The following is a 115343-nucleotide window of genomic DNA, read 5'->3' on the forward strand; positions in this document are numbered from 1 at the left end:
ATGTTCAGTTGCCAGATTCTCTGGTATGATCAATCAAGATTCCGAGAGATCATGCTTTGCCTTCCGCAGCCGGAAAGAGTCTCTGTAAGATACAGCGCGGCGGGCAAATGTGCCCTTTCACCGGCGCCTTTGCCCGCCCATGCTGTTCTTACTACTGCTTTTTCGCTGCCGATGCAGCTGCCTGTCTTCTAAATCAACAGAGGGAAACTCAGCTTCTGTCGTAAGCTGTCTGCGCAGTTGCAATCCACTGCTGCAGTCCCATGTTATCCAGTTCTTTCAGATAAGTGTCCCAGCCGCCTTCTATATCCCTTGCGCCGGTAACAAACTCTGCCAGGCTCTGTTTTACAAAATCCGGAATTGTAGTCAGCTGATCCTGTATCTGTTCAGCTTCCTCAATCGTATACTTCAAGGCAGGAAGCACTTTTTCAGGATGTTTATCATAATAAAGTTCATAACATTTTGCATTCAGCTGTGTCGGATCATCCGGGTCAAAAGGCCGGCCGGATGAAAAATCATAAACGGTGTTGCCCATTTCAAGGCTGGCGTATCTGGGGCCATGATTTCTCCAGGTCTGGCTCTGGTTATCCGCCCATACGGTAGAGGTGACAAGCATGGAAAGACCGTCATACAGACCTGCTTCCACATAAGCATTTGTGTGCTGCGCAAGGATTTCAGGATCCCGGGTCCAGTCTACGTTTTCTTCCCCGAAACGTTCGATGATTGAGGTATCATGATCATAAAACTGATCCGCAAATTTCAGAGCCATATCCAGCTTATCCGTACTTGCAAGAATCATCAGTTCCTGACCGGGAGTATACTCTGAGTACGGGGTGTACTGTATTCCTTTCGGCCCCTTAAGAGGCGCTATCATTTCCATTTCCAGGAAATTCTTGTTATTTATTACATCCGGCCAGTTGCTCAGGGAGCCTGCGGTTGTCAATCCTACAATAGGTGTTTCCTGATTCAGGATTGCTTTAAACTGCGTACCGTCATCTGTAAAAATATTAGCGGAAAGAACGCCTTCTTTATAAAGGTCATTCATATAACGAAGTCCGTCACGCCATTCTTCCGTCGTAAAAGGTTCAATCACCGTTGTACCGTCATCGGAAAGGGAAAGGCCGCCGTTTATGCCACCGCCATTCCAGAACACGAAGGAGTTCATCAGGGCAGCCGATGTATTTTCACCGTAACCGCCTCCGGAGAAACCATAAACACCGATTTCATCCTGCACACCGTTGCCATTGGGATCTCCGTCACGGAAAGCAATGAGCACCTCTTTGAGTTCTTCCGTAGTGGTAGGCTCTTTCAGTCCAAGTTTATCCAGCCAGGCTTTATTAATAAAAATCCGGTTGGGAGTCAGATTCCAGGTTTCCGGTTCATATGCGGCAAGGCCGTACATATTGCCGTCTGCCATGGTCTGCGCCCTTTCCATAATTTCCTTATCCTCAGCAGGAATTGCGTTATAATTGGGCATTTTGGAGGCATCGGCCAGATAATCGTTTAACGGAAGGAAAAATCCGCTGGATCCATACTGCAGAATCATTTCATTTGTCAGATGGCCGTCTACTACCAGCACGTCAGGAAGTTCTTCTTTAGAAGTCGCCATCAGCGCAACCTTGGTACGTGTTTCTGCCGCATCTGCGGGAAGCATATAAAATTCAAGTTCAAAACCAAGCTGTTCTTCCAGATAATTCGTAAAATAATTATTCTCATAATCTGTAACCATACTGCTCTGGGTAAGCCCTACCAGCAGCTTATCGCCTGAAGAGGCGCTCTTGCCCGCATCTGCGGATTCCGCAGCCGCTTCGTTTCCTGCCGCCGTCCCTGCGGCAGTATCCGCGCTTGTTCCCGAACTGCCGCCGCAGCCTGCCAGTGCGCTCACCACAAGCGACGCGGCCAACCCAAGCGCTAAAAATTTGTTGGTCTTTCTCATATTTCTTACCTCCTAAAATTTTTTCATGTCCTGCAGCCGATGCAGGCATGTTTTTTTATGTAAACTCCCTGGAATCCGCCCTGGTCCTGCCTGAAATTTATGAAATGAGGCTCTTGGAGCTATACAGTCTGTATAATTTCTTGTTCCCGGAAAGCAATTTCCGTTCCATCCTCAAAGGAAATAACAACGCTGTCCTCCTCCGGCATCGCAGAAGCCGTTACCTTGTGCACTCTGCCAGATAAACCTTTGCAGGGTGATAATACAGTAACTATCCTTATCTGTCCGGCATCAGCCTTTATGCTTACGCAGGGGAGCTTGCGGTACATACCCTGTTTGGTTCCCACTGCCTTAAATCCCTGCCATTCCGGTTCTTCCCTGCCCTCTATAACCTCAGCCTCACCGGCGGAAAAGGCGGCATCTATTTCATGAAAAGAAATTCTTCCCTTCTGCACAGCTTCCAATTCACTGTCAATATGCCACAGCCACTCATACCTGTGAATTTCATCGCTTGCCATCCGATCCACTACTACCAAAAAAGGCGGTTTTCCTTCCTTCTGGCTTTTATTAAAAAACACCCTCCGGTTATGGACCGTTCCCGGACATGGATTTTCACCATACCCCTCCCGGTAATTGCTCTCCCCATAATCCCATACCGGACCAAGCTTCCACTTTAAATCTGCTTTTTCCCGGATATCTTCTTCTTTCCATGCATAATTTTTCAAGCGGTTCTGATCCTTAGCATCTACCCTAACCGTATTATGCGCCCTGGTGGAAAGAACGTAGCGGCGCATTTCAGAAGTATCATAGGCATAATTTCCGCCCTCGGTCAGAAGCAGCTTCCCGTTTGCATAAAACAGAAGGGAAAGCTTATCTTCATGCTGATGGGCTTTACCAAAAGGGGCAGCATCAAATAACGCCCAGGAATCCTCCGTGGTCCATCCTGTCCTCATTACCAGAAACCCGGACCAGGGCAGCGCAATGGATGTAAAATCCGGTTCCCCTGTCTCAAACTTTTCTGTGATCCAGCGGATTGTTTTATTTTCCGGAAAGATTCTTTTTCTGCACTGAAAGGTTTCTTCCACATTTCTGTGTTTTCCGTCATTGATATCCGGCACACATCCGTCCGGCATCATCAGCTTCACATCCAGTTCACATGCTTTGGCCAGTTTTTCCAGCATTCCTTCCGAAACCGTCTTGCCGAATGCTTTTGCCACTTCAATAAGCCGCTGATAATTATTAACCACGACATCCGCATATCCGGTAGATAGCTCATACTGGAAGCCATCCGGGTAAATCTGTCTGTCCAGTTCCTCTTCCAGGCTGCCCAGCGCCTGCGAAAGCCACTGCCCGGACAGGATGAACTGGGGATAAAGAATACCGATCTGGGCCAGCCCGTTCATTTCCATAATCAGCCAGTTTCCCGTCATATGGTTCCTGCTCAGCCGTTCCCCATGTTCCCAGACCGACTTATACCAGTCAATTAATATATCGTCAGTAAAAGGTTCTGTATTGTAAAAAGTAAACAGAATATATGGCCAGTTTGCTCCCATCCGGATTCCGCATTCTATAGTTCTCCAGCAATCCGTGCTGTATCCCGGACAGTCTCCCGGATAAACCGCCTGTCTTACCCAGGAAGTAAACAGCTCCGCCGCCGTCTCTGCAAGCCGCCTGTTATGGGTCCTTCTATATTCATGGGCCAACAGCTTCCAATCATTGTGGCGGTTCAGCTGCCAGGTCCATTCCCGGTAACCGTTATAAGTAGGATTTGCCTTCCAGTCTACCGGCTTCCCTTCCCCGTATTCGCAGGGAACCCCTACCGAAATCAATGTATGGCGGCAGATTCTCCTGCAGGCATCCTCATCGCTTTCTTCCGGGAATTTGTAAATATTCTCCGGTGCCTCATAAGGAATTGTAAAAAAGCGTTCCGGATCCAACGTGCGCCTGATATACGCTGCCATTGCCTTCCTGGCTCCACAGAAATCTTCTTTCAAAACGCTGGCCTTAACCTCTTGCATGCCCCCATATTCCAGATTCAGGCATTCCTGGAAAAAGCGTCTGTCGCTCAGAAGAGGTCCTGTAACATTTTCCCCCATAACTAATCCCCCCTATGTCAATATGTTCTGTTCCCGTATCTCCTTCTAATCAGCGGCCATTCCAACTCACAAAACTAACCTTGTTACTTTCCGCACTAAATTCACCTAAACTTATCAAGTGATAAAATATGAATACATATGTCAATATATACAATTTATATTATAATTATAGATTTTATTAGACATTTTTGTATCATTTTGTTCTATTCTTTATACATTTTGCCTGTTTTCTATCTGTACATATATTACATCATTGACACATTGCTGATAATAGCCTATAATACTAAAAAACTAACATTTTCTATTGTTTATTTATTTAAAGGAGCTTATTTTATGATAGAAGCAATCAAAGGAGGTTGCGAAACCAGACATCCCAGTACTTACCGGATGTCACGTCCCAAAGGCCTGCCTAATTATGTTGTACTGATTATCAGAACCCACGGTGAATTCCAGATTGGCATCGAATCATTTTCAATTACCCCTCCCCAGGTCATTATTTTAGCCCCGAATACTCCATACAGTTATGGTAATCCAAATGGAGAGTATGTAGATGACTGGCTGCATTTTGAAATCAGTGACTCCCCTTATCTTCAGAATTTAATCGCCATGTGCAACAAACCTTTTCCGATTGATAAACATAATTTATATACCTTCTGTATCAGGCAGATTTTATGGGAGCTTACCTATAATGACAGCTCTTATGCTCAGGATAATATAAATGCGCTGTTTAGTTTATTGTTTAACCATCTAATTACCGCCTATAATACACAGGACAGTCTGCGGGAGCGGAGTCCCTATTTATCCCAGCTACAGCTGCTGCGCCTGGAAATGGAGAACTCTCTAGCTGAAAAACACAGTATCAAAGATTATGCACAAAAACTGAATATCAGTGAATCTTACTTCCAGTATCTTTATAAGGACCTTTTTGGAATTCCTTTTCAACAGGATTTAATAAGAATGCGTGTAGATCACGCCAAATATATTATAACCACCAGCAATTTGCCTCTTGAATGTGTGGCAGAAGTATGTGGTTATACAAATGAAGTTCATTTTTACCGGCAGTTTAAAAAAATGACAGGCATCAGTCCTGCAAAATTCCGAAAAAAAGCCGGGGCAAATGATACTGTAATATAGAGCGGTTTATCAACCGCAGATGAATGTCATAAGCTTCTAACACCTAAAAATATATCGCCGTTTTTTCAAAAAAAGTGCCGCATGAAGGAGCGGCCCAATAAAACAATATATTAATTTTCGGGAAACGGTATGATTTCGGTCATACCGTTTCTCCGTTTGAATTTCATAGAGTAAATTGGCGTGAAGTATGCCGATATCGTTGTAGCTGATGTCCACGTCCTGTATTCTGTGACCGGAGGACTTGTCCGGTGCGTGAACGTATATGGCATTTACCATATCGTTCAGGACGGTGGAAGTCAGCTTTTCCAGATGCAGATATTTTTTTGCCATCTGGATGAACCTACCGACATTTTCCACTTGTTCTTCTTGATTTTGACCAGGGTTATAAACTCAATTTTTTTTTGCCGTCAACGTCTGTAATGTTAATATGAGAATCACTCTTAACTTAGTTCATCTACTGTTATATCAATCCTTTCAATCGCATAGAGCGGCAAATTGATAAGCCAATCTTCCTTTTTGAAATCTGCCATCGAAGTACGAACAGATATATCAGGTGAAAACTTCTCCTGATATGTTTTCAAGCTCTTTGCTCTAAGGTTCACTTCCGCCTTTACTTCAACCGGAATGATTTGCTCACCTGTATCAACAACAAAGTCAATCTCACAAGAACCTCTATCGTTGGTATAATAATAAATACCTAAATCTTCGATGGTTTTTAATTGCTGACAAACATACTGCTCGGTAAGAGCACCTTTGAATTCAACAAAAAGATCGTTCCCATCAAGCAAAGTACGTTGACGAAGTCCGGTCATACATCCGAGCAATCCCACATCTACCAAAAACAACTTAAATGCTTTCAAATCCTCATACGCTTTCAAAGGGATACCCACTGTATTTATACGGCTGACCTTATGAACAAGACCGCAATCACTGAGCCACATAATTGCAGTTTCATAGTCCTTAGCACGAGCCCCCTCACGAACGAGACCATAAATGAATTTCTTATTCTCTTTTGCAAGTTGAGAGGGAATACTATTCCACAGCATGCGAATCTTCGGAACGATCTCATTTGGTGCGTGTTTGGAGAAATCTTGCTCATAAGCAGCAAGGATTCTCTTTTGAATTTCACGAACCTCGTTAAAATCTTTACTCTCTGCGAAGCTTTGCACAGCTTCTGGCATACCTCCAACAAAGTAGTAGTGTTTCAGAGCATCAACATATGTTTGCTTAAAACTTGTAATCATCTGAAAGTCTTGCTTATCAAGAAGTTCTGCAAAACGCTCCTTGTCGGTAGCCATCAAAAATTCTCGAAAAGACAGCGGATAGAGTTTTAAGAAATCTACTTTGCCTACCGGAAAGGATGTACCTTGATGCAAAGCAATACCGAGCAAAGATCCTGCACAAACAATGTGATATTGCGGTGCATTTTCATAGAAATATTTGAGAGATGACAGTGCTCTCGGAACTTCCTGTACTTCATCAAAAATCAATAAAGAATTGTCTGGATTAATTTTGCGGCCAGCATACAACTCTAATCCCATAATTAAGCGGTCAGTATCCAAATCGGAGGCAAATAACTCTGCCATTCTGGAATTGGAGTCAAAATTGACATATATGGTATCTGCATACGCCTGTTTGCCAAATTCTTTCATTAGCCAGGTCTTGCCGACCTGGCGTGCCCCTTCAATAATCAAAGGTTTACGGCGCTTGCTTTGTTTCCACTTTAATAGTTTTTCAATAGCAATTCGGTACATACACGCACCTCCGTTTTTTTATAATTCAAGTATAGTATATCTCATAATTACAAAAAATACAACGAATATTGGAAGTATAATTACATTTTTTACAGCGATTAAAGTCGGTGTGCTCTACAATATTCTGAGGAATATTAAAACACAAGCGATACTTGGCAGTTTTACCGAGCATCGCTTGCTTGTAGCTTTATTTAGTTAGCGATAAATCAATTCGCTTTTGAAGATTTCCTCTGCACGGTTACGGATGCTGTTCATAGCTCCACCCAAGTCATTTGAGCTGTTATCTTCAAATCCTCTGTCACTCCCTCAGAAGCCTTCAGTTGCTCGATAATGAGTTCCAAGCGTTTCCGTGCCAGAACGCAGCGCCTTTTTGTTTTACTGATTCTTTCTGAAGATATCTTACGCTTTACTCCTTATCCGTAAGCTTCTCCTTCCCCCAGGACAGCCTGAAGTCCAGAACCGGGCATTCCTCCAGGATCTCCGGTACAGGAGCATCCAGAAATTTCATCACCGCCTTTTTGTCCCTGCTGTAAGGCTCCCACAAGGGAAGCGGATTTCCGTTATAGTCGGTTCCGTTAGGATCCTTATATTTAACGAAATTCGTCCAGTAGGAAGTCACCTGGCGCGCCAGATCATAATGCTTTCCCTCAAAAGGCCTCCAGCTGTTGCCCAGGGAATCAAACATAAACCACAGATCCGAGCCATGGAAGGAGCCCGCATCATCTCCCGGGATATCATGATCGAAAATATAGTAATACACCTTCTGCCCCATGGAGGAACGAAGCTCACAGAAGCCCCTGGTCCCTGCCAGGAAATTGTTAAACGCATCTCCTGCCATCAGGGCATCCGCTTCTTCGTCGTTGGTAACTTCAGCAAGCCTTAAAAACTCAGCCTCCCTGTCTCCGTATTTTTTTGCTTTCTGCAGAAATTCCTGATAGTTCAAACTCCCTTTTATAAAAGGACTTTGGGTTTCTCCCTGACATACGCCCACGATCAGCGGGATATCCGCAACCCGGTTATTATAATAGGCGCTGGGAGCCGATTCCCGGACAAACCTGCCGTCCGTACAGAGCCCGAATACATACCTGGTCTTTTCAGAAGCCTTATCCAGTCTCCGCATCAGCTCATGGGCATCCGTCTTTTCCGCCTCCTCCAGACTGTCAATGCCGATTGTCTGCAGGAAATCGGCTCCATATTTTTCAGCCTCCTGTAAGGAAGGGATAGCAGCCATGGACTGATCCTCGTCGCCGAACATCATGGAAACAGCCGACTGGATAATCGCCCCTTTAATAAGGCCGTCATTCAATGGAGTGCATATCTGCGCCTGTACACTACGCGCGCCTGCGCTCTGCCCGCAGATTACAATATTATCCGGATCCCCGCCAAAAGCCCTGATGTTATCGTATACCCAGTGGATAGCCATTGACTGATCCTGCATACCGAAATTGGAAATCACTTCCCCTTCCGGCGTCCGGGCCGTAATTTCCGGGTGGGCCAGAAAACCGAACAGGCCCAGCCGGTAAGCGACCATCACCACAATCACGCCGCGTCTTGCCACACGCTCCGGATCAAATTCCACCTCATAGCTGTAACCGTCCTGCAGCCCGCCGCCGTGAATGTAGACAAACACAGGAATATTATCTTCCGTTGTCTTTGCGGGGGTAAAAATATTCAGATACAGGCAGTCCTCGCTCATCTTATATTCCGCTGCCACAGGATGCAGCTCCTTCGTATAAAAATCATCATCCATCCCGGGATGGACGCGCATCATTGCCATATCTGCATATTCATAACATTTTCTTACACCCTCCCAGTCCTCAGCCGGCTGAGGCGCCTTCCAGCGAAGTTCTCCCACAGGAGGCTTCGCATAAGGTACTCCTCTGAAAACAGTAATTCGCGGATCTTTCCCTGTCATTCCCTGTAGCAATCCGTTTTTTACTTTTACTTTTCTAAGCATAATGCATTCCTCCGCCTAATCAGTGAGCTTACTTTTACCATATTCCAGCCGGTAATCCAGAACCGGGCATTCCTCCAGTACCCCCGGAGCCGCCTGGTCCGTAAACCGCATCACCGCTTTTTTCTCTTTTTGGTAAGCATCCCACTCAGGCAGCGGGTTCCCGTTATAGTCCAGCCCATTGGGATCCCCGTATTTCACAAAATTCGTCCAGTAGGAGGTCACCTGGCGCGCCAGATCATAATGCTTTCCTTCAAAAGGCCTCCAGCTGTTGCCCAGGGAATCAAACATAAACCACAGATCCGAGCCATGGAAGGAGCCCGCATCATCTCCCGGAATATCATGATCAAAAATATAATAATACACCTTCTGTCCCATGGAGGAACGCAGCTCACAGAAGCCTCTGCTGTTACTTAAAAGCATATTCCTGGCGTCCGTCTCGGTCAGCGCCCGGGCATCCGCGTCATTGGCAACGCCGGCAACCCTGATAAACTCCTCTTCCTTCTCTCCGAACTGCTTCGCCCACTGCAGGAAATCTTCATAAGTAAAATCTCCGCCGCCGAACATTCCCCCCTGGGTTTCTCCCCAGCATACGCCGATGATCATGGGGACATTGGGAAGCCGGTTGTTATAATAGGAATCCCACACCGATTCCTTCACAAACCTGCCGTCAATACATTGCCCGAACCCAAATCTCCAGTCGGAAGTGATGCCGCGCAGCTTCTCCATCAGCACAGAGGCATCCATTTCCTGCGCCTGCGCCAGATTTTCAATCCCTGCCTGCCTGAAAAAATCCTCCCCGTGCGCTTCCGCTTCCTTCAGCGGCATTGCCGCGCCGAAGGGTTTCTCTTCGTCCCCAAAGGCCATGGAAACGCCGGACTGGCAAATCGCTCCCGCAATAATCCCTTCATTAAAGGGACTGCATAGCTGGGCCTGCACACTGCCCGCCCCCGCGCTCTGTCCGCAGATCACAATCCGGTCGGGATTGCCGCCGAAGGCCCTGATATTTTCATGAACCCAGTGAAGCGCCAGAGACTGATCCTGGAAGCCGAAATTTGAAATCACTTCTCCCTCCGGTGTCCGGGCCGTGATTTCCGGATGGGCCAGAAAGCCGAACAAGCCCAGCCGGTAGCCGATCATAACCACAATGACGCCCCGCCTGGCCACCCGCTCCGGATCAAATTCCACCTCGTAGCTATAGCCGTCCTGCAGGCCGCCTCCATGGATGTAGCAGAATACGGGCAGGTTTTCATCCGCAGCAGCCGCGGGTGAAAAAATATTCAGATAGAGACAGTCCTCGCTCATTCCATAATCCGCAGCCACAGGATGCAGCTCCTTTGTATAGAAATCATCCCCTGTCCCGGGGTGCACCCTCATCATGGGCATATCCCCGTATTCATAGCATTTCCTTACGCCCTCCCAGTTTTCTGCGGGCTGCGGCGCCCTCCAGCGCAGCTCTCCCACCGGCGGTTTTGCATAGGGCACACCACGGAATACAGTAATCCGCGGATCCTTTCCCACCAGTCCATGAAGCACTCCGTTTTTTACCTGAACCTTTCTTAACATAAACTCTTCCTCCCTTCTTTTTCCATAACCAATACATTGACAGAGTGGGCAGGGATACGATACGTAAATTCTGAACCTCCCGGAATTCTCCGGCAGGCTGCGGATACATGCTCCTTGTCCTCAAAGGAATTTACCGCCCCGGGATCCGCCGCAAGCACCTCCGCCAGAACCTCCTGCGTAACCGCGCAGTCGGTACAAATCCGTACCTCCCTGTCTTCTTCATCCACGTTGACCATTTTCAGATATATTTTTTCCTTATCCTGCACAGCCAAGGCATTGATCAGCGGATGCAGCACATGCGTTTTCTTCTGCACCAGCCGGTCATTGATATAACACTCATAGCCGCAAGGCTGGCAGACCATTTTATAATGGTTATACTCTCCATAGGGAATGGACACGGGAACCTGCTCCTCTTCGGACAGCGGCTTATCAAAAAACCGGGGAACTCTCGTGGCGCTCCTGCCCTTCTCCAGCTTCCAGACCTGGTTTCTGACGGTTCTTGTAGTCCATTCCGTGTCCTTCGGTTCATTGCAGCCGGCATCCGTTTCCGGATGATGGTTCCAGGCGGACAGGGTGAGCGGATTATCCTCTTCGCATTTTATATCAATTTCAAAGGTATACTCCTCCAGCTCATCCGTCCCGAAAACGGCCCAGATAACCGGATTTTCATGAAAACTGCCGCTTCCTATAAACTCCTCAAAGGCTTCATTCCATTCCCTGCTTTTTCCGGTGCAGTGATGCTTCCGGTTTCCGAAAACCATCCGCCAGGCATCCCCCGCTTCTTCGATTTCCCCGTAAATACATTTGGAAACCTCCACCGGCTGCCCGTTTATCCTGGCATTTTTGAAAAGAAGGCCCTCCTTCTCACACATAATGCCGGGAATCCCTTTGTACACCGGGGGCTTTGCCTCGCTTTCCGTCTCGGTTTCCACCACCTCATCCCCTCTGTATTTTCCCAGAAGAGAAACGGCATGATAGCTGGGAATGCCGTAAACCTGATGATTGTCAAAAACAATCATATTCGGCTTCCAGGCAGTATAATCCGAATTCTGGAACAACGGGGCATAAGCCGTCAGCCTGACAATATCCTGATTTTTCTCCGCGCCCAGCAAAAAGGCTGACTCCGCAAGGGCGCATTCCATGGAAGCAATGGTATTTCCGCCGTTTACCGCATATTCCCCCAGGAAAATCTTCGGGCCGCTCCTGTCGTAATCGTCAAACAGATCCACATTTTCCAGGAAAAATTCCGGCGCATCATAATAATGCTCGTCTGCAAAATCCGTGGGAAGCTTTTCCCTTTCCGTATGTCCGTTGGAAATATAAATCACCTGAGGGAAGGCGGCCTTCAGCGCATGATAGAACAGCTCATAGCGCTCATTATATTCCGGGCCGAAGTTCTCATTTCCGATTTCCACATATTTCAGGCGGAAGGGCTCCTTCCTGCCGTACTGCGCGCGGAGGCTTCCGTAAGGGGTATCCTCAGAGCCCAGCGCATACTCCAGGGCATGCAGAGCTTCCTCCAGATATTCCCGGGTTGTCTCCTCCGAAAAACCGCCGCCGTGACGCGCCTGGCAGCTCATCCCGCAGTTGCACACATACATGGCCTCCATCTCCAGATCCTCGCACAGCTGCAGATATTCATGAAAGCCAAGGCCGTTTGTGGTGCGGTAATGCCACATCAGCTGGGCGCTTGGTCGCTCCCATACAGGCCCGATGGTACGGGAAAAGCGGAGGGAGTTCTGTTCGTTGATCCCTTCCACAACACAGCCGCCGGGGAAACGGATAAACTTCGCGTGGGTATTCTTCAGGGCCATTGCCAGATCCTCCCGCAGGCCGTGCCCTTTGAACGTTTTTTTCGGCATCAGGGAAGTGAATCCCAGGGTAACCGTACAGGCCCCGTCGCAGGAAATACTGATCCTGCCCTTAAAATCAGTGCCGCAGGCCGTCAGATCGCAGTCGTACCTTAAATAGCCGCCGCTCTTTTGCAGCGTAAGCCTGCTGCTCCCAAGGCTTACGCCCTCCTCTGACTCCAGCGCCACGGTAAGCCCCGCAGCCGCGTCTGATTGCACAAAAAAGTAAAAATGGTATTCCTCACCCTCCTTTACGGGCACGCCGAAATATCCGATGTTATAGATTTTTCCTCCCGGGGCGAACGTTGTCCGCAGGGCAGCCTTCCTGTTTGGATTGAGCGTGCCTTCCGTCAGAAGCGAAAAGGAGGCGTCCTGTGCATACCATCCGGGGATTTCAGTATCCGGTACCGCAGCCGCCCACTCATCCATGCCTTCTCCATGATTGAAGGCGCCGGGCCAGCCGTATTCCGTTACAAAAATCCTCTGATCAGGGTCTGTGGTACAGCCCTCGGGAAGCAGGGAATCCTCAAACGCCCTGTTCCGAATCATTTCAGGATACAGCCCTCCGTCAGCCGCGTGGTTGATATCTTCAAAAAATAAACCATAAAACTCCGGTGCTGTAGGGAATTTTACCTTTTCGGTATGAATGTGAATTGTATTTTTCATGTCATCTCCTGTTATTCTGATAGATTCTCTGCATAAAGGCATCCGCCAGGGGCAGCCACAGTTCAAAATTCGGGTAATCATAGTTCCCGAACACAGATACCCCCGCCTTTCCGTGGGGCACGCCGGTAAAGGTATGTACCTCCGCCCGGATGCCGTGTGAGAGCAAATCTCTGTATACCCAATGCAGGTTATCCAGGGCCTTATCCTCCATTCCCACTGCAAAAAGCACCGGAGGATATACTACCTTTGTATAGTCGATTTCTCTGCCTTCCCAGCGGGGACCGTACACACAGAGGAAGGCGTCCGGCGCTCCGCGGTATTCATCCAGTTCGTCCGGAACGTAACCGGGAAAATGATCTGTTACCTTCTGATTTCCTGAATAATAACGGATACATTCCTCTCCCGTCAGCCCGCCGTTGGAAAATCCTGCAAAGGCCACCTGATTTTCTTTGATCCGATACCTGGATGCATTCTTTCGAATCATGCGGATCAGTCTTGCCGCATCTGCGCCGCATTCCTGGCCGGTATAGGGCATCATGTTGGTTCTGTTCAGAAGCATGAAGCTTTGATAGCCCAGCCGGTTGAAGTCCAGACAGCTCTGGTAGGCTTCATGGATCACACAGTCCCCGTGATCCCCGCCCGCGCACAGAATGACGGCCCCTTTTGGCTGCACCTTCTCAGGCAGCAGGAATTCATACATATAGGGCCTGAATTCCGGATCGTGATTATAACGCAGGCCCGGGTTCTCCGTATATTCCCCCGTGGCCGGCATATTTCCCTCCGGCCACAGATAAATGCGGGAAGGCGCATCCGGCAGCTTTTCCAGCGTATCCATGAAAGCATGATATTCTGCTGCCAACCGCCGTTGTTTTGCCTCATCCTGTTCTTCCAGCATCTCTCTTCTCATGCCGTGCAGCTTAACCAGCTTTTCAATCGGGTAGCAGGGAGCGTCTTCAAAATATGTCACGCTGCGGTGCTGTGCGGCGGCGCATTCCTGCGCGGCGATGCTCTGAACTATTTCATTTTCACTTTTCATATTTTTTACCTCTGCAATGTATCATCGATTCTGAATTTCATAAGGGGATCAATTTTCACACGGGATTCAGCCGGTTTGTCCGTAAATTCCATCACAAAATCATTCTCCGCCGTATAGGACTTCCACTCCGGCAGTTCTTCCCCAATGGTATCCGTTCCGTTGGGATTTCCGTTTTTTACAAAATTCACCCAATAAGAGCTGACCTGGCGCGCCAGATCATAATGCCGGCCGGTAAACGGACGCCAGCACCTTGCCAGGCTATCATAGGCAAACCACATCTCACTTCCGTGGTAGCTGCCGGCCTGATCCTCGCCGGGGATATCCGCATCAAACTCATACAGATAGGTTTCCCTGCCCTGGCTGCTCTGCAGGCAGCCGAACATCCGGGCCCCTGCGACCAAATCCAGCATGGCATCACAGGAAAACAGCGCCTTTGCATCCGCGTCATTTTCCACCCGGCTGATTCTCATGAATTCCTCCGCCTTTTCGCCAAAACCAGCGGCATACTCCCGCAGTCCGGCCACGGTATCTATGGTTTTGCCGAAGGCTCTGGAAAAGCCTTCCGCTTCTCCCCGGTTATAACCTGCCAGCACCGGGATTTTATGATGATGGTTCTTTTTATAGGCGTCAAAATTGGATTCCTGAATCAGTATACCGTCAATCGCGGGCTCGAAGTGGATGCCGGGGCCTAAAAGCACATCCTCCAGGCGCACCAGCTCCTCTGCCGGCATTTTTCTCGCTTCCTCCAGACTGCAAAATCCCGCCTTTTCAAAAAATTCTGCGCCAACCCTTTCCGCCTTTTCCAGCGGATGGCTTCTGTCTTCCTTTTCCGCAAAAGCCACTGTGACGCTGCTTTCAATAATCGCGCCGCACATCAGCCCCTCCGCCATGGGGGAGGTCATCAGATTCTGCACGCTCATAGCGCCCGCCGATTGCCCCGCAATGGTAATCCGGTCCGGATCCCCTCCAAAAGCGGCGATATTGCGTTTTACCCATTTTAAGGCGGCCAGCTGGTCCAGGGTCCCATAGTTGCCCTTCGGATCCTCCGGCGCTTCCTTCGATAACCAGGGATGGGCCAAAAATCCCAGGACACCCAGACGGTAAGCAATGGATACCACCACGATGCCCTTCTGAGCCATATGTTCCCAGTCAAACTCTATCTCATAGGGATAACCGCCCTTAAAACCGCCTCCATGGATATACATCAGCACCGGAAGCTTTTCCTCCCCTGTCCTCGCGGGCGTATATATATTCAGGTACAGGCAGTCCTCGCTCATTTCAAATTCGGGGCCGGTGGGATGAATTTCCCTGGTCCAGAATTCCCTGGGATTACTTCCCGGCACGGGCTGGCAGGCGATAGGGCCGTACTGATCCGCCATTCTCACGCCTTCCCAGCCTGCGGCAGGCTGCGGCGCCCTCCAGCGCAGCTCTCCTACAGGAGGCGCTGCGTAAGGAATGCCTTTGAATACGGCAATTCTGGGATCCCATCCGTGAATTCCCTGAAGTTTTCCAGTTTCTATTGTAACCTGTAAGTTTTCCATACCCTCTCCTTTTCCCTCTCATTATTTTATGTAACATATCCGGCGGCAGCCGGCCATATGCTTACGCTTGTTTTTTTCCGTTTACTGTGCTGTAAGCCATGCATCAAACTGTTTCTGTTCTTCCGCTATAATCTCATCAATCCCCGCAGCCTTCAGTTCCTCATTAAATTTTTCCAGATAAGAATCCACGTCCACCAGCCCGTACAGCAAAGCGCCTCTGTACTCTGATACAACGGATGCACAGGCGGCCATCTGATCATATACCGGGGCGCTGTCAAAGACAAAGCCCATTGCTTCAGAGAATTTCGCATGGTTTGGGGCATCCAGCATATCGGTATAGTAAGTCGTCATATCGGTTTCCAGTGGAATACTCAGGCACTGGTTGGGGAAGAACCATGGTACATTGGACATCCATGTCTGATTTGTTGCATCAATTCCCTCCGGGTAACGGGCAATCCCTTTCTCATCTATTGTATAGTTATGTCCTTCCACTCCCAAAATGAAATAACGTGCCAACGTCTCGTCCGTAGCCATCAGATACAAAAGCTTCATGGCTGCATCAGGATGCTTGCAAACTGTGGAAATCATCCATCCGCCCAGCACAGAAGCGCTGGTTCCGGTCAGATCTGTCAGAGGGAAATATACTGCCTCGTAAGGGCTGCTGGCATTCAGGGCTCTGATATAATCTATACTGTAGCCGCCCATATAACAGCCGGCAGCAACTGCATTATTGTACTGGTTAAAGGTCAATTCATTATTCAGCGGGTCGTCCATCATTAAACCGGCTTCTTTCCATTCCTTCATGCGATAGCAGTAGTCCTTCCACTCCTGCGTCTCATAAAGGTTTACCATCTCTTTATTGCCAACACCACGGTTCATCAGCACTCCCAGCCAGTTCGGATTGCCGAAGCTGTCAATATTGATCGCCAGTTCATTGTTGGTATTGATCATGTACGCATATTCCGGATGAATTGCCTTAGCGTCTTTCATAATCTGAGTCATTTCATCCATGGTAATCCGCTCACCGTCGCGATCAGCAATCCCCAGATCCTCGGCTACATCTTTTCTCAGCATATATGTTTCGAAGGTGGCATAACTGTCTACGGCCGGGACTGCATACTGCACTCCCCCGATCTGCTGCGTTTTTAATACATTATCCGGATACATTTCCCATAAGTCCGGATATACATCCAGATATTTATCCATCGGAATACACTGTTCGTTCTTTACACAGCCATCCACGGTAGAATAGGCTCTCCAGCAGAACAGATCCAGGGGCTTCTGATTATCTGAAAGCATTAACGTCATCTGCGTGGCCAAATCACCGAAGGCAATTTGTATGGCATCCACCTTTACTCCGGCGTTAATGGAAATCAGGTACTCATTCATTGCGTCTTCAATTAACTGTTCATCCGGCATTGGACTGAAAGATGTAACCTGAACGCTTACCACCGGCCAGTCATCCGGATTCTCGGCTGCTTCAAATACATCAGCTGAAGCTGAACCTTCTGCAGTTTCTCCGGCGGCTGACATAACGGATGATTCCGTTTCCTTTCCGGGCGCCGGCGCCTCTGCAGTCTGGCTATTGCAGCCGGCCAGTGTTCCCAGCATCGCTGCAGTCAAAAGCAGTGAAATCAGTTTCTTTTTCATAAAATGTTCTCCTTTACATTTTTAAGAAAACCGCAGCATCGGTTTTCTTCTTATTAAATGTTACAGTTCAGCCTTCGGCTGCCCTGTAATGGTTAAATTCATTCTATACGTTCCTTACATTGAAGAATATTCATTTTCAGATGCAGTTAATCACATTTTCTGACTATGGATAAGTCAGCATTTCCAGCGCCGGAAATACAAAAGCGCCGGCCACAGTTTCCCATAGCCGGCAGCTTCCTGTTTTTATTAATACCTTCTTACTGTGCAGCAAGCCAGGCGTCGAACTGTTTCTGCTCTTCTGCAATAATCTCATCGATTCCTGCGGCCTTCAGCTCTTCGTTGAATTTCTCAAGGTAAGAGTCCACATCTACCAGGCCATACAACAGGGCGTCTCTGTATTCCGCCACAACCGTTGTACAGGCTGCCATCTGATCATATACCGGAGCGCTGTCAAAAATGAAGCCCATAGCTTCTGAGAATTTTGCGTGATTGGGAGCATCCAGCATATCGGTATAATAGGTGGACATTTCCACTTCCAGAGGAAGGCTCAGGCACTGGTTGGGATAATACCAGGGGCCGTTCATATTCCAGGTGGCATTGTTGGCGTCTACCCCTTCCGGGAACCGGGCAATCCCATTTTCATCCACCGTGTAATTATGGCCTTCAATGCCCAGAATCATATATCTTGCAACTACCTCGTCGGTTGCCATCAGATACAGGATCTTCATGGCTGCATCAGGATTTTTGCAGACAGTGGAAATCATCCATCCGCCCAGTACGGAAGCACTGGTTCCCACCAGATCCGTCAGCTGGAATTCAATGGGTTCATAGGGGCTGTAAGAAATCAGCGCCTTGATATAGTCGGGGCTGTAGCCGCCAAGGTAGCAGCCTGCCGCCACACCATTATTATACTGTGTGATGGTTCTTTCATTATTCAGAGGATCATCCAGCTGTAAGCCCGCTTCATTCCAGTCCTTCATCCGATAGCAGAAATCACGCCATTCCTCAGTTTCATAAAGATTTACTATTTCAGTATTATCAACGCCGCGGTTAAACAGAACGCCAAGCCAGTTGGGATTTCCCAGGCTGTCGATATCAAGTACGGCTTCATCATTGGTATTTACCATATAGGAAAATTCCGGATGAATCGCCTTGGCATCCTTCATGATCTGCGTCATCTCATCAAGCGTAATGCGCTCGCCGTCCCTGTCGGCAATCCCCAGTTCCTCCGCTATATCCTTTCGTAAGGCATACACCTCATAGGTTGCGTAGCTGTCAACGGAAGGGACTGCGTACTGAACGCCGGAAACCTGCTGCGTCTTTAATACTTTTTCCGGATACATTTCCCAAAGATCCGGGTACACATCCTTGTAAGGATCCAGGGAAATACACTGCTCATTCTTTACACAGCTGTCCACGTTGGAATAAAATCTCCAGCAGAACACATCCAGCGGGTTCTGATTATCGGACAGCATCAGTGTCATCTGCGTTGCAAGGTCGCCGAAGTTAATGCCAATCAGATCCACCTTCACTCCTGCGTTAATAGATACCAGATACTCGTTTAATGCGTCTTCAACCATTGTTTCATCCGGCATGTCATAGCTCAGCGACTGCACAGCAATCACCGGCCACTCATCCGGGTTTTCAGATGCTTCAAGCGGCTGGGCCGATTCTCCCTGTGCAGCTGCCGTGCTTTCCGCCGGGCCCGACGCGCCGGCCGATCCATTCCCTGCAGGCTCAGATCCACAGCCTATAAGCGTTCCCAGCATTGCCGCAACAAGGATAAGTGATACCAGTTTCTTTTTCATAGTACTTCCTCCTGCTTTTTTATCGATAACCCTATCTTAAAACTTTCTTTCCTGCTAAAATATTCATTTTCCGAGATCCACTGTGGCATTTTCTGTCTCCGAAGCACTTATGCCCGTACATAAACATCTGCAACCGCAGCTTCTATCAGCGCCTGTCTGTCTGAAATCTGACAGGGGCTCAGATTCAGGATCTGCCTGCCTCCCTTAAGCGGAAGGATACACTGGCTGTAGCCTGTATAATTATAATTATTGTCAATCGGAATCAGGCTGTCCATCTTTTCCCAGAAGCCCATCCCCAGCTCTGAATTGGCAAAAATATGGGAAAAGCCTCTTCCTGTCACCAGGATTGTCCCGTCCTTTCCTCCCTTGTCAATCCATGCCACATAGGGCGTGCCAGTGAGATAACTGCCATCGGCCGCAATCACCGGATTGCCCATAGAATCAGGCTCCCCCCAGTCATCCATGGAATCGGAAATCCTGAAATATACAGGGATTCTGTCCTGGTTTACCATTTCATAGACCATAATAAATTTCCCGTTCGGCAGATAATCCACCACAGGCATGCCGGGCCGGAGTATTCCATCAGGAAAAGCAACGTCGATTTTCTCTTCTCCCCAGGTATAGCCGCCGTCCTCCGATACCTTATGCGCCAGAAGCTGGTTATAATTTCCATGATCCTTATACCGTTCATCCGAATAATAACAGAACAGCTTTCCGTCAGGGGACTGCAGCAGGAAGGGTTCCCATACAGGCAGGCCCATGATATGCTTTTCATCCCTTTCCCCTTTTATAATTTCGCTGACAAACTCCCAGGTTTTTCCCGCATCCACGCTTTTATACAGATGCAGGGCGGTAGTGCCCATATCTTGCGGAATCATATTGCCGGCGCAAAGAATTGTTCCCTCTTTCAGCGCCCCCATATCACAGGGCAGCTCGAACAGGTGCGGCTGGAAGCGGCATCCGTACCCAAGCTGCGTATCCTCAACACAGCTTAAGTAATGCCAGCTGTGCGCGTCATCCGTACTTTCATAAATCGGGAAAACAGGGGTTGTCTGCGTATAATATTCCATGGTGGCCAGAAGCGTTCCGTTCTTTTCTCCGTTATGCTCCAGACAGATGCAGCGGGGATACATGGAGCCGGGCCCCCTTTGTCCTTCAAAAGGCTCGCCCGGGCAAAAAACCACGCTGGTATATCTTTTCTTCAGAAGAATGGAACAGCTGCCTCCCTCTTTGGGGACATGGCCGCCGTTGGGGGCATAAAGGGAATCGTGGATTAATTTACTGTCTACTGTCATAGTCTTTTGGCTCCTTTTCTTATCTGTTTACCATCCGTCCTGTACTAGCCCTTCACACCGCCGATTACAATCCCCTTAATAAACGCTTTCTGGAAGAAGGGATAGATAATCATTATCGGGACAACGGAAATTACCGCAATCGCCATTCTTACCCCGGATGTGGGGATCTGTGTCGTAATCTGGGCGCTGCCCGCATCCAGCGTATTTTCCTTCAGGAACTGTACGTTGTTCATCATGGAATTCAGCACGTTCTGGATGGAATACAAATCACTTCTTCTGGTCAGATAATACAGGCCGTTAATCCAGTCATTCCAGTAAGCCAGCGCGGAAAACAGCGCTACCGTGGACAGCATGGGCTTGGAAAGGGGAAGCGCAATCCGAAACAGCATCCCCAGTTCCCCGCAGGAATCCATCTCCGCCGCCTCCAGGATATCCTTGGGCACATTGGTAGTAAAATAGGTCCTCATCAAAATGACGTTATAGGCTCCCAGCGCCAGGTTCGGCAGCAGCAGTCCCAGCAGGCTGTCCCCCACATGCATGTACTGGCTCCAAATAATATAGGAAGGAACCATACCGCCGGAAAACAGCATCGTGAAAAAGATGAAAAAGGACAGGAAATTCCTTCCCGGCAAATCCTGCTTGGACAGCAGATAAGCCATGAACATTGTCATCGTCACATTCAGCGTAGTTCCCACCAATGTAACCAGAATTGTCACCCCATAGGCCCTGGTAATCTTGCCCGCAGCCTGGAACAGATACTCATAGGCACGGAAATTAATTTTTCTCGGGAAAAAAGAATAGCCGTAAAGCGTCAGGGTTGCTTCATCTGTAATGGACGCCGTAATCAACAGGATGAACGGCAGCAGACAGCAAAGCATCAAAAGTATCATTATTATATTCGCAAATATGCGAAAACCTTTATTCGTACCAGCCATATTTATTTTCCTCCTCCTTAGAACAACGCGCTGTCAGGCTCTGTCCTGCGTACAATGGCATTGGTCAGCATGACCACAAAGAAGCCAAGTACGGACTGCATAAAGCCTGCCGCCAGAGATCTTCCCACGTCATGATCCTGCATCAGCGTGCGGTATACGAAGGTGTCAATGGTGGTGGTTGTGGAATAAAGCAGGCCGCTGTTCTGAGGCACCTGATAGAATAACCCGAAATCAGAAGCGAACATTCTTCCCAGCGCCATAATGGTCAGGATAATCACTGTGGGCTTCAGCAACGGCAGCGTAATCCTTGTGATCTGCTGCCATGTGGTGGCGCCGTCCACCACTGCCGCCTCATAATAGGTTTTGTCAAATCCGATAATGGTTGCAAAATACACAATACTCTGGAAACCGAAGCTTCTCCACAGCTGCACGATGGTCAGGATAAAAGGCCAGTATTTAGCTTCCGTATACCACTGGATTCCTTCTTTCCCCAGCGGTTCCAGAATTCCTTTGTTTACAAAGCCGTTCGTGCTGGATAAAAAGGCATATACCAGATAACCGATCAGAACCGTACTCACCAGATGGGGAATCAGTATGGTGGTCTGATATACCTGCTGTGCTGTTTTCTTTCGTACCTCATTCAAAAGGATTGCAACAAAGATTGCAAAAACAGTACCTAAAAACAGGAATAGAACATTGTATCCTATGGTATTGCGGAACATGATTTTAGCCCATTTGGAACCGAACAGATACGTAAAATTACTCAATCCGTTCCAGGGGCTTTTGATAATTCCCTTGGCAAAGCTGTATTTCTTGAATGCAAGAATCAGGCCTCCCATGGGAAGATAATTGTTAATGATCAGGTATATAAATCCCGGCAGTGCGCAAAGATAAAGCGGGGCATATTTCCGAAGCTTTCTCAATGTCTGACTTTTCTTTACAGCCTTTTTTTCAGCTGCGTTCATATTCTTAGTTATCATCTCATCATTCCCTTCCGTCCTGGAAATAAAGTGCACAGTCAAATACCCTGCCGCAAGCAGCGGGCATCAAGCTTGCAGCGCCGCAAGCGGCAGGATATTTAACCCTCGCGGCAGTCGCCAGATGGACATGCGGGCATGTCCGCCCGGCTCGTTGCCCGCGGGAATAAATGCCAGCCATAGCCGTCTGCAGCCGGCAACACATCTTAATGCTGTTTGTCAGTTTATTGTACGGCAAGCCATGCATCGAACTGCTTCTGTTCTTCTGCAATAATTTCGTCAATTCCTGCTGCCTTCAGCTCTTCGTTGAACTTTTCAAGATAGGAATCCACATCCACAAGGCCGTATAACAGGGCGTCCCTGTATTCCGCCACAACCGTGGTACATGCCGCCATCTGGTCATAAACCGGGGCGCTGTCAAATACAAAGCCCATAGCTTCAGAGAACTTTGCATGGTCCGGGGCATCCAGCATATCAGAATAATAGGTTGTCATTTCTGTTTCCAGCGGAATGCTCAGGCACTGGTTCGGGTAAAACCAGGGACAATCCTGGTTCCATGTGCTGTTGTTCTGGGTAACGCCTTCAGGACGGCGGGCAATGCCCTTTTCATCCACGGTATAGTGCACGCCTTCAATTCCCAGAATAAAGTAGCGGGCCACATTTTCATCGGTTGCCATCAGGTACATCATCTTCATGGCTGCATCCGGGTTCTTGCAGACGGTGGAGATCATCCAGCCGCCCAGTACGGAAGCGCTTGTGCCAACCATGTCCGTCAGCTGGAATTCAATGGGCTCGTAAGGGCTGTAAGCGATCAGAGCCTTGATGTAATCCGGGCTATACCCGCCAAGGTAACAGCCTGCGGAAACGCCGTTATTATATTGAGTAATTGTCATCTCGTTATTTAACGGATCATCCATCATCACTCCGGCATCCTTCCACTCCTTCATACGGATGCAGAAATTACGCCATTCTTCCGTTTCATAGAGATTTACAATTTCCTTCGTGCCCACGCCCCGGTTCATCAGAACACCCAGCCAGTTGCTGTTTCCCAGGCTGTCGATGCCGATAACCGCTTCGTTGTTGGTATTCACCATATAGGCAAATTCCGGATGGATTTCCTTGGCATCCTTCATGATCTGCGTCATCTCATCCAAAGTGATCCGTTCTCCGTCTCTGCCGGCAATGCCAAGATCCTCAGCCACATCTTTTCTCAAAGCATAGACATCATAGGTTGCGTAGCTGTCCACAGAAGGAACCGCATACTGCACGCCGCTGATCTGCTGCGTTTTCAGCACATTTTCAGGATACATTTCCCATAAATCGGGATAGACATCAAGATACTGGTCCAATGGGATGCACTGCTCATTTTTCACGCATCCGTCCAGTGTAGAATAGAATCTCCAGCAAAACAGGTCCAAAGGCTGCTGGTTGTCAGACAGCATCAGAGTCAGCTGGGTAGACAGATCTCCTAAAGTCATCTGTACCATATCGGCCTTTACGCCGGCGTTAATGGATACCAGATACTCGTTTAAGGCATCCTCAACCATCTGCTCATCCGCCATTTCGCTCAGTACAGGCACCTGTACCGTAATTGTGGGCCATTCCTCCGGATTTCCCGTTGCCGCAAAGCCTTTTGCACTTTCTGCCGTGTCCGCAGCCCCTGTCGCCGGTGCTTCTGCGCTCCCGGCTTCCGAAGACGCAGCTGCGGCCGGCGCTTTTGAACCGCAGCCAACCAAAGAACCTGCCATTACAGCGGCCAGAATCAGTGACAACAGCTTCTTTTTCATTACATTACCTCCCTTATCCTATTGATTAAGTCATTCAACTGATAAGCCTATTCTAGTCAAATCAGGGAGGGAAAAATATGCAAAATCAGAGAAGGTTTATTGCATTTTCTGATTCGCGGCCGACTTCCGGTATTCCATGGGGGTACAGCCTGTCAGCTGCTTAAAGCTTCTGGTAAAATTGGAATAATTCCCATACCCCACATGGCTGGATATGAGGGTTACAGGTAATGTTGTTGTGGCCAGCAACATTTTGGCCGACTCCATTTTTTCATTCACGATATATTCCTTTAAGGTATAACCCGTATTCTTTTTAAACAGCTTTGTTAAATATTCAGGATTCATCCCGGCAAATTCCGCAATTTCCGATACCGACACATCGCTGTCCAGATGCTGCCTGATATACTTGATGGTTTCCTGCACCACATCCCTGGTATCCTTGCTGCCGATAAGCTTCTGCAGCTTTTCAGTGATATGGGTCATCGCCTTTTCAAACAGGTCATACCTCTGCCAGGCGTTCATATAGGTCAGATAAGGCAGCTCCTCATCAAAAATCACATCGCTTCCAATCTGATGGTTTACCAGATATGCCAGTAAAAGCTGCGTTATACTCTGATGCAGGTTCATCATGCCTGACGCATTCATACGTCCGCGGTAGTCATTGCTTATATAAGAAAGGATGCTGTCCCTGAAGTCCTGGAACTGCTCCTGCTCCAACAGCTTTTTCCAGATATTCAGCTGAAGCTTGTAAGAATTGCTGCCTGCCTCTTTCTCATTTTCCCGCGGCAGAAATACCCGGCTTTCCTGACGCACATTATCTCTTTGGGCCTGGAATAAAGGCAGCGAATATTTGGGCAGTTCAGCCGGCCCGCAGACATTGCCGCAGTATATTGCCATTGTGGTCAGAAGGACGCGGAAGGACAGAATGCGGAAGCTCTCCAGCTTATCTGCAATTACCTCCCTTTCATAAGCCAGCTCCCGTTTCCAATATAAAAGCATGGCGAAATCCGTACTGTTTTCCTCCAGCATGACAATGCTGTAAACTCCTAGCTCCTGGAATACCTCGTCCAGGATATTCTGATAAATCAGCCGCAGGATAGGCTTTTCAATTTTTTCCAGATGCTTCTGCGTCTTCAGCACCTGTATCAATACCGGCAAATAAACCGATTCTCCTGCATTGTTAATATTATGGTAAGAAATCAATCTGCGGATATAGGAATCATCCGTATTCCTGCCTTCCAGATATTGCAGCGCTCCCACTTCAAGAATATTCTCTTCATAGGTCTGAAAAAAGGCGCCTTTATTCATCAGCTCCAGGTTTTTTCTCTCAATCTTAATCTGGGATACCGCCCGCTCCACAACACTTTTTAACTCCTCCGTACTGACAGGCTGAAGTACATAATCGAAGCTCTGCATGGAAATTGCTTCCTTCATATATTTCACATCCGCATATGCCGTCAGGAAAATAATTTTTACATCCGAATGCTCCTCAAGCACCCATTTTGCAAAAGTAATGCCGTCCATTTCAGGCATGACAATATCACAAAGGAAAATATCATAATGGTATTTTTTCATACATTCCTTCGCTTCTCCGGCGCTGTCTGCCGTATCAATTCTTTCCATTCCCAGCTCCATTTCCATAAGCTGGGAATATACTGTTTTTAATATTGTTTTTTCATCATCGATTATCAGTATGTTCATTTTCTTCCCGGGGCAGCAGTATCTCCGTAACAGCCCCTCCTGTGGGACTATTATAGAAATAGAGCCTCGCCCTTTCTCCATATAGCAAATATATCCGGTACTTTATATTATCAACCCCAACCTGCCTGGAATGATACTGGAACTGCGTTACAGGCCTGTTCAGCTCCTCCAGCCGCTGCGGCTGGTATCCCTCTCCATTATCCGATATCCGGATTCTGATATACCTTTGTTCTTCATCCTCTATTCTGTCTGCCATAATGGAAATGGAAAGCACCCTGTTTTTACTCACCGCATGTTTTATGGAGTTCTCTACAAAAGTCTGAATACATAAAATAGGCACCTGATAGGACTCGTCCTCTTCGTCCAGCTGTATCTGAAGAAGAATCGGCATTGCGTTTCTGATAATATAAATATTACAGTAGGCTTTCACCTCCTCTATCTCCTCTGCCAGCGTAACCAGACTGTCCGAATCCTGAAATACATATCGGAAATGCCTGGAAACGGCATAAATCATTGTTTTTACCGTGTCCACATCATTTTCATTCAGCAATGAGGCCACAATATTCAAACAGTTCAGGAAAAAGTGAGGCCTGACCTGCAGCTGATAATACTGTAATAAAGCCGCGTTGGCCTCTTTCTCCTTTTCGTATCTTTCCTGCTCCAGTTTGCCCATTTCCGTGATCAGCTCATCCAGCTTTTCATTGATCAGCCGGATTTCCTCCAGCTGGTTTTCCTTTCCCGCTTCCCCGAAATTTTCAGGAAGCTCTCCTTTTTTCATTTCTGTAAGGCGGTGCACAAAGTGATCGATTGGCTGATAAATAATCCGCTTTACAAACCGGTATACATTCCAAAGGACAGCAAAAGCTGTCAGCGGAATTAAAATGAATAACAGCCAGAACTCCATCTGGTTCCAGAAAGCAAGCTTTTCATCCTTATGTACCAGCAGGATACGGAGATTCTCTCCCTCCAGATCCTTCCTGGAAATCATATACATTAAACCTGCTCTCTCCGTATTGCTCCTTAGCTTCTGTGCAATGGCCTCTTCCTCCAGAAGCATATCTCCCTGATTTACCAGGATATTCCCCTCCCCGTCAGAAATCACAAGCTGCATATTTTCTCTCAACACAAAATATTGGGACAGGTTAACCGTATACCCCAGAAGCTTCCCCCGATCTCCCAGGATATACAGCAGATAAGCTTCTCCCTCATAGGTCATTATTTCTTTATAAGGCATCTTTTCATCCATATGGGCGCGTGCTTCCTGCTTAATTGCCTGGTTCAAACGATAGCTGTCTCCTGTAAAAGTAAATCCGCTGAATTCGCTGTGCAGGGAATCCCAGGCCTTATCATAATAAAAAATGCCGCCAAAATAGTCCAGATTGTCTGCCCTGCTGCTGAAATTATTGTTCAGGTAATAAGAAGCAAGCATCCACTGGCTTTCCGTGATCTGGGAACGTTTCAATATCTGATAGTGCACATTATTTCCATACAGATTCTTAATATAGGCTTCCATAGAGCTGATATCCTGCGCAAGCTGCTGTGCATAATCCGAAGTCATAATCTCATGGTCCCTCTTATACACATGGCGGTACTGCAATATGATATATCCACCAAAACACAGTAAAAGCAAAAGCAGCAAAACGGAACCGCCGATACCTCCTATCAGAAGATATCTTTTTATGGATCTTTTTTTACTCCGCAACTACTATCCCCCCTGTTAATGCAATTCACTTCTGCAGATTTATGCTTTCCGCTTTTATTTCTGCAGTCTCCGGTCCATCCTCTCTGTAAATCCTTTTCCCCGAAAACAGATTTGAAATTCACCATTCAGATTTTATCACATAATCAATCCTGAAACAAATCCCGCTGCTCTTTTCCCAGTATATTCCACATAAACTGCTCCGCCAGTAGCTCCCACATTTCAAAATTAGGATACTTTACATATCCGTCCAGCAACTTCCGCCCGGCCTGACCATGGGGCACACCGGAAAAGGTATGGATTTCAACCGTCACGCCATGGCTGACCAGATCCGGATACAGTTTATTTATATTATCCATGTTAAAATCTTCGAGTCCCACCGCATGGAATACCGGGGGATATACCACTCTGCTATAATCAAAGGTTTCATGATTCATCCTCGGTCCGTAAATACAGAGAAAAGCATCCATTGATGCGCTGACCTGATCCAGCGCATCCTCCTCATAATCAGGAAACACCTCCGACATTCTCTGTTCCCCGGAATAATAACGGATGCAGGCCTCTCCCGTCAGTCCGCCGTTGGAAAAGCCAGCAAATACGATCTGGTTTTTCTTCACACGATATTTTTCCGCATTTGCCCTGACTATGCGTATGGCTCTTGCCGCATCCGCTCCCGCCTCTTTGCCGCTCCAGGGATTTAAGTTGGTACGGTTCAAAAGAAGAAAGCATTGATAGCCCATTTGGTTGAAGTCCCTGGCCACCTGATAACCCTCGCACAAAACGGTAAAGCCGTGATCCCCGCCGGCGCACAGAATGATCGCGCCCATCGGCGTCACCTCCTCCGGCACAAGCATTTCATACATAAAAGGGGCAAAATCGGGATTGTGGTTATACCTGTATGCAGAATTATCCGTGTATTCCGTCAGCGAGGGCACCCTGTTTTCCGGCCACAGCATGAGCCTGGGACGTTCCTGCTTCCTGTTTTCAATTTTCAGCCTCAGTTCCCGGAAGGCTTCCAGCCGGGAACTGATCTCTTCCGGGGAATCCAGTTCTTCAATTTCACATGCCATACCTGCAAGCTCTGTAAGCAGATCCATGGGATAGCACAGACAATTCTCAAACAGCGGAACCGCCGCCAGATTTTCCTCTCCGAAAACACTTCTGACCATATCCATTTTAGCGCGCATTTTTTCAAATAAAGCTTTCATATCATCCATTATACTGGCTCCTTTTCTTATAAAGACATTGCCTCACGGTAAGGCCGCGTAGGATCACATTCTATTCTGCAGCAATCATCAATTATCATTGTTTCACAGGCGGCGGAAAATGGTGCCCAGTTCAGATTAGGCAGGGACGGATCTCCTGTCCTGGCAAAGGCGCCCAGAAAAGCTGCCAGCCGCTTCGATACCGCCTCGCTTTCCGGGTGCAGCACAATCCGAAGCTGCAGGGGAAGATCCGCTCCATGCCAGGAAAACCTTTTTTCAGGAATTACCCTGTGTGGCGCATCATAGGCGTTCAGATACCGGAAGACACTTCCCGCATTCTGTGCGGAGCAGTATACCGCGTGCTCAAATGCCGCCTGTTCTAATGGTCCGCACATGGTACAGATTTTCATGAGCAGATGTGCATTGTCGTCTCCCTTTCTGTCCATGCTTCGAAATACACGGATCAGTTCCCGTGCTTTGGAAGGCGTGGTTTCCGGCAGCCGCATCCATCCCGGGCCGCAGCCGTTTACTATAGCATGGATCATCTCCTCCTCCGTCTGAATTTTATGTTCCTGTTCCGAAGCAAATGCCGCCAGTTCATCCTCAGAGGAACCGACAATAATCGGCACCTGAGGATTCACCATGGGGAAACCGTCTTTTGCATTAAACGGCAGGTGGATTCCGTCGGCTGCCGGTTCAAAGGCAAAAGGCCCAAGGGAAAAAGCCGCGCCGCAGATATGGGAATCCGGCAGTTCCTGCAGCCTGGCAATCACATTATCTTTAATTTCCAGCTGGTACAGAAAATGCGCCGTGGTATCCGCAGCCATATCAGTTGTATACCTTCCCGGCTTTCCGAAGGCGCTTTCCATCACAGCCCCTTTTATCAGGGAAGCGGTTTCCGGCATGGCTAACAGTGTGGCGATTTTAATGCCTCCTCCGGATTCTCCCATAACGATTACATTCTCAGGATCCCCGCCGAAAAATCCGATATTTTTATGTACCCATTTCAGAGCAAGCACCAGATCAGTCATTCCGGCTGTGCCTGATTCCAGGAAATCTTTCTCTATTTCACCCAGGTAAAGAAAACCAAAGGCATTTAACCTGTGGTTTATTCCCACAAGAACAATATCCTGCTCTCTCACCAGCCCATCCGCCCCCAATACCGTAGTCCCTGAGCCGGATGCAAAACCGCCTCCATGGATATATACGATAACAGGACGTTTTCCTTCTCCCGGCTGCGGTGTGAGAACATTCAAAACCAGGCAGTTTTCTCCCCTGATCTCCTGATTACAGCCGAAGGGCTCCGGATTCCCGCCGCTGAAATAATTGCCGAAATCCCAGCTTGCGGTAATACTGCCGCCCTCCTGCACTGCAATGGGACCGTTTTTTCTACAGTCTCTGATACCTGTCCAGGCCTTTGGTTCACGGGCCGGCAAAAAACGGTTGTTCCCATCACAGCTGCCGCCATAGGGGATTCCCCGGAACACGGCTATGCCGTTTCTGTTTTCTCCTGCAACTTTTCCATATTCCGTATCGGCAACCGGATACTCTTGCGTCACCCTGCCAAATACGGGATTCCCATATTGTTCCCTCATATAAAAACGGCCTCCTTGTTATTCCGGAACAGCAGCGTCCATTGCTTCCATAATAATTTCCGAAGCATCCTCCGGGAGGAGAAATCCGTTTTGGATCATCTCCATAACCGATTTTACAACCTTCCGCAGATATACATCGTGGGTTGGATAAAGCGTCCTCAGTTTTTCAGCGGAAAAAGGCGTGATTATATTGCGGACGGCACCCGGTTCATCCTTCCAGGTATAGGTACAAACGGGAACATCCACGTAGGGAGAACGGACGCCGCCTTTGGGATTGCCATGCTCATCCAGCACGAAATCCGCATCCGGATATTCCCCTTCCATTTCGATATAGGCTGATTTCGGTGCGGGAATCCCGTACCGGATCCATTTTTTCAGATGATCCAGCACTGCCCTGATTACATAATGGAACGGAATTTCCCCAAAATGACGTTCCAGGGGATATTCCTTCCCCTCCCCATTATACTTCTGCAGATCCTCTGCACAGGGACAGACCGCCATATCCCAGTCCATACCCAAAGCGGCGCCCGCTATTTCGTACTGCCTGTGCTGCCGCCCGGGAAGATCGCTGTCCGGCCAGCGGTACATATAAGAATAACTGGGATGTATACCGCCGCCCCGCATGTCTCCCATGGTCTGTGTCCAGACAAGCGGCACATTGGTCATAATTTTGCATCTGTCATCATTGGCTTCAAAACACGTCTCTCCGTTGCTGATGCAGCCGGGATAACCGGTCATATGGATGTGAAAGCCGTCAAAACAGGGGTTTTTGCCGTCAATCGTAGCAAACGGCTGAAGCGCGGCTGCATAAAGGGACAGATCACAGCCTGACGCCCCCATGCCGATCACATATCTGGCGGCTTTTCCTGAAATGCTGCTGCCGTACAAAGGATTCTGCAGCGTTTTTGATTTTAGAAGCGCCGCCGCCTGACTCATGGCATCGTAAGCCAGCCCGCTTTCAAACTCTCCGCTCTCCTTCGTCTCCATTTCCCCTGTCAGCGTCCTGCCCTGTTTTCTTTTGTCCAAAGGAACAGGATTGGGGAAACCAAGAGCGGCGTACCTTACTGCGTCAAATTTTTTCAAATTATCAACAGCGTTCTGCCGTATGGTAATGCCCACCCATACATCTCCCCTGGAAAGTATATATTCTGCGCAGTATCCCCAGCCTGCAAAGGCGCGTTCCGCCCCGGCGTAATTAAAAATCTCCAGTATGGCGAAATCACTTTGTTTATGGGGATCCCTGGGACGGCGTACCAGAATTCGCGTACAGTAGCTTCCATCCTGACAACGGATTTTCGGATACAGCCCCACGTCATGATATTCATATACATTGGCATATCCGCTGATGAGATATTCCTCTTCCACATAACCGTATTTTGCCAGATCAAACGGCTTCTGCTGACGGTTTGCGGCATTAAAGGGATAGGATTCATCTGTATTGGGAAGCGGACCGGCCACCTTTGGGAGAGCAACCGGAAGCTTTTCTATTTCTTTCAGTTCTTCATAGTAAACAGGCTGTCTCATGAGCTTTCCTTTCTTTCTGCGGTTACGGCACCAGCTTCTTTTTAAAGAAATTCAGTACGATATCATAATACCCTTCTCCTTTAAAGAAACCATGCCCCTGTCTGGGAACCAGGACAAAGGTGGCATCATGGCCGTATTTGAGCAGGGCGTCATAATAATTATAGGAAAATTCCGGCGTTACCGCCTGGTCAGAGTCTCCGTGCATCAAAAGGTACGCCGGCTGTTTCTGATCCACATAAAAAATCGGGCTGATATCCATGGAAAGCTCAGGGGCCTGGCTGCCGGGCACTCCAAACATCTGCTCAAAAATTTCCCTCTGGGCTGAACTCTTTGGATCCTTCTGCTTCTCCAGCTGCCCGGGCATGAGAGTCAGCCGGATGCCCAGTTCCTCCGCCCGCGCCTGTACTTCCGGACAGACATACGCCCCCATGTGCGTCATATCCCCGCCGCAGTACCAGTCACAGACTGCTTTGACCTCGCTGCTGTATTCCTGCCACCCGCCGTTTCCTTCCAGGCGGGGATTACCATAGGAAGCGCCCACCAGCGCCGCCAGCTGTCCTCCGGCCGATTCTCCCCAGATACCGATGCAGTCCGGATCAATTCCCAGTTCCCCGGCATGTGCTTTCAGGAAACGCACGGCGCACTTGCAGTCTTCTATCGGCGCGGGAAAGGGTTTCTCCGTTACCAGCCGGTACTCAATGCTGGCGCAGACAAAGCCCATGCGGCATGCCTGTACCAGGGCGTTCACAGGACGGTATTTTTTCGTCAGCTCAGGAATGCTCCATCCGCCGCCATGCACCCAGATTATAACGGGACGTTTTTTCTCCGTCTTTTCCTGAGGTATCATAAGATCCAGATACATGGGATGCTCCCCGCCCATTCCATAAGCCACATCCTCATAAAAATCAATTTTCTCCGCTTCCCAGTCCGCCTTGAATTCCTCTGACACTCCGGTTTCCTCTCCGAATAATTTTTTCAATTCCAGCATTTTTTCTCCTCCAGTCATTTAACGAACTTCCTCATAATGAATATACTGAATTCATTTTAATGAAATAAGAAAATCAAAAATATACAAAAACAGATTTCCCATATCATATTTTCTGATATCATTTCTTTTCTTCTCTTGTTTTGTTATATGCTGCCTTTTTCTATCTCCGATTTTTTGAGTTATCAAATCGAAGTGTTGTGGCGACCGGATTCTTTTATTTATGCTCTATTAATCAGCTGTTAATTTTCACAAGTTTGACAAAAAAAGAAACAGACCTTTTCTTAAGAATCTGTTTCAAATAAAACCTTCTTTATGCATTGATATAACATTCACAATTATCTTTTACAGTAACATTTTTCCAATAAAAACATCTCTCCTCAATCTTGGTGAAAATCCATTTTCTTCTTTCATCGTTTATGTAGGTTCCCGTGCTATTTATATCTCCGTGCTATCTATACCTCCGCCCTGATCACATCCATACTGCCGGATTTCAGCAGCTTTTTAAGGAAACTCTTTGCATCTAAAGGAGAACGGTATTGAGGCAGCTGAGTGAAAACACCGGACAGTCTGCCCATCTCTTCCATCGCTTCTGTAAATTTTGCAGTATCAGAATGGTCCAGCTTTTCCTGGGAGCTGTATTCAAGATTCCCGGGATTAAGTCTGTGCGTCAGGATTGCATATCCCACACGTTTCTGACAGTTACACTTACCTGTACCGGAAAGCCCACAGTATTCCCCTAAAAATGCAGCTACCTTTTTACGGATGCGTGAAAGCCGCTGACGGTAGGCTTCGGCAGTTAACCCTAAGATTTCGCCGCATACCCTGCTGTCTGCCTTAAACATCAGCCCCAGCACATAGATACAGCGGCTTTCAGGATCCAGGCACTGAAGCATGACATTGGTGCAGGAAGCCTTTAATTCATCTGCCAGTATTTCCTCCTCCACCCCTTGCAGTAAATCCTCTGTATTTGGGACAAACCCCATATTGATGTCCTCGCCATAAAATTCAAAACTCAATGGCCGCTGTGCAAACATTGACTTTTTACAGTTGATAAGATAATTTGCAGCTACACGGTAAGCCCATGTGGAAAAGGCACTCTCCTTTCGGAACGTCGATAACTGTGTAATGATTTTAATCATGATTTCCTGCACGGCATCTTCTGCATCCTGAGGGCTTCCCAGCATTCGCAGTGAAAGATTATAAAGCATATCCTGAACACTTAGAAGAAGAGTTTCCAATGCTTTTTTATCGCCGTTTACCGCCTGGTCAATCAATTCCGGCTCTTTATTTTGCATGCTAATACCTCCATTTTTTATATTATACCTTATTAGACAATGTTTCTGACCAGTTGTGACAAACAAAGTTATTATTTGCAAAAATTATTTCATCCAAATTTGTCTCTCGCTTTCATACAATTATTCTCCTCTCATTCTCACTCCGCCAGTACGGCGCCGCCGGCGGTATCGATTCCGGGGCAACGGCCCAACAGTTCTTCCTGGAGCGCCCTGGCTGATTCCCGCACCTCCTGTTCACTCAGGCCGCCTGTCTTTGCAACGATGCGGATCCAGTCATCCACACTTTTTCCCATACCTTTTATCATTACAAAAATAAGCGTTCCGAATCCAAGAATCAGCAAAAGGGAAAAGACACAAAGCCCGATTCCAACTCCCAGCATATCCTCCTGTTCATCCCGGATGAATTCCAGCACCCTGTTTATGGACCATACAAGTCCTGCCACGCTGCCTGCCAGGAAAACGCCTATAATAAACAGGTTCAGGCCCGCATTGACCCCTTTCTGCGCCTTCTTATGGGCCATAAACACGGAGCCTTCCGGATAATGCTTTCTCCTGTACTCATCATTCATATGCTGTAAATACAATTCTCTGTTTTGAACTTCCATTTTTTATTTTCTCCCCGTATACCTTCCTGCGGTATCCTTTTTCTTATTAATTTACTTTCCCAAAGATATGGCAAAATTCAACTGTACGCTGCTGTTTCAGTTATAATTCATCCGTACATGGCGAGTATCTTTTTTGCCTTTTCCTTTAAAATATTCCTTGCTTCAACAGGCTCAATTACTTCAACATATTCGCCAAATGAAAGCAGGTAAAGGAACGCCCAGTCACTGAGCTGGTATCTGAAAGATACTTCCAGCGTGCCGTCCTCTAATTTTTTAATATACTTTTCCTGAAATTCATCATAGACCTTATATGCTATCTTCTCAGAAAAATGCAATTTAAACATCGGAATATTATAATCCTCTTTATAAGCAGGAGTAATGGAAAAATCCTGCGGCAGTTCGCGTTCAAACAATTGATTTGTTATTTGAAGCTCCCTGATGCGGGACATTTTATAAGTACGGATGGCATTTTTATTCCGGGAATAAGCGACAAGATACCAGGCGTGTGATTTGAAAACCATTTTTAACGGCTCAACAGCCTGACTGGTTACCGTCAGCTCGGAATTAAAATACGTGAAGGTAATCACATACTTATTGATGATTGCACGCTCCAATGCCGTAATATTGAGCCGCTCCTTTTCCGGGCTTCCCCAATATGAGAAATCAATCTCCAGCCATTCTGATTGCATATTATGGCTGAACAGCCCGGCAACCTTGTTCAGGGCTTTATCAGCATCCGGATAATTGGAGGATTTCAGGATTTGCAATGCATGAATAATATTGTTTTGCTCCGCCTGCGTGAAATAGGACTTGTCCAATGAAAAGCCCTGCAGTAAGGACAGTCCTCCGTTATATCCCTTTTGTGATGTAATTGGTATGCCCGCGAGCGAAAGTATATTGATGTCCCTGTATATCGTGCGTGTGGAAACATTAAGTTCCTCCGCCAGCTGTCTGGCCGTTATATACTCATGGCGCAACAGCAGAAACACAATCTGAAGCAGTCTGTCTATCTGCATATCATCCCTCTTTTTTCCTGTTTTCGCGGCACGAAAACAGCTCCTCCCCTAAATATTTATCATGCGGCGCTATCAGGCATTTTTCCATCGGCTTCCAATAGCTGCCGTAAAGATTTTTCTGCGCTGCCCCGTAGCTTTCCTTCGTATCGAACTCCCAATAAAGCATATACTTTACACTTTTTACAATGCGCGTGATTTTGAGAGGCGGCAGTCCTTCTTTAATCTGCTCCATGTCTATATGGTACTCTCTCTTCACAAACCGAAGCAAAAGCAGCCCCGGCTGCTTTTCCAAAAAAGCTTTGGCTTCAGACATAAGCGCCTCAAATTCATCGACCTTCTGCGGTTTGACCTGATAAATGCATATTTCAGTAAATGGCATATATAACTCCTCCTTTATTTTCAGGTTTATCTTATCATGAGGAATATGACATCAGTGTGTCATATTTTAAATAAATATTGTTTTAAGTAATAATTCTATTTCTTCCAGGCATACCAGTTATGCTTACTTTAAATATATTTTGCAGGAAAAACATGGATATGATTGATAGAACCTGTTGCCGTTCTGCTTTTTGCAGCCGTAGTCACTGTTCAGGTAAATTTGAAAATTTCAGCGATATATGGAAGAATTGTTTTCTTCAAAAGATGATGAATGTGAGGGAGACGAAGATAATGAAAAATAAAAGAGCAATTTGTATTACAATCATCTGTGTATTGGGTGTAGTTATACTTCTGCTGTTGCTTTTTTCTCATTTGAACCACGGCAATCTATACAACGGCAATCAAGCTATCGCAAACACAGAAGAGCAACGAAGGCTCCACAGGCAATCAGAATAATGAACCCGAACTTTCCCAAGGTGAATATGCGGTTATTCCTCATTGAGGTGAAGTAATTATTTGTTCCAGCAATTCTCCTACCTGAGCGGCTATTTCTTCAACCCCTCCATGAAATTGATCGAGTACAAAGGATTCCACTACCCCCAAAACAGCCATTCCCATAAATTTTAGAAGAACCTCCGTATTTCTTTTTCCTGAACTCTCTTCTAATTTATAATTCAGTTGGTTCATAATAAAATCCAGCAGACGATTACGGAAGGCTACCGTACTCTCTGTTGCAAACAACGCCGCGAAAAATGCCTTCCTCTCTTCAAAATAACGGAACCATATTACCGTGCCTTCAACAAACCCCTTTTCTTTTTTCTTTTCACAAATGATCCCCAGTTCTTCCAGATGTTTATTTACAACCGCATTTAATAAATCATATTTATCAACATAATGAAGATAGAAGGTTTTTCGGCTGATATCCGCTTTTTCTGTAAGCTCTTTAATTGTAATCATGTCAAACCCGTCCTTCAGAAGCATTTCCAAGAAAGCATTCTGAATTGCCTTTTGTGATTTTAAAATCCTTCGATCTATATTTGTTTCCATATTTTCCTCCGAAATAATACACATATTTGACGGATATGAGTATTACTACATTATTTTAATAATCTGGTAATTGAATTCCATTACCCTATCCATTAATATACACATGTGTAATTATATTCGCAAGAGAATTTTTAAGTCTCCATTATTCCATTTCGACAAACCAGTGGCTTACTAACCCCAAAAGGAGCCATTTATTAACCGGAATTTTATCAGTAAACATTTTTAATAAAATACTATGATAATTCAAAGTACATGAATACAGGAGGAAGAAAATGTCCAGAACTGCAGAAGAATTGATGACCCACCATATCGAATCTATGATGAAAATGAAGGAAAATTCAAATTTAGATGAGGCCTTAGCAGATTATTCAGAAGATCTCGTGGCAATAACCCGCCTGGATGGCCGCACAAGAACTATGGGATATGATACGCTTACCGATACCATGCGAAATACTTTTACTTTTGCGACAAAGCTGGGAATGGATGTGGAGTCGGCTGTTGAAAAACTGGATATCCTTTTTCGTCAGAGTGAAGGCGGCTACATCACTCTTTTAGCCTCTTTAAAACCCTTTTCTTCATTTGCCTCCTTTACCTATATGATAGAGAATGACAAAGCCATTTATGTAACCGGTTATGCAAAAACTGCATTGTCTATGCCCTCTCTTGGCGTTAAGGCACACCCTTTTCCCGAAAATCCAGAAACTCTGGCCACTGTAGAAAAACATTTATCTAACCTCAGGAAACATGATGCTCATGCATTGCCGCAAGACTATGCCGATGACGCCATTATTTTAACCAATTTGAGTGAACGGCCTTACCATGGTACAGCAGCCATTGAATATTATTGTTCCAATCTGCTGGAAAAAGCCAGTGTGGAAATTGATGCTCTGACAGATCCCAATACGAAAATAATCGTAAAAGAAGCTGTTGCGGAAATTGCCTGCATTGTGTTCCAAAACAGGGCAAAAAAGAAATCCGGCGTAATGACCTATCGGGTTCAGCAAGGGAAAATTGTATTTGAATCAGCTATATTTCAAAATGGATGACCGATTTCATTTACTCATTCCGGATTGCCGCCAGCGGACTCATGTTCATCGCTTTCAATGCGGGGAAAATCCCTGCTGTTATTCCAACCAACGCTGCAAATATAAGCGCCGCTAAAGATAGCCAGGAGGGGATCCGTGAGATGTTGCTGCCCATATCACATCCAAGAACCTTCAGCACGCCTATTTCCTTTGTACGCTCATAAATTGACATTACCATTGTATTGGTAATTCCTATTGCTGCTACAAACAAGAATACAGCTCCGATACCGCCCAATACAGTCTGAATCATCTTTGATTGCTTTTCCGACTGTTCCAGCCATTCGATCTTGCCGACAGCCTGATACCCCGATTTATTCAGCAGTGTAAGTACCTCTTTCACATGCTTTACATTGTCCACATTTACTTCTATGCTATCATAAACAAAATAGGGCAGAGGCTTTCCATTTTTCATGGTTGGCTGCCCCGGGATTATCTTTTTCTTAAATATCTGCTTTAACCGTACCTTCAGAAGTTCCAGATCCGTATATACTGTGTATGAATAGTCTGAATTCTTGCTCATCGTTTCATCAATAATCCCGGCTGAATTCAATGAATATTTTTTGGGCGGCTTAACCGTGCTGTCCGTCCGGGAATTAAAATAAGCATCCGCGTCAAAGACAACAAACATGGGCGTTTTCTCTAAATCCACTTTGGGAAATTCACCAAGTGCTCTGCTGTTGGGGAGGCAATGGCTAAAATATATTTATTCATTAGCTTCCATCAGGTACTCTGCAGTAAACCGTTTCCGAAAGCTTTTTGCATTTCATATCAGCATGCTTTTTTCCATCCTGCTTCATGGCAATCCGTCTGCAAGTCTAATCCATTCATTGTCCGGGCCAGGTTTCATACCACAGGCTTGATTGAAATAAGCAGCCACTAATTAATTCCGACTTTTGACACTCAAACCAGTTACTTATAAGGTGATTGATTTCTGAACGCAGTATGGATATAATCAAAATAGTTACAATTCATGAATAACGGAAGCGATGGAAATAATGGCGATAACTCAGAAAACGATTAACTATGAAACCACCGATTTTGAGAATTCGTTCCAATTGGTTCATAAGATAACAACCAAACGGTTTCAGTATGGAACTCATATTCATACCCGTTTTTATGAAATCCATTTTCTAATCAGGGGGGAAGTCGAGTTCGCTATTGAAGAGATGAGGAAGAAATTGGAACATGGAGATGTTACGGTTATTGCGCCTGGTGAGATCCACAGGCCGTATATAAATGATAATAAAGAATATGAGAGAATAGTATTTCATATTTCAGATAATTTGTTGACAGAACTGTCTACACCGCGTACCAATCTGCAGAGTATGTTCAGACGGGTAAAAACACACTTTATTCATTTTACGGATGAGGAACTTGAAGAATTTTTTATACGTTCAAAAGAAATAAACAAATATGTAAGTAATCCGGAACAGCCAGGGGCGGATATCTTAATGCAGTCCTATCTGAATATCATTCTGATGCAGATACTTAATAAGCTTCAGATATCAGATGAAAATACAGGAGAAAATTATGTTGAGCTGTCTCCACTTATCGGAGAAGCAGTAGAATATATAAAAGGTCACCTGACAGAAGATATTTCGGTGCAGTCGGTCGCGGATCAACTGAATATAAGTCGTTCTTATTTAAGCCGTATTTTTAAGGAAAGAACCGGATATAGCCTATGGAACTACGTGCTGTCCAAGAGGCTGATTCTGTCTCAGAAGCTTATTATGGAAGGTCGTTCTGTTACAGAAGCCTGCTTTGACTCGGGATTCCGGGATTATGCACATTTTATCAAATCATTTTCCAGAACCTTTGGGATTCCACCAAAAAAATACAGGGAACAGACGATTAATCAAATAACAATAAATATTATAGTATAGGAAATCGAAGAGCGGTTCAAATCGAATCGCTCTTTTTTTGTACAGCTGAAATAAGGATTGCATCTTAAAAAGTACCATAGGGAGTTGTGTACAATATGACATAAAAAGGATGCAAAAAGCAATATGAGCATAAAGTAATATGACTAAAATGTGTATTAACAAAACGTTTTGTAAATTTTAAAAAAGGCTTAAAATTGGCATTTCTAAGAAGGTTTTAAATAATACACAATAATAATTTTGTATAAGACGAAGCGTATTGGAGGAAAATATGAAAAGAAAATTATGTAGTATTATACTCACTTTAGCCATGACAGCATCACTTTTGGCTGGTTGTGCAAGCGAAAAAACATCAGTGGGTACAGAGAATAATGCACAGTCATCTGCCGGTCAGGTACAGCAGGAAAACGGTTCTGAAGAGGCTGTTGCCGAAGTGACCACATATCCTATCGACACGGATACCACATTTACATACTGGGGAGTTTTGAATGGAAATGTCTCAGCAAACTTTAACAGTCTGGGAGACACTGAAATTGCAAAGATGTGGCAGGAAAATACAGGTGTTACAATCGAATTTCAGCATCCCACAGCAGGGCAGGATAAGGAGCAGTTCAATCTGATCATTGCTGATGGAAACTATCCAGATTTCTGGCATTATACATGGTCTAATTCCAGCACCTATCCCGGTGGCCCTGAGAAGGCAATTGCAGACGGAGTTATCCTGGATCTTACTGATTTGATTAATAATTACTGTCCTAACCTGAAAGCATATTTGGAAGCAAATCCGGATGTGGACAAGCAGGTAAAGACAGATTCCGGAAAATATTACTGCTTTCCCAGCATAAAGGAAATTGATGAAGGCTGTACCTGTATGGGGCCAATGATCAGAAAGGATATTTTGGATGATCTGAGACTGGAACTGCCGGAAACCATTGAAGAATGGCATGATGTACTAACTGCTTTCAAAGAAAACGGTGTTGAAATTCCTCTGTCCTGGTATTACCCGGATAAGGGCAGAACCTTTGGATATGCTTGGGGAACACCGGAAACCTTCGTTGTGGATGATGGGAAATGTGTATATGGCCCTTCCAAGGCAGCATATAAAGATTATCTTACAACAATGAAGCAGTGGTATCAGGAAGGACTTCTGAATCCTGATATGTTTTCGGGAGGGGAGGATTTGACCAATACCATGTTGGCTTCCGGAAAAATCGGAGCGACCATGGCATGGACAGGTGGAACGCTCCAGACGGTAACTCTTTTACAGAGACCGGAAAATCCTGATTATGAATTGTCGGCATGTAAATGGCCCGTACTCAATAAGGGAGACAAACCTATGTACGGTTTCCGTAATACCAAGTTTTTTGACGGCGGCATTGCTATTGGCGGAACCTGCAAAGATCCTGTTCTTGCGGCAAAAGTACTGGATTATGGGTACAGTGAAGATGGATATATGATGTTTAACTTCGGAAAAGAAGGCATTTCCTATACAATGGAAGACGGTAAACCGGTATACACGGATATTATTAAGAATAATGAAGATGGTTGGCCGGTGGGACAGGCAATGGCCAAATATATCATGGCCTGCTACAATGGACCGTTTGTACAGTCAGGAGACTATCAGCTTCAGTATTTTAACATCGATGAAGCAAGAGATGCCATGTATACATGGAACGACTGCGGATCTGATGAGACAACTCTTCCCACCATCTCTCCTACCGAAGAAGAAAGTGTGGAATATGCAACGATTATCAACGAAATGAATACTTATGTGGAAGAAATGACATCAAAGTTTATTTTAGGCACTGAGGATATTGAATCGGGCTTTGATAAATATATCGAAACCCTGAACCAACTGGGACTGGAACGGGCTACAGAAATCATGAACAATGCATTGGAACGCTTTAATAATAGATAATCCGGCGAATCAAACGGGAAGAGGAGATGCTTCTTCCCGTTTTCTATCGGGAATACCGATGAAAAACACTTCCAACGACGTATGGTGAGAGGTAATTGGAATGAAAAAAAAGAATGAAAACAATTTTGGAATAAGGGTAAAAAAGGATTGGCGGAAAAATAAGAGCTTGTATCTAATGATCATTCCGGTATTCATTTTTTATTTCCTTTTCATGTATAAGCCTATGTATGGAGTAATTATTTCCTTTATGAATTATTCACCTGCCAGAGGGATTTCAGACAGTCCGTGGGTAGGATTCGACAATTTTATCCGTTTTTTCAACAGTCCCTATTTTTACAGATTAATCCGTAATACCCTTTTACTGAGTCTGTACAGTCTGATATTTTGTTTTACCGCACCTATTGTACTGGCACTTTTGTTAAATGAAGTTACCTGCAAGCCATTTAAATCCGTCGCACAGACCTTAAGTTATCTTCCTCATTTTATTTCTATGGTAGTGGCAATCGGGATTGTGAAGGAATTCTGTCTTTCAGATGGGCTGATTAATGATATTATTGTATTTTTTGGAGGAGAACGTTCCGCACTTCTGCAGAATCCATCTTTATACAGAACTATCTACATCATATCCGATATCTGGCAGGAAGTGGGATGGGGGTCAATTATATATCTGGCCGCATTATCAGGAATCGATTCACAGCTGTATGAAGCTGCTTCCATTGATGGAGCCGGAAAACTGAAGCAGATGCTTCATGTTACAGTGCCGGGTATTATGCCTACAGTAATTATTATGTTCATTCTGCGTATTGGTGCACTGATGAATATGGGTTATGAAAAAACCATACTTCTTTATAATTCCTCCACCTATGAAACGGCAGATATTATTTCTTCCTATATATACCGTTCTGGTTTACTGGAACAGAACTGGAGTTATTCGACGGCCGTAGGACTTTTTAATTCCGTTATCAACTGTATTCTTCTTGTGGTTGCCAATAAGCTGAGCAAGAAGGTCACAGAAACAAGTTTATGGTAATGGAGGGGAAAGGAAATGAATATGAAAAAAAATAAAGTAAAAAAATCGGCTCCAGTTTATATATTCCAGACATTTAACTATATTTTCTTGGCTGCGTTGGTACTGCTTTGCCTTTATCCAATGTGGTACTGCCTTATGGCATCCATCAGTAATCCGGGAGCCATGATGCGGCATATGGGCCCTTTGCTACTGCCTAAAGGTTTTTCACTGGCATCTTATGGGAAGGTGTTTGCTAATCCCAATATAATCAGCGGTTACAAAAATACTATCTTTATTTTGGTGGTTGGCGTAATCCTCTGCCTTCTGATGACCTCTTTGGGGGCTTATGTGTTATCACGTAAAGATTTATTATTCAGGAAACCGCTAATGATGATTATTATGTTCACCATGTTTTTTACAGGAGGCCTGATTCCTACATATCTGAATTTAAAGGAACTGCATTTAACTAACAGCCTGTGGGGACTAATCATTCCTTTTCTTGTAAATACATTTAATCTGATTATTCTGAGGACTTCTTTCGAATCCATTCCTGACAGCCTCATAGAGGCAGCGCAGATTGACGGAGCGAGCCATTGGAAAATTCTTATTAGTATTGTTCTTCCTCTGTCGAAGGCAACGCTGGCAGTTATGGTACTTTATTACGGTGTGGAAAAATGGAATGGCTGGTTCTGGGCTTCTGCGCTTATCAGAAACAGGGAATTACTTCCCCTGCAGGTAATACTTCGGGAAATACTGCTTTCTTCCACGCAGAGTATGCAGACCGGCGCAGGAGCAGGTGACACGGAGGCTATAGGGGCCACTATCCGGTATGCAACAACGATAGTAGCCACAGTTCCTATTTTATGCGTATATCCTTTTGTACAAAAGCATTTTACAAAAGGCGTTATGGTAGGGGCTGTTAAAGAATAAGAAATAAGTCAAAACAGGAATAGAGTATAAAAAGGCAGGTTAGTTTATGAGAAACGAAGAACAGGTCTGGCTGGAAAATCTTTATGACAGACTTTGCTTGAAAATAAAGGCGGAATGCGAAAGAACAGGATCTGGAATACCCTATATTCCGGAGGGCGGCGCTTATTATGATATGGGAAAAGAGAATATCGCATGGTGGACGAATGGATTCTGGCCCGGAATATTGTGGCAGATGTATACAGCAACCGGAGAAGAACTATACAAAAAAAATGCGGAAGCAGTTGAACAGCGGATGGAACTGATGCTGGAAGAGTTTGTCGGTTTAGATCATGATGCCGGGTTCTTGTGGCTGCTTTCAGCAGTTGCAGATTATCGGATTACAGGGAATAAACGCTCCTGTATAAACGCACTTCATGCTGCCAACATACTTGCAGGAAGATTTAATCCGGCAGGAGGATTTATCCGTGCGTGGGGATGTGAAGGAAGCAGTGAAAAAAGCGGCTGGATGATAATTGATTGTCTGATGAATCTGCCTCTTTTGTATTGGGCATCGGAACATACAAAAGATCCAAGATATAAAAATATAGCTATAATGCATACAGATACAGCTATGAAGTACCTGCTTAGGAGCGATGGTTCCGTTTATCATATAGCCAACCTGGATCCGGAAACGGGTGAATTGGTAGGATACCCCGACTGTCAAGGGTATTCCTCTTCGGCTTCCTGGTCAAGGGGACAGGCATGGGCGTTATATGGGATGACATTGGCGCATCTGCATACAGGCAATACGAAATATCTGGAAGCAGCTAAGTGCTGTGCCCACTATTTCATTGCAAATACGGTGGCAACCGGATATGTACCATTATGTGACTTCAGAGCTCCTTTAGAACCGGTAATATATGATACCAGTGCGGGTGCGATTGCAGCCAGCGGTCTGCTTGCGTTAAGCAGGCAGGTTGCTGCAGAAGAAAAAGAGATGTACACAGATGCGGCAATCAAAATATTGAAAGCACTGGATGAGAAACATTGCAACTGGGATACCCGGACGGATTCACTTTTGGCGCAGGGATGTGTGGCTTATCACAGCAGGCAGACGGACGTTCCATTGATTTATGGCGATTATTTTTTTATAGAGGCGGTTACAGGTTTATTGGAAAACGGAATTTTTATGTGGTAAAAACATATTTGTAATGCAGGACCCTCTGAATAAAATATAAAATTTTTCCATAGACTGTTTCAAAGTTTGTGTAAATTCAAAAAACTGAAGTAAAATAAGTTGATAGTTCCGAAAGGGCAAAGCCATTTTCCCGGGCTTTGCCGGGCGGATTTACCGCCTGCTGTTGACATGCTTTTTTGTAACTGTTATATATAAAACAAGGGCGAAAAGCCTGTTTTTAAGACTTTTCACCCTTTATTATCATAGAAGAATCTTATTTACAGACTTTTCTTCATACCCTCATACGGGACGGACAATATCTACCCCGCTGATCATGACATCTATTTCTTTATATAATATTTTATAATCTTTTTCAGCGCAGCCCCAATATACCGCATTTAATACTCAGATTAGAATACAACAATATTTACCTTTTCATACATGACCTATGGAGCCGCTTCAATCAAATACCTACGTTAGGGATATATAATTCTATGCTGTATGGGAAGCCATTTTTCAAATGCTTTACGTAAAGTAATATCCCAAAAATCCCACTCATGTCCATACCCGCATACAATTTCTTCAAATACATCATAACCTATTTCTTTTAAAAATTTTGAGGATTCCTGATGTGCTTTTAAAACAACATCTTTATCACCACAGGTAGTAAAGAACTTAGGTGTTTTTTTCCGTTCTTGGATGTTTTTTATTGCAATAATCTTATTCTCATTACAAGCTTCTGGTCTGTGAATCGGCATTGGCATTCCGGTATTTAAACGCGTATGATTTTCTTCCTCGTAGAAAGTGCCTCCCGACATAACTAATGCAGCTGCATAGTTCTCCGGATAACGAATAGCTATCTTTTCACATCCGGCAGCTCCCATAGATAGTCCGCCAATAAAATTATCTTCTCTTTTATCCGAAAATGGGAAAATGGAGCGCAATACATTTGGTAATTCTTCTGCAATATATGTTTGATATTTTGCTCCATTATCATAATCATCGTAATTCATATTATAATCAGCAGGCATAACTACTGCCAATTTATACTGATCAGAATATCTTACAATATTAGAAAAATTTACATAATCACTATCATCTCCTGAACCACCGTGTAGAAGCCAAAGTACTTGATATTTCATCCCCGGTATATAAACATCATTATTATTATTCATAATATCTGCAAAGCTAAATGTTGGCAAACATATCGTAACATTTGTTTGCATTCCTAACATTTTTGATAAGAAATTCATTTTTATTAAAGCCATTTCTATCCCTCTCTCCTTTTTATTCTGGATAAATTATTTCATGTTTCAAAGGCAACCATTCTTTTAATGCTTTTTTTAGGATAAGATCCCAAAAGTCCCATTCATGTCCATACCCCGGAATTTGTTCTGCAAAATATTTTAATCCGATTTTATCATACATTTGTAATCCCAGTTTAATGTCCTTAATGAGAAGATCATCGGCTCCCCACGCAAAATAAAATTGTGGTAGTTCAATTCCACTTGTAATGATTTTAAATGCCCTTACAGTCATCTGAAGATCTTCTTCTGGCACATTATGCACTTTATACTCAGATACATCTTCATCTGCAATAACCTTTTCTATAAATTGTCTCACAAACTGATCCTCTATATGATGTAATCTCATGCCTGCTCCGCTCATGATTAAAGCAGCTTTATATAACTCAGGTCTTAACAATGCACATTTCATTGCACCACCAGATCCCATAGAAAGGCCACCGATAAAATTATCATCTTTATGAGTTGAAAATGGGTAAAGTGTTTGACAAACATTCATCAATTCATCCGTAATATAAGAAAAATATTTTGCACCTTCTCTTTGATCAGAGTAATACGCATTATAGTCTGCTGGCATAACAACAGCAATCTTATTTTCATCTGCATATCTGACTATGTTAGAGAAATTCACAAAATCACTATCATCACCAGAACCACCATGCAAAAGCCAAAGCACCTGGTATTTCATTCCTGCCGCATAAACATTATCATTATTATTCATAATATCCGTAAAACTAAATGTTGGTAAACATATCGTAACATTTGTTTGCATTCCCAACTTCTTTGATAAGAAGTTCATTTTTACTAAAGCCATTTGTGCTCCTTTATTAAACTTTATTCAAATTTATGATACTAGCCATCTTTTTTCTTTTCCCTAAAAATATGTATATAATAAATAATAAAATCCCCATTATAAATACACATGATACCACTGAAAACATTGCCTGGTATCCAAGACTGTTATTTCCCACAGCCCCAACAATTCCTCCCGCAATCATTGGTCCAAGTCCCTGTCCAACATCCGCTCCTACATAATACGTTGAAGAAGCTATCCCACTTCTTTCCGGCGGCAATTTTTTTAATGCTTCAGCCTGAATTGTTAATTGTCCAGAACCTTGACCTAATGCTTTAAAAACAGATGCAATTACAATCATCGTTAAACCAGATGCTCTTCCCAAAATAAACAGCGCTAATCCATCCATAATCATAGCTGGTATTACAATATAAATTCCTTTAGACTTATCTGCTATTTTACCTACGAAAGGTCTAGTTATAAATAAAACAAAAGCATTAATAGTAAAATAAATTCCTACATTTTCAATTCCTCTTATATCACCAAGCAATGCTATATATCCTGATATAATTCCATTACTCATTGAAAATAACCCGCCAAAAACAGCTAATGGTAAAACTTGAATTGAAAATAAATTATTAACATTAAATTTTATTTTATCTATCTCCTTTTTTTCATTTTTAGGAAACCCTATAACGAAAACAAAGGTAGATACCAATAATAATACTATGCCTGAGAGTAAATATGAACTTGAATAACCCAAAGTATCCCCTAAATACAATCCAAGTGATGGTCCAACCGCCGTTGCTATAATATAAACTAACCCATAATAGCCCACCCCTTCTCCTAACCTTTTGTGTGGCACAAATAATGATATGGACGAAATATTTACAGTACCACTGAATGAAAATGCAATCCCATGTAAAATTCTAAAAAAGACTAACAAGGGAACTGTCTTTGAAAATGAATATCCAATAGCAGCTATCCCCATAAAAATAGTAGCCGTCAGTAATAGATTTCTTCTATTTAACCTATCTGCTAAAAAACCACTGAATGGTCTAGTAATCAGTGCAGTGACGGAAAACATACCTGCAATAATACCTGCGATCGCTACGGACGCGCCGATTTCTATTGCATATTTGGTTATAGTAGGATTAATCATATAAAAACAGGTTGATGTAATCATGCCCATCAGTATTAACAATATATATGATTTTGTCCATAACGGTTCACGATCTTCATAATTATTTTGATTCATCTAATTACCTCATAATTCTTAAAAACTATATCAAAATTCACAAGCTTTTTCCTATACCGACTGAATTTTTGTTTTTGATATGAAATATGAGTTATAAAACTTTTTTTCAAAATTCATCTCATTTCAACAGTTATTATCAAAAATCATCGTGTATAATTCCTATGGAATGCATGATTTCCATTCGACAAACAGCGAATTAGATAGTAAACAGATATTTAATAAAAGCCCATAATACTGCTGCTTTATTTTTCTCTAATAGCTTTCTAATACGTGGCCATAGTTTATAATATCCTAGTTTTAAGCTTATTTAAGAGATTTTGCTTTATCATCTTTTTTTCTAAGACTTAATGGTCTGGTCATTATATAAAAAGTCCTCTTATATAAAATGTAATGGGCCAACTATAATATCATCAAACTAACGACCAAACTGCCAAATTCAAAGCGTCCGAAGGAACAACATCAAATCAATATAACCAACTCATAATTTACATTATGAGCTGATTATATTTACCGATTAATAATGGGAATTTCTATTTATTCATAATACAGCATCTGCAATCTTAACCATGCACTGTTAACAAGTTCTACATGTAATCCTTTTTCAACTCCATATAATGTAGTAGATGGAGCTATAGCATAGATAAAGTTCTCTTCTGTCACATATTCTTCTATTGCATTTGTCTTCTCAATTCTCTCAGCTTCATCTACTGTATTAAGAGCATCATTAACCATACTATTGAACTCTTCCTGCATATCTCCGTAAAGATGAACCTGATTCATTGTAACTGCAAAGGTATTCATCGCACCAATTGCACTCATAGCTGCATTTCCATAAGGCTGAAAGCAGATATCCCAATCCGTACTGTTTTGAATTGTATCATTATATACCGCATCATCATATACATCGATAATTGCAGTGATTCCAATCATTTGCAGTTGAGCCTGAACTTGTTCTGCCATTATCTTTTCAATAGGCTGTGAGTTTGTATATATCAAACGAATTGTCTGACCTACCAATCCAGAAGCATCAGCAAGTTCTCTTGCTTTGTCCTGATTAAAGTCGTAATAGTTATCATGAGCCTTACCCACTTCATCCCAATAATTATTTTTTTCTATGCAGACAACCGGGAACGGTCCATTTGCTTTTTCTCCAATACCATTCAACGCTGCTGCTATAATGGCGTCTTTATTTATAGCATAACCAATAGCCTGCCTTGCTTCTTTTTTTTCCAATAATTTTCCTTCTCCGCAATTCATAAATAGAGACCACATGGTACCTCCAACAGCTTTAAAAGCATAAGTATCGTCCTGGCTATTAATATAATCGTAATCTGAAGCTGATATTGTTCCAACCTGTATATCATTATTTACAAGAGAATTTACCACCTGAGATGTTTCAGAAATCACAATATAATTTGCTTTTTTTATTGCAGGTTCTTCTCCATAATAGTTCTCATTAGGAATAAGGGTAACAGACGAACCTGAAACAAAGCTTTCAACTTTATACGCTCCTGTTGCAACAACATCGGTAATCATTCCATCAGAACTTGAATTGTATCCTGCCTCAGTAACTAAATATACTTGTCCGATTAAGGGTAATGATAATGCACTTGATTCTAACAATGCTATCCGTAACGTTATGTCATCTACTACCTCACAATTATCAAAATCAATGTTAGTAACATAAGTTGGGAAGGCTGTACTTCCGTCTCTTGCAAGTTTAAAGGAGAATAACACATCTGATGCAGTCAAAGTATTACCAGCTTGATCTACTATATCATCCCTAATCTGTACAATAATATGTGTATCATCCTCCTGTTTTACAGAAGTAGCTGCATCCAGAATACGTTCACCTTCTGCAGATGTATAAAAAAGGGTTGAATACAGATTAACATTAACCATTCGGCCTGCTGCTGTAGCCATCCCGTTTGGCGCCATATTAGCATAATCAGATGGTAAGGCTAAAGAGATACTATCTCTTGAATTCATGCTATTCCCTTCTGTTGATTCAACAGTCGATACTTTAGCCGTTTCTGCAATACTTCCATTGCTGTCTAACGATTCAGCGGCATTACCACATCCAATTAAGGAAGTTGCCATTATTACGGCGATTAACGTTGCTAATACATTTCTTAGTCCTCTACTTCTAAATAATTTTGTTTTCATCATGAAACCTCCCTTTCTATATTTAATCTCTGAGTTTGAGATTAATTTTAGTATAGTTTTACAAGTTATTAATTTCATTTACTCTACAACAAGATACGAAGTGTTCCTTACTTATTTCAACTAATGACTGGTTTTTTTTGCACATATCAGTGGCATAAGCACAGCGTGCCGCAAATCTGCACCCCGGTTTCGGATTGATAGGCGATGTCAATTCGCCCTCCAGCAAAATTCTGTTAGGCTCAACATGTGGGTCAGGCAAAGGTATTGCCGACAATAAAGCTTTGGTATAGGGATGATACGGATGATTAAATAATTCCTCAGAAGATGCCCTTTCCACCACCTGTCCCAGATACATAACTATAATTGTATTAGATATATATTTTACGACCGACAAATTGTGTGTAATAAACATATATGTCAATTTCTTTTCTTCCTGCAGATCTTGCATTAAATTTAATACTTGAGCCTGAATTGATACATCTAATGCAGAAACAGGTTCGTCACAAACAATAAATTCCGGATTTAGTGCCAGAGCTCTGGCAATTACTACTCTCTGTCTTCTACCTCCATCTAATTCATGCGGATAAGAATAGTAAAGTCTACTTGCAAGCCCGACTGTCTCCATCAGTTCTTCTGTTCGTCTTTCTATTTCGCTTTTTTTAAGTCCTCCTTTCAGTTTCAAAGGTTCTGCAATAGCTGCACTTATACTCATTCGAGGATCCAAGGATGAATATGGATCTTGAAATATAATTTGCATTTTTTGCCGTAAATTTCTTAACTTTTTATTATTGATTTTAGTAATGTCCTCTCCACGATATATAAGCTGTCCTCCATCATTATCAAGTAAATGAAGAACAGTCCTACCAAGAGTTGATTTTCCGCATCCCGATTCACCAACAACACCAATTGTCTCACCCTCATTCACAGAAAAACTAACATCATCCACGGCGTGGAGCATTCCATTTTTCACTTTAAAATATTTTTTTAAATTTTTGACATCCAATATTGTATTGCTCATTTTCTTACCTCCGCTGTTCTCAGGCAGAGTACAAAATGGCCGGAATCTACTTCTACCTGATTTATTTGTTTCACTTTACACGCTTCAGCGGCATAAGGGCATCTTTCCCAAAATTTACACCCCTTTGGTAATTCAGCAGGATCCGGCATCATTCCCGGAATAGGTCTTAACCTCTTAATCTTTTTATTTATATTTGGTAATGTCCCAAATAAGCCGATCGTATACGGGTGAGCCGGTTTATCAAACACATCAAATACTGTACCATATTCCACTATTTGACCAGAATAAATTACCGCTACGGAATCACAGGTTTCAGCTACTATTCCTAAATCATGGGTTATCATAATCATTGATGTGCCTAACTCATTTCTCAAATTTTTCATCATAGCTAAAACCTGCGCCTGAATTGTTACATCTAACGCAGTCGTTGCTTCATCAGATAATAACAATTCCGGTTTACATGCTAAAGCCATTGCGATAATTACTCTTTGTTTCATACCACCAGAAAATTGATGGGGATAATCTTTGAATCTATCCCTCAGGATCCCAACCATTTCCAACATTTTTACAACCCGTTCATTAACCTCATTACGGGAAATATTATTATGTAATTGGATGACATCTGCAATCTGCTGCCCTATTGTTAATGTAGGATTTAATGCTGTCATTGGATCTTGAAAAATCATTGAAATTTTGTTCCCACGAATTTTTCTCATTTCTTCTATAGAAAGTAGATTTATATCTTTTCTATCAAAAAAAATCTCACCACCTACTACTTTAGCTGGAGGGTTAGGCAAAATCCTCATAATTGCTTTAGCAATGGTTGTCTTTCCCGCACCGGTTTCTCCTACTAGACCAAGTGTTTCCCCTTTGTGTACTTGTAATGAAACCCCATTCACTGCTTGGACAATACCATCTTCTGTTCTATATTCAACTGTTAAATTTTTGATTGATAATAAAACATTATCATCAGAAAACTTATTCTTGTAGTCTTCCATTTTTATACCACCTTAATCTTTCAGTTTAGGATCAAGTGCATCTCGCAATCCATCTCCCAACAAGTTAAATGCCATTACAGTAAAAAAAATCATTAACCCTGGAAATATTAATAGATATCCTGAATCTCTCATATAGTTTCTTGCATCTGACAACATTGTCCCCCATTCAGGAAGAGGAGCCTGAGCACCCAGCCCTAGAAAACTCATAGATGCTCCTGCCAAAATTGTTGCACCAATACTCATACTTACCTGGATAATAATAGGTGCCAATGCATTTGGAATAATATGTCTTAATAGAATTCTGTGGTGCCTAGCATTAATTGCACGTGCTGCTTCAACATATTCTTCACCACTAAGCTGAAGAACTGATGCTCTTATCAGCCTCGCAAAGCCCCCAAACCCTGTAATCCCCAAAGCAATTATTGCACTGTTTAAACCAGATCCGAATACTGCAGCTAATGCCATTGCCATTAATATCCCTGGAATTGATTGAAATATATCAAGAAATCTCATCAATGCGTTATCAATCCAGCCTCCACAATAGCCTGCAATAGCCCCAAGTGTTAATCCAAATATTGCATTAAGCCCTACTGCAAAGACTCCCATCTTTAACGAATATCTTGTCCCATATATTAGGCGGCTTAAAACATCTCTTCCTAAATTGTCTGTTCCTAAAGGATGTTCACTCGTTAAATCCGGCTTTTGTAAAAGCGCCAAATAATCCTGCTCTTCATATGAATATGGTGCTATATAATCTGCAAAAATCACCAAAATGACAAGCCCAATAATAATGAAGAATCCCAACATTGCTAATTTATTTTTTGTGATCCGCTTTATAACAATAGAGAATTGTGACTTTCTTTTCGTCTTCATGTTCTATTCCTTTCAAAATTGTATTTAGTTATGCAATCGTTATTTCATTTTTTCCCTTAACCTTGGATCTACTGCCGCATATATAAGATCAACAGCCAACATTGTTAGGCAAAAAATGAAACCAACTAACAAAACTCCTCCTCTGACAATCGGATAATCTCTTTGATTTATTGCGCTTGTCAAATAAACTCCTATCCCTGGAACAGAAAAAATAGTCTCTGCAATCAATGAAACTCCCATAACATGTCCTAAACCACCGCCAATACTTGTAATAATCGGAATTAGAGCATTTTTTAATGCATGAATCCAGATAACTCTATTTTCAGGCTCACCTTTCGCTCTTGCTGTGGTGATATAATCCTGCCGAATAACTTCAAGCATACTAGATCTTGTCATTCGAACTGTAGATGCCATTGCACCAATTGATACTGAAATCCACGCCATAATATAGCCTTTAAATGTTCCATCAGCAATTGTAGGAAGAATTCCCCATTTTACAGATAAATACATACACATAACTAGTGCAAACCAAAATCCAGGCAGAGCTGCACCAAACATTGCTACAATGCTTATCAAACTATCCTTCCAATTATTTCTATTTAACGCTGCCAAGATGCCTAATGGTATTCCAACAATTGTTGCTAATAGCATTCCAACATAACCAATTAATAAAGTATTAGGTAAACGAAGCATTAATTGTTCTGTAACATTTTGCTTTGAAATATAAGATGTACCGAAATCAAAATGTAAAAAAGTATCACTTAGAAAATGGCCAAGTTGTATAATATAGGGTTCTTCCAACCCCATTTCGATTCTTAAGTTCATTACTTCCTGCTCCGTTGCTTCTGATCCTAAAATAATTCTTGCCGGATCTCCCGGAACAAAATACATAATTGAGAATATCAAAATGGCCAATCCAAACAAAACCGGAATCACCATAAGCAATCTCTTTAGCATATATTTAAGCACTTTCTATACCTCCATTTGTTTGCATGAATATAATTAATAAAACCCTTTGTACACTATGTATTAGTACCCTTTATCCATATATATACTCTATATACATTCCGCCTTTCTTTTTCTTTTTTGATAAAATTCACCCTCATATTCATATCATATCCCTATCTCCTTATAATTTTTATTCGCTTAATTTTTTAGCATCATCAGTCAAACAATGCGCTTTAAACTGCTTTTCTATTTACCTGGATTTTAATATTATTTTAGCACATTGTCAACAGTTATATAGTATTTTTTTCTTTAATTTTATTTTTTTGTATATTAACCACATATTTATCAATCGATTTTTGTGTATATTTGCCGTTTCACATATGCTAAAATTTATGCTAAAATATTAACATGTTATATATTTTATAAACTAACCCACAGTTGTTAAAATTCAAGAAAGTGAATCCTTTAATATGAACAAACCTAAAAAAGTAAGCCTTCAAGATATTGCCCATGCTTTAGATATTTCTACCACAGCTGTTTCACTTACACTTCGTGGGCGAGGCACCCAATCAAGAATTTCAGAGAAAACACAACAACTCATTTTTGACAAAGCAAAAGAACTTGGGTATTCTTATAATAGCAAAGGGAACAGCATATCTTCTTTTCCATATGCAAATGGCGCCTCTATTTTAAACCCAGTATCTTTACCATTTATTTCGGGTAAAATAACTATATATTTTTTTGGTGGGACAGCATCAGAAATCGAATCGACAGGTGCTATAAATCGGTTTCTTTTTTCTGCATTAGATTATATACATTCTCTTAATCTCTCTATTGATTTCGTCCTACAATCTTTTGAACTAAATAAATTACAGGAAAGCGCCCATCTCTTATCAAAAAAATACTGTCATGGTGCTATTTTAGCCGGCCTTTCGGATACAGATCTACAGTATCTAAACGATACAAAGTTTGATATTCCTATTGTTTTATATGGAAGATCAAGCGTAGAACATGTATGTGTATCTACTGATAACTATGAAACTGGCGCAATTGCTGCCCGTCACTTATTTATGCGTAATTACAAACATGTTGCATACATAAATATTAGTTCGTATAACAAAGTCTATTCTCTAAAAAAGTCTGGTTTTATTGATACATTTATGAAATTAACTGGAAATGAGCCACTCGGTTGTGAAGTAAATTTGGATGATAAAGTCAATTATGAGGCTACTATTAAGAATCTCCTCAGTAAATTTACTCTTCCTGTCGGTCTTTGTTGTTTTTACGATTTTTTGTTATTGGACATTTTCCGTTGTGCAAGCGACATGAATATAAAGATACCAGAAGATATGGAACTAATCTCAGATGGCGATCATATATTAAACACATTACTTCAACCAAATGTTACAAGTATGCGCCCTCCTGTAGAAGAAATGTCTAAAGACTGCATTGATTTTATTCTTAATATGATTTTTACAGGTAATACTCTCCCAAAAGGAATAGAGAAAAGTCATGTTGTAAACATAATTTACCGGGATAGTTCACCTGCGCCTGACCTAAAAGTCGAGTAAAAGGAAACCAGACTTGCCATATCATTTAGTAAATATATGAAACAATTTGCAGTCTGTAAAAGTTATTATCGCAAAGTGAATTTACATAGGGCAAGTGTCGCCTAATTCCTCAGTTAAAGGACACAATATTGCAAAAATAAAGAATATAAGGGGAGAATCCTAAAGATTGTGTAAATCTCCAAACTGATGTCTGTTAAAATTACTCAGTTTGGAGGTTTTATTTATGGCAAGGAAAAATGACACACCGCAGAAAACGGCAATGTGGTAACTCATGAGCGGTTACATGAAGCAAAACAATGTCAAGCTCAAAGACGGCACATATGTCAACGCTATCATGCGGGACATCCTGAGTGCCATACTGGAGGGCACCCTCGATGAGGAAATGGATGAGGAACTTGGCTACTCCAAGTATGATTATCGCAACAAAGAAACGAACAACAGCAGAAACGGCCATTCTCAGAAGATCATGCATACCAACTATGGAGATATGGAAATTGATATCCCACGAGACAGAAAAATCAGCCGGATCACAGACAAGATTCTGCTTATCGTAAAAGAGTGGCAGGAAAGGCCGTTAGAGGAAGTTTACGCTGTGGTCTTTCTGGATACTATCCACTTCCATGTACGCAGCTAAGGGCGTATTGTAAAACAGGCAGTGTATATCGCCATAGGGATCGACATGTCTGGAAAAAAGGACTTTCTTGACATGTATGCGGGTCAGAATGAAAGTGCGAAGTTCTGGCTTTCCATCCTGAATGGATTAAAGAACCGGGGAGTGGGGGATATCCTAATTGCGTGTGTGGACAGTCTTTCCGGTTTTCCACAGGCGATTTAGGCCGTTTATCCACAGACGAAAATTCAACAATGCCTCATCCATCAGATCCACAATACCACCCGGTTTGTCTCCTACAAAAGCTCAAGCCGCTGATGGCGGATTTGAAGAAAGTGTATGCGGCGCCGCCAGAAGAAACCGCCTTATCAGAATTAGACAGCTTTGATGAAAAATGGAGTGGAAAATATCCCAAGATTGCTAAATCATGGCGTGATAACCGGGCAAATCTTTCGACCTATTTCAAGTATCCGGAGGCGGTCAGACGCCTGATTTATACAATGAACACTATTGAGGGGGGAACCGCCAGCTTCGTAAAGTGACCAAATCAAAGACGGTATTCCCATCCGATGACAGCCTTTTAAAAATGCTGTATCTTGCAATGATGGATATCTTGAAGAAATGGACAGGGCACCGTCAGGACTGGGGACAGTTTCACTCCCAGCTTGAGATATTTTTTGAAGAACGGTTATCCTGATTATAAGCAGCTATGCTTGACATACCCAGAATCAGTATTAAAATACAAGCAAAGAGCAAAGCCCTGGAAAATGGCTTTGCCCTTTCGTAACTATCAACTTATTTTACTTCAGTTTTTTGAGTTTACACAAACTTTGAAACATTCTCGCATTTGAACCTGCTCTACCGGAAACAATGAACTTAATTATTCACACGATACTTTTGCTGTTGCATACAAACATCGTAAGCCGGGATTTATTTTCTTCGTCTCTGCAAGATGAACAATTTTTTCAAATTTCTCATCATCGCTGTTACTCCCAATTATAAGGCGGAAATCACCTTTTTCCAGAATCCAATTCATATTGCAGTCTAAAAAGCTAAAGAAATCTATGTTAAAAATAAATGAGATTTTTTTCTTCTCTCCTTTCCTGAGATGAATGCGTTTAAAGCCAATTAATTCATGAATTGGTCTTATCATACTTGCTACCAGGTCGGAACCATAGAGCTGTACCACTTCATCTCCTTCGTTTTCCCCAGTATTTGTAACAGAGATTTCTACCTGGATTATCCCAGTTTCCTGTTCATATACTACCCTGAAATCATTATATTCAAATGTAGTATAGCTAAGGCCATAACCAAATGGAGCCAATACTGCCGCATCCGAATCAATATATCCCTGTTTTATCACATTCCTGTTCTTTGCCCCTGAAGAGCCGTTGGGCTGACAATGATATACAGGGAGATGTCCTACACTCCGGGGCACATCTACAGGTGTCCTTCCAGCCGGATTATATTTTCCGCAAATAACATCCGCAAGAGCATTCCCTCCATATGTATTGGGAAGCCACCCCTCCACAATCGCTGCTGCATGTTCATAAGCCCATTCGCTTACAAGCGGCCTGCCGTCTGTATGTATAATCACAATATTAGGGTTTACTTTATAAACAGATCGCATCAATTTTTCCTGTACTCCCGGCAATTCTAAGGAAGCGCTGTCAACACCTTCCCCTGTTGTGGAAGTTTCTCCCTGTCCATTTTTTCCACCAACTGCCAAAACAACAATATCTGCCTCCGAAGCTGCTTTGACAGCTTCATTTATCTGACATTCATCGTTTCCTTTATAATCACATCCCTCCAAGAAACTAACATTATCCAGATATCCTCTCAGCCCCTCAAATAAAGTCTTTGCTTCCGGATATAGTTTTCTGATAGTTTCATCCATTGCATATTTATCAGCACTCACAGCGCCACTATTATCAACAAGTGACATCAAAACATTCACACTGTCAATATTATCTCCCATATTCTCCAAAAGCCCTGTCACATTATATCCTTGCTGGGTATCTCCCTCCTTCTGCAAGCCTGCCATCATCTCTGCATTTGCCACAGCGGTATAATGGCTGAATAACAGACGCAGACAATTTCCTACAGGTCCGGTAACAAGCACTTTTTTCTTCTTATCAGCAATTGGAAGGATTCCATTGTTTTTCATCAATGTAATGCTCTTCTTCGCTGCAATATAAGATTTCCGATTCGCCTCTGTATTATCCATCGCAGCATCCAGATCCTCAAATATGGGGTAAGGATTCTCAAACAAACCTAACTCAAACTTTAATTTCAATACCCGCAGCACAGCACGGTCAATCGTTTCTACATTAAGCCGTCCATCCCTGACTGCCTCTTCCAATCCATCTCCATAGGCCATGCGTGAAGGACATTCTATATCAAGACCAGCATTAAGACATCTTACCCCTGCTTCCGTCAGGTCATCTGTCACCTTATATGGATCTAAAAGCTGGAGAGTTGAAGCATAATCACTGATTACGACACCTTTAAATCCTAAATCCCCACGAAGCAATTCTGTCAAAATTTTTTTATTTACACATACAGGAAGACCGTCAATGGAGGAATAACTGTTCATAACACTCTTTAAATCTGCCTCACGAATTGCTGCTTCAAAAGGCTTAGCGTACTGTTCCCGCAATTCCCGCTCACAGACCATTGTCTTGTGGCAATTCAAACCGCCTTCTGTCTGGGAATATCCGATAAAATGCTTTCCTGTAGCTGCAACACCCTCTGTCAAATTATTCCCCTGTAACCCTTTTACAAAGCTGACCATCATCATTGCAGATAATGTCGGATCATTTCCATAAGTCTCATTTACTCTTCCCCATCTCAAGTCCCGTGCTAAATCTGCAACCGGCGATAATCCATGGCGGATTCCATTTGCATACATTTGTTTTCGGGTAAATTCAGACATTTCCTCTACCAACTCCGGCTCAAAAGTTGCTCCCAAACTGATAGAAATCGGGAATAAACTTCCGCCAAGCAAAGATACTGGTCCGGAAAGTGCCTCCCCATGGAATAATGCCGGAATATTATGAGGTGAATTTTCCATAACATATTTCTGTATCTTCTCCAGATCATGAGCGGGATCACTTCCGCCCATGATAATAGAAACTCCTATACCACCTTTTAAATCCTGATATTGTCCAGGGATCATAGGGATTGCCATTGTACAGCCTAACTGCCTTATTTTTTCATTCAGATCCATCTTATCCAGAAGATCTTTGGCCCGTTCCTCCGGAGCTAATGCCGCATTCATATATTTTTCCATATCAATTACCCGCTTATGCTTTCTTCAACATTTTTTCATCCCACTCTTTGTTCGCTTTCTCTACCTTCTGCAGTGCCAGAAGAATTAAAGTTACAGCGCTGAAAATCAGCGGAAGTACTACATACATAGCCGTAATCATACTCAAGGCGCTCTCCGGCTGAACCGCTGCAGTTCCATTATAATGGGATGCTTCCAAAAGCCATCCTGTTAAAGCATTTCCAATTCCTGCACCGACCTTCACTCCCATTGACGAACAGCTGAACATAGCTCCCTCAACATGTACTTTATCTTTCCTGAGTGTATATGCACTGATTTCAGCAGTTAATGCCTGAACATTTCCGCTGTAAGGTCCTCTGCCGAACCAGGCAATTGCATGACTGACCATCATAGGAACAACCATTCCCTTTATCCCGAAAATCAAAAATGGAACACATGCAATTGTAGTCAATGCAAAACCAGATAAATTAGTCCTGTAAATTCCCCACCGTTTTTCCAGCATTGGTGTCAGGGCAAGCCCAATAATCATGGGGATCATTTGTACAAGTGAAAATAGCCCAAGCAGCGTATCATCCCCCAAAATATAAGTCATGTAATAAATGCCTACCGCACTGGTAATTGTCATTAACAGATTATAAATAATATTGATAAGAAGCTGATAGATATAATATTTATTTTTCAGCAGATATTTGATTGTCTTTAAAAGTCCAATCTGTTCGTTTTCTTTTGGCACTTCCTGCATTCCTGCTACTGCAAGTTCACTCTCGGGAAGTTCTTTACATACCCATGCACTGATAAAGCAAATTACCGCAAAACCTAAGGAATATACTATGGCTGCCCTTCTCCAACCAGTCATTCCGCCGCCAAACGCATTAACCATACTCATTGTTGCACTGGAAACCAGTAAGCCTGCCAGACATGTAAAAATAAAACGGAATACGCCAAGCTGCACACGTTCCTGTTTGTTTGGTGTAATAAAAACAGAAAGAGTTGCATATGCCACATTATTCAATGTATAAAAGACAGCATTCAACAACGTATAGGTTACAAAGAAATATGCATACTGGAAAATCTGATCTGTATTTGGAATGCTGAACATCAATATCTGTACCAAAGCAACCGGGATGATAGTCCACAGCATCCATGAGCGGGCCTTCCCCAATCTATGATGTGTTTTATCAATGATATTCCCTGCAAACACATCTGATACTCCATCAAAAACCCGGCTCAGCATAATCAGCATTCCGATAATTCCTGCATTCATGCCAACCGTATCTGTCAAATAAATCATAGTAAATGCACTTACAAATGAATAGCAGAAATTTGATGCCATATCCCCTGATCCGTATGCGATTTTTTTCCTTAAATTTAAATATTTTTTTGCTTCCATTGAAATATCTCCTCTTCTTTATTTATTCTACAGTGTTAAACTGTATTTCCTTCGGCTCCATTCCGTCCGCAGATATCCTTACCCGACCGCCTCCTGTCTCCTGTCCGCTGCGTATGACTGCCTGCATACGTCCCTGATAGGTAGTAAAATAATTTCCCGTATAAGCCTCTGTTGTCCTGGGGTTGGCACTTCCCACTGCCTCCAACACTCCTGCACCTTCTACGAGAACGTATACTTTTTGTTTTTTCAGGTTCTTGACGATCCCTCTCTTATCTGTAAGTGCAACGTCAATAAACGCCAGGTCTTCTCCATTCGCTTTCAATACTGTCTTATCTGCATGAACTGTCAAAACAGTTTCCCTTCCGGCAGTCTCCAGGAAAGATTCTGCCAGTTCTCTGCCATCTTCTCCATAACTGACTGCTCTTAATATTCCCGGGTGATAAATAACTTGATAGTTTGCCCTGCATCTGTTCAGCCTTTTCTTCCCGATTGATTTCCCATCCTGGAATAATTCCACTTCTGTTCCTGCACTGTATACCTGAACCTCTGTCTGCTTTCCTTCATACCCATCCCATGACCAGCTGGCGACTGCATCCGTATCACGATAAAGTGGATAATGGACTTTTTCGCCTATGTGGTTCAGTGGACGGACTGCTATGTATGGTTTCTTTTCCGTTCCCCACACAATAGACGCCAAATGACCGATTGTCTCCTTATGACCAATCAAATCAATAACCCCTGTATAAGCTGATATAATCGGATAGGGTTTTACAAAAGATCCTGTACTTTTACCATAATCAATTACGCCGGCTCCGCCTTCTCCCAAATAATCCCATGCCGTCCACATAAAATCTCCAATAATATACGGATGCTTTTTCACAAGCGCCCAGTTATCAGCTATATCGGAGGGTATTGTTTCTGTCCCCAAAATTATACGATCCGGATGCATCTCATGGTGCTTCTCGTATACCTTCGCCCCATAATTGTATCCGGCAATATCCACTTTACTGTAGCAGCCGCATACTCCCCGATCCGTCCTTTTTGCTGTCATTAACAGCTTCATCACGGCAGGGGCAAAAGACACGATCTTATTTATCATTGCGGAGCCGCCCATTTCAGAATCTGAATCCGTTGCCAGTGGATCTGTAATATCTTCTTTTTTTGGAACTTTGCTGCCGCTCACTGAAATGGAAACCCCTTTTTGCGTGAGCATATTCATCATAATATTAGGGCAGACCGTAACGGGCCTTGTTGCGTCCAGTTTATGACAAAAGTCTGTCATTTTTTCTGTTAAAGCCACACCGGCCGCAGATGCAGTATCTGAAATCTCATTACCAATAGAATACATGATGACACAGGGATGGTTGCGATCCTTTATAATCATACTTTTTAAATCTTTTTCCCACTCTCTGGCAAAGTCCAAAGCATACCCATAGAGCCCCGGACTTTCCAGCCAGGAATCAAACGCCTCATCCTTTACATACATCCCAAGCTCATCACAGGCTTTCAACATGCATTTGCTCAACGGATAATGGGAACTTCTTATTGCATTGAAACCTGCTTCTTTCAGAATCCGTATTTTTCTATATGCTGCCGCTTCAAATTCACAAGCTCCTAAAATACCATTGTCGTGATGCAGACATCCACCTCTCAATTTGACGGAATGGCCATTGACAAGCAGTCCTTTTTCTACGTTCCAATCGATTGTCCTTATTCCAAAACTCTCCACCGCTGTATCCAACACGGTTTCTTTATATTTCAGGGATATATGTGCCTCATACAATTCCGGATGGGTCACATCCCAAAGATGGGCATCTGGTATCTCTATTTCACAGGACGGGCCTTTTGCCGATGCAATTTTATCCCCCTTATAAAAAATATCAGATATAATTTCCGTATCCGGCGCTTTTTTTGCTTCTACCTCCAGTCTAATAACAGCCGGACTGACTCTAAGAGTCCTGATTGCAACTGACTCCGGAGAAATATGTTCCTCATTTCCCATCCACAATGACACTGGCCTGTATATACCATTTCCCGGATACCATCTTGCATTTGGCACCTGGCTACAGTGTACGAAGACTTTTAATGTATTCTCCTGTCCCATTTTTACTTTTCCAGTCAGATCAACATAAAAATGACTATACCCATACACCCTTCCACCAATATGTTCCTCATTCAGAAAAACACTGCTGTCCATATAGACTCCCTCAAATTCCAGAATCAGAGTCTTTGCCGTATAGTCCTCTATTCCATAAAATTTCTTTTCATAACAGTAATCCCCACTTGGGAAAAAGCCTGTATAACTTCCGTTTTTAAGTCCCTTAATCCTCGGTTGCTGCCTCATGGCATCATGGGGCAGGTGCACCTCCTGCGCTTTATCTTTTTCCCCCTTTTTATAAACGATCCACCCTGCGTTAAAATTTATTTTTTTCATTGTAGCCTCCAGACTTTTCGTTTTCACTATAGACAATAATGCTGATTATTATTTTTTTAATATTTTTTTCATCTTCTTTCCCCCTTCTTTCTTGCTCAATAATTTGTTATATGTTATATTTTACTTATGTTCTTTTAAATAATTATAAGGAAATTAAGCATTTTGACACAATCTCCAAACACGTTATGATTTGCATTTGATTATCATTTTCCGACCCAAAATAGGAAGTATATATGAGCCGAGCAATAAATAATCCGATAAAACTATACGATAAGATAGAATACAACAGTGCGTTTCCAAAGCCTCTGCATACTTTGGAGCCAGGAACAGATTTTCAGGTAATGCGTCTCCTGCCAATTGACAGCCAGACAGTGAAAGTTCAATTCTATTCTTCAAAAAGCACTTCCGAATATACTTACACTGTCGATAACCCATCCTCCAATATGGAAGAACTGCTGTTCCATCAGCATGATTTTTTTGAACTTATGTTAGTTATGAACGGGGAAGTGGAAGAATATATAGAAGGGGGACACAATGTATTTTCTGCTTATGATGCCTGTATCATGAACAGGAACACAAGACATTTTGAATTGATAAATCAAGCCGAGATCATATATTTTTGTATGTCCAGGGATTTTGTAAATAACACTTATTTCCCCCATTCCCCTCTCTCCAGAAAAAAAGGGGACTTTAATACTTTCTTCAGGCGGAACCTGGACCAAAACAGCAGGAACTTAAAGGATTACATGGCATTTTTTCATAAAGATGACCAATGCCAATCTGCTGTTTCTGAGTTGATTCTTACTATTATAGAAGAGCTGAAAAACAGATATCCCGGTTGTCTTTCCATAGTACACGGCCTGACTACACGGCTTCTGTCCCTACTTGAGAATATAGATTACTATAATCATGTTTATGTGGATTTAAGTTCTGGAAAAGAAGCTATTCTCGCAGGTGACATCCGCCGCTTTCTGGATACCGCCAAACACCGTATCACTTCTGAAGAAATATCACATCGAATGAATTATAATGGTGATTATCTGAATCGTATATTTAAAAAATGGTATGGCCTTTCTATGAAGGATTATTGCCAGCAGGTATATATGAAAGAAGCATCTCGTTTACTGTTGGATACCGATTTAAGTGTGGTTGAAATTGCAAACCGTATAGGATTCGTAAACCCTACACACTTCTATCACATATTCCGACTATATTATGACTGCACGCCCAATGAATACAGAACAAAAACATAAAAGCCCAGGCAGCTCAGTGGCTGCCTGGGTTATACAATTTATGCTGTATATTTGATTCAGGTTTTTTCTGTTCTTGCCCTGATTTCAGTAATTTTTCTGTTCTGCTCTTCCAGTTTTTCTTTCGTCAAAGGATACAGGGTTATTATCAATGCGGCAGCAACAATAGCAAGTACAAAAGGAATCCATGTACAGCACAAGATAATAGCGGATTTTACTGTTTCGGTCTGAACGGCTGCATCCTTTTGGAATCCGGCTGCTGCCAAAATATACCCCGGAAGGGCACCTCCCAGCCCCATTCCACACTTTGTCACAAAACTTGATAGCGAAGCAATGGCACCTTCAGCCCTCTTCCCGGTTTCAAGTTCCACATAATCCGTATTATCAGCCTGAATACTGTATAACTGCGGAACAATAATTCCTGCTCCACAGGAAGCCAGTGCACTGGATATAATTAAAACAGGTATGCTTACCACATTAATGAGCCTCAACATAGGAAAACACAAACATGCCAGTAACCCAATCACATATGTGTATTTTTTTCCGATTCTTGTTGAAAGAATCCCAGATAAAATAATGCCCGGGAACATAGCAACGACTGTCACCATTGAAATAGCACTCATCATAGAAAAATCACCAATAATGTATATATAATTATATGTAGACACTGTACTGCTTACATATGAACTTGTTGTATACAAAAGAGAAGCTAAAAAAATTACTAGAACCGGTTTTTTTGTAATAATACGGTATAAATCCTTAATCGAATAACTTTGTCCAGGCGCTGCCTTTATTCTTTCCTTCACCCCCCATGCTCCAATAAAGGAGAAAAGAAAAATTATTACCGCCGCGCCGGCTACCAATGCAATATAACCGCCAGATTTTGAGGTATCCCCAATAACCAAAGGTCCTACTACACCAACTGCAAGGGAACCCAGCAGATAAATTGTTCCTTTCAGCCCGCTGAGTTTGTCCCTCTCTCTTGCGTCAGAAGTCATCACAGGGAGTAAACTATTTAATGAAATATCCATCACAGGAAATAATATGCCCAGCAGGAGATAGGAGATATAAGCGATCCCTAGCTTAAAACCGGTTGCCATCATCGGTCCAAACCATAAAAGCAAATAGTTCAAAGCACACAGAAAGCTTCCAATCATTAACGTCACGCGAAAATGGCCATGTTTGGTATTTGGGAAGTGATCCACAACATACCCAACAATGGGATCATTCACCCCATCTAAAATACGGGCAATCAGAAATAATGTGGCGCAGGCGGCCGGATCCAGCCCGACCACATTTGTATAGAAAATCAGTAAAAACGAATTTACCAAAGCTGTCACCGGGATATTTCCCATATTAGCAAAAGCAAAACTTATTTTTTCTTTTAGACCTATCTTTTCATTACTACTCATTTTTACCTCCCCCATTATTTATCACTTGAATATTGGTATATTCCACTGCCAATTTCTTCCGTAATTCCACTCGGCAGAACCACTGTTGCAGTTACATTGCAGGGGATTTCTACTGTCATATTCCACTTTCCCTTTTCTATAGCCCACTCACAGCCAATCCAGCCGTGTTCACTCAAGAACCTCCTGTTCGCAGATGTGATTATTTCATCTGGCTGTGGCTCAATCCTGACATGTTTATATCCCGGCTCAGCAGGCCGGATACCACCAATGTAACGATACATCCAATCATCGATACACCCGAATGCATAATGGTTAAGGCTCATAGCCATAGGCTCTCCGTCTTCTTTGTAGGCATACCAACTTTCCCATATAGTAGTTGCGCCTTTATCTACCTCATATAGCCAAGAAGGACATTTATGCTGCCATAAAAGCTTATATGCCATATCAACTCGGCCAATTTTGCATAAAGCATCAAGCAAGAATGGTGTACCTAAAAACCCTGTATCAAGACACATGTTATTATTTACAATCGATTTAACCAGTTTATCTGCAAATTTTTTCTGAAAACGCTCCGGCACCAGTCCAAAATAAATTGGAAGTGCATAAGCTCCCATCATATCTATTGGCATATCACCATTTTCATCTATCACACCTCTTGTAAATGCATCTGCCATTTTATCTGCAATCTCACCATAATGCCGGGCGTCCTCTTTTCTACCAAGAAGTTCTGCCACTTCTGACATTTGATGTACAGAATTCCAGCCAAAGATAGGCGCTGTATATTTCGATGTCCCCATAACTGTCTTTTTCATTCCTTCTTTATCCCCATAGCCTTCTTTCGAACAGCTGGGAATCAGCCACTCACCAAAATGGAAACCTGTGTTCCACAAATACTGGTCAATCTCTTTTGGTAGCCTTAATTTCTTATTCCTTTTAGTCCGTGCCTTTGTGATTATATAATCACACCATTTTTTCATGGAATCATACTGGTCTTCCAAAACTCTGGTGTTGCCGGTAATCTGGTACATCTGATAGGGAACCATAATGGCGGCATCCCCCCAACCGGAGGAGGTACCTTTTCCTTTTTCAAATATACCATCCATCTTATTCAGGAATTTTGCATACATTGGATAAGGGCCATCACAAGGAACTACAATGGGAACAGAGCCTCTCTCGTCCTGATCACAGGAAACATTCTGAAGCCATCTGGCAAGAAATGAAGTATTATCCGCATTCTGCAGAGCCGTACGCGCATAAATCATAATATCCCCTGTCCAGCCTGCTTTCTCACGCTGAGGGCAATCTGTTGGAATAGAAAGCATATTTGCTCTCTGACTCCAACGGGTATTTTCATATAATCGGTTGAGCCTTCCATCTGAACAGTAAAATTCCCCCACATTTTCCCCATCAGATGATAAAACAATGGCTGTAAAATTTTCTTTTTTAATTTCTCCGACTCCTGTTACTCTGACATAGCGAAATCCATGAAAAGTGAACAAAGGTTCATACACTGTTTCTTCTCCATCAGATATATACTCATCTTTCTGATCAACCCCCATTCCAACACCGCCGAGACCTATAATATTATTAAAAAAATTCCCTTTGGAATCCAACACTTCACAGTGATCCAATACAATTTGGGTTCCCGCTTTTACATTAATCTTCATTCTAACTTTTCCGGCAAGAACCTGGCCAAAATCAATAATCCATTCTCCAGCCGGACTTTTCCTAACATTAACTGCCGGAAGTTCCATAATATGCCTGACTGGATTTCCCAACTGTGCTATGAGATTAGCATAACCATACTCACCAATCCTGCATACAGACCATTCCGCGTCATTATAAGCCGGTGTATCCCATCCACTCTTTTTCTGATTAGCATCATATTTTTCTCCTGCATATAAATCAGAACATTGCACTGCACCATAAGCAGCTTTTACCTTATTATCGGAACATATAACTTCGCAGCTTCCATCCTCATATGTAACATGTACCTGGAATAATACAGCATGAGCATGTTTCATATTCTTTATATCCGGTAGTGACTGCGCCCCTAAATACCATCCATCCCCTACATACATTCCAAGCGTGTTACTGCCGGGAGTAAGATATTCTGTAATATCATAGGTCTGATAACATAAATATTTTTCGTATACAGTATGCTCTGGAGCCAATTCTCGTCCGTCACATCTGGTACCGTTCACAGAAAGTTGATAAATTCCATGAGCAGTCACATAGGCGCGTGCCTTAACCGGCTTACTCCTTAATGCAAACTTCCTCCGGAAATGTGTCGCCGGTTCCTGGTTTCCAAACCCTTTTTTTGCCTTGTTGCGTTTGAACGGAGACTCTGCCCACTGTGCTTTCCATTCGTTTTTGGATAATAACGCTGTTTCAAAAAAGCTCTCCGCGCTTGCTTTATTTCCATGATTATCCCAGATTTCCACATTCCAGATGTACTTCATGCAGCTTTTAAGAGATTTTCCACAATATGTAATGAATGATTCCTGATCTGACTTAACTTTCCCACTGTCCCAAACTTGCTTTTTTTCCTCGTCAACAACAACAATCTGATAAGCTTCCTGCACAGTATTCCGTTCCTCACTTTTAACTACCCATGAAAAATATGGTTTTACATCAATTCCTAACGGTTCCGACATATGAAGGGTTTTTAAGCTTGTTACTCCCAGTCTTTTCATTTCCTGCTCTCCTTTATCCTAGTATTCCAATTAAAATCCTATTGCTTATTTGCATTATAACTTGGCATATAATTGACAACAATCCTCATTGTTGCTAAGATACTATTGAAACTTGCTTATTCATTCTATAAAAATGGAGAACATTACATTATGTTTGATAAAATACAATTCCCTTCCTTTGAACTGGAAATAGACAGCCGGCTTAAATCGCCTAAGCACTTTCGGAAAATCCAATCATATTCAGATAAAAACAACACTCCATCCATCCAAACTGAGAATTTTAATTTTCCCTACCAGACCAACGATGTGGATTATATGATTCACGGTATCTGTCAGGGCCTGTCTGATTTTCCGATTTCAGACAATAACAAAGAGCATTTTATATATATCCAAATTTTTACTTATTTGTCTGTGGATGCCTCTTATTTTACAAGAAGAAAGAATTATGATTCTTACCTTTTGTTGTTCACCTACGAAGGAAGCGGGGAACTTGAATATGAAGGGGAGAAATATTCTCTTGGTAAAAACGATGCATTTCTCATAGATTGCAAAAAGGCTCACTATTATCACAGTACTTGTGATAACTGGCAGCATTCCGATCTACATTTTACAGGTGGTAGTTCCAATTTTTTGTATAATGAATATTTCAAAGACAGATGTCCTGTCTATCATCTTCTAGGGAAAAATGAATTCCAGTCTCTGCTGGAACAGATACTATACAACCATACCAATGCACTTTCAAATCGGGAATGGCTGGTATCCAATGGAATCGAAAATTTACTGCTTCATATCACTAAACAACAGAACCACTCCAATACTTCTGAAAAAAAAGCTGAATATATCAGATATCTGCAAAAATATATGGAAAGCAATTTTGCAAAGCCCTTGACTTTGGATGAATTGGCTTCTTTTTCTGGTATGAGTAAGTATCATCTATGCCGTGAATTTAAAAGTTATACTTCGTTTTCCCCAAAAGAATATTTAATATACCTACGAATTTCACAGGCAAAATTACTGCTCGCCACATCATCTATTCCCGCATATAAAATAGGAATGCTTGTTGGCATTCCTAATGAGGCTAATTTTATTCGCTTATTCAAGTTGCATGGTGGAATGACTCCAAGAGAATACCGTGAAACAGTTTCTGTAAAAAAGTAAAAATTTTGTCTGCTATCCTTCCAGATTTCAAAATTTAGGGAAGTCAGATTTCACCTTTGATTTATCCTGTAGCAGAAACCAATTGCCCCGATCTGTTGCCCCTTTTAATATCCAACGGGTATCATGTATCCCTTCTCTATCGGACAAAAGATATTCTGAATGATCCTTATGAAATGATTCCGGGAAGCTTTGCTTTTTCTGATCCCAGTCTTTTTTAGAGATGGTGATGGAAATTTTTTTTATACTGGGGACTTTCCTGTAAGGATCCAATCTATGGAATGGCATTGGATCCGGTACTTATGCGGTCCATGAGTATGAAAACAGGGGTGATTTGGGGAAACCCGTCAGAAAAGGGCTTTGAGCGGATTGGCGAGGATAATACTACACTGCCTTGCAATAACGATGAACTTATAGAATGCTATCAGGGAACTCTGAAAGCTGCAGGTATTGCGGACGAAAAGACCGTACCACAGGAAATAGCAGAACTGATGAAAGATATGCTCCGTGATGCTCCTTATATTAAAGGGGCATGGATGAATAAATTCCAGGGAAAAAATTATCTGCAATATGCTTCACCAGAAACACAATTCAATGTTTACTGTGATGGTGTCTATATTTCGGATAATCCACTGGGACCCTTTGTTCTGGCCGAAAACAATCCCTATAGCTTTAAACCAGGCGTTTTTTTCCCGGGGGCAGGGCATTGTTCCACCATGAAGGACCAATATGGTAACCTCTGGCACGCGTCTACTCTGCGAATTAGTGTCAATCACCAGTTTGAACGTCGTCTAGGCATCTGGCCTGCCGGAATCGATTGCGATGGGGAATTATTCTGCAACCAACGTTATGAGGACTGGCCAATAAAGATAGAACAGAAAAAAATGGATCCCTGGGCAGAGCCAGAATGGTATTTGCTGAATTATAAAAAGGCAATGTTTGCTTCATCGTTTACCAAAGAACATGAATCGGAGAATGCAATAGATGAAAATGTCAGGACCTGGTGGTAGGCGTTCGGCAGTGAGACTATATCAATATGCAGGTGAGCCAGATATTGGGAAACATATTTGAGAGGACCAGATTTGAGAAAAGGGAAACTACTAGAAACCAATATGTCAGTGAATGATATATATTACGAATCTGGTTTTTCATCTGCCAGTATTTTTTGTGCTGCTAAAAAAAGCGTTGGTGTATCTCCTACTGCCTACAAAAAAAGATGCACTGATATAAATCATAAAAACATAGGCTTATGTTCAGTAACTGTCATAGATATTAGCTTTTTTTGGGGGTATTATAAGGCATCCTAATTACTTGTTCCTGTATTTAACAGTGTGAGCTACCAGAATTCTTGTTTTCTAAATGCTGCAATACATGCCCAATTCGTACTACCCTACAGATAATAAAAATAAACGGTGACTCGTTCACCCGGCATCGTCCCTGTGATAAATGTTAGTCCAGAATTGTACCTTTGTTGTCATAATAAGGGGCTAAGTAGCAACTATTATTATCAACTCCGACTACATAAACTCTCTTCATAACCTGTTGTTTTTTATCCATTAGTCAATAATTTTATATCTGTGCTCCGTCAATTGCACACCAAGCGCCAGGTTCATACACATATAAATAATAGAGCTTTTGCACCATCAAATACAGTGGAACAGATTCCCCAGTTTCTGTTCTCCATTTCTGGTCTCTACTATCATTTCAATCCCAATTTCATCACCAAGTCAGCTATTACGTTACAAAATAAAAAATGTATTTCCAAAAATGACAACACAATGTATAATGAACACAATAAAAATATGGTTTTAGAGGAGGTTATAAAATGACCGATTATGAAGGAATCGTAAATTCCGGTAAGATGTACAAAGTGATGGAATTATCCGATGAAGGATTCCATTTTAATGAGGCACTGCGACAAATGGAAAGATTTAATACATTGGGTTACACAGAAGATGCCGAAAAGGAAAAACAACATATTTTAAGAGAATTATTTGCAGAGGTTGGAGAGGGTACTTATATTCAGGCTCCCTACCATGCGATGCTGGGTGGGCATAATGTACATCTTGGGAAAAATGTATATGTGAATTTTAATGCTACCTTTGTAGATGATGCAAATATCTATATTGGTGACGGAACACTACTTGCACCTAATGTGACCATTATTACTGCAATGCATCCAATTTCCCTTAAACTTCGTACTGAGGGTTACGGTTATAACAAACCTGTCTATATTGGAAAAAATGTTTGGATTGCTTCTAATGTTACAATTCTGCCTGGAGTACATATTGGAGATAATTCTGTGATTGGTGCTGCTTCTGTTGTAACCAAAGATATTCCCGCCAATGTAGTCGCCGTAGGCAGTCCTGCAAAAGTTATAAGGGAAATAACTGCAGATGATGATATTTATTACGATCATGGAAAGCTCATTGTAGATAATATAATATAGAAATTTTTGATAGCCTGAAAAATATAGCTTGCCGTAGAAGAACATTGTCCATGTTTATTAATACTTTTTACACTTTTACTAACAAATTCCAGCAATTATTTACTTAAATATGATATGTGCAATATTTAGCCCATATCATTTATATAAAGTGTCAATTATAAATACCCAGAGAAGAAAGAGGATGGTGGTTTCTTCTCCGGGCATTTTATTATAAAAATTATTACTGCCATATTTATTCAAGTCTACGGTACATAAATTTCTGCTTTAGAATAAAGGATAGCTTTACCAGCTAATATTACTCTATCGTTTTCAATGCGACAATAAAGAACTCCGCTTCTTTTAGATGCCTGAAATGCGATCAATTCCCTTTTTTTAATCTTATTAGCCCACAAAGGTATAACATGACAATGACCGGAACCACACACGGGATCTTCTAATACATTCAGCTTAGGTGCAAAACTTCGGGTAACACAATCATAAGTTGTGCCTTTTGCCGTAAGTTGGAGTAAAAGACCGTCCAATTCTTTCAGTCTTTCTTCATTTGGTATAGCCTGTAAAACCTGCTGTTCATCCGCCATTACACACACTAAGTCCCGCCCTAACCACGCTTCTGACGGGCGAAAACCGATTGCCAATTCCATTTCATCTGTGACTGGAACTTCTGTAAGCGGATAAGCCGGCATATCCATTTCATATAAATCATTTACCTTTTTTACAATGAGCTGACCGCTTTTTGTTTGAAAAGAAATGCTACCACTGTCTTTTTCAATAAAACGAAATAATACATATGCCGTACCCAAAGTGGCATGACCGCATAAGTCAATTTCACCGCCTGGTGTAAACCAGCGCAGTTCATATATGTTCTCCCTTTTTACGGTAAATGCAGTTTCAGAAAGATTATTTTCTTGCGCTATATTCTGCATTAACATATCGGGAATCCACTCCGGCAGAATGCAGACAGCAGCGGGATTTCCTTTGAAAACCTTATCTGTAAATGCATCAACAACATACTGCTTTATTTCCATTTAACATTCCCTCCTGCTAATTATTTATAAACCAATCTTTGCAAACATCTATCCACCCGGAAAAAGCAGAGTACTTCACTAAGGTCTTAGCAATTTGCATAGGCTGACAGCCAACTGCTTCTGCAGCTTCTTCAACTGTTGCACTCGAATTTGCAAGTGCAATTACTCGTTGACCCAAGCCAATATTTTCAAAGTATTGTTTCACATTTTCAAAAGACACATTTTTACCTCCTTGAGTTTTTCTTTCTGCCAGTATATACTATGCTTAAAAATAAGTAAAATTAATGTTTATTATATTAACATGCAAAAAGGTAATTTTAAAAATGAACAGATATATTGCACTCCAAAAAATAGTTGAACTCGGCAGTTTTACAAAAGCCGCCGATGTATTAGGCTATACGCAACCTGCCATGAGCCAAATGATTTCTTCACTGGAAAGAGAACTGTCTATTAAATTGCTCTATCGTTCCAGATATGGAATTCACCTGACTTTGGAGGGGGAACGACTTTTTCCCTCCATTCAGAAAACAGTTGCCGGGTATCAGTCCATGCTGGAAATTGCAAAAGAAATTAAGGGATTAGATAGTGGAATTATCCGTATAGGAACCATATCAAGCATTTCTTGTCACTGGCTTCCCGGTTTAATCAAACAATTTCAAGAAATTTATCCTAATGTGCAATTTATACTTCACCAAGGAGATTATACGTCTATTCCCGAATGGGTGCGGACCGGAGAAGCAGATTTTGGCTTTGTAAATCCCGACGCTATTCCCGGCGTTAAAACAAAATTTATTAAGAGCGGTGAGCTTCGGGCGGTTTTACCCGTAACCCATCCTTTGGCACAGAAATCATATATTACATTGGAAAATCTAGCCAAAGAACCTTTTTTGTTGTTAGAGGAAGGGGCGCTTAGCGAACCGATGGAAGCCTTTAAGCAGGCTGGCCTGGAACCCGTTATCCGGCTATGCGTTCATGATGATTACTCTATTTTATCTATGATTGAGTCGGAATTAGGTGTTAGTATTTTACCGGAGTTGGTTTTGAGAAAAACGAATTATAGGGTCGCTATTCTCCAAATCAAACCTGCACTCACTCGGAAAATCGGAATAATTATGAAAGATAAAAATTCCTTGCCGATAGCAAGTAAATATTTCATTGATTTTCTTTTTGAACACATTGATGAACTTCCATAAAATTCATTTTAAATTACACAACAGAGGAGGACTGTATTTTATATTATTGTGTCATTTTACCGCACATGAGCATGATGCTAAATACAGAATTCCTCCCCATCTATTCAGAGGCGATAGTAAATATAAATATCAGTGTGTCATTATAGTAGTTATTCTTTTTATATAACCATAATCTTTTTGTTATGCAACAAAATTAAAACTATTAATTGCTTCCAAAATCATTGTGTAACTATTAATTGATATTAATTGAAGCAATTGAGGAGATTTTATATATAATCTAAAAGATTCAGCAAAAAACTCCCTATCATTTTCTTCTGCATAAAAGCTTATCTTGTTTCTTTCATTAAAATATATTCTTCTGACATCTTTATCTTAAATCCTTCACCCTCATAGACCTTTCTAATCTTTTCCGGTACCTTCAAGTATGCATTCATCAAATTATCAACAGATTTGTCATATATATTACCCTCTGTAATCAGTATCGCATTCGTACTTATAACTGGCCTTTTGTGCCCTGATTAATCACTCCCACTTCTTCTACCGCTTCAGTAGTTATACCATTCGCACCGATTAAAATAAGAAATAATATAATCCATAAATATTTCATTATTTAACATCCCCCTATATTTATCAACCTTGGCCAACGAATATCAAAAAAAGAAGGCATCCCAGAAGTCACGTATGACTTGAAGGATACCTTCAGTTCTATGAGTTCTTCAACGCTGGCAGGTGACTTTGTTTCCAGTAATGCTTTGTATTTCCATATGTTTTTTCCCTCTTCCTCCAAAAGAGACTGTGCCAGCAGATTCAGCTTTTCTATATCCTGAAAACCAAATCTCATCTTTTCTAATTGTGGAATAACACTTTGGATTTTTTCAAATCTGCATTCCCCACCAATTTCAGCTGACAGATATTCCCTGCTCTCTCTAATTGATTCTTCTCTGCATGGCAGGCCAATCCAAGCTTCCCGATACCCGCCTTTTTCTCCGACTTCCAAACATATCAAAATGGGACAGTTGGATTCTTCTTTAAAGTTCTGCATCTTTTCATCATAAACATCATTCCATCCCTCTTCAAACCGAAAACAATACCCTTCCTCTGTAAAAACCCCGTTTTCCTGTTCAACCATATATGTTCCTACTTTTTTCTCACTTAGCAAGTCGTAAATTTCTTCTCAAAGACTTTCAAGAATAGGAAGAACATCCATTTCAATAGCAAACGCTCCCAGTTCTTCTTCTGAATGTATTCCTGCATAAAATTCGAAACGCTCCAAACTAAATGCGGCATTAATAAGACTTCTCATAGTCAGTTCCGGCAGGAAGCGGATCACCGCTTCGTACTTATATATATTAGATTCATCAAAAGTAAAAATACCTGTTGCCAGGGCACCAACTTCTTTTATCGTAGGTTCACAATTTTCTAAGAAAGGGATAAGAAACTCCGGCCAGAAAAGAACTCCAGGACATAGTTATTTTTTCCCCACACCCGGGCCCGTTGTAAGGCATCTTCGATTTCTGCTTTTGAGGCTGGCAGACTGATGGCATAGCCATCGTAGTTCGGGTTATAGGTAATGTCTTTTGTATAAATGCATACTTCATACATAAGAATTTTCCTTTCTCTGAATTTGTCTTATGCTGCTCTACATAGGCTGAGTGACATCACCTCCTTTCCTGGTTCCCATTTATACACTAACTAAAGAAAACGGCCATGTGAAATATTTCACTTAGCCGCCTCTTATCTTAATCTTATATATCTCATTTTTGTCTTACAAATTTTCTATACTGTTTTAAAACTATCTTAGCTCTTGAGAAACACACTACACCGTTAAATATAAATCCTTTCCAAAATTAATTAGAGCCATTATTACCTGCAGCCAGCATTAACGGCTTAGTCATAATTCATCCCCAAAAAGCAGCCATATATTTAATTATACATGGCTGCTTTTTCCCCTTACAACGCAATTCCTGATTATCGAATTTCCATAAAATAGATTTTATATATTCTCCTTGTTTTTTAGTCTTTCTATAAAAACAAAGCCTAAAGCAGCAAACCATCATCAAAACAGGGAAAATAAATACCGTTTTTTGCCTGTTTTCAGCTTCATTTTAAGTCTTTTTCAGTTTTCACCTGTAACATCCTGTAGTTTATTTTGATTTTTCCCAGACAAACCACAACGCTCCATCATTACCACTGTCTCAATCCCGGAAGTCCACGGAAACTGATCCACAGCAACCGCTCTCCTGACCGCATATCCGTTCCCAAGAAACACCTCAAGATCCCGTACCAGACTGGTAGGCTTGCAGGATATATACACCAGCCTCTCCACCCCATATCTGATAATCTTCTGCAGCGCCCCGGGATGAATCCCGTCCCTGGGCGGATCCAGGATAATAAAATCCGGTTTTTCTTCAATCTCATCCAGCACCTTCAGCACATCACCGGCGATGAACTCACAGTTATTAAGCCCGTTCAGCTGTGCGTTCTTTTTCGCAGCCTCCACAGCCTCCTCCACGATTTCCACGCCAATCACCTTTTCCGCCACCGGCGCCATCAGCTGCGCAATGGTTCCGGTACCGCTGTAAAGATCATACACCACACAGCCTTCCTTTTTCAGTTCTCCGATGTACTCCCGGGCCGTGCGGTACAGCACCTCCGCGCCATAGCTGTTTGTCTGGAAAAAGGAGAATACCGATACCTTAAACCTCAGCCCCAGCAGCTCCTCATAAAAATAATCCTGCCCATAAAGCACTTCCGTCCGGTCGCTTTGCACCACATCGGCCACGGAATCGTTTTCAATATGAAGAATTCCCGCAATTTTTCCCTCCAGCGGCAGTCCCAGAAGCATGTCCCGGAATGCAGCCAGATCCCTGTTTTCCTGCGTTGTAGTAACCAGTGCAATCAATATCTCCCCGGTATGGGAAGCCTTTCTCACCAGCAAATGCCTCAGATACCCCTGATGCGTCAGCCTGTGGAAGAAGGCCGCCTTCTCCGCGGTAAAATAGTCCAGCGTCCCCTTAAGAATCCTCCGGTAGTCCTCATCCACAATCCTGCAGTCCCTCACAGATACAATATCATAAAAACTCCCCCTCTTATGCATTCCCAATGCCAGGGGGCCGTCCTTTACCTCGTCCCCGAAGGAAAATTCCATCTTGTTCCTGTAGCCCAGTTGCCTCGGGCTTGCTTTTATCGGTTCCCAAACCCATGGCTCCTCCTGCCTGCAAAGCACGCTGTCCAAAAGCTCCTTTACCTGCTTTTCCTTCAGCGCCAGCTGCTTTTCATAAGGAAGCGCCAGATATGTACAGCCGCCGCAGCTTCCGAAATGGGGGCAGGGCGCTTCCACCTCATCGGGCGCCTGCTCCAGCACCTCCAGCACACGTCCCTCTCCTTTTCCTTTGCGTACCTTTGTTATCATCACGGAAAGCTTTTGTCCGGGAAGCACATTTTTTACCGTGCAGTACTCAGCCGCAGAAGCCATTTTTGTTGTGGAAGTTCCCATTGCAGACGCTTCCGCCGCAAAGGTTTCTGCCGCGGACATTCCCGGAGCCGTTCCTTCCTCCCTGTCTTTTAAAGGCAGCAATTCCACATTTCCTTTATTGGGGAACTTCACGTCCCGTACGATTCCTTCTCTGACCTGACCTTTTTTCATATCGCCCTCTCACTTCTTCCATTCTGTATAATAAACTTCATAACTGTCCCATTACATCACAATTACATAAACATTAATAAAACGCCTAAAAAACGGGATGCCTCAGCATCCCGTCTCCTGTCGATACTTTACTTATTCTTCACTTGTTTCTTCATCATTCCCGGCATCATCTGCCTTGGCAGTATCTTCTGTTGTATCGGTGCCTTCTTCATCCTCATCTTCAAAAAATTCGTCGTCGAAATCATCATCAAAATCGTCGTCGAAATCTTCCAGATAATCAGGAGTAAGATAACGGTACACCGCATATGCAATTCCTGCTACCGCCGCAATGGCTCCGATAATTGCAAGAATCCAGAGAACTGTATTCCCATTGTCTTTCTTTTCTTCTTTTTTGCCAAGGAGTTCGTTTACTTTCATCATTTCTAATACCTCATCCAGCTTTCCCATGCAAACCATCCTTTCTTCCCTGCTACTAGTATGCTTAAATACTGTTCTTATCATACCACTTTTTACATTGCTTTACTATAAATTTTTCATGAAATAAATATGAACTTGTCGTATCCATATATCAGTTCAGTTTACTGAACCGATACGTTACGATGCCCGGGAAAAAATATAATCCGGCCGTCAGGGCACAACAAACCGGTTCTCCAAAAGCGGCTTCCCCTTATATCTTCTTCAGCTTTGCAAAAGCGGCATACATGATCTTCTGGCCCGCTTTATCAAAAAGAACGGTGACCTGATAGTCCCTCGGTCCGTCCACAATGTTGAGCACGGTTCCTTCTCCATATTTAATATGGCGCACCCTGTCACCAATACCGTATTCCAAACTGGCCTGTTTGGTTCCTGCCCCCTTGCTCAGTCCTGCTACTCCGGCCAGGCTGCCGATGCCCTGGGCAATAAAGGGCTTGTTTTCCGGATCGGTCCGTTTGGGCTTTACCACAGCTTTCGGCCGCCAGTCCGCCGCCTGGGAGGGCGCGCCCGCATAATTGCCGCCGTAAGGGGCCGTCTGGAACCTGGCGCGGCTTTCCGGCGTCTCCCTGTATTCCTCAAAATCCGTTTTTTTCTTGAATATCTGAGGCTTGTTATCCAGCAATTCCCCGGGGACCTCCCGGACAAACCGACTGACCGGGTTGTACTGCGTCTCGCCGCGCAGCATGCGCTGTTTGGCACAGGTGATCGTCAGATCCTCCTTGGCCCTGGTGATTCCCACATAGGCCAGGCGACGTTCCTCTTCCACTGCCGAAGGGTCGTCGGAGGTGATTGTCATGTAGCTGGGGAACACGCCGTCCTCCAGTCCGGCCAGGTATACATGGGGGAACTCCAGTCCCTTCGCGGAATGCAGGGTCATGAGAAGCACCCGGTTATCCTCCGCATCCACGCCGTCAATATCGGCCACCAGCGCCACCTCTTCCAAAAACTCGCTCAGGGAGGGGTCGTCATGGCTGTCCTCATAAGCCACCACCTTGCTTACCAGCTCGTCGATATTCTGGATACGATCCTCCGCATCCTCCTCGTCCGATTCCTGAAGCTCCTTCACATAGCCCGTGGTTTCGATAATATCGTTCATCAGCTCTTGCAGGCTGTAATATTCCAGCTTGCTGCGGAAGGACTGGATCATCATTACAAAGGGCTTCAGCTTTGCCGCGCTTTTTCCGATGCTCAGAATCTGATCGGCTTCCCGGAGCGCATCATAGAAGCTGAGTCCCCTGGCGTCCGCATATTCCTGCACACGCAGGATGGTGGTTGCGCCGATTCCCCGCCTGGGAACATTGATGATGCGCTTTACCGCCAGATCGTCCCGCCCGTTGTCAATGGTCTTAAGATATGCCAGCATGTCCTTGATTTCCCGGCGCGAGTAGAAATTAACCCCGCCCACCACATCGTAGGGAATGCCTTCCATAATAAAACGTTCTTCCAGAATACGGGATTGTGCGTTGGTGCGGTAAAGAACCGCGCAGTCCCTGAATTCCGCTTTCCCGTATTTTTTCTTCTTTCCGATTTCACCTGCAATGAATTCGGCTTCCTCATAGGCGGTGTCAAACTGGCGGAAATGAATCTGGTCGCCCTCTCCCTTTTCCGTCCACAGCGCCTTCTCCTTACGCTCCACGTTATTACGGATCACCGCATTGGCCGCATCCAGGATGGTCTGCGTGGAACGGTAATTCTGCTCCAGCTTGATAACCTCCGCCTCAGGAAACACCTTTTCAAAATCCAGGATATTGCTGATATTGGCCCCGCGGAACTTGTAGATGGACTGATCATCATCGCCCACCACGCACAGGTTCCGGTACTTGCCCGCCAGCAGGTGTATCAGCTCAAACTGGGCCGTATTCGTATCCTGGTACTCATCCACCATGATATAACGGAAACGCTCCTGATAATAATCCAGCACATCCGGGCAGGTCTTAAACAGCTCCACTGTCTTTACGATTAAATCGTCAAAATCCAGCGCATTATTCTTATGCAGAACCTCCTGATATTCCTTATAAACCTGCGCCGCCCTCTGCTTCGTGTAATCCCCCATGGCCTTCAGCTCATATTCCACCGGGGAGATCAGGCTGTCCTTTGCCGATGAAATGACGGATAACAGCGTCCGCTCCTTCAGCGTCTTGGTATCTATCTGCAGACGTTTGCAGATATCCTTCATAATATTTTTCGTATCGTCCGTATCATAGATGGTGAAATTATTCCCGTAGCCCAGCCGTTCTATGTATCTGCGCAGAATACGGACACAGGTGGAATGGAAGGTGGATACCCAGATGCTCTCCGAGCCAAAGCCCACGATATCGTCCACTCTGTCGCGCATTTCCCCCGCCGCCTTATTGGTAAAGGTAATGGCCAGGATATTCCAGGGGTTCACCCTCTTTTGTTCTATCAGATAAGCAATGCGGTGGGTCAGCACGCGGGTCTTCCCGCTTCCCGCACCGGCAAGTATCAGCACCGGGCCGTCCGTGTGGTAGACCGCCTCCTGCTGCCTTTCATTCAAAGTATCATAAATGCTCATATTATTTCTCCATTCTCGCCTCTTCCGTAAATCCATGCTCTCTATTATATCGGAACATGCATTCGATGTCGATAGAAAAAAGGGGAATTTTTTATAAAAAACCAGTCTGCCAAGCCGGTTGGGAAAGCCGGAAAAAGCTGCCGGGAATCACCTCCCGGCAGCCTGCCCGCCGCGCACCGCTCTATATACGGCGTCCAACTGTACTTAATAAACCAGCGCCAGCACGCCAAAATTGCTTGTGGCCACCGTCACCGTCCTCGGATCCACATCCAGATCCGGCAGCACCTCAATGGAGCCGTTTGCAATACTGATTACCTGAAAATTATTCCAGGCCTGGAACTGATCCGGCACGCCGATGGTCAGCACCACAGGAGCGAGCGTCCGGCTTATGATGTTAGTTTTCCCGCCGGCATTGCTCGTCAGCTGCACATCCAGCATGGATATCACGTTTCTTCCGTTCATGGCTGCAGTGAGGAACACCGCCTGCCTGGCCTGCGGCCCTGTCTTTCCTTCCGTTACGGAAAAATAGAGGCCCGCACCGTTCTTTATCTGGGCATCCGTCAGCCCGGCAGCCGTTTTCACCATACCGTCCGGCGAAAGGATGATGACCCCTTTTACCGTGTCCGCATAAAAATAGGTAGGCACCGTGGAATTCAGCTTAATTCCGGTACTCATCTGCACCACATTGGGCTTTGTGGGCGCCGGCGCATTCCCGCTGGCCGAATTGCCGCTGGCCGAGCCTGAGGCTCCGGCCGTAATGGGAATCACCACTGTGAGCAGCACCGCTGCCGCAAAATACATCAGCCATTTCTTTCCTTTTTTCATAGCAACACCTTACCCTTTCCCGTTGCACGCCTCCGGGCCAACCGGCCGGACGCTCCCCTTTTTCCATAAATCTTTGTAGCTGTTCACCATCCTCACTATTGAAGGCCTTTTACCCTTTATCCTCATTTTACCCTATTCTCACGCTTTATACAACCACTGTTCCATGCCAGTCCTATCGCAAGAAAAAGGAGGGGTGTGCTCGTAATCTGCTGAAAACTAACCATATTATGAACCGTGTAGGTAATGATTGCCAACGCTCCCGCCGCCCCTGCAGTTCCGCCCTTACGCAGGAAACGCACCGCAGCGCTGACCAGGAAGCCCGCATAGGCAATGAGTCCCAGCAGCCCGGTGTCCATCAGCAAGGTCATCCACTCGTTATGGCAGTTGGTCAGGACCGCATCCGCATAAATCTGCGTCAGAAGCGGCCTGCCCCCCTGCTCCGCATAAAGGAAGGCCTTCAGGCAGTCCGGCCCCACGCCGAACATCTTCCTGGCAATGTCCTGTTCCCGCCATATTTCCAGGCACTCCTTCCAGATACCGCCCCGTCCGTTCCCCCATTCCTCATTGAAAATAAAAATGGACGGCAGGCTTTCCTTCATTCCTTCCCCTCCCAGCGTACCGGCCGCCAGAAGTCCCGCACAGATCACCGCTGCTGCCGCCGGCAGCAGCACGCCCATTTTCCGCATAAGGGAAAGCCGCCTCCCCTGCTGTACGGCATCTGCAGACTTGTCGTTCCCTTTCCTGTCTTTTTTTGCTCCGATGCGTTCCGTCCCGCCTTTTTTCATTCCAGAGCACTCCCCAGCGCGCTCCGTCCCGCCGCATTTCTTCCACCAGAGCCGCCCCGCAAACGCAGCCGCCGTAACCGCCCCCGCGCCATACAAAACGATCCCCGTTATCCAGCTGCCCGCTTCCACAGTTCCCCGAAACACCCGCAGTCCCAGCAGCCCCACGAAAACAGCGCCCGAAGCTGTCAGAAACACATCCTGGAATGCGGACATTTCCGCTCCGTCCCTGCAGGAAATCAGGAACAGCACCCACAGCGCCGTCCCTATGATCAGAAAACCGCTGTCACTCCCCTGCACAGCCGTACACAGAAAAGCCGCCGCCGTAAAAACACCCGCTCCCGCCTGCAGCCATTTTCTGCCTTTCCGCCCTTCCCTGCATTTCCCGCCGTTCTGCGTTTCCCTGCGGCTTCCCCAGAACACCGCGGTCCCCACAGGCAGCAACACCGACAGATACCCGCACAGCCAGTTCACATTCCCAATAGTGGAAAGCGTCGTATCCGACCTTCCCCGGAAATCCACCGGCCAAAAGCCGAACCGGTTCAGCACCGCCAACAGGCAAATCCCGCCGGAAACTCCCAGAATCACCCCAACCGCTTCTTTTTCCGCCTTCCAGACATACGCATAATAAAAATAAAGCGCCAGAAAGCTCATCTGGGAAAAAAGCCCCATATACCAGCCCTCCGCCCCAAACAATCCCTCTTTTTTATAGGAAGAAAGACAAAAAGAAAGTATCACCGCAGCGCCATAAGCCAGAAGAAAAAGCTCTGGCAGCCAGGTTCCGGCCTTCTCCTTAATCCAAATGCCCGGCAGCGTCCCATTCCCGCCTTTTTCCCTGCCCCAGAGCCTCCGGCGTCCCCCTTTACAGCCGCCCGCCGCTTTTGCTGCAGCAAAAATCACCATCAAGGGCAGCGCCATGAAGCCCACATTCCGGTAAAGCTGGAATTTTGCCGTCCCAAGCCCATAATATCCGTCATGCATATACAGCGGCACCATACAGGCCGCAACCAGAAGATACACTGTTGCGACGGCCTGCATGGCTTTTTCACACATCCCGCCCGCTTTTTTCCGCCAATCTGCAAATCCTGCCATTTTCCCGCCCAGCTTCCTTTTTCCGTAACCGCCCAGTCCTCCCGCAGCTTTTTGCCCCAATCCACAAGTGACTTTTTTCCGCTCTTTTCTATCATTATCCCCAATCCCTCCTTAGCTGTCAAGCCGGCGCTTTCCTCCAAAAAAGCGGCTGTACAGCCATACCAGCCAAAAAAGAAGCACCTTCCGCGCTTTTTTTCATACAATATACCATCAAACCTATGGAGGAATTTATGAAAAAAAGAATTCTCGCATTTACTTTGGTTCTTGCCATGGCTGTCTTTACCTTTGCAGGCTGTGGTAAGAAGCAGGAAACCGCCAAGGATACGCCGGATAAAGCAATGACGGAGGTTACGCTGAATGAGGTAGCCCATTCCATTTTTTATGCGCCGATGTACGTGGCCATCGAAGAAGGCTATTTTGCCCAGGAGGGCATCGACCTCACGCTGGTTACCGGCTTTGGAGCCGATAAAACCATGACCGCCGTACTTACAGACGAAGCCGACATCGGCTTTATGGGCTCTGAAGCCTCCATTTATACTTATCTGGGCGGCACGGAGGACTATGTGGTAAACTTCGCACAGCTGACCCAGCGCGCGGGCAACTTCCTGGTAGCCAGGGAGCCGATTGACAACTTCTCCTGGGATATGGTGAAAAACACCACCATTCTCGGCGGCAGGGCCGGAGGAATGCCGGAAATGGTCTTCGAATACATCCTGAAAAAGAACGGCATCGATCCGCAGGCAGACCTGACAATTGACCAGAGCATTGATTTCGGTTCCACCGCAGCCGCATTTTCCGGCGGGCAGGGTGATTTTACCGTAGAATTTGAACCACATGCCACCGCCCTGGAAGCCAAAGGCGACGGTTACGTGGTAGCATCTCTGGGCGAGGATTCCGGATATGTCCCTTACACCGCTTTTTCCGCGAAAAAGGGCTATATTGAGGCGCATCCCGACGTAATCCAGTCCTTCACCAACGCCCTCCAGAAGGGTATGGATTATGTAAAGAGCCACACTCCTGAAGAAATTGCAGCAGCCATCCAGCCGCAGTTTGAAGAAACCGACAAGGAAACCATCACCACCATCGTCACCAGATATTATGATCAGGATACCTGGAAGGACAATCTGGTTTTTGATGAGGACGCCTTCACCCTGCTGCAGAATATCCTGGAGGAATCCGGCGAGCTTTCCCAGAGGGTTCCCTATACCGACCTGGTAAATACGGAATATGCTCAGACGGCAGCAAAATAACTGTCTCCCCGGCGCTTTACAAAAAATCAGTAGAGGCCTCCGCTTTCTCCCCAACAATAAACCGCAAAGCTTTCTCTTGAAATAAAAAAACCGGCAGCCGCAGACATAATCTGCAGGCTGCCGGCTCTGTTTCAGCCGCTTCCCTGCCCTGTTTCAGCCTCTTTCCTGTCCTCACAAGCCGCTTCCCTTCAAAAGCAACGCGCCCGCTTTCCACGCCGCTGTCCGATTTCCCTTCCACTGTCTGCCGTCCCCCCTCAGTGATGGTAAAACCGGACCGTAAAGCAGGCTCCTCCCTCCGGCAGGTTCTGCGCCGTAAGGAAACCATTCTGCATCTCAATCAGGGATTTCGCCAGGGACAGGCCGATGCCGATCCCGTTTTCTCCCGCATCCTTTCCCCGGTAAAACCGTTCAAACACATGCGGAAGCTCCTCCGGAGCAAAACCCGCCCCCGTATCCTGGATTATAATCTGGGTATATAACGGATTACAGGTATAATCCATTATGATCCGGCCGCCCTCAGGCGTATGCTCCGCGCAGTTTTTTATCAGATTGGAAAAAGCCTCCATGCTCCATTCCATATCCCCCTGAAACGTAATATCGGGATGGTTGGGGATATCCACCCGGATTTTCCGTGCGCGGATTATCTCATCCACGCCCTCCGCCGAAAGCTCCAGCAGGGTAAAAATATCCACTTCCTTTTTTTCCAGCTGCAGCACGCCCGCATCAATTCTGGACAGGGTCAGCAGCGCTTCAATCAGCCGTTCCAGCCGCGCCGTCTGTTTTCTCAGCGAAACCGCCCGCTCTCCCCCCTGTCCGTCCGTTTCCATCAGCTGCGCCACAATGGAAAGGGAAGCTACCGGCGTTTTCAGCTGGTGCGCTATATTCGCCAGATTATCCGCAAAATTCTTCCGCTCCTGCACCGCCGCTTCCCTGGCCAAACGCAGGGCGGTCACCGTTTTGTATATCTCATCCTGCAGCGGGGCCAGCATATCCTCTGCGTCAGGCAGTATGGAGGCTGTCCCCTCCCGGTTTATTTTTTCCAGATATCCGGTCAGCTCCCCGACCCTTTTTTGCCTCTTCTTTTGCACATGCCCATACAGCCCTGCCAGCAGGAGCAGAACCACCGCCGTGCCCGCAAAGGCCGTCCCTATGGAACGCTTCAGATAACCGGAAGCAAAATCCGACAGCCGGTATCCATATGCCGACAGATAGTCCGCCGTTTTTTCCGCCTCCCGTGCAACCGGCTGCAGCCCCTTCTTTACCAGAAGCATGATTTCCTTTTCCTCCTGCGGATATGCTTCCACCAGGCCGGCCGTGACTTCCGTAAGGATACGCTTCTGGCTCGCCGCAAAATACCGGGCCAGGAGCACTCCCACACACATGCTGCAAAACAGGCAGCACAAAACCGCCAGAATACCTGCCGCCATAACCGACTGTTTCTTATTCATTCCTCCACATCCTCCATACGGTATCCGAAACCGCGCACCGTTTTGATACAGGCCGGATTCGACAGCTTCTCACGCAGCCTTTTCATGGCAACGGTCAGGGTATTGTCATTTACAAAATTTCCGTTTGCATCCCACAAAAGCTCCAGAAGCTTCTGCCTGGTAAGCGTATGGTTTTTATGCTCCAACAGCGCTGCAAGAAGCTGGTATTCCAGTGATCCCAGGCTGATTTCTTCCTTATTAAGAAACACCTTCATCTGATTTTTATCCATGGAAACCGGACCGCACACCAAATAGCTTCCCCCGGCCTGCCCGGCCCGCCTCAGAAGCGCACAGATTCTGGAATACAGCACCTCCAGTTCAAAAGGCTTGACCAGATAATCATCCGCCCCTTTCTGAAAACCGTTCACAATGTCCCTGGTATCGCCCCTGACCGTCAGAAAAATCACCGGCAGCATGGGCCACTTTTCCCTTATCCACCTGCACAGCCCCTCTCCGCTGCCATCCGGCAGATTCCAGTCCACCAGCACCACGGAGGGCAGCCCCTTGCCCAGCAGCTGCTTCCCCTCCGCAACCGTAGCGGCCGTTATCACCTCAAAGCCCTTTCTTCGCAGGAAAAAAGCCACTCCCTCCGCGATTCCCGCATCATCCTCAATATAATAAATCCTGTGGGCCATATCTGCCTCCTGTCCATGTTTTGCAGTCTCCGCCTGCATCCGATTACTGTATTTACGCCCCTGTATTGCACTCATTTTACCTGCTTTCCATATGTATTTCAAGAAATAAGGTTAAATGTAAAGGATGGTTCCTCTAACAGGCTCTCCCGCTAAGACCTCCCGCTGAGTTAAAATCCCGCAGTCCTGCCTCCCCTGGTCACAGTACGGGAAATCCTGCCACAAATGTATGGTAAAACTGTGGTTGGCTTTCTCCTTAAACAATGGTATGATATACTGTAGATACATAAATTCATAAACTATGGAGGGTTAAATTATGAAAAAGAAAATGCTGTGCCTGGTTACCGCACTGTTGCTGGGAGTGCTCCTTGGCGCCTGTTCAGGCAGCTCCGCAGAAAAAATGTTCGGGGTAAAGCTTCCCTCGGGAGATAAGCTTAAGCTGTACATGAGCCGCGCCGATGTGGAGAAAATCATGGGGGACGAGGAATACAAACTGGTAAATAATACCTATGATTATGGCTATATCACCCTTGGCTACACAGATGGCTTGTTATCCTACATCTCTTTTAACGGTGATTCCACTGTTTCCCTGTTAAACGGATTATCATTGGGTGATACCAATTATGATAAATATGATTTTACCGTCTACAACGATAAAGACGGCAACGCCTATTATAAAAATAACAACGGGAAATATGAATTAACCGATACCTTTGATCCCAAAATGGAATTCCAGGACGGCGTTACGGTCACTATTTATTTATCTTCTGAAAAGAAGGTAGAAAGCGTTATGGTTCTCGACTCTTATGTTGCAATGGTACGCAGGCTGGACGGCTGACGCTGTACCCATCAATGCAGAGCATTCCTTATATAAGTATAATAGAAAAAGATTCGCGGGCAGTTATATCCGCGAATCTTTTTTATATCGTGCCCATGGAAAAACTTCACTAAAAAGCCAGTACGGTAGACAACCCCTGCCTGAGCACCGGCAGCGTGGTATAGGCCTGTACCAGCAAAGTAGGGTTTTCCAGCTTGCGCAGCAGCATTTGTGCTGCCTGGACGCCCAAATCATAAACATCAATGTCAATGACAGTGGGCGTCGGATCAATAATGGAGGAATAGGGATAGCTGTCGAAAGTCAGGAAGGCGGCTTCATCGGGAATCTGCAGCTGTCTTTCATGGAGAGCCTTGACGACGCCGAGCGCCAGCGTATTATTTTCACAGATGAAGGCCCGGGGAGGTACGGGCAGGGAAAGGACCTCATGTGTCTGCCGGCAGGCATCCTCTCTGGTGGAATCTGTGTAGCGGATGTATTCGTCAGGCACCCTGTAGCCATAGTCATACATACCGCCCAGAAAACCGTTCAGCCGCTGGGTGGATATATGATCCGTGCGCCGTTCACCGATGAATGCGACTTTTTCATAGCCGCATTCCAGCATATGCTGCGCGGCAAACTGCCCTGCCAGGCCGTTGTTTGTGTCGATCCAGCACATACGGCTTCCGGGGCCGGGATGGCCGATATGGATATGGGGAAACCGGCTTTCCGTAAGCAGCCTGGAGAGCTGCGGGAAGGAACAGGAACCATGGATGAGAATACCGTCTGCCAGCCCTTTCCCGATAAGCCCGGTGAGATATTCCTGCGGTTCGGCCGTATCCGGGAAGTCCGTCAGCATCAGCGTATATCCATGCTCCGCCAGAGTTCGTCGGACGCCGCAGAGAATGTCAAACATATGTGGGTTGCGGTAGGCCTCCTCTTTTTTCAGGCTGGATAAAAAGAGAATATTATGGGACGCGCCCTTTGCAAAGCTGACAGCCCTGGCATTGGGCGTATAATGCAGCTTTTTTATGGCTTCGTGAACCCGTTCACAGGTTGCGGGGGAAATCGAGCTCCAGTTGTTGAGTACCTTGGAAACGGTGGAGGTGGAAACACCGGCCTCCTTTGCCACATCGCTTATTGTTACGGCCATGGGAACCTCCTTGTGAAAAAGTGATAAGTTTAAAATTATAGTATAGCGGTTTCCTAACAAAGTCAACGTATTTTGCAAAAACCGATAGAAAAGGGAGCTGATAAATGCTATAAATGACTTAAATAAATGGTGCGCATCCTTATTTGAGAAATAAAAGTTGTTTTGGGCAAGTAAAGGACATTGTTAATCAGGAAAGCGGTTTCGCAGAAATGGAGGACGTGAAATGAAAAAGATATTGTGTTATCTTCTGACCGGTATCATGGCGGCAGGAGTACTGGCAGGCTGCGGACAGAAAGCGCAGACCGGCACGGAAAATACAGCGCCGGAGGAAAAAGAAGCCGTACAGACGGAGGCCTCCTCCCAGCCGGAAGCTCCGGTACAACAGGAGGCTCCGGTACAGCAGGAGCCGGGTGAGGCGGTTACACTCACCGCATGGCATGATAATGATGAAGCGATGATGAATGCGCTGGCGGATGTGGTGAATGAAGCGCTGGCGGGGGAAAATATCACCCTGAAATTTGAAAAGAAAAGCGATGTGACCGGACAGATCAAGCTGTACGGCACGGATGCTGAAAATGGCCCCGATATGTACCTGTTTGCCCATGATTCGCTGGGCAGCTTCGCGGAAATGGGTATTCTGGAGCCGGTGGGGAACCTGATAAGCGCCCAAAAGGAAGCTGATCTGCTGCCCATGACAATTGAAGCCGCAACCTACAAGGGAGAACAGTATCTTATGCCGGTTTATTATGAAACCGTGCTGTTTATGTATAATAAGGCGCTGTGGGAAGGCGAGATTCCTTCCACCACAGAGGAGCTTTACGACTATATGACGGCTCACACGGATACCGCAGCCGGAACCTATGCGCTGGTGAACCAGCATTCCAACACTTATAATGTGGCCCCCTTTATCAACGGGTTCGGAGGCTATGTCATCGATAAGGATGGAAATCCGGGGCTGGATGCGCAGGCGACAAAGGACGCCATCCTATACAATGAAAAGTTTTCCAGGCTGCAGGCCGACGGGGATTATAATACGGTAACCGCCCTGTTTAATGAAGGGAAAGCGGCGGCAATTATAGGCGGCCCCTGGCTGGTATCCGGAATTAAGGAAGCCGGCATTGATTTGGGCGTCAAAGCCCTGACAGATTTTACGCTTCCCAACGGCAATTCCCTCATTCCGTATTCCGGTGTTCAGTGTATCGGCGTATTAAAATATGCTGCCGAAGCAAAAAAGGAAGCAGTGACAAAGGTGCTGGAGGTACTCGCCGGGGAGGAAGCAGGAATCACGCTGGCCAAGGGATTCAACTGCGCCCCTGCCAACAGCAAGGCCTATGACGACAAGGAGGTTGCATCCAATGAAATGATCCTTGCCATGAAGCAAAGCGCAGAAAAAGCTATCCCCATGCCCAACATTCCTGAAATGAGCGTTATGTGGGGGCCGGCAGAATCCCTGCTTGCTGCAGTCAACAAATCCGGAGAGGATGTGGACACAGCAGCTGAAAAATATCAAAAGGAAGCCTTGACCGCCATACAGGATATGAAATAATTTTTTGCAGTCCGGTTATGCCTGGATCGCTGCAGACAGACAAAAAAATGCATGCGGCGCTTCCTGTACAGCCCGGCCGGTGAAACCCGGCCGGGGCAATTCAGAAGGGAATACAATAAAATGATGAACGTAAAGCACAGCGCTCCCCGGAAGCCGGATATTCCGGTGAAGCGGAAGCATCCGGTCCGAAGGCAGCTCCGTCCCTGGGGCTACAGCCTCCCTGCCATGATATTGATTGCCATGATTGTACTCTTCCCAATCCTTTATACCGGCTATATTTCTCTGACCAATATGAATCTTTATCATTGGACGGACTATTCCCTGGTCGGTGCGGATAATTATAAGAGGGCGCTTCTTAAAGTGGATTCAGGCTTCCTGTCGGCCCTGGGCACCACCATACTATGGACGGCTGTCAATATGGTGCTGGACACGGCTATCGCCTACGTGCTTGCCGTGGCCCTCAATACACAGGGGCTGAAGGCGAAGCGCCTGTACAAAACCCTGCTTATTTTTCCCTGGGCGATGCCGGCTTATGTCTCCATTCTGGTGTGGCGCGTGGGAATGTTCAATACGGAGTTCGGGCTGCTTAATAAGCTTCTTGTGGCATTCGGGATGGAAAAAGTGGATTTCCTGTCCAGAAATGTACCCGCCTTTATATCCTGCATGGTTTTAAATCTCTGGATGTCACTTCCTTATATGATCCTGATGATGGACGGGGCTTTGCAGAGCATCGACCAGAGCATGTACGAGAGTGCGGTGCTGGATGGAGCCAATCTGTGGCAGAAGAACCGGTATATTACCATCCCTTCCCTGAAAAAAATCATGGCCCCGGCGGTGATCATGACCACCTTTATCACCTTTAAGCAGTTTGATATTATCTACCTTCTTACCATGCAGAAGGGCTCAGTAACCGGGGCTACCGTGTCAACCATCATTACCTATGCCCATCAGAATGCATTTGTCTCCAATAATTATGGATTATCCTCTGCTGTATCCATGATCATTTTTGTAATTATTATCCTGTTTTCCTTCTGGACAAACAGGGCACAGAAGGAGGAAACGGTATGAAACGCTCTGTAAAAAGAACGATTGGCCTGGCTTTTTTAAATCTGTTTTTCATCAGCATATGTCTGGCCGGACTGATTCCGATACTGTATGCTTTCCTGCTTTCTGTCAGCAGCGGAAGCGGGGCGCTTACCACCGGCCTTTCTCTCCTGCCGGAAAAATTCACGCTGGATAATTACCGCAGCATCCTTGTGGAAAAGCCCTTCCTGAAATGGCTTTTCAATTCCGTCCTCCTAAGCACGGGTACAATGGTGCTTGCCATGGGAACGAGCGTCACGGCTTCCTACGCTTTTTCCAGGTTTCGTTTCCCCGGCCGGACGGCTGTCATGCAGCTGCTTCTTCTGCTGAACGCCTTTCCCCAGATTTTGTCCATGTTCGCTATCTTCAGACTGTTTAAGCTGCTGAATCTCCTGAATTCCCATGCAGGGCTGATTTTTATTTATTCCGGGAGCATGTGTATTTTTTCCATCTGGAACATGAAGGGCTATTTCGATTCCATTCCCGTTGAGATCGAAGAAGCATCCAAAATTGACGGGGCAGGCAATCTGACGCTGATAGCGAAAATCATCCTGCCGCTGGCACGTCCCGCCATTATTGTAACTGCCGTCATGGTATTGATATTTGTCTGGAATGAATACCTTTTTGCCACTACCTTTATGCTCCGGGAAGAAAGCTATACGCTGGCCGGCGGCCTGTATCAGCTTCAGGCAAACGATTACAGCCGCAGCTGGCCCCTGTTTTCAGCGGCCGCCATTTTAGTATCGGTGCCTATCCTTATTATTTTCTTCTGTATCCAGAAGTATATGGTGTCAGGGCTGACCGCAGGCGGTGTAAAAGGTTAAAAACCAGGAGGAAAATCCTCTGCTCGCCAGAGGGCTCGCATTTTGCTCCGCAAAACTAGGAGGAAAATCCTCTGCTCGCCAGAGGGCTCGCATTTTGCTCCGCAAAACTAGGAGGATTTGAAATGAATAGGAGTGCGGTTGCGCACATACCGGCGTCCCAGTACGCTTTCGCCCGGTCGGAGGATACGTTTACCATCCGTCTGCGGGCCGCGAAGGGGGATCTGGATTTGTGTACGCTTTTTTATGGGGACAGGGCCTGTCCGGATTCACCGGTAAGCTTTGCGTCCATCCCCATGCAGCGGCGTTACAGCGATGAGCTGTTTGATTTTTATGAGGGGACTATCCAACCGTGTCCCCGCAGGATCTGTTATTTTTTCAGGCTGGAAAAGGGAGGGGAATATGTCTGGTATTATGCGGATGAATTCCATGAGGATATGCCGGATCTGGTGATGGAGGATGGCTTTGTTGTTGAGGGGCGGAGTGAATACTACCAGTATCCTTATATCCTGCGTTCGGAAATCGTCAGGGCGCCGGAATGGTTTCTGAATGCCGTTGTCTACAATATTTTCCCGGACAGCTTTGCAGACGGGAAGGCCCGGCTCTGCGGCATGGGAAAAGAGCTGAAGGCGCCTCACGGCACGGTGAGTAAAAGCCGTCTGGGGGGTACCATTAAGGGCATTATGGAAAATCTTGATTACATTCAGGAGCTGGGATTTACCTGCCTGTACCTGAATCCGGTTTTTCAGGCCGGGGAATATCACAAATATGATATTGTGGACTATTTCCACGTGGATCCCTGCATGGGCACGGATGAGGATTTCCTGGAATTGACGGAAGCCGTCCATAACAGAGGTATGCGCATCATCATTGATGGGGTATTCAACCATTGCAGCTGGTATTTCCCCCCGTTTGACGATGTGGTGAAGTATGGGAACACTTCCGCTTATGCAGACTGGTTTTACGATCTCTGCTTTCCTGTAAAAAGGCCTCAGGAGGGAGAAGCGCCCGGTTATGCCTGCTTCGCCTATGAGCCTAAAATGCCGAAGCTGAATACGGCCCATCCCGGAGTGCAGGAATATTTTGCCGAAGTGGGCCGCTATTGGATCGAGAAATTCCATGTGGACGGCTGGCGTCTGGACGTGGCAAATGAGGTGGATAAAGATTTCTGGCGCAGCTTCCGTTCTGCTGTGCGGAAAGCAAATCCGGAGGCGGTGCTGATTGGAGAGGTCTGGGAAAACGCGGCGGATTGGTTGAAGGGCGACATGTTTGATTCCGTCATGAACTATGATTTCCGAAAGCACTGCAGAGATTTTTTTGCCTTGGAAAAAACAGGGGCGGATGATTTCCTCTGGAGGATGGCCGACATGCAGCTGCGTTATCCCTTCCAGGTGACGGCGGCACAGCTGAACCTGCTGGACAGCCATGATGTGGCGCGTTTCCTGGGATTGTGCGGTGGCGATTATGACCGGTGGCAGGCGGCTTTCCTGTACCTTTGTATGGCTCCCGGAGTGCCAAGTGTTTTTTACGGAGATGAAAAAAAGGTGACCGGCATCCGGGAAACAGAGTACAGACAGGGGATGCCCTGGGACGAAAACCACGCCGATTCGGAAGACTTTGTAAAAACAGTCCTGCGTATCCGCAGGGACTGGATTGCCCCGGCGGATGAATGGAGAGCCGTTTATGGCGGCCATGACGACAGACTGGTAGTATTTGAAAGATACGGCGCGCATACGGTACGCGTAATCATCCACATGGGAGAAGCTCCCGCAGATGCCGAACGCTTCATGAACGGCGGTCAGCTTCTTCTTCTGAAGGGCTCGGTTTCCCATATGCTTGAAAAAAATGGCTTTGCCGTTCTGTTGATGGCATAAAATGTCATAAATGCCGCTTTCCGGCGCCGCAGCTCTCCTGCCTCTCCATCTTGAGGGGCAGGAGTTGTTTATGCCGGAGATTACCTCTCCTGCGTTTTGCATTTCAGCACAGGCACCGCCAGTTCCCCTGATGTTGAAAAAGTATTTGTCCCCGTCAAAATCTGTGGTATCAGGTTTGCGTTATTTGCTAAGGACGCCTTTAATCCTTCTTACTCCGGCAGAAGAAGACTGTTCTTTTTGAATACTGAACCTTCCCAAGTTTGCAGTATCGCTTACATGAGGTCCTCCACATACTTCTCTGCTCCAAATTTTCCCCTTGTCGTCTTTCATTGTATACACTTTGACTATATCAGGGTATTTATCCCAAAAGTTACCTTCAACGCCACTCTCTTTTGCTTCATTTTTAGGCATCTCAGAAATATAGATAACCGCTTTTGATGAAATTGCTTCGTTCACATATTTTTCCACCTTTGCAATCTGCTCCGGTGTAAGTTTTTCATCATGGTTAAAGTCAAACCTCAACCGTTCTGAAGTAATATTACTTCCTCTTTGATGAACATGATCACCCAAAACTTCCCTTAATCCAGCAAGTAATAAATGAGCAGCAGAATGTAATGCTGTTGTTTCCGTTGATTGGTCAGCTAATCCACCTTTAAATTTACCTGCGGAAGCTGTTCTGCTCTTTTCTGCATGTCTTTTTTCCGCCTCTGCAAAAGAAGCCCTGTTCTCTATGCTACAGCCATTTTCAGTCAGGAATTCCTCCGTTAATTCCAGAGGGAAACCATATGTTTCATAAAAATAAAATGCATCTGCCCCTGTAACTTTGCCCTTATTTTTAAGATGCTTTTGTATTTCAAGTTCTCCTTGCTGCAATGTTTTATAGAAAAGGTTTTCTTCCTTGTTTATTATCTCAATAACTTTCTTTTTATTACTGTGCAAGTCTTCATAAGCTGTTGCTTCATCTATATAAACTTCAGACAACTCACCCATAAAACTTCCTTGTATACCGATTTTTTTACCTGCACGAATCGCCCTCCTTAATAACCTTCTTGTTATATACCCTGCGTCACTATTTGCCGGCTCCGCACCGTCATTGATTAGAAAAACTGCTGCTCTCACATGATCCAGTATGATCCGAAATGACTTAAAATCGTCAGCATAATCTTTTCCGCTTAACTCCATCAGTTTTTTCTTAGCATTAAAAAAGAATGCCGTATTAAAAACATCCCTATCATCATTAAGAGCTGCTGCGACCCTTTCTAATCCGCCTCCATAATCAATATTGGGATTCTGCATTTTTACAAACCCGGCGCCCTCTTTTTTATAACACATAAACACATTGTTCCCAATCTCTAAAAACCTTTCGCTGTCAGAAGCAGGATGATCCAGTGAATTACCATCTGGTTCAAAATCATAGAACATTTCACTATCTGGCCCGCCTGGTTCACCAACAGGCATGTCTAAAGGACTTCCAGCTCTGCTCCACCAGTTTTCTTTTTCATCATATAAAAATATTTTTCCTCCTCTGGATAACCCATATTTATATGGATTATCCTCAACGACAGGCTCTATACCTACCGATTTGAATTTCTCTGACCAGATTTGAATTGTTTCTGTATCTTTCTGTATATTCCAATCATCACTTCCCTTAAACACACTGATATATAACCTGCCGGGGTCAATTCCCAATTCGTTAATCTGCCAATTCCAAATGGCATCAATTTGCTTATTCTTATAGTTATTTTCATTTGCTTTAAATTCCCATCGGCCCAGCATTTCAAAAAAAGTTAAATGCGAGGTATCTCCAACTTCATCAATATCCACTGTTCTTAAGCATTTCTGAATATTTGTTATTTCATTGCCTATTGGGTGTTTTTCCCCCAACAAATATGGAACCATAGGCTGCATCCCACTTCCGGTAAACAATGTTGAGGGATCATTTTCCGGCAGCAAGCCAGCGGAAGGTACTTGACTGGCCCCTTTTCTTTTCATGAAATCAATATATGATTTCCTTAACTCATCCGGTGTCATTTTTACCATGCTTAATACCTCCGTTTAATTTGTTTTTTAAAACAAAAAAAGCCCTAAGCTGACATTTATATTGTCAGCTTAGGGCGAACTCTCCTGTCCGTGTTACCACCTAATTTCAGATTTCTCTGCACTCTATCAATACGGGATATCTCCGATATTGTTTCCTGAATAACGGTGGAATTCCGTTGAAGCCTACTGAGATTTATCCGTTCGGTTCACAGCTCTGAGACTGCTTCAATATTAGATCAATGAAGATTTACACCAACCATCTTCTCTCTGCGAAATCCCTAATACTTACTATTTCTCGTCAAGGCCTTTTTGTTTTAAATTAGACTGATGTTATCACACTCAAATTGCTCTGTCAATATAATTTTCCTTTTTTATACGAATTGTAACGAAGTAACACAAAATGCAACACGATCAAAAAAAGTACCGCAAATACGGTACTTTTTCCAATGGAGCATACGGGGCTCGAACCCGTGACCTCCACGCTGCCAGCGTGGCGCGCTCCCAGCTGCGCTAATGCCCCGTCCGTGATATATCATATCAAATGTTTCCCTGCTTGGCAAGAAAAATTTTTACCATTTTCTCATTTTTTCCACATTTTATTTTCCTGCCAGCAGCGGCCTCATCTGTACTTCCCGGAAACCCGCATTTTCTCAGCCTTTCCCATCAAATTCTTCTCTTCCGGGCAAAGCACCTCCTCCAGTTCTCTCCGGTGAAGCCCTTTCCCGATAAATACGGCACGGGAATCCCCGCCGCCTTCATAGCCGGTAATACTGTAATTCCTGTCCACCACATCGAATCTGAGCCATGCGCTGCCTGCCGGAAGATACCCCTTGGCCCGCCTGATATCGCCGAACACGCCTGACACCACTCCCTGCAGAAACAGAACCAGCTGGTTACCGGACTCCAGGTGTATGGAGGTAAAGCCTGCATTCTCCAAATCCGGCTGCAGCGTTTCCCTCTCCCTTTTCTTCGCGTTCTCCTCCCCTTCCTTCGTCAGATATCTCTCAAAAAGCCCATTCCACCAGGAAGCCTCTTTCTTCTCGCAGGAATCCGTCACAATCTCCCCCTGAGGATTCATTGCCCTCACTTCTGACGCAATCCTGCAAAGCTCCTCCGCGTCCATTGCCCCTGTTTTGGTAAAAATAACCGTGGCTGCGTTTTCAATCTGGTCCCTGCAGATTTCCGGGTACTTTTCCTTATCCCTGTCAAAAGCGGACACATCCAGCACCGTTACCGGCTGCATCAGTACTATTCTTTCATATTGGATCTGGCTGATATTGGTAAGGATATTTCCCAGCTTCCCAAGCCCCGTCGGCTCTACTACCAGGTATTCCGGATCAAGCGTATTGGAAATCGTCAGAATGGAGGAAGCAAAATCTGCCTTCATCGTGCAGCAGATACACCCTTCCGTCAGCTCCCACACCTTCATTTCCGCCTGTCCTGTCCCCGATGCCAAAAAACCGCCGTCAATCCCCACTTCACCATATTCATTTTCCATGACCACGAACCTCTTATCCGTTTTTTCTGCCAGAGCCTTGATGAACGTGGTTTTCCCCGCTCCCAGGAATCCCGATATTACCAGTACCTTCATAAAATTATCCCCTATGCTGCAGCTCTTTCCTGAAAATGCGTGCGGTCCAAACAGGCCGCACGCACACATTTCCCGCCGTGCCGGACAAGGCATGCTATTGGCATCCCGTATCCTTCAGGAAGTTCAATATACCCTGATATCAGTCCTCAATCTTCACTACGGGCTTAATCAGATCCTTCGGCTTATCCCTCATTAAGAACAGCGCCTCTTCCACATGATCCCAGCCTTCAAATACATGGGAAACCAGAGGATGCACATCCAGCTTGCCTGCGGAAACCAGCGAGCCCAGCTTCTCCATACGCAGACGTCCGCCGGGCATCAGGCCGCCGTTAATCTGCTTATGTCCCATGCCCACGCCCCATTCCACACGGGGAATGTTAACATAGGTGCCGCTGCCCAGATAATTAACATTGCCGATTTTTCCGCCGGGCTTCAGGCACTTCACGGCGGATTCAAAGGTTTCACAGCCTCCGCCCGCTACAACTACCTTATCCACGCCCTTGCCGTCCGTCAGCGCCAGCACCTGATCCTCAATGGTCCCGTCCTTATAGCTGATAAAATCAGAAGCGCCATAGCCTCTGGCCGCCTCCACGCAGTTTGGCCTGGTGCCCACCGCAATAATGCGGGACGCGCCGCGCATATTCGCCCCGGCCACCGACATCAGGCCCACCGGCCCGATTCCTATTACAAGGACCGTATCACCGAACTGTACATCCGCCAGTTCCACGCCATGGAAGCCCGTAGGAACCATGTCAGAAAGCATACAGGCGTCAACAGGGCTGATATTGGAAGGCAGAAGCGCCAGGTTCCCGTCCGCATCATTTACATGGAAGAATTCTGAAAATACGCCATCCTTGAAATTGGAGAATTTCCAACCCGCAAGCATTCCCCCCGAATGCATGGAATAGCCTGCCTGCGCTTCCAGGGAGTTCCAGTCCGGAGTGATAGCCGGTACAAGCACTCTGTCGCCGGGCTTGAAATCCTTTACCATAGAGCCGACCTCAACCACCTGCGCACAGCACTCATGGCCGAGAATCATATTATGCCTTTCACCGATCGCCCCTTCCCAGAGCGTATGTACATCCGACGTACAGATTGCTATAGCCAGCGGCTTACAGATGGCATCCATGGGCCCGCACTGCGGTCTTTCCTTCTCGATCCAGCCGGATTCCCCGATTTTAAGCATTGCATAACCTTTCATAAAAATACCTTTCCTTTCTTTGAACCCCAATACCATAACAGTTGCGCTGATAATAAATAGATGTTAACTGTTCCGGACGGCCGTCTTTTTGAATAGCTCTTCCATGCAAGAAGCACCGGAAGTCCATCCGATGTAAATGTTGGCGCAAAAAAAGTCTTATAAGCCAGCTTAACACCTGCTTTGCACCAATATTCCCGCCGGCCTGAACTGTTACCATAAATTATACATTCTTGTTAAAAAAAAGTCAATAAAACGCCCCATCATATTCATTTTATATTATAAAACATTTTTTGTTCACAGTTTTCCCCGGCACATTTCACAAATCGTCCCCAACAAAAAAATACGGGCGGGTAGACTATCCCTCCCGTATATGCTATATTCAACTATAAACATCTTTTCCTGTTAAATTTTTTTCAGGAATACTTCCTGCCCACGAAAGGAGACAACACCTTATGATAAAAAAACAAATGACTAACATCCTGCTCACAGCGGCCCTTTGCATTCTGACAGCCTCTGTCCTCACAGGATGCGCAGCAAACGGTAAAAATGATGCCTCGGGCGTACAGGAAAGCCCGTCCGCTTCCCAGGGACAGACCGAAAATCCGGCTGCCGGCAATACTGCTGCCGCAGATACCGGAAATACGGCAGACGGCAAAAGCCCTTCCGGAACCGGTGCATCTTCCGATAATAACAGTTCCGCCGGAACATCTCCGGCCGCCTCATCATCCTCCGACGGCACCGAAGCCTCTTTGGAAGGCCAGGAGGGCGGCGCAGACGCAAAAGTCATAGAGTCCCAGACCTTCTCCGGAGTCAGCCTGGGCGGTTACGAAAATGTACAGTTCACCACCCGCGAAATCACGGAAAACGGGCGTACCCGTGTGGAATATTCCCTTGTCTCGGACGGCAATACCATATACACCTTCCCGGACGCCTATGATTACTGGCTGTTTGCCTCCGAAGTAAATTTCATCGCCTTCCGCGATGTGAACGGCGACGGGCAAAAGGATGTCATCACAAGCGAGCAATACATTACCGGCGCCGGAGAGGGTGGTGCGGTGCCCTTCAGCATGACGCGCATTTACCTGAATCAGGGCAGTGAATTCCTGTTCGCAGAGGGTCTGTCCGTTTCCATCGGCAACAGCCTGGATGCCTCCCGTCCCGAAGAATATACCATTGAAAATATCCTCGCTATCCTGGAAGAGCCGGTTTACTGTAATTTTGGCAGCGGCGGCTGGACCAGGGGAGAAATCGAAAGCTTCGCCTTTCTTGTAAAAAATGACGTTCTGAATGATAACAGAAAAGCCCTTTCACAAAAAATCAATTATCCGCTGAACCTGGTCAGAAACGGTGAACAGCTCCTGATTTCATCTCCTGAGGAATTTCTTGCCAGCTACAATGACATCCTGAACCTGCAGGTCATCTATGATGTGGAAGGCTCGGAAACCGAGGATCTTTTCTGGAACCAGGACGGCGTCATGCTCGGTACCGGCGCCATCTGGTTCGGCAAAATGCAGGATGGCAGCATTAAAATATACGCCATCCCCGCAGAGGTACAGTACTGTAACCCCCTGGATGTGGACTAGCCCCTTTTACCTGATTTCCAGCTTTTCGCATACCCGCTTCAGGACAAATCTGTAAAAGCCCCAGATACAGAGCGTAACCACGCCCACAACAGCTGCGCAGCTTCCAAGCCCCGCCAGCTCACCGGGCGTAAAGCGCCCGCCGTCGTTCATGTAAAGAATCAGGCAGTAAAACAGATAGATTGCCACGGTTCCCACCGCCGCAGGCGCTTTGAATACCTTTCCCACCTGCCCCCTGACAGAATTGATTAAAAAGTCATGCCCCGCGCCCAGGTGCTTTAAATCCTCGTAAACCAGACGGCTGTTCATGGCAATGGTCATGCATCTGGTATATATAATAATGAAAACAGCCGCAAAGCAGATCAGGGAAATAAATAAAAACAGCATTAAAAATACGGCATAGGTGGACAGGAAGTCCGTTTTATCCAATATACGGAACATGGGCGCATATTTCCAGAACTGCTTAAAATAAAAGGACTGATATTCCTTAAAGCTAATCGTAATGTCAGAGCCGCTGTCTTCATATTCCCCAAAGCTGCCCGCACGGGCCTGCCTGTCATAAATCCTGTCGTCCATTCTTGTGACCTGGCAATCACTGCCCGTACAGGCAACAATCTGCCTGTATAATTCCTGTGCAAACCCATAGGAGCCGTCTACATCCGCCACATTAAAGGCCACCAGCCGCTCACGCCACTCATCTGTAAGCCCTTCCGATATTTTCATATAATCTTCGTCATTGAGCACATAATATTTTCCGGAAAGCATATTGTCACAGACATATCCGCCGAAGGAAATCCCCAGCGTTTTTCCCGTCACCGGATTGGTAAGCATGGTTGTGTCGTTGGCGAGCCAGAACGCGTTGCCCCCGTCCTCTCCGATGACCGCCCGGCAGGTTCCTTCCGATACCTCAATATCCTGCTTCGCTATCCGGTTAAACTCCGAAGCCGGAAGGTAGTTCCCCTCCCCCACCAGCTCCCTGTACTCATAGTGGAAATTCTGCCTGCTGTCCATGATCTGCGTACTGCCGTCGTGGGCAAGCACCGCCAGAGGATATGTGCTGTATTCTGTAATTTCCACCTGATAGCTTTCTGCAAGCGCCTTTATCTCCTCTTCCGTAAGCATATCCTGATCCTGCCTGTAGGGGAAAAGGAAATCTATGGGCCTCTCATCAATGGCTTTCTGCGAGCCAGACAGCATCATTGGCGTATAAAACGCCGCAAAATACGCGCCGGCAAGCAAAACCGTTATTACCAGCATGCTGTTCACCGTCTGCCGCCCCTGGAACTTCATCATGCTGCCGGTAATAATATCCCGCCAGCGCTTCTTCCCTTTTTTTCTTCCATGGACAACAATATACAGAAGAAGCATGTAAAGCCCGACAAACAAGGGAAGATAGGTCACATTGATCCACGCCGGGCAATACCAGTTCAGCAGGCGGAGACAGAGCGTCGGCGTCATATATCCGCAGACTCCCCCCAGGATCATGAGAAGGATCCCCGCCCAGCCATACCATGGCTTCACATCCCTGACAGGCTCACACTTTCTCTCATTATGGACAATGGCAATCACATCCGTCTGCCTGATAAAAAGGATCCCCATAAAAATCAGAAGAACCATACATACCAGCGCATAACAGACAGAAATCCCATAAGCTTGCACCCCAATGGAAAAAGAAGTTTCATCCGTATTTACCAGGAAAATACAGAAAAGCTTCCAGATACAAAAGGCGAGCGGCGTCCCCAGCACCATGCCGCCCAAAAAGGAAATGCCCGAAACCAACAGCAGCTCCCGCAGCAGCCTCGCCCCAAGCTGCCTGGCGGAAGCGCCCAGCGCCATAAGAATCCCGGTTTCCCTGGATTTGTATTTTAAAAACAGGGCCGCGGCATACACGACAAATACCCCGCACCCAAAAACAGCCAGAAAAAATATCATCGACACCTGCTTGCGTGAATCCCCGCCCTCCGGCAGAATGGTAAGCACGGTAGGCGACTGCATCATAACGGCATAAGCCGTAATCAACAGTTCGGATAAAAACAGGCACAAAAACAGCAGGTAATAATTTTTCCGGTTATAATAACGCAGCTCTTTATTTATCTGTCTCTGGTTTTTCATTCCTTTTCTTCACCCTCTTCCCCCATTTCTTCAATAATTTCCAGCAGTTCCTTCTGGAAGTCACGGTGGCTGCCGCTGCAATATGCCGTTTTGAAAATTTCCCCATCCTTCAGAATGATTACCCGGTCACAGAAGGACGCAGCGAAGCTGTCGTGCGTCACCATAAAAATCGTGGTGTCCAGTTCCTCCCTGGCCCGTTCAAAGGACTGTATCACCGTACGGCTGGATTTGGAATCCAGATTTCCGGTAGGCTCATCCGCCAGCATCAGGAGCGGCGAATTAATCAGCGCCCGCGCCACAGCCGTACGCTGTTTTTCCCCGCCGGATATTTCCGCCGGATACTTATCCCTGATATGCTCAATGCCGAATATCCGGCACAGGCGCGCCGCATCCTCCTCCATTGCCTCCTCCGTCTGTCCGCTGATAATCCTGGGAAGGAGAATATTATCCTTAACCGACAGTCCGTCCAGCAGGCAGAAATCCTGGAACACAAAGCCCAGCTTCCTGTTTCTCACCACCGCCAGCCCCTCCGCATCCAGACTCGCCAGATTCTGCCCTCCCAGAACTATTTCCCCCTTCTGGAAAGGTATGTAGCAGGCGATACAATTGAGGAGCGTAGACTTCCCTGAGCCCGATGGCCCCATAACCGCCACGAATTCCCCCTTCTCCACCTCAAAAGACACATCCCGCAGCACAGGATAGGTCTGGCTGCCGATCTGATAATTTTTATACAAATGTTCCACACGCAGCATCTCAATTACCTCCTTTGATGTCCCGGCATTCAGGGCCGGACAGTTATCTTCCCGTCCCCGGGCCTGCCCCTGGATTTTCTTCCCGGTATGTCAGCCCTCCGGTCACTTTTATTATAGGGGAAGCCGCGTTTTCAAAAGTGAGGGAATGTGTCAAAACTGACATGAATTCCGTCATTTTTGGAGGAAACTGAGCCGTGCGCTTTTTTCGGGGAAGGGAATGTGATACAATATGGAACATCAAAAGGGAGGGAATGCCATGCTTCAGATTGCGATTGCAGATGATGAAAAGAAACCGCGCAGGGCGCTGCGGGATATTCTGGAACCCTGGCTTGAGCTGCAGGCGGTTCCCTGTCAGCTGTGGGAATATGAGTCCGGGGAAAAGCTGTGTGAGGGATACAGGAAATACCACTTTGACCTGATATTCCTGGATATTGAGATGGAAGGGATGAACGGGATGGAAACCGCCAGGCAGCTACGTTCCATCGACCAGCATGGGATTCTCATATTCGTTACGGCTTATCCCGATTATGTCTTCCAGGGGTATGAAGTGAGGGCATTCCATTATATCCTGAAGCCCTATCAGGAAAAACGGCTTCTGGACATCACGGCAAGGGCGTTGGAAGAAATACAGCAGGGGGACAATGATTTTTATCTTCTCCCCCAGGGGGCAGGCAGCTGCCGGCTGAACCTGCGGGATACCCTGTATTTCCGCAGTGAAGGAAGATATATAACAGCCTTTGCCTGCAGCGGGGAAAAAAGCTTCCGGGGTAAGCTGAATGACCTGCAATCCCAGCTTCCCGGCTATTTTGTCAGAATCCACCAACGCTATCTTGTGAATATCCGGCAGGTTTCCCGGACAGGGGATTCCTTCGCCGTCATCGGCAGTGAAAAGCTGCCTGTGAGCAGGGCGCATAAGCAGGCGTTCCTGATTGCCTTTGCCGGAGCAATGCTGGACGTCCGGTAAACCGGAAACTCTGTATAAGTTCAGAAAGGTTTGTCAGATGAGAATTGCAGTATTATTGATGTACAGTATAATGGGTATCCTGTTTTTAACTTCCACCTGTTTTTACCAGCGCCTGAACGGCGCTTTCGTATCGCTCAGGAAACAGCGCCTGGTAAAGGCGGCTGTCTATATTGGCCTGTCCGTAGTGGTAAATACGGTGATCCTCAGCCAGGATGCCATAAATATCACCCTGGCCTTTCTGGGGCTTATTCTCCTTCTTCTTGCGGGCTTTGAAGGGAGCCTGCTTCACAAGCTTTCCGCCGCCTTTATCCTGTACCCCTTTATCGGCTCCCTGAATTATCTTATTTCCGCCCTTATGCTACCACTGCTTCCTTCCGTGTATACGCAGGCCAACCGTTATCAATTCATGGGCTTTGGCGTATTCAGAAGCATAATCACCTGCCTGTTCTGGTTTTTCATGTCCCGCATTTTTGCGGAAAGGCTCCGTTATGTGAAGGAATATCTCAACGCCGGGACGCTCATACTGCTGGACCTGGTATCCCTGACTCCTCTGCTTTCCATGATTTACATTGTCACTACCGCGTCACGGAGCATGTTACCCTACAGTCTCCCCGTCATTCTGGCCAACCTGCTTACAAACATGGGAATTCTTGAGCTGAGCGTGCGCATGGCGGAAAATACCCGCACGGCGGCGGAAAATGAAAACCTGCGGCTCCAGCGGGATTATTATCAGGAGCTGGAACACAACCAGCAGGAAATCAGGCGGCTGCGCCACGATATGAACAACCATCTCACCGCCATCGGCGCCTGCCTGAAGCAGGGGAACACAGAGGAGGCCCTGCAGTATTTTGACGGGCTTTCACAGACCGCCTCCGTCACTGGCAGGAGCTTCTGCACAAACGGCCTGGTAAACGCCATGCTGAATGCCAAATATAACCTGGCCCTGGAAAAGGGACTGGAACCCTTTTTCCACATCGAGCTTACAGAAGGCCTTCCGTTTGACAATATCGATCTGTGCTCCCTGTTTGCCAACCTACTGGATAACGCCATAGAAGCCTGTGAAAAAGTGCCTGATTCCCAGTCGCGTCTGCTGGAGCTCAGGACACGGTGCAGCAAGGGCTTTTTCAGTTTTCAGGCGGTTAATTCCTACTGCGGCCCGCTTCGCTTTTCCGGCGGTGTTTACCATACCACAAAAGAGGAGCCGGGCAGACATGGTTTTGGCCTTGCCCGTGTGAGGGCTGTTGTGGACAAATATGGAGGAACGCTGGAAATACGGCATGAACAGGGGATTTTTACGGTGACCATAATCATTCCGGTAAAATAATACCTGCCTCAGCGGAAAAACCAAAATGTCTTCCCGGTCACGCAGACGGCAGGAATGAATTTTCAACTCTGCCCTAACATTTTCCTTCCCCGCCAAAACCGCGCAGCCCCTGTCTGTATTCCGTGGGCGTCACGCCGAATTTTTCCCGGAACAGCTTGGCAAAATGCTGGCTTTTCTGATAACCCACTTGCTTCATCACCTCGTGAATCCGCAGATCCGTTTCCTCAAGCAGCTGCGCCGCCTTTTCCATCCTGACGGAGGTTATGTAGCCGGAAAGATTTTCCTGCGTTGCCTCCTTAAAAACCCGGGACAGGTATGCCGGATGCAGATGGGCTGCCTCTCCCAGGACATCCAGCGACAAATCCCTGCCATAGTTCTCCCGGATGTATTTTTTTATGTAAGCGATGGTATCCGTCTTTTTAAAGCTGCCCTCTTCCCCTTCCTTCTGCACTTCTTCCGCTGTCATCTCCGGTACAAGCCGTTCCACCGCCTCCGCCAGATCCTGCTTTAATACCGGCTTCACCAGATATTCCGATACTCCATAGCGCAGCGCCTGCCGGGCATAGGTAAAATCACTGTAGCCGGAAATGATGATCACCTTTGTCCGGCCATTATTTTCCGCAGTCATCTGAGATAAATCCAGGCCGGAAACCCGGGGCATACGGATATCCGTAATCAAAAGCTCCGGTTCGTGCTCCAGCAGCAGATCCCGCGCCAGGGAACCGCCCTTTGCCGTCAGCACCGTATCAAACCCATAGCTTTCCCAGTCTATCAGCTTACGGATATAATCAACCATATACATCTCGTCATCAACAATCAGTACCTTCATACTTCTCCCTCCGGCAAAATGGCAAAGGAAACCAGCAGACCTCCCCAGACACTTTTTCCAAAGCGCAGTCCCGCGGATGCGCCGTAATAGTTTACCAGTCTCTGGTTCACATTCCACAGGCCCACGCCCCATTCCTCATCCCGCTGCTTATCCGCAAGACGGCTCATTAAATCCCCAATCTGTTCCTCTGTCATCCCGTTGCCGTCGTCGGAAACCTCAAAATGGATTTCCGGGCCCTGCAGCCGGTATATTTTCACATAGATATGCTTCGCATTTTCTCTTTCTTCAATGGCATGATTCACCGCATTTTCAATCAGAGGCTGAAGCAGCAGCGGGATCAGCCGTACTCTGTAAAGCGCTTCCGATACATCAATTGTATACTCCACATCCCTGCGCATGGCCATAACGGAAAGATAGGCTCTGGTATACGAAACCTCCTCACCCACCGTGGCCATGGATTTATTCTGGGTGCAATATCTGTAATACTTGGCCAGATGCACCGCCATCTGGGTAACTGCCTCCGGCTTGTCCGCCACCGTTACGATGTAAGAAAGGCTATTGGAAAGAAAATGCGGGTTAATCTGCAGCTGAAGCTGCCGTAGCTCGGCCTGGTCCCGAAGCTGCTGTTCCTTAAGTATGGATGCAATCAGCTGGCGGATTCTCATTACCATCCTGTTAAATTGTGCAAATACATAGGAAAATTCGTTCTGCGGCATCTCCACAGCTGAGATTTTGGCATCAAAATCCCCTTTCTCCACCTGCATCAGCTTTCCGGTGAGGATTCTGATTTGCAGCAGGATATTCCGGTAATAAAGAATCAGGAAGGCCAGGCCGATTCCCATCAGCAGAAGAAGCAGGGCGCCGGTCACCCAGGTAACCGTGTTGACAGGCTTGAGCATCTCTTTCAGCGGATAATAGGTGATAAGATGCAGTCCATTAGGGGCGGGCGCCGCTGTGACCAGCTGGTATTTCCCCTGGGCAATCGACACCTCATAAGCCATTTCTTCCGTTTGTTTCTTCTGGGCTGCTTTTTCCTGCGGCAGCGCCTGTCCTTCCATCGTTTTCAAAAGGGCCTGCTCCGCCTCATTGACATAGAACAGGCTCTCCCCGTCAGAAAAGGTGAGCAGTGCGCCCCCGTTCTGCACGCCGGAAGCCATATTTTTGATTTTATACAGATAGTCCCGCTCCATACGGATGAGCAGAAAGGGTTCATCATCGTTTTTATCCCAGTCCGTCACATATTTTCTGGAATAGTACACCTCGCCCCTGTAGAGAAACCACAGGTTATCCTCCGTAAGCTCCAGCGCCTGCTCTTCCACGCCTTCTATGTTCAACGTACTGATAATCCGGCCGGAAGCGGGCCAGTATAAAATGAATTCAGCCATCCCCACATTGCTTTTCTGTCGGCTCTTCAGATAATCCTTCATGCGATTGGCGTCTGTCACATACTGCCAGGCATCATAGGCTTCCATCAGCGTCAGGTGCAGCGCCTTCAGATCCTCACTGTGAAGAATCCCCTCCGCCTCGATTTCGATCTCCCTGACCTTCTGATTGAGCTGCGCGCTCGTATAGACCATCTGCATCCGGGCCACCCGCATCAGCGAATCCTTCAGCGCCGTGGTGCTGTAGCGGAACAGAATCGCAAAGCTTGCCATTGTCGTAAATAGGAAAATAATAAAAATAACGAAAATGGATTTGATTTTCTCCATAGCTTCTCCCTTTTCCTGTAAAACAGGCGCCAGCTGCGGCAGGCAAACGGACAGATCACAAGAAACTGCCGGGGGATTCCCGGCAATTCCTGTTTCATGCATTACAACTTATTTTTTCACATTACGATACCATTCATTAATTTCTTCGGTAATCGCATCGCCGCCCTGGGCTTTCCAGTCTTCCACAAATTTATCAAAGGCTTCCACAGGCTCCTTGCCATAAATAATATTGGTATACACCTGCTTTTCCATGGTCTGGAGCTGTTCCCAGTTCTTTTTCATGGTAGCTGTGGGTTCTCCGTTAAACAGATTGGGTATCAGCTCGTCCTTATGCTCATACGCCACCACATACCCTTCCGAGGTGGCCGGCGAGGTGACAAAGCTGGCCTTGGCTCTGATCTGCGCGCCGGATACGGCTTCTTTTCCTTCACTGATATCCGCATAGGCCTGCATGGTGTCCAGAGAAGGTGAGTTTTTCAGTACGGTGGACTTGCCGGGAAGGAAAGGATCTGTGACCGGCGGATCAAACAACGCGGAATCAAACACCACTTCTCCGTCCACGATATCATAATCACAGCCCTCCAGGAAGCCGTACTGGAAATCCCCGGTGCCGAAGGCCACATCATAAAGCCAGTCATAATAAGTGAAAAAGGCTTCCATATTGTTGAAATCCTTATTGAACATCAGCCAGCCGTCATTGGTCTGTGCGGACTGATACGTAGGTTCCCCGTTCTCCTGCCTGATATTGGGATAAGCCTTGATTACCGCCTCCGGCGCCACACTGGTCACGTCCTTAACGGAATCAATGGCCCAGGGACGTCCGATAAAAATACCAGCCTTGCCTTCCGTGAACTGTGTCATCGCATCCCATGCGCTGGTAGCCGCAGCCTCCTGGAAAATCCAGCCGTTGGCGTGCCACTGCGCCATACGCTCCAGTGTAGCCCTGTTTCCTTCATTTATAGAACCGTAAACCAGCTCCCCGTTTTCATCCTCCTGCCAGCTGCCGGGAATGTATTTTCCGGAATTGGCGGAAAACAGGATGACCGGATCTGCCACCCAGCCGTTGTTGTAAATACTGTCGCCTTCATAGGTAAAGCCATAGGTGTCTTTTTTCCCGTTGCCGTCAGGATCCTCCTCGGTAAAGGCACGGATTACCGCTTCGAACTCATCCAAAGTAGCGGGCGCTTTCAGCCCCAGGTTATCCAGCCAGTCCTGCCGGATTACCATGACCTGTCCCTCCGTCAGAACCGGAGCGCATGCAAGGCCATAGGTCTTCCCATCCTTTGTGACCGGGTAAAAGGTCTGCGGGTATTTGTCGTAGATTTCCTTCAGCCGGTCCGGCATATATTTTTCAATATCCTCGTCAATGGCTTTAACGCGGCCGGATTCAATCATATCCGCGATCATCTGTGTCCCATATACGGGAAATACATCGGGCAGCTCCTCCGAACCGGTCAGCGCAAGGCGGAGCTTGGTATCATAGTTGTTCGCATCCCCTCCCAGCAGCGTAGTTTCCATTTTAATGCCCAGCTTTTCCACCGCCAGATCCACCATGGGGTTTTTATTGATATCCTCTCCGTCCCCGTAACGGCCCGCATTTTCATCCAGCTGCTTTGCGATATTGATCGTAACCACGGGGTCGTATCTCCCCTCCGCGTTTTTCGTGCCCGCGGCCTGTGTGCTTTCCGCCGCCTTTCCGCAGCCACCAACCAGCATAACAGCTGCCAGCGCAATTGTCAGCAATGCCTTTCTTTTTTCCATATCTTACCTCCACTTTTTATTTTATCGTGAATCCTCCTGAAAGAGGAATCAGAATCCGGTAAACCGGTTCAGAGCATGTTTGGAAATTGCCCTGAATTGCTCACTCCTTTACCGCCCCCATAACAATTCCTGTCACAAAATATTTCTGCAGGAACGGATATACCAGCAAAATGGGAAGCGCGCCGATAAATACCTGCGCCGCCTTGATGGTCCTCTCGGACATGGCGGCCGCCGAGGTGGGATCCAGCGCCAGATCCTGCTGGTTCCCCTGTACCACAATCACCTGCAGGAAGGACGCCAGCGGATAATTCTTGGTATCCGACATATAAAGGATACCGGTAAACCATTCATTCCAGTTTCCTACCATGATAAACAGCGCCACGGTAGCCAGGCCCGCCTTGGAAAGGGGCAGATATATTTTCCACAGCACCTTGAAAAAGCTGGCGCCGTCTATCAGGGCGGCTTCTTCCAACGCCCTGGGAATGGATTTGAAAAAATTCATAATCAATATCAGGTTGTAGCAGCTGAACGCTCCCGGCAGGATATAAACCAGGAAATTATTTTTCAGCCCCAGGGATGTATTCACAAGGTAGCTGGGAATCAGCCCGCCGCCAAAAAGCATGGTGAATACAAAAAACCACATCAGCGCCGTCCTGCCGCGGAACTCCTTGGACAGCGCATATCCGGCCGTGGTGATGACAAACATGCCAAACAGCGTCCCCGCCCCCGTCCGCAGGAAGGAAATCACCAGGGAACGGATAAAATTGCTGTTATGGAAGGTTTTGATATAGGCAAGCGTGGTGAAATCCACCGGCCAGAAGGTGACCAGCCCGCTGTTGGCCGCACTTTTCCCGCTGAGGGAAATAGCGAACAGGTTCACTAACGGCAGGAAGCACAGAAGCGCTACCAGAATCAGAAATATGGTATTGCACAGCACAAATATTTTTCTGCTCAAATGTGTACGTCGCATAATAGTCTCTCCCTCCTAGAAAATCCGGTAGCCGGCGTATTTGTAGGCAATCCTGTAAGAAACCACGGTGAGGGCAAGGCTGATGCTGGACTTGAACAGCCCCACCGCCGTACCGAAGCTGTACTGACCGTTCACCAGTGACTGGCGGTAAACATAGGTGTCGATAATATCCCCGGTGGAATAGGTCAGCGGGGAATACAGGTTGAAAATCTGATCAAAGCCCGCATTCAGCACATTTCCCAGGCTCAGTGTCGCCATGACGATAATCATCGGCATTATCCCCGGAAGCGTGATATGCAGCGTCTGCTGCCAACGGTTTGCCCCGTCCATCTCCGCCGCTTCATACAGGTTCTGGTCGATATTGGAAATTGCCGCCAGATAAACGATCATGCCGAACCCGAAGCCCTTCCAGAGATCGGATATGACCGCTATCTGCCGGAACATCCCCGCCTCTCCCAGAAAAAATATCCGTTCCATGCCAAGCTTTGTCAGGAAACCATTCACAATGCCGTCAAGGCTGAGGATATCCCTCAGCATCCCCGCCACCGTAACCCAGGAAAGGAAGTGGGGCAGATATACAAGCGTCTGTATCCCTTTTTTCAGCCCCGTATGATGGACTTCATTGAGCAGAAGCCCCATGACAATCGGTACGACAAGACCCAGGACGATCTTGCTCACGGCAATAATCAGCGTATTGATGATTGCCTGATAGGACTCCTTAAAGGCAAAAATCTGCCGGAAGTTTTCCAGTCCCACGAATTCGGAATCCAGAATCCCCAGCCAGGGCTTATAATTCTGGAATGCCATCACCAGGCCGCCCATAGGCGCATAGCAGAAAATAACAGCCAGAATAATGCTTGGCAGAAGCAACAGATAAAGCGGCCAGCTGTGATAAAATTCCTGTTTCCAGCCTCTGCGCACCGCCATCATTCCCCCTCCGCTCTTTGCTTTCGATAATTTTTTCATATCCGCATCCCCTTTTCCCATAATCGTAACTGTTAAATGCCTTTACAGTTACGTTCTTTCATTTAAGAAGATTATATAATAACGGATGCGGGCGGTCATACACCCCGATTTCAAGGTTGTGTACCCTGATTTTACTTTTTTGTAAAAAAACGGAAGAGAGCGCGCGTATATTTGTATTCCGTGTCTTCCGTTTTACGGCAAAAGAATAGCGGGCCTTTTCAGAATTGCTCCGAACTGCCCGCTTCTGCGTATCCGAGTGCTTTAATCGGTCAGACGCCTGCCTGACCCGATGTTTTTCTTACTTTTCTCACCTTTCCCTTGATGGGCTTCGTCTGCAGCCGTTCCAGGACCAGCGGGCCCTTCCGGTTGAGGATTTCCACATAAGTAAGGCTTTCCCGGATATCTATCACACCGATATCCTCTGCCGTAATGCCGTCAACTGCGCATATGGTCCCTACGATGTCCGCTGTGCGCATTTTGGATTTTCTGCCGCCTCCGATGGACAGCCTCATGATATCCCGGTTAAGCGCCTCCCCTTTTCCTGCTTTGGGCGCAGATTTCCTGCGCTGCAGCGCCCAGAAGGCTTTTTCTTCCTCCTGCGTCACAATCAGCTCCTGTAAAACCGGAAGGGCCGTTCCCGTATACTCCTCCACCTTCTGCAGCATTTTCTTCTCCTGTGCAGAAACCAGGCTTACGGCGCGGCCGTCCTTCCCGTTTCGTCCGGTCCGCCCTATCCGGTGGACATAGGTTTCTTTTCCTGTGGGGAAATCATAATTTACCACCAGGCCGATGTTCTCAAAATCAATCCCCCTTGCCGCCACGTCGGTGGCGATCAGGTACCGGAAGCCGCCGCGGCCGAATGCGTCCACATTTTTCAGCCGCTCCTTCTGTTCCATTTCCCCATGAATCATGCCGCAGAAAATCCGGTCCCGCCGCAGCTTCTGAAACAGTACGTTAACCATTTCCCTGGTGCCGCAGAAGATCATGCAGCTGTCAGGGTTTTCCTTCATTAACACCCTCTTGAACATCTCATACTTATTTTCTGCGGTGACCTCATAAGCCGCCTGTCCGATGGAAGGCGGCGGGCCATCCTCCTGATCCTGCGCCACAAAAACAGCGTCGGCTGCATAATTGTCGATCAGGGTCTGCACCTGTTTTTCCAGAGTTGCTGAAAAGAGCAGGATTTTCCTGTTTTCCGGCAGCAGGGAAATGATCTCTCCCACCTCTTCCAAAAAGCCCATGTCCAGCATAAGATCCGCTTCATCAATGACCAGGTGGGTGATGCCTGACAGCTGCAGGCTGCCGCGGCGGACAAGATCCATGACACGGCCCGGCGTTCCCACAACGATATGGGATTTCTGTTTCAGGGTCTGCATCTGTTTATCTATGGGAAACCCGCCGAATACGGCCGGTACCTTCAGCCGCTTCTTCCTTCCGATTTGAAACAGCTCCCGGCTCACCTGCACCGCCAGCTCACGGCTCGGCTCCAGCACAAGCGCGCGGGGAGAATTTTCTTCCCATACGGCCATTTCGCAGAGGGGAACTGCAAAGGCCGCTGTTTTTCCGGTTCCCGTCCGGGAACGCGCCACCACATTCTTACCCGCCAGGACAAGGGGGATAACCTCCTGCTGGATTGCGGTGGGATGGTGATAGCCCAGCATATCCAGGGCCTCCAGGATTGGCAGGGATAGTCCGTACTGGGCGAAGCCATGGGACGCGGGCGTGTTTTTATTTTCTGTACTCATGCATTGGTTTCCTTTTTATCATTTTTTAAGTAACTGTGCGTCTCACAGTTACGTTTTATTTTTCCTTCTCCACCCTGCTTACCCGGGTTTTCCGCTTTCCACACAGCGGCGCCGTTTATTACTCCGGCTCCCTGGCATACTTTTGCGCAAAATGGTATCATAAAGATATTGTATCACCATAAATCAGGACGTATGGAAAGAAGAAAGGGGAAAATATATGTTTGAGGGAAAAATTGCTGTGGTAACCGGCGGCGCGCAGGGGATCGGCAGGACCATTGCCGGGGAATTTGAGAAAAACGGTGCGAAGGTATGTGTGATTGACAAGCAGCCCGGCGTCTATTATACCGGTGACCTGGCTGACGAGAAAACACTGGAGCGCTTTACGGCGCAGGTAATTGCCGACTATGGCCATATAGACTATCTGATTAACAACGCGCTGCCATTAATGAAGGGAATTGACAGCTGTACCTGGCAGGAATTCAACTACGCGCTTAAGGTGGGCGTTTCTGCGCCTTTTTATCTGTCAAAGCTGTTCCTGCCGTATTTTAATCCCGGCGCTTCCATCGTGAATATTTCATCCTCAAGAGATCGCATGAGCCAGCCGAATACGGAAAGCTACACCGCGGCAAAGGGCGGGATAGAATTACTCAGGTGTCCTTTACTTCTTCAAGCACCAGTTCATTTTCCGGAAGTTCGTCCAAAAACCTGACGGACAGAACGGCCTGCGGCCAGTTCAGGCTGACTTGCGCATATTTTCCCCGGCTGCGCGCCGTTCCTTCCAGAAGCTGCAGCAGCTCAGTCAGCTTTTCCCTCGTCAGATATCCGCCGCGCCAGTGGAAGGTCAGGTTTTTCTTTTTTTTGATTGCCTGCAGCGCTCTTTTTTCCACATCCTCCGTTTTGGTGAAGGACTGTTTTTTTACCAGGTAATAAAACAGGTTCCCTTCGCTG

General features: G+C 45.3%; 89 protein-coding genes, 1 tRNA gene, 3 pseudogenes and 1 other annotated feature (1 of these 94 running past the window's edge). Of the genes and pseudogenes, 25 read left to right on the forward strand and 68 right to left on the reverse strand.

Annotation, left to right across the window (positions count from 1 at the left end; genetic code table 11):
- Positions 1-208: 208 nt before the first annotated feature.
- The gene (locus DXC51_RS11495; protein WP_117544607.1) at positions 209-1933 is read right to left on the reverse strand and encodes a type 2 periplasmic-binding domain-containing protein; all 1725 of its coding nucleotides are present in this window, start codon (positions 1931-1933) and stop codon (positions 209-211) included.
- A 119-nt stretch (positions 1934-2052) separates the two neighbouring features.
- On the reverse strand, positions 2053-4026 hold the full coding sequence (locus DXC51_RS11500; protein WP_117544608.1) for an alginate lyase family protein: 1974 nt from the start codon (positions 4024-4026) through the stop codon (positions 2053-2055).
- A gap of 333 nt (positions 4027-4359) precedes the next feature.
- Here DXC51_RS11500 and DXC51_RS11505 point away from each other — a divergent pair, with 333 nt between their 5' ends.
- Positions 4360-5160, forward strand: coding sequence for a helix-turn-helix domain-containing protein (locus DXC51_RS11505; RefSeq protein WP_025489118.1), 801 nt, complete (start codon positions 4360-4362; stop codon positions 5158-5160).
- Between the two features lie 36 nt (positions 5161-5196).
- Here the strand turns inward: DXC51_RS11505 and DXC51_RS30585 are convergent.
- The 24 genes and pseudogenes from DXC51_RS30585 to DXC51_RS11625 form a co-directional block, all read right to left on the reverse strand.
- Positions 5197-5523 (reverse strand): annotated as a pseudogene (locus DXC51_RS30585) (DUF4368 domain-containing protein); the annotation flags it as partial.
- Positions 5524-5600: 77 nt separating this feature from the next.
- Positions 5601-6914 (reverse strand): ATP-binding protein, encoded by a 1314-nt coding sequence (locus tag DXC51_RS11515; protein ID WP_021637926.1) that lies wholly within the window; start codon positions 6912-6914, stop codon positions 5601-5603.
- Between the two features lie 195 nt (positions 6915-7109).
- Positions 7110-7267 (reverse strand): annotated as a pseudogene (locus DXC51_RS30820) (TnpV protein); the annotation flags it as partial.
- Positions 7268-7320: 53 nt separating this feature from the next.
- Positions 7321-8871: a carboxylesterase/lipase family protein gene (locus DXC51_RS11520; protein ID WP_117544610.1), complete on the reverse strand. Its 1551-nt coding sequence runs from the start codon at positions 8869-8871 to the stop codon at positions 7321-7323.
- A gap of 15 nt (positions 8872-8886) precedes the next feature.
- Complete coding sequence (locus DXC51_RS11525; protein WP_117544611.1) at positions 8887-10434, reverse strand: carboxylesterase/lipase family protein; 1548 nt, start codon at positions 10432-10434, stop codon at positions 8887-8889.
- A complete protein-coding gene (locus DXC51_RS11530; protein WP_181970090.1) occupies positions 10428-12950 on the reverse strand; it encodes an alpha-L-arabinofuranosidase family protein in 2523 nt (840 codons plus the stop codon). Before DXC51_RS11530 ends, DXC51_RS11525 begins: the two co-directional genes overlap by 7 nt.
- A gap of 1 nt (position 12951) precedes the next feature.
- On the reverse strand, positions 12952-13986 hold the full coding sequence (locus DXC51_RS11535) for an alpha/beta hydrolase (protein WP_117544613.1): 1035 nt from the start codon (positions 13984-13986) through the stop codon (positions 12952-12954).
- Between the two features lie 5 nt (positions 13987-13991).
- Positions 13992-15527 (reverse strand): carboxylesterase/lipase family protein, encoded by a 1536-nt coding sequence (locus DXC51_RS11540; RefSeq protein ID WP_117544614.1) that lies wholly within the window; start codon positions 15525-15527, stop codon positions 13992-13994.
- Between the two features lie 81 nt (positions 15528-15608).
- Positions 15609-17177, reverse strand: a complete 1569-nt coding sequence (locus DXC51_RS11545) for an ABC transporter substrate-binding protein (protein ID WP_117544615.1) — start codon at positions 17175-17177, stop codon at positions 15609-15611.
- A 257-nt stretch (positions 17178-17434) separates the two neighbouring features.
- Complete coding sequence (locus DXC51_RS11550; protein WP_021637918.1) at positions 17435-18985, reverse strand: ABC transporter substrate-binding protein; 1551 nt, start codon at positions 18983-18985, stop codon at positions 17435-17437.
- Between the two features lie 107 nt (positions 18986-19092).
- Positions 19093-20280: a sialidase family protein gene (locus tag DXC51_RS11555; RefSeq protein ID WP_117544616.1), complete on the reverse strand. Its 1188-nt coding sequence runs from the start codon at positions 20278-20280 to the stop codon at positions 19093-19095.
- A gap of 44 nt (positions 20281-20324) precedes the next feature.
- On the reverse strand, positions 20325-21215 hold the full coding sequence (locus DXC51_RS11560; protein ID WP_021637915.1) for a carbohydrate ABC transporter permease: 891 nt from the start codon (positions 21213-21215) through the stop codon (positions 20325-20327).
- 17 nt (positions 21216-21232) lie between these two features.
- Positions 21233-22195, reverse strand: coding sequence for an ABC transporter permease (locus tag DXC51_RS11565; RefSeq protein ID WP_051358433.1), 963 nt, complete (start codon positions 22193-22195; stop codon positions 21233-21235).
- A 221-nt stretch (positions 22196-22416) separates the two neighbouring features.
- A complete protein-coding gene (locus DXC51_RS11575) occupies positions 22417-23979 on the reverse strand; it encodes an ABC transporter substrate-binding protein (protein WP_117544618.1) in 1563 nt (520 codons plus the stop codon).
- Positions 23980-24075: 96 nt separating this feature from the next.
- Positions 24076-25677 carry a response regulator gene (locus DXC51_RS11580; protein WP_181970091.1) on the reverse strand — a complete coding sequence of 534 codons (1602 nt, stop codon included), beginning with the start codon at positions 25675-25677 and terminating at the stop codon, positions 24076-24078.
- Positions 25655-27379 (reverse strand): sensor histidine kinase, encoded by a 1725-nt coding sequence (locus DXC51_RS11585; RefSeq protein ID WP_117544620.1) that lies wholly within the window; start codon positions 27377-27379, stop codon positions 25655-25657. Before DXC51_RS11585 ends, DXC51_RS11580 begins: the two co-directional genes overlap by 23 nt.
- A gap of 143 nt (positions 27380-27522) precedes the next feature.
- Positions 27523-28593 (reverse strand): alpha/beta hydrolase, encoded by a 1071-nt coding sequence (locus DXC51_RS11590; protein WP_021637907.1) that lies wholly within the window; start codon positions 28591-28593, stop codon positions 27523-27525.
- Positions 28594-28610: 17 nt separating this feature from the next.
- Positions 28611-30176: a carboxylesterase family protein gene (locus tag DXC51_RS11595; protein WP_117544621.1), complete on the reverse strand. Its 1566-nt coding sequence runs from the start codon at positions 30174-30176 to the stop codon at positions 28611-28613.
- Positions 30177-30194: 18 nt separating this feature from the next.
- Positions 30195-31700, reverse strand: a complete 1506-nt coding sequence (locus tag DXC51_RS11600) for an alpha/beta hydrolase domain-containing protein (RefSeq protein ID WP_117544622.1) — start codon at positions 31698-31700, stop codon at positions 30195-30197.
- A gap of 22 nt (positions 31701-31722) precedes the next feature.
- Positions 31723-32688, reverse strand: a complete 966-nt coding sequence (locus DXC51_RS11605; protein WP_181970092.1) for an alpha/beta hydrolase — start codon at positions 32686-32688, stop codon at positions 31723-31725.
- A 452-nt stretch (positions 32689-33140) separates the two neighbouring features.
- Positions 33141-33983, reverse strand: a complete 843-nt coding sequence (locus DXC51_RS11610) for an RNA polymerase sigma factor (RefSeq protein WP_117544624.1) — start codon at positions 33981-33983, stop codon at positions 33141-33143.
- Between the two features lie 137 nt (positions 33984-34120).
- The gene (locus DXC51_RS11615; RefSeq protein ID WP_117544625.1) at positions 34121-34588 is read right to left on the reverse strand and encodes a hypothetical protein; all 468 of its coding nucleotides are present in this window, start codon (positions 34586-34588) and stop codon (positions 34121-34123) included.
- Between the two features lie 107 nt (positions 34589-34695).
- Entirely contained in the window at positions 34696-35604 is a 909-nt protein-coding gene (locus DXC51_RS11620; protein WP_117544626.1) for a helix-turn-helix transcriptional regulator, read from the reverse strand.
- A 1-nt stretch (position 35605) separates the two neighbouring features.
- Positions 35606-35983: an antibiotic biosynthesis monooxygenase family protein gene (locus DXC51_RS11625; protein WP_102289498.1), complete on the reverse strand. Its 378-nt coding sequence runs from the start codon at positions 35981-35983 to the stop codon at positions 35606-35608.
- A 152-nt stretch (positions 35984-36135) separates the two neighbouring features.
- Here DXC51_RS11625 and DXC51_RS11630 point away from each other — a divergent pair, with 152 nt between their 5' ends.
- Complete coding sequence (locus DXC51_RS11630; protein WP_147332360.1) at positions 36136-36438, forward strand: hypothetical protein; 303 nt, start codon at positions 36136-36138, stop codon at positions 36436-36438.
- Positions 36439-36477: 39 nt separating this feature from the next.
- Here DXC51_RS11630 and DXC51_RS11635 read toward each other — a convergent pair whose 3' ends face one another.
- Entirely contained in the window at positions 36478-37029 is a 552-nt protein-coding gene (locus tag DXC51_RS11635) for a TetR/AcrR family transcriptional regulator (RefSeq protein ID WP_117544628.1), read from the reverse strand.
- A 272-nt stretch (positions 37030-37301) separates the two neighbouring features.
- On the opposite strand from DXC51_RS11635, the gene DXC51_RS11640 reads away from it, so the two are divergent.
- Positions 37302-38075 carry a hypothetical protein gene (locus DXC51_RS11640; RefSeq protein ID WP_102289500.1) on the forward strand — a complete coding sequence of 258 codons (774 nt, stop codon included), beginning with the start codon at positions 37302-37304 and terminating at the stop codon, positions 38073-38075.
- A 10-nt stretch (positions 38076-38085) separates the two neighbouring features.
- Here DXC51_RS11640 and DXC51_RS11645 read toward each other — a convergent pair whose 3' ends face one another.
- Positions 38086-38763 carry an ABC transporter permease gene (locus DXC51_RS11645; RefSeq protein WP_181970093.1) on the reverse strand — a complete coding sequence of 226 codons (678 nt, stop codon included), beginning with the start codon at positions 38761-38763 and terminating at the stop codon, positions 38086-38088.
- A gap of 337 nt (positions 38764-39100) precedes the next feature.
- Between DXC51_RS11645 and DXC51_RS11650 the strand changes: the two genes are divergently transcribed.
- The 5 genes from DXC51_RS11650 to DXC51_RS11670 all read left to right on the forward strand — a co-directional run bounded on the left by DXC51_RS11650 (position 39101) and on the right by DXC51_RS11670 (position 45028).
- Positions 39101-39997 carry a helix-turn-helix domain-containing protein gene (locus DXC51_RS11650; RefSeq protein ID WP_117530488.1) on the forward strand — a complete coding sequence of 299 codons (897 nt, stop codon included), beginning with the start codon at positions 39101-39103 and terminating at the stop codon, positions 39995-39997.
- Between the two features lie 268 nt (positions 39998-40265).
- Positions 40266-41912 carry an extracellular solute-binding protein gene (locus DXC51_RS11655; RefSeq protein WP_117544630.1) on the forward strand — a complete coding sequence of 549 codons (1647 nt, stop codon included), beginning with the start codon at positions 40266-40268 and terminating at the stop codon, positions 41910-41912.
- Between the two features lie 247 nt (positions 41913-42159).
- Entirely contained in the window at positions 42160-42942 is a 783-nt protein-coding gene (locus DXC51_RS11660) for an ABC transporter permease (protein WP_330413825.1), read from the forward strand.
- Positions 42943-42957: 15 nt separating this feature from the next.
- Complete coding sequence (locus DXC51_RS11665; protein WP_021637889.1) at positions 42958-43851, forward strand: carbohydrate ABC transporter permease; 894 nt, start codon at positions 42958-42960, stop codon at positions 43849-43851.
- A gap of 46 nt (positions 43852-43897) precedes the next feature.
- Positions 43898-45028 carry a glycoside hydrolase family 88 protein gene (locus tag DXC51_RS11670; protein WP_117544631.1) on the forward strand — a complete coding sequence of 377 codons (1131 nt, stop codon included), beginning with the start codon at positions 43898-43900 and terminating at the stop codon, positions 45026-45028.
- 455 nt (positions 45029-45483) lie between these two features.
- Here the strand turns inward: DXC51_RS11670 and DXC51_RS11675 are convergent, their stop codons facing one another.
- From DXC51_RS11675 to DXC51_RS11710, 8 genes are all read right to left on the reverse strand, one after another.
- On the reverse strand, positions 45484-46275 hold the full coding sequence (locus DXC51_RS11675) for an alpha/beta hydrolase (RefSeq protein WP_117544632.1): 792 nt from the start codon (positions 46273-46275) through the stop codon (positions 45484-45486).
- 19 nt (positions 46276-46294) lie between these two features.
- Positions 46295-47125 (reverse strand): alpha/beta hydrolase, encoded by an 831-nt coding sequence (locus DXC51_RS11680; RefSeq protein WP_117544633.1) that lies wholly within the window; start codon positions 47123-47125, stop codon positions 46295-46297.
- Between the two features lie 13 nt (positions 47126-47138).
- Positions 47139-48362 (reverse strand): MFS transporter, encoded by a 1224-nt coding sequence (locus tag DXC51_RS11685; protein WP_117544634.1) that lies wholly within the window; start codon positions 48360-48362, stop codon positions 47139-47141.
- 534 nt (positions 48363-48896) lie between these two features.
- Complete coding sequence (locus DXC51_RS11690) at positions 48897-50531, reverse strand: ABC transporter substrate-binding protein (RefSeq protein ID WP_181970094.1); 1635 nt, start codon at positions 50529-50531, stop codon at positions 48897-48899.
- Positions 50532-50586: 55 nt separating this feature from the next.
- Positions 50587-51546 (reverse strand): ABC transporter ATP-binding protein, encoded by a 960-nt coding sequence (locus tag DXC51_RS11695; RefSeq protein ID WP_117544636.1) that lies wholly within the window; start codon positions 51544-51546, stop codon positions 50587-50589.
- Entirely contained in the window at positions 51543-52544 is a 1002-nt protein-coding gene (locus DXC51_RS11700; RefSeq protein ID WP_117544637.1) for an ABC transporter ATP-binding protein, read from the reverse strand. The genes DXC51_RS11695 and DXC51_RS11700 overlap by 4 nt, the downstream gene beginning before the upstream one ends.
- Positions 52545-52556: 12 nt before the next feature.
- Positions 52557-53417, reverse strand: a complete 861-nt coding sequence (locus tag DXC51_RS11705; RefSeq protein WP_117544638.1) for an ABC transporter permease — start codon at positions 53415-53417, stop codon at positions 52557-52559.
- A gap of 39 nt (positions 53418-53456) precedes the next feature.
- The gene (locus DXC51_RS11710; RefSeq protein ID WP_117544639.1) at positions 53457-54386 is read right to left on the reverse strand and encodes an ABC transporter permease; all 930 of its coding nucleotides are present in this window, start codon (positions 54384-54386) and stop codon (positions 53457-53459) included.
- A gap of 449 nt (positions 54387-54835) precedes the next feature.
- Here DXC51_RS11710 and DXC51_RS11715 point away from each other — a divergent pair, with 449 nt between their 5' ends.
- Entirely contained in the window at positions 54836-55936 is a 1101-nt protein-coding gene (locus tag DXC51_RS11715) for a LacI family DNA-binding transcriptional regulator (protein WP_117544640.1), read from the forward strand.
- Between the two features lie 271 nt (positions 55937-56207).
- Positions 56208-57243, forward strand: a pseudogene (locus tag DXC51_RS30595) (IS256 family transposase).
- Between the two features lie 183 nt (positions 57244-57426).
- Here the strand turns inward: DXC51_RS30595 and DXC51_RS11725 are convergent.
- Genes DXC51_RS11725 through DXC51_RS11735 form a run of 3 tightly spaced genes read right to left on the reverse strand, consistent with a single transcriptional unit; the run spans position 57427 to position 63659 of the window.
- Positions 57427-59838, reverse strand: coding sequence for a glycoside hydrolase family 3 N-terminal domain-containing protein (locus DXC51_RS11725; protein ID WP_117544641.1), 2412 nt, complete (start codon positions 59836-59838; stop codon positions 57427-57429).
- 13 nt (positions 59839-59851) lie between these two features.
- Positions 59852-61225 carry an MFS transporter gene (locus DXC51_RS11730; protein WP_117544642.1) on the reverse strand — a complete coding sequence of 458 codons (1374 nt, stop codon included), beginning with the start codon at positions 61223-61225 and terminating at the stop codon, positions 59852-59854.
- A gap of 22 nt (positions 61226-61247) precedes the next feature.
- Complete coding sequence (locus DXC51_RS11735; protein WP_117544643.1) at positions 61248-63659, reverse strand: glycoside hydrolase family 2 protein; 2412 nt, start codon at positions 63657-63659, stop codon at positions 61248-61250.
- A gap of 233 nt (positions 63660-63892) precedes the next feature.
- Between DXC51_RS11735 and DXC51_RS11740 the strand changes: the two genes are divergently transcribed.
- Entirely contained in the window at positions 63893-64912 is a 1020-nt protein-coding gene (locus DXC51_RS11740) for an AraC family transcriptional regulator (RefSeq protein WP_117544644.1), read from the forward strand.
- 56 nt (positions 64913-64968) lie between these two features.
- Here the strand turns inward: DXC51_RS11740 and DXC51_RS11745 are convergent, their stop codons facing one another.
- Positions 64969-66321 (reverse strand): MFS transporter, encoded by a 1353-nt coding sequence (locus tag DXC51_RS11745; RefSeq protein ID WP_102289531.1) that lies wholly within the window; start codon positions 66319-66321, stop codon positions 64969-64971.
- A gap of 14 nt (positions 66322-66335) precedes the next feature.
- On the reverse strand, positions 66336-69017 hold the full coding sequence (locus tag DXC51_RS11750; RefSeq protein ID WP_117544645.1) for a family 78 glycoside hydrolase catalytic domain: 2682 nt from the start codon (positions 69015-69017) through the stop codon (positions 66336-66338).
- Positions 69018-69167: 150 nt separating this feature from the next.
- Between DXC51_RS11750 and DXC51_RS11755 the strand changes: the two genes are divergently transcribed.
- The 3 genes from DXC51_RS11755 to DXC51_RS11765 all read left to right on the forward strand — a co-directional run bounded on the left by DXC51_RS11755 (position 69168) and on the right by DXC51_RS11765 (position 72621).
- Positions 69168-70175, forward strand: a complete 1008-nt coding sequence (locus tag DXC51_RS11755; protein WP_102289533.1) for an AraC family transcriptional regulator — start codon at positions 69168-69170, stop codon at positions 70173-70175.
- 314 nt (positions 70176-70489) lie between these two features.
- Positions 70490-71182, forward strand: coding sequence for a glycoside hydrolase family protein (locus DXC51_RS11760; RefSeq protein ID WP_181970095.1), 693 nt, complete (start codon positions 70490-70492; stop codon positions 71180-71182).
- A gap of 815 nt (positions 71183-71997) precedes the next feature.
- Positions 71998-72621 carry a sugar O-acetyltransferase gene (locus tag DXC51_RS11765; protein ID WP_207660858.1) on the forward strand — a complete coding sequence of 208 codons (624 nt, stop codon included), beginning with the start codon at positions 71998-72000 and terminating at the stop codon, positions 72619-72621.
- A 242-nt stretch (positions 72622-72863) separates the two neighbouring features.
- On the opposite strand, the gene DXC51_RS11770 is transcribed toward DXC51_RS11765, so the two are convergent.
- Positions 72864-73646, reverse strand: a complete 783-nt coding sequence (locus tag DXC51_RS11770; RefSeq protein ID WP_025491517.1) for a PhzF family phenazine biosynthesis protein — start codon at positions 73644-73646, stop codon at positions 72864-72866.
- A gap of 16 nt (positions 73647-73662) precedes the next feature.
- Positions 73663-73866, reverse strand: a complete 204-nt coding sequence (locus DXC51_RS11775) for a YbaK/EbsC family protein (protein ID WP_021637836.1) — start codon at positions 73864-73866, stop codon at positions 73663-73665.
- Between the two features lie 103 nt (positions 73867-73969).
- On the opposite strand from DXC51_RS11775, the gene DXC51_RS11780 reads away from it, so the two are divergent.
- Entirely contained in the window at positions 73970-74839 is an 870-nt protein-coding gene (locus DXC51_RS11780) for a LysR family transcriptional regulator (RefSeq protein WP_025491516.1), read from the forward strand.
- Between the two features lie 610 nt (positions 74840-75449).
- Here the strand turns inward: DXC51_RS11780 and DXC51_RS11785 are convergent.
- The 8 genes from DXC51_RS11785 to DXC51_RS11815 form a co-directional block, all read right to left on the reverse strand.
- Complete coding sequence (locus DXC51_RS11785; protein ID WP_117544646.1) at positions 75450-75968, reverse strand: hypothetical protein; 519 nt, start codon at positions 75966-75968, stop codon at positions 75450-75452.
- Positions 75969-76013: 45 nt separating this feature from the next.
- Complete coding sequence (locus DXC51_RS30265; RefSeq protein WP_278336974.1) at positions 76014-76142, reverse strand: hypothetical protein; 129 nt, start codon at positions 76140-76142, stop codon at positions 76014-76016.
- 116 nt (positions 76143-76258) lie between these two features.
- The gene (locus DXC51_RS11790; protein ID WP_117544647.1) at positions 76259-76441 is read right to left on the reverse strand and encodes a hypothetical protein; all 183 of its coding nucleotides are present in this window, start codon (positions 76439-76441) and stop codon (positions 76259-76261) included.
- A gap of 514 nt (positions 76442-76955) precedes the next feature.
- Positions 76956-78485 carry a 23S rRNA (uracil(1939)-C(5))-methyltransferase RlmD gene (rlmD, locus tag DXC51_RS11795; RefSeq protein WP_025491514.1) on the reverse strand — a complete coding sequence of 510 codons (1530 nt, stop codon included), beginning with the start codon at positions 78483-78485 and terminating at the stop codon, positions 76956-76958.
- 132 nt (positions 78486-78617) lie between these two features.
- Entirely contained in the window at positions 78618-78932 is a 315-nt protein-coding gene (locus DXC51_RS11800) for a hypothetical protein (protein ID WP_330406340.1), read from the reverse strand.
- Between the two features lie 220 nt (positions 78933-79152).
- Complete coding sequence (gene pcrA, locus DXC51_RS11805) at positions 79153-81492, reverse strand: DNA helicase PcrA (RefSeq protein WP_035322785.1); 2340 nt, start codon at positions 81490-81492, stop codon at positions 79153-79155.
- A gap of 204 nt (positions 81493-81696) precedes the next feature.
- Complete coding sequence (locus tag DXC51_RS11810; protein WP_021637828.1) at positions 81697-82317, reverse strand: hypothetical protein; 621 nt, start codon at positions 82315-82317, stop codon at positions 81697-81699.
- A gap of 122 nt (positions 82318-82439) precedes the next feature.
- Positions 82440-84191 (reverse strand): O-antigen ligase family protein, encoded by a 1752-nt coding sequence (locus DXC51_RS11815; protein WP_147332361.1) that lies wholly within the window; start codon positions 84189-84191, stop codon positions 82440-82442.
- 230 nt (positions 84192-84421) lie between these two features.
- On the opposite strand from DXC51_RS11815, the gene DXC51_RS11820 reads away from it, so the two are divergent.
- On the forward strand, positions 84422-85441 hold the full coding sequence (locus DXC51_RS11820; protein ID WP_117544649.1) for an ABC transporter substrate-binding protein: 1020 nt from the start codon (positions 84422-84424) through the stop codon (positions 85439-85441).
- Between the two features lie 16 nt (positions 85442-85457).
- Here DXC51_RS11820 and DXC51_RS11825 read toward each other — a convergent pair whose 3' ends face one another.
- From DXC51_RS11825 to DXC51_RS11835, 3 genes are read right to left on the reverse strand one after another with little or no spacing between them, the layout of a single operon-like run.
- Positions 85458-85679 (reverse strand): hypothetical protein, encoded by a 222-nt coding sequence (locus DXC51_RS11825; protein WP_025491423.1) that lies wholly within the window; start codon positions 85677-85679, stop codon positions 85458-85460.
- A gap of 16 nt (positions 85680-85695) precedes the next feature.
- On the reverse strand, positions 85696-86889 hold the full coding sequence (locus DXC51_RS11830; RefSeq protein ID WP_025491422.1) for a sensor histidine kinase: 1194 nt from the start codon (positions 86887-86889) through the stop codon (positions 85696-85698).
- Positions 86886-87563: a response regulator transcription factor gene (locus DXC51_RS11835; RefSeq protein ID WP_025491421.1), complete on the reverse strand. Its 678-nt coding sequence runs from the start codon at positions 87561-87563 to the stop codon at positions 86886-86888. The genes DXC51_RS11830 and DXC51_RS11835 overlap by 4 nt, the downstream gene beginning before the upstream one ends.
- Positions 87564-87876: 313 nt before the next feature.
- Between DXC51_RS11835 and DXC51_RS11840 the strand changes: the two genes are divergently transcribed.
- Positions 87877-88398 carry a hypothetical protein gene (locus tag DXC51_RS11840; protein ID WP_021639897.1) on the forward strand — a complete coding sequence of 174 codons (522 nt, stop codon included), beginning with the start codon at positions 87877-87879 and terminating at the stop codon, positions 88396-88398.
- 109 nt (positions 88399-88507) lie between these two features.
- Here the strand turns inward: DXC51_RS11840 and DXC51_RS11845 are convergent, their stop codons facing one another.
- Complete coding sequence (locus tag DXC51_RS11845; protein WP_025491420.1) at positions 88508-89527, reverse strand: LacI family DNA-binding transcriptional regulator; 1020 nt, start codon at positions 89525-89527, stop codon at positions 88508-88510.
- A 223-nt stretch (positions 89528-89750) separates the two neighbouring features.
- Between DXC51_RS11845 and DXC51_RS11850 the strand changes: the two genes are divergently transcribed.
- From DXC51_RS11850 to DXC51_RS11865, 4 genes are all read left to right on the forward strand, one after another.
- Complete coding sequence (locus DXC51_RS11850; protein WP_117544650.1) at positions 89751-91073, forward strand: extracellular solute-binding protein; 1323 nt, start codon at positions 89751-89753, stop codon at positions 91071-91073.
- 120 nt (positions 91074-91193) lie between these two features.
- Complete coding sequence (locus tag DXC51_RS11855) at positions 91194-92141, forward strand: carbohydrate ABC transporter permease (protein ID WP_235930880.1); 948 nt, start codon at positions 91194-91196, stop codon at positions 92139-92141.
- Positions 92138-92980 carry a sugar ABC transporter permease gene (locus tag DXC51_RS11860; RefSeq protein WP_102289543.1) on the forward strand — a complete coding sequence of 281 codons (843 nt, stop codon included), beginning with the start codon at positions 92138-92140 and terminating at the stop codon, positions 92978-92980. Before DXC51_RS11855 ends, DXC51_RS11860 begins: the two co-directional genes overlap by 4 nt.
- Before the next feature lie 122 nt (positions 92981-93102).
- Entirely contained in the window at positions 93103-94851 is a 1749-nt protein-coding gene (locus tag DXC51_RS11865) for a glycoside hydrolase family 13 protein (protein WP_117544651.1), read from the forward strand.
- A gap of 180 nt (positions 94852-95031) precedes the next feature.
- Here DXC51_RS11865 and DXC51_RS11870 read toward each other — a convergent pair whose 3' ends face one another.
- From DXC51_RS11870 to DXC51_RS11885, 4 genes are all read right to left on the reverse strand, one after another.
- Complete coding sequence (locus DXC51_RS11870) at positions 95032-96891, reverse strand: alanine--tRNA ligase (protein WP_117544652.1); 1860 nt, start codon at positions 96889-96891, stop codon at positions 95032-95034.
- Positions 96892-96958: 67 nt separating this feature from the next.
- Positions 96959-97202, reverse strand: a binding site (T-box leader).
- Positions 97203-97338: 136 nt separating this feature from the next.
- Positions 97339-97411 (reverse strand) — tRNA-Ala (locus DXC51_RS11875).
- Positions 97412-97510: 99 nt separating this feature from the next.
- Positions 97511-98482 carry a CobW family GTP-binding protein gene (locus DXC51_RS11880; RefSeq protein ID WP_181970096.1) on the reverse strand — a complete coding sequence of 324 codons (972 nt, stop codon included), beginning with the start codon at positions 98480-98482 and terminating at the stop codon, positions 97511-97513.
- Between the two features lie 139 nt (positions 98483-98621).
- Entirely contained in the window at positions 98622-99683 is a 1062-nt protein-coding gene (locus tag DXC51_RS11885; RefSeq protein WP_025491418.1) for an NAD(P)-dependent alcohol dehydrogenase, read from the reverse strand.
- 452 nt (positions 99684-100135) lie between these two features.
- Between DXC51_RS11885 and DXC51_RS11890 the strand changes: the two genes are divergently transcribed.
- Positions 100136-101266: a hypothetical protein gene (locus DXC51_RS11890; protein ID WP_117544654.1), complete on the forward strand. Its 1131-nt coding sequence runs from the start codon at positions 100136-100138 to the stop codon at positions 101264-101266.
- 6 nt (positions 101267-101272) lie between these two features.
- Here DXC51_RS11890 and DXC51_RS11895 read toward each other — a convergent pair whose 3' ends face one another.
- On the reverse strand, positions 101273-103375 hold the full coding sequence (locus tag DXC51_RS11895; protein WP_117544655.1) for an FtsX-like permease family protein: 2103 nt from the start codon (positions 103373-103375) through the stop codon (positions 101273-101275).
- Entirely contained in the window at positions 103372-104127 is a 756-nt protein-coding gene (locus DXC51_RS11900) for an ABC transporter ATP-binding protein (RefSeq protein ID WP_117544656.1), read from the reverse strand. Before DXC51_RS11900 ends, DXC51_RS11895 begins: the two co-directional genes overlap by 4 nt.
- A gap of 229 nt (positions 104128-104356) precedes the next feature.
- Between DXC51_RS11900 and DXC51_RS11905 the strand changes: the two genes are divergently transcribed.
- Both DXC51_RS11905 and DXC51_RS11910 read left to right on the forward strand, forming a co-directional pair.
- A complete protein-coding gene (locus DXC51_RS11905; protein ID WP_243003186.1) occupies positions 104357-105091 on the forward strand; it encodes a LytR/AlgR family response regulator transcription factor in 735 nt (244 codons plus the stop codon).
- A gap of 37 nt (positions 105092-105128) precedes the next feature.
- On the forward strand, positions 105129-106415 hold the full coding sequence (locus tag DXC51_RS11910) for a sensor histidine kinase (protein WP_117544658.1): 1287 nt from the start codon (positions 105129-105131) through the stop codon (positions 106413-106415).
- Positions 106416-106488: 73 nt separating this feature from the next.
- On the opposite strand, the gene DXC51_RS11915 is transcribed toward DXC51_RS11910, so the two are convergent.
- From DXC51_RS11915 to DXC51_RS11940, 6 genes are all read right to left on the reverse strand, one after another.
- Positions 106489-107244, reverse strand: coding sequence for a response regulator transcription factor (locus DXC51_RS11915; RefSeq protein ID WP_021639882.1), 756 nt, complete (start codon positions 107242-107244; stop codon positions 106489-106491).
- Positions 107241-108953, reverse strand: coding sequence for a sensor histidine kinase (locus DXC51_RS11920; RefSeq protein WP_181970097.1), 1713 nt, complete (start codon positions 108951-108953; stop codon positions 107241-107243). Before DXC51_RS11920 ends, DXC51_RS11915 begins: the two co-directional genes overlap by 4 nt.
- 108 nt (positions 108954-109061) lie before the next feature.
- Positions 109062-110714 (reverse strand): type 2 periplasmic-binding domain-containing protein, encoded by a 1653-nt coding sequence (locus tag DXC51_RS11925; protein ID WP_102289554.1) that lies wholly within the window; start codon positions 110712-110714, stop codon positions 109062-109064.
- A gap of 100 nt (positions 110715-110814) precedes the next feature.
- Positions 110815-111684, reverse strand: a complete 870-nt coding sequence (locus tag DXC51_RS11930) for a carbohydrate ABC transporter permease (protein WP_025491409.1) — start codon at positions 111682-111684, stop codon at positions 110815-110817.
- Between the two features lie 15 nt (positions 111685-111699).
- Positions 111700-112650 carry an ABC transporter permease gene (locus tag DXC51_RS11935; protein WP_117544733.1) on the reverse strand — a complete coding sequence of 317 codons (951 nt, stop codon included), beginning with the start codon at positions 112648-112650 and terminating at the stop codon, positions 111700-111702.
- A gap of 269 nt (positions 112651-112919) precedes the next feature.
- Complete coding sequence (locus DXC51_RS11940) at positions 112920-114395, reverse strand: DEAD/DEAH box helicase (protein ID WP_117544660.1); 1476 nt, start codon at positions 114393-114395, stop codon at positions 112920-112922.
- A 217-nt stretch (positions 114396-114612) separates the two neighbouring features.
- On the opposite strand from DXC51_RS11940, the gene DXC51_RS11945 reads away from it, so the two are divergent.
- Positions 114613-115104 (forward strand): SDR family NAD(P)-dependent oxidoreductase, encoded by a 492-nt coding sequence (locus DXC51_RS11945; protein WP_117544661.1) that lies wholly within the window; start codon positions 114613-114615, stop codon positions 115102-115104.
- Here the strand turns inward: DXC51_RS11945 and DXC51_RS11950 are convergent.
- A protein-coding gene (locus DXC51_RS11950; RefSeq protein WP_117544662.1) for a transglutaminase domain-containing protein crosses the window boundary here: on the reverse strand, positions 115043-115343 show its 3' end. It continues 707 nt past the right edge of the window; the window shows 301 of its 1008 coding nt (coding positions 708-1008); the start codon falls outside the window, past its right edge; the stop codon is at positions 115043-115045. The two genes, DXC51_RS11945 and DXC51_RS11950, sit on opposite strands and share 62 nt — an antisense overlap.

It is taken from the genome of Eisenbergiella massiliensis (assembly GCF_003435485.1).

Excerpts from the sequence above, each read along its gene's own strand:
- DXC51_RS11670 (WP_117544631.1), top strand. The coding sequence starts at position 43,898 with ATGAGAAACGAAGAACAGGTCTGGCTGGAAAATCTTTATGACAGACTT.
- DXC51_RS11725 (WP_117544641.1), bottom strand. The coding sequence starts at position 59,838 with ATGGAAAAATATATGAATGCGGCATTAGCTCCGGAGGAACGGGCCAAA.
- DXC51_RS11590 (WP_021637907.1), bottom strand. The coding sequence starts at position 28,593 with ATGGATGATATGAAAGCTTTATTTGAAAAAATGCGCGCTAAAATGGAT.
- DXC51_RS11880 (WP_181970096.1), bottom strand. The coding sequence starts at position 98,482 with ATGAAGGTACTGGTAATATCGGGATTCCTGGGAGCGGGGAAAACCACG.
- DXC51_RS11855 (WP_235930880.1), top strand. The coding sequence starts at position 91,194 with ATGATGAACGTAAAGCACAGCGCTCCCCGGAAGCCGGATATTCCGGTG.
- DXC51_RS11555 (WP_117544616.1), bottom strand. The coding sequence starts at position 20,280 with ATGACAGTAGACAGTAAATTAATCCACGATTCCCTTTATGCCCCCAAC.
- DXC51_RS11840 (WP_021639897.1), top strand. The coding sequence starts at position 87,877 with ATGAAAAAGAAAATGCTGTGCCTGGTTACCGCACTGTTGCTGGGAGTG.
- DXC51_RS11740 (WP_117544644.1), top strand. The coding sequence starts at position 63,893 with ATGAGCCGAGCAATAAATAATCCGATAAAACTATACGATAAGATAGAA.
- DXC51_RS11885 (WP_025491418.1), bottom strand. The coding sequence starts at position 99,683 with ATGAAAGGTTATGCAATGCTTAAAATCGGGGAATCCGGCTGGATCGAG.
- DXC51_RS11860 (WP_102289543.1), top strand. The coding sequence starts at position 92,138 with ATGAAACGCTCTGTAAAAAGAACGATTGGCCTGGCTTTTTTAAATCTG.
- DXC51_RS11695 (WP_117544636.1), bottom strand. The coding sequence starts at position 51,546 with ATGAGCAATACAATATTGGATGTCAAAAATTTAAAAAAATATTTTAAA.
- DXC51_RS11760 (WP_181970095.1), top strand. The coding sequence starts at position 70,490 with ATGAAAACAGGGGTGATTTGGGGAAACCCGTCAGAAAAGGGCTTTGAG.
- DXC51_RS11910 (WP_117544658.1), top strand. The coding sequence starts at position 105,129 with ATGAGAATTGCAGTATTATTGATGTACAGTATAATGGGTATCCTGTTT.
- DXC51_RS11940 (WP_117544660.1), bottom strand. The coding sequence starts at position 114,395 with ATGAGTACAGAAAATAAAAACACGCCCGCGTCCCATGGCTTCGCCCAG.
- DXC51_RS11620 (WP_117544626.1), bottom strand. The coding sequence starts at position 35,604 with ATGCAGATAGACAGACTGCTTCAGATTGTGTTTCTGCTGTTGCGCCAT.
- DXC51_RS11635 (WP_117544628.1), bottom strand. The coding sequence starts at position 37,029 with ATGGAAACAAATATAGATCGAAGGATTTTAAAATCACAAAAGGCAATT.
- DXC51_RS11915 (WP_021639882.1), bottom strand. The coding sequence starts at position 107,244 with ATGAAGGTACTGATTGTTGATGACGAGATGTATATGGTTGATTATATC.
- DXC51_RS11640 (WP_102289500.1), top strand. The coding sequence starts at position 37,302 with ATGTCCAGAACTGCAGAAGAATTGATGACCCACCATATCGAATCTATG.
- DXC51_RS11550 (WP_021637918.1), bottom strand. The coding sequence starts at position 18,985 with ATGAAAAAGAAACTGGTATCACTTATCCTTGTTGCGGCAATGCTGGGA.
- rlmD (WP_025491514.1), bottom strand. The coding sequence starts at position 78,485 with ATGAAAAAAGGTCAGGTCAGAGAAGGAATCGTACGGGACGTGAAGTTC.
- DXC51_RS11515 (WP_021637926.1), bottom strand. The coding sequence starts at position 6,914 with ATGTACCGAATTGCTATTGAAAAACTATTAAAGTGGAAACAAAGCAAG.
- DXC51_RS11900 (WP_117544656.1), bottom strand. The coding sequence starts at position 104,127 with ATGCTGCGTGTGGAACATTTGTATAAAAATTATCAGATCGGCAGCCAG.
- DXC51_RS11545 (WP_117544615.1), bottom strand. The coding sequence starts at position 17,177 with ATGAAAAAGAAACTGATTTCACTGCTTTTGACTGCAGCGATGCTGGGA.
- DXC51_RS11780 (WP_025491516.1), top strand. The coding sequence starts at position 73,970 with ATGAACAGATATATTGCACTCCAAAAAATAGTTGAACTCGGCAGTTTT.
- DXC51_RS11945 (WP_117544661.1), top strand. The coding sequence starts at position 114,613 with ATGTTTGAGGGAAAAATTGCTGTGGTAACCGGCGGCGCGCAGGGGATC.
- DXC51_RS11735 (WP_117544643.1), bottom strand. The coding sequence starts at position 63,659 with ATGAAAAAAATAAATTTTAACGCAGGGTGGATCGTTTATAAAAAGGGG.
- DXC51_RS11535 (WP_117544613.1), bottom strand. The coding sequence starts at position 13,986 with ATGAAAAGTGAAAATGAAATAGTTCAGAGCATCGCCGCGCAGGAATGC.
- DXC51_RS11525 (WP_117544611.1), bottom strand. The coding sequence starts at position 10,434 with ATGTTAAGAAAGGTTCAGGTAAAAAACGGAGTGCTTCATGGACTGGTG.
- DXC51_RS11540 (WP_117544614.1), bottom strand. The coding sequence starts at position 15,527 with ATGGAAAACTTACAGGTTACAATAGAAACTGGAAAACTTCAGGGAATT.
- DXC51_RS11575 (WP_117544618.1), bottom strand. The coding sequence starts at position 23,979 with ATGAAAAAGAAGCTGTTGTCACTGATTCTGGCCGCTGTAATGGCAGGT.
- pcrA (WP_035322785.1), bottom strand. The coding sequence starts at position 81,492 with ATGAGCATTTATGATACTTTGAATGAAAGGCAGCAGGAGGCGGTCTAC.
- DXC51_RS11615 (WP_117544625.1), bottom strand. The coding sequence starts at position 34,588 with ATGGAAGTTCAAAACAGAGAATTGTATTTACAGCATATGAATGATGAG.
- DXC51_RS11850 (WP_117544650.1), top strand. The coding sequence starts at position 89,751 with ATGAAAAAGATATTGTGTTATCTTCTGACCGGTATCATGGCGGCAGGA.
- DXC51_RS11815 (WP_147332361.1), bottom strand. The coding sequence starts at position 84,191 with ATGGCAGGATTTGCAGATTGGCGGAAAAAAGCGGGCGGGATGTGTGAA.
- DXC51_RS11500 (WP_117544608.1), bottom strand. The coding sequence starts at position 4,026 with ATGGGGGAAAATGTTACAGGACCTCTTCTGAGCGACAGACGCTTTTTC.
- DXC51_RS11905 (WP_243003186.1), top strand. The coding sequence starts at position 104,357 with ATGGAACATCAAAAGGGAGGGAATGCCATGCTTCAGATTGCGATTGCA.
- DXC51_RS11565 (WP_051358433.1), bottom strand. The coding sequence starts at position 22,195 with ATGATAACTAAGAATATGAACGCAGCTGAAAAAAAGGCTGTAAAGAAA.
- DXC51_RS11895 (WP_117544655.1), bottom strand. The coding sequence starts at position 103,375 with ATGAAAAACCAGAGACAGATAAATAAAGAGCTGCGTTATTATAACCGG.
- DXC51_RS11920 (WP_181970097.1), bottom strand. The coding sequence starts at position 108,953 with ATGGAGAAAATCAAATCCATTTTCGTTATTTTTATTATTTTCCTATTT.
- DXC51_RS11790 (WP_117544647.1), bottom strand. The coding sequence starts at position 76,441 with ATGTATGAAGTATGCATTTATACAAAAGACATTACCTATAACCCGAAC.
- DXC51_RS11845 (WP_025491420.1), bottom strand. The coding sequence starts at position 89,527 with ATGGCCGTAACAATAAGCGATGTGGCAAAGGAGGCCGGTGTTTCCACC.
- DXC51_RS11705 (WP_117544638.1), bottom strand. The coding sequence starts at position 53,417 with ATGAAGACGAAAAGAAAGTCACAATTCTCTATTGTTATAAAGCGGATC.
- DXC51_RS11675 (WP_117544632.1), bottom strand. The coding sequence starts at position 46,275 with ATGGCTTTAATAAAAATGAATTTCTTATCAAAAATGTTAGGAATGCAA.
- DXC51_RS11785 (WP_117544646.1), bottom strand. The coding sequence starts at position 75,968 with ATGGTTGAACAGGAAAACGGGGTTTTTACAGAGGAAGGGTATTGTTTT.
- DXC51_RS11690 (WP_181970094.1), bottom strand. The coding sequence starts at position 50,531 with ATGATGAAAACAAAATTATTTAGAAGTAGAGGACTAAGAAATGTATTA.
- DXC51_RS11865 (WP_117544651.1), top strand. The coding sequence starts at position 93,103 with ATGAATAGGAGTGCGGTTGCGCACATACCGGCGTCCCAGTACGCTTTC.
- DXC51_RS11595 (WP_117544621.1), bottom strand. The coding sequence starts at position 30,176 with ATGAGGGAACAATATGGGAATCCCGTATTTGGCAGGGTGACGCAAGAG.
- DXC51_RS11660 (WP_330413825.1), top strand. The coding sequence starts at position 42,160 with ATGAATTATTCACCTGCCAGAGGGATTTCAGACAGTCCGTGGGTAGGA.
- DXC51_RS11520 (WP_117544610.1), bottom strand. The coding sequence starts at position 8,871 with ATGCTTAGAAAAGTAAAAGTAAAAAACGGATTGCTACAGGGAATGACA.
- DXC51_RS11700 (WP_117544637.1), bottom strand. The coding sequence starts at position 52,544 with ATGGAAGACTACAAGAATAAGTTTTCTGATGATAATGTTTTATTATCA.
- DXC51_RS11495 (WP_117544607.1), bottom strand. The coding sequence starts at position 1,933 with ATGAGAAAGACCAACAAATTTTTAGCGCTTGGGTTGGCCGCGTCGCTT.
- DXC51_RS11625 (WP_102289498.1), bottom strand. The coding sequence starts at position 35,983 with ATGCCATTTACTGAAATATGCATTTATCAGGTCAAACCGCAGAAGGTC.
- DXC51_RS11750 (WP_117544645.1), bottom strand. The coding sequence starts at position 69,017 with ATGAAAAGACTGGGAGTAACAAGCTTAAAAACCCTTCATATGTCGGAA.
- DXC51_RS11810 (WP_021637828.1), bottom strand. The coding sequence starts at position 82,317 with ATGAAAAAAGGAAAGAAATGGCTGATGTATTTTGCGGCAGCGGTGCTG.
- DXC51_RS11820 (WP_117544649.1), top strand. The coding sequence starts at position 84,422 with ATGAAAAAAAGAATTCTCGCATTTACTTTGGTTCTTGCCATGGCTGTC.
- DXC51_RS11835 (WP_025491421.1), bottom strand. The coding sequence starts at position 87,563 with ATGGCCCACAGGATTTATTATATTGAGGATGATGCGGGAATCGCGGAG.
- DXC51_RS11530 (WP_181970090.1), bottom strand. The coding sequence starts at position 12,950 with ATGAAAAATACAATTCACATTCATACCGAAAAGGTAAAATTCCCTACA.
- DXC51_RS11930 (WP_025491409.1), bottom strand. The coding sequence starts at position 111,684 with ATGCGACGTACACATTTGAGCAGAAAAATATTTGTGCTGTGCAATACC.
- DXC51_RS30265 (WP_278336974.1), bottom strand. The coding sequence starts at position 76,142 with ATGAGAAGTCTTATTAATGCCGCATTTAGTTTGGAGCGTTTCGAATTT.
- DXC51_RS11765 (WP_207660858.1), top strand. The coding sequence starts at position 71,998 with ATGACCGATTATGAAGGAATCGTAAATTCCGGTAAGATGTACAAAGTG.
- DXC51_RS11890 (WP_117544654.1), top strand. The coding sequence starts at position 100,136 with ATGATAAAAAAACAAATGACTAACATCCTGCTCACAGCGGCCCTTTGC.
- DXC51_RS11715 (WP_117544640.1), top strand. The coding sequence starts at position 54,836 with ATGAACAAACCTAAAAAAGTAAGCCTTCAAGATATTGCCCATGCTTTA.
- DXC51_RS11830 (WP_025491422.1), bottom strand. The coding sequence starts at position 86,889 with ATGAATAAGAAACAGTCGGTTATGGCGGCAGGTATTCTGGCGGTTTTG.
- DXC51_RS11600 (WP_117544622.1), bottom strand. The coding sequence starts at position 31,700 with ATGAGACAGCCTGTTTACTATGAAGAACTGAAAGAAATAGAAAAGCTT.
- DXC51_RS11505 (WP_025489118.1), top strand. The coding sequence starts at position 4,360 with ATGATAGAAGCAATCAAAGGAGGTTGCGAAACCAGACATCCCAGTACT.
- DXC51_RS11610 (WP_117544624.1), bottom strand. The coding sequence starts at position 33,983 with ATGCAAAATAAAGAGCCGGAATTGATTGACCAGGCGGTAAACGGCGAT.
- DXC51_RS11680 (WP_117544633.1), bottom strand. The coding sequence starts at position 47,125 with ATGGCTTTAGTAAAAATGAACTTCTTATCAAAGAAGTTGGGAATGCAA.
- DXC51_RS11800 (WP_330406340.1), bottom strand. The coding sequence starts at position 78,932 with ATGGGAAAGCTGGATGAGGTATTAGAAATGATGAAAGTAAACGAACTC.
- DXC51_RS11665 (WP_021637889.1), top strand. The coding sequence starts at position 42,958 with ATGAATATGAAAAAAAATAAAGTAAAAAAATCGGCTCCAGTTTATATA.
- DXC51_RS11650 (WP_117530488.1), top strand. The coding sequence starts at position 39,101 with ATGGAAATAATGGCGATAACTCAGAAAACGATTAACTATGAAACCACC.
- DXC51_RS11685 (WP_117544634.1), bottom strand. The coding sequence starts at position 48,362 with ATGAATCAAAATAATTATGAAGATCGTGAACCGTTATGGACAAAATCA.
- DXC51_RS11770 (WP_025491517.1), bottom strand. The coding sequence starts at position 73,646 with ATGGAAATAAAGCAGTATGTTGTTGATGCATTTACAGATAAGGTTTTC.
- DXC51_RS11630 (WP_147332360.1), top strand. The coding sequence starts at position 36,136 with ATGGATATGATTGATAGAACCTGTTGCCGTTCTGCTTTTTGCAGCCGT.
- DXC51_RS11605 (WP_181970092.1), bottom strand. The coding sequence starts at position 32,688 with ATGCTGGAATTGAAAAAATTATTCGGAGAGGAAACCGGAGTGTCAGAG.
- DXC51_RS11935 (WP_117544733.1), bottom strand. The coding sequence starts at position 112,650 with ATGAAAAAATTATCGAAAGCAAAGAGCGGAGGGGGAATGATGGCGGTG.
- DXC51_RS11580 (WP_181970091.1), bottom strand. The coding sequence starts at position 25,677 with ATGAACATACTGATAATCGATGATGAAAAAACAATATTAAAAACAGTA.
- DXC51_RS11560 (WP_021637915.1), bottom strand. The coding sequence starts at position 21,215 with ATGGCTGGTACGAATAAAGGTTTTCGCATATTTGCGAATATAATAATG.
- DXC51_RS11655 (WP_117544630.1), top strand. The coding sequence starts at position 40,266 with ATGAAAAGAAAATTATGTAGTATTATACTCACTTTAGCCATGACAGCA.
- DXC51_RS11870 (WP_117544652.1), bottom strand. The coding sequence starts at position 96,891 with ATGGTAAAAATGACACCGGATGAGTTAAGGAAATCATATATTGATTTC.
- DXC51_RS11745 (WP_102289531.1), bottom strand. The coding sequence starts at position 66,321 with ATGAGTAGTAATGAAAAGATAGGTCTAAAAGAAAAAATAAGTTTTGCT.
- DXC51_RS11730 (WP_117544642.1), bottom strand. The coding sequence starts at position 61,225 with ATGGAAGCAAAAAAATATTTAAATTTAAGGAAAAAAATCGCATACGGA.
- DXC51_RS11925 (WP_102289554.1), bottom strand. The coding sequence starts at position 110,714 with ATGGAAAAAAGAAAGGCATTGCTGACAATTGCGCTGGCAGCTGTTATG.
- DXC51_RS11755 (WP_102289533.1), top strand. The coding sequence starts at position 69,168 with ATGTTTGATAAAATACAATTCCCTTCCTTTGAACTGGAAATAGACAGC.